Origin of the sequence: Microbacterium sp. AK031, assembly GCF_024807145.1 — a bacterium.
In the GTDB taxonomy this organism is placed as follows: domain Bacteria; phylum Actinomycetota; class Actinomycetes; order Actinomycetales; family Microbacteriaceae; genus Microbacterium.
The window spans coordinates 973437-1087083 of sequence record NZ_JANUCA010000001.1; the positions used below are offsets into that span (position 1 = coordinate 973437).

At 66.1% G+C, this 113647-nt stretch carries 111 protein-coding genes and 3 tRNA genes (1 of these 114 running past the window's edge); 46 read left to right on the forward strand and 68 right to left on the reverse strand.

Going from position 1 to position 113647, the window contains the following annotated elements; all coding sequences use genetic code 11:
* A protein-coding gene (locus HDC95_RS04670; protein WP_259062030.1) for a ferrochelatase crosses the window boundary here: on the reverse strand, window positions 1–209 show its beginning. Its footprint begins 976 nt before the window's first position; only the first 209 of its 1185 coding nucleotides appear in the window; its start codon is at window positions 207–209; the stop codon falls past the left edge of the window.
* A gap of 123 nt (window positions 210–332) precedes the next feature.
* On the opposite strand from HDC95_RS04670, the gene pepN reads away from it, so the two are divergent.
* The 4 genes from pepN to HDC95_RS04690 all read left to right on the forward strand — a co-directional run bounded on the left by pepN (window position 333) and on the right by HDC95_RS04690 (window position 6162).
* A complete protein-coding gene (gene pepN / locus HDC95_RS04675; RefSeq protein ID WP_259062032.1) occupies window positions 333–2900 on the forward strand; it encodes an aminopeptidase N in 2568 nt (855 codons plus the stop codon).
* A 78-nt stretch (window positions 2901–2978) separates the two neighbouring features.
* Complete coding sequence (locus HDC95_RS04680; protein ID WP_259062223.1) at window positions 2979–4052, forward strand: mechanosensitive ion channel family protein; 1074 nt, start codon at window positions 2979–2981, stop codon at window positions 4050–4052.
* Entirely contained in the window at window positions 4049–4501 is a 453-nt protein-coding gene (locus HDC95_RS04685) for a globin (RefSeq protein ID WP_259062034.1), read from the forward strand. Before HDC95_RS04680 ends, HDC95_RS04685 begins: the two co-directional genes overlap by 4 nt.
* A complete protein-coding gene (locus HDC95_RS04690; protein ID WP_259062037.1) occupies window positions 4498–6162 on the forward strand; it encodes an FAD-binding dehydrogenase in 1665 nt (554 codons plus the stop codon). The genes HDC95_RS04685 and HDC95_RS04690 overlap by 4 nt, the downstream gene beginning before the upstream one ends.
* On the opposite strand, the gene HDC95_RS04695 is transcribed toward HDC95_RS04690, so the two are convergent.
* The gene (locus tag HDC95_RS04695) at window positions 6159–6824 is read right to left on the reverse strand and encodes a hypothetical protein (protein ID WP_259062039.1); all 666 of its coding nucleotides are present in this window, start codon (window positions 6822–6824) and stop codon (window positions 6159–6161) included. The genes HDC95_RS04690 and HDC95_RS04695 overlap by 4 nt on opposite strands.
* Before the next feature lie 50 nt (window positions 6825–6874).
* On the opposite strand from HDC95_RS04695, the gene HDC95_RS04700 reads away from it, so the two are divergent.
* Window positions 6875–7762, forward strand: a complete 888-nt coding sequence (locus tag HDC95_RS04700; RefSeq protein WP_259062040.1) for an acyl-CoA thioesterase II — start codon at window positions 6875–6877, stop codon at window positions 7760–7762.
* 25 nt (window positions 7763–7787) lie between these two features.
* Here the strand turns inward: HDC95_RS04700 and HDC95_RS04705 are convergent, their stop codons facing one another.
* The 4 genes from HDC95_RS04705 to HDC95_RS04720 form a co-directional block, all read right to left on the reverse strand.
* Complete coding sequence (locus HDC95_RS04705) at window positions 7788–8282, reverse strand: thioesterase family protein (protein ID WP_259062042.1); 495 nt, start codon at window positions 8280–8282, stop codon at window positions 7788–7790.
* Window positions 8275–9954, reverse strand: coding sequence for an energy-dependent translational throttle protein EttA (ettA, locus tag HDC95_RS04710; RefSeq protein ID WP_259062044.1), 1680 nt, complete (start codon window positions 9952–9954; stop codon window positions 8275–8277). Before ettA ends, HDC95_RS04705 begins: the two co-directional genes overlap by 8 nt.
* A 58-nt stretch (window positions 9955–10012) precedes the next feature.
* Window positions 10013–10504 carry a DUF6993 domain-containing protein gene (locus tag HDC95_RS04715; RefSeq protein WP_259062046.1) on the reverse strand — a complete coding sequence of 164 codons (492 nt, stop codon included), beginning with the start codon at window positions 10502–10504 and terminating at the stop codon, window positions 10013–10015.
* Window positions 10505–10583: 79 nt separating this feature from the next.
* Window positions 10584–11105, reverse strand: coding sequence for a single-stranded DNA-binding protein (locus tag HDC95_RS04720; RefSeq protein ID WP_259062048.1), 522 nt, complete (start codon window positions 11103–11105; stop codon window positions 10584–10586).
* Window positions 11106–11304: 199 nt separating this feature from the next.
* On the opposite strand from HDC95_RS04720, the gene HDC95_RS04725 reads away from it, so the two are divergent.
* From HDC95_RS04725 to HDC95_RS04745, 5 genes are all read left to right on the forward strand, one after another.
* A complete protein-coding gene (locus tag HDC95_RS04725) occupies window positions 11305–11574 on the forward strand; it encodes a hypothetical protein (protein WP_259062050.1) in 270 nt (89 codons plus the stop codon).
* Between the two features lie 332 nt (window positions 11575–11906).
* Window positions 11907–11981 (forward strand) — tRNA-Arg (locus HDC95_RS04730).
* Window positions 11982–12019: 38 nt separating this feature from the next.
* A complete protein-coding gene (gene orn, locus HDC95_RS04735; RefSeq protein WP_259062051.1) occupies window positions 12020–12646 on the forward strand; it encodes an oligoribonuclease in 627 nt (208 codons plus the stop codon).
* 36 nt (window positions 12647–12682) lie between these two features.
* Window positions 12683–12758, forward strand: a tRNA-His gene (locus HDC95_RS04740).
* A 150-nt stretch (window positions 12759–12908) separates the two neighbouring features.
* A complete protein-coding gene (locus HDC95_RS04745) occupies window positions 12909–15005 on the forward strand; it encodes a copper-translocating P-type ATPase (RefSeq protein WP_259062053.1) in 2097 nt (698 codons plus the stop codon).
* A gap of 2 nt (window positions 15006–15007) precedes the next feature.
* Here the strand turns inward: HDC95_RS04745 and HDC95_RS04750 are convergent, their stop codons facing one another.
* The gene (locus HDC95_RS04750) at window positions 15008–15358 is read right to left on the reverse strand and encodes a helix-turn-helix transcriptional regulator (protein WP_259062054.1); all 351 of its coding nucleotides are present in this window, start codon (window positions 15356–15358) and stop codon (window positions 15008–15010) included.
* Complete coding sequence (locus HDC95_RS04755) at window positions 15279–15686, reverse strand: AraC family ligand binding domain-containing protein (protein ID WP_259062056.1); 408 nt, start codon at window positions 15684–15686, stop codon at window positions 15279–15281. The genes HDC95_RS04750 and HDC95_RS04755 overlap by 80 nt, the downstream gene beginning before the upstream one ends.
* Window positions 15687–15734: 48 nt before the next feature.
* On the opposite strand from HDC95_RS04755, the gene HDC95_RS04760 reads away from it, so the two are divergent.
* From HDC95_RS04760 to HDC95_RS04780, 5 genes are read left to right on the forward strand one after another with little or no spacing between them, the layout of a single operon-like run.
* Window positions 15735–16190 carry a DUF2000 domain-containing protein gene (locus HDC95_RS04760; RefSeq protein WP_259062057.1) on the forward strand — a complete coding sequence of 152 codons (456 nt, stop codon included), beginning with the start codon at window positions 15735–15737 and terminating at the stop codon, window positions 16188–16190.
* Window positions 16191–16211: 21 nt separating this feature from the next.
* Entirely contained in the window at window positions 16212–16841 is a 630-nt protein-coding gene (locus tag HDC95_RS04765) for a LysE family transporter (RefSeq protein WP_259062058.1), read from the forward strand.
* A 28-nt stretch (window positions 16842–16869) separates the two neighbouring features.
* A complete protein-coding gene (locus tag HDC95_RS04770) occupies window positions 16870–17217 on the forward strand; it encodes a metallopeptidase family protein (protein WP_371131140.1) in 348 nt (115 codons plus the stop codon).
* Window positions 17214–17510: an ATP-dependent Clp protease adapter ClpS gene (gene clpS, locus HDC95_RS04775; RefSeq protein ID WP_396652657.1), complete on the forward strand. Its 297-nt coding sequence runs from the start codon at window positions 17214–17216 to the stop codon at window positions 17508–17510. The genes HDC95_RS04770 and clpS overlap by 4 nt, the downstream gene beginning before the upstream one ends.
* Entirely contained in the window at window positions 17507–18034 is a 528-nt protein-coding gene (locus tag HDC95_RS04780) for a DUF2017 domain-containing protein (RefSeq protein ID WP_259062062.1), read from the forward strand. Before clpS ends, HDC95_RS04780 begins: the two co-directional genes overlap by 4 nt.
* Here the strand turns inward: HDC95_RS04780 and HDC95_RS04785 are convergent.
* From HDC95_RS04785 to gatC, 6 genes are read right to left on the reverse strand one after another with little or no spacing between them, the layout of a single operon-like run.
* Window positions 18031–18612 (reverse strand): hypothetical protein, encoded by a 582-nt coding sequence (locus tag HDC95_RS04785; RefSeq protein ID WP_259062063.1) that lies wholly within the window; start codon window positions 18610–18612, stop codon window positions 18031–18033. The two genes, HDC95_RS04780 and HDC95_RS04785, sit on opposite strands and share 4 nt — an antisense overlap.
* Complete coding sequence (locus HDC95_RS04790) at window positions 18596–18916, reverse strand: hypothetical protein (protein WP_259062065.1); 321 nt, start codon at window positions 18914–18916, stop codon at window positions 18596–18598. The genes HDC95_RS04785 and HDC95_RS04790 overlap by 17 nt, the downstream gene beginning before the upstream one ends.
* A gap of 37 nt (window positions 18917–18953) precedes the next feature.
* The gene (gene dinB / locus HDC95_RS04795) at window positions 18954–20210 is read right to left on the reverse strand and encodes a DNA polymerase IV (protein ID WP_259062066.1); all 1257 of its coding nucleotides are present in this window, start codon (window positions 20208–20210) and stop codon (window positions 18954–18956) included.
* 52 nt (window positions 20211–20262) lie between these two features.
* The gene (gene gatB / locus HDC95_RS04800) at window positions 20263–21795 is read right to left on the reverse strand and encodes an Asp-tRNA(Asn)/Glu-tRNA(Gln) amidotransferase subunit GatB (protein ID WP_259062067.1); all 1533 of its coding nucleotides are present in this window, start codon (window positions 21793–21795) and stop codon (window positions 20263–20265) included.
* A complete protein-coding gene (gene gatA / locus HDC95_RS04805) occupies window positions 21795–23312 on the reverse strand; it encodes an Asp-tRNA(Asn)/Glu-tRNA(Gln) amidotransferase subunit GatA (RefSeq protein ID WP_259062068.1) in 1518 nt (505 codons plus the stop codon). The genes gatB and gatA overlap by 1 nt, the downstream gene beginning before the upstream one ends.
* On the reverse strand, window positions 23309–23608 hold the full coding sequence (gene gatC / locus HDC95_RS04810) for an Asp-tRNA(Asn)/Glu-tRNA(Gln) amidotransferase subunit GatC (protein WP_259062069.1): 300 nt from the start codon (window positions 23606–23608) through the stop codon (window positions 23309–23311). Before gatC ends, gatA begins: the two co-directional genes overlap by 4 nt.
* 72 nt (window positions 23609–23680) lie before the next feature.
* Here gatC and HDC95_RS04815 point away from each other — a divergent pair, with 72 nt between their 5' ends.
* From HDC95_RS04815 to HDC95_RS04825, 3 genes are all read left to right on the forward strand, one after another.
* A complete protein-coding gene (locus HDC95_RS04815) occupies window positions 23681–25381 on the forward strand; it encodes a long-chain-fatty-acid--CoA ligase (protein WP_259062070.1) in 1701 nt (566 codons plus the stop codon).
* A 49-nt stretch (window positions 25382–25430) separates the two neighbouring features.
* Window positions 25431–27263 (forward strand): DEAD/DEAH box helicase, encoded by a 1833-nt coding sequence (locus tag HDC95_RS04820; RefSeq protein ID WP_396652659.1) that lies wholly within the window; start codon window positions 25431–25433, stop codon window positions 27261–27263.
* A 92-nt stretch (window positions 27264–27355) separates the two neighbouring features.
* Window positions 27356–27631: an acylphosphatase gene (locus HDC95_RS04825; protein WP_259062071.1), complete on the forward strand. Its 276-nt coding sequence runs from the start codon at window positions 27356–27358 to the stop codon at window positions 27629–27631.
* Between the two features lie 66 nt (window positions 27632–27697).
* On the opposite strand, the gene ligA is transcribed toward HDC95_RS04825, so the two are convergent.
* The 3 genes from ligA to HDC95_RS04840 are packed head-to-tail and all read right to left on the reverse strand — an operon-like array spanning window position 27698 to window position 32355.
* Window positions 27698–30016, reverse strand: a complete 2319-nt coding sequence (gene ligA, locus HDC95_RS04830; protein ID WP_259062072.1) for an NAD-dependent DNA ligase LigA — start codon at window positions 30014–30016, stop codon at window positions 27698–27700.
* Window positions 30017–30072: 56 nt separating this feature from the next.
* Window positions 30073–31170 (reverse strand): tRNA 2-thiouridine(34) synthase MnmA, encoded by a 1098-nt coding sequence (gene mnmA, locus HDC95_RS04835; RefSeq protein WP_259062074.1) that lies wholly within the window; start codon window positions 31168–31170, stop codon window positions 30073–30075.
* 9 nt (window positions 31171–31179) lie between these two features.
* Complete coding sequence (locus HDC95_RS04840; protein ID WP_259062076.1) at window positions 31180–32355, reverse strand: cysteine desulfurase family protein; 1176 nt, start codon at window positions 32353–32355, stop codon at window positions 31180–31182.
* 92 nt (window positions 32356–32447) lie between these two features.
* Here HDC95_RS04840 and glgX point away from each other — a divergent pair, with 92 nt between their 5' ends.
* From glgX to glgB, 3 genes are all read left to right on the forward strand, one after another.
* Window positions 32448–34517, forward strand: a complete 2070-nt coding sequence (glgX, locus tag HDC95_RS04845) for a glycogen debranching protein GlgX (protein WP_259062078.1) — start codon at window positions 32448–32450, stop codon at window positions 34515–34517.
* Between the two features lie 63 nt (window positions 34518–34580).
* The gene (locus HDC95_RS04850; RefSeq protein ID WP_396652660.1) at window positions 34581–36683 is read left to right on the forward strand and encodes a maltotransferase domain-containing protein; all 2103 of its coding nucleotides are present in this window, start codon (window positions 34581–34583) and stop codon (window positions 36681–36683) included.
* On the forward strand, window positions 36680–38857 hold the full coding sequence (gene glgB, locus HDC95_RS04855; protein WP_259062080.1) for a 1,4-alpha-glucan branching protein GlgB: 2178 nt from the start codon (window positions 36680–36682) through the stop codon (window positions 38855–38857). The genes HDC95_RS04850 and glgB overlap by 4 nt, the downstream gene beginning before the upstream one ends.
* A 4-nt stretch (window positions 38858–38861) precedes the next feature.
* On the opposite strand, the gene HDC95_RS04860 is transcribed toward glgB, so the two are convergent.
* Entirely contained in the window at window positions 38862–39821 is a 960-nt protein-coding gene (locus tag HDC95_RS04860; RefSeq protein WP_259062082.1) for a tetratricopeptide repeat protein, read from the reverse strand.
* Window positions 39818–41698, reverse strand: coding sequence for a glycosyl transferase (locus tag HDC95_RS04865; RefSeq protein ID WP_259062084.1), 1881 nt, complete (start codon window positions 41696–41698; stop codon window positions 39818–39820). The genes HDC95_RS04860 and HDC95_RS04865 overlap by 4 nt, the downstream gene beginning before the upstream one ends.
* A 176-nt stretch (window positions 41699–41874) precedes the next feature.
* On the opposite strand from HDC95_RS04865, the gene HDC95_RS04870 reads away from it, so the two are divergent.
* On the forward strand, window positions 41875–42927 hold the full coding sequence (locus HDC95_RS04870; RefSeq protein ID WP_259062086.1) for an AI-2E family transporter: 1053 nt from the start codon (window positions 41875–41877) through the stop codon (window positions 42925–42927).
* Here HDC95_RS04870 and HDC95_RS04875 read toward each other — a convergent pair whose 3' ends face one another.
* From HDC95_RS04875 to rpsB, 9 genes are all read right to left on the reverse strand, one after another.
* A complete protein-coding gene (locus HDC95_RS04875; protein ID WP_259062226.1) occupies window positions 42928–43638 on the reverse strand; it encodes an alpha/beta hydrolase in 711 nt (236 codons plus the stop codon).
* A gap of 2 nt (window positions 43639–43640) precedes the next feature.
* On the reverse strand, window positions 43641–43928 hold the full coding sequence (locus tag HDC95_RS04880) for a hypothetical protein (RefSeq protein WP_259062087.1): 288 nt from the start codon (window positions 43926–43928) through the stop codon (window positions 43641–43643).
* Between the two features lie 9 nt (window positions 43929–43937).
* A complete protein-coding gene (locus HDC95_RS04885) occupies window positions 43938–44630 on the reverse strand; it encodes a lytic transglycosylase domain-containing protein (RefSeq protein WP_259062088.1) in 693 nt (230 codons plus the stop codon).
* Between the two features lie 59 nt (window positions 44631–44689).
* The gene (locus HDC95_RS04890; RefSeq protein WP_259062089.1) at window positions 44690–45256 is read right to left on the reverse strand and encodes a DivIVA domain-containing protein; all 567 of its coding nucleotides are present in this window, start codon (window positions 45254–45256) and stop codon (window positions 44690–44692) included.
* Window positions 45257–45276: 20 nt separating this feature from the next.
* Window positions 45277–46380, reverse strand: coding sequence for a phosphatidate cytidylyltransferase (locus HDC95_RS04895; protein WP_259062090.1), 1104 nt, complete (start codon window positions 46378–46380; stop codon window positions 45277–45279).
* Between the two features lie 6 nt (window positions 46381–46386).
* Window positions 46387–46941: a ribosome recycling factor gene (gene frr / locus HDC95_RS04900; RefSeq protein WP_259062091.1), complete on the reverse strand. Its 555-nt coding sequence runs from the start codon at window positions 46939–46941 to the stop codon at window positions 46387–46389.
* Window positions 46942–47026: 85 nt separating this feature from the next.
* Window positions 47027–47743, reverse strand: coding sequence for a UMP kinase (pyrH, locus tag HDC95_RS04905; protein ID WP_259062092.1), 717 nt, complete (start codon window positions 47741–47743; stop codon window positions 47027–47029).
* A 94-nt stretch (window positions 47744–47837) separates the two neighbouring features.
* Window positions 47838–48665 carry a translation elongation factor Ts gene (gene tsf, locus HDC95_RS04910; protein WP_259062093.1) on the reverse strand — a complete coding sequence of 276 codons (828 nt, stop codon included), beginning with the start codon at window positions 48663–48665 and terminating at the stop codon, window positions 47838–47840.
* 41 nt (window positions 48666–48706) lie between these two features.
* Window positions 48707–49648, reverse strand: coding sequence for a 30S ribosomal protein S2 (gene rpsB / locus HDC95_RS04915; protein ID WP_259062094.1), 942 nt, complete (start codon window positions 49646–49648; stop codon window positions 48707–48709).
* A gap of 351 nt (window positions 49649–49999) precedes the next feature.
* Between rpsB and HDC95_RS04920 the strand changes: the two genes are divergently transcribed.
* Window positions 50000–50575: a murein hydrolase activator EnvC gene (locus tag HDC95_RS04920; protein ID WP_259062095.1), complete on the forward strand. Its 576-nt coding sequence runs from the start codon at window positions 50000–50002 to the stop codon at window positions 50573–50575.
* Here HDC95_RS04920 and HDC95_RS04925 read toward each other — a convergent pair.
* The 9 genes from HDC95_RS04925 to HDC95_RS04965 all read right to left on the reverse strand — a co-directional run bounded on the left by HDC95_RS04925 (window position 50538) and on the right by HDC95_RS04965 (window position 57554).
* Entirely contained in the window at window positions 50538–51440 is a 903-nt protein-coding gene (locus HDC95_RS04925) for a tyrosine-type recombinase/integrase (RefSeq protein WP_259062096.1), read from the reverse strand. The two genes, HDC95_RS04920 and HDC95_RS04925, sit on opposite strands and share 38 nt — an antisense overlap.
* A 91-nt stretch (window positions 51441–51531) precedes the next feature.
* The gene (gene dprA / locus HDC95_RS04930) at window positions 51532–52701 is read right to left on the reverse strand and encodes a DNA-processing protein DprA (protein ID WP_259062097.1); all 1170 of its coding nucleotides are present in this window, start codon (window positions 52699–52701) and stop codon (window positions 51532–51534) included.
* On the reverse strand, window positions 52698–54227 hold the full coding sequence (locus tag HDC95_RS04935; protein ID WP_259062098.1) for a YifB family Mg chelatase-like AAA ATPase: 1530 nt from the start codon (window positions 54225–54227) through the stop codon (window positions 52698–52700). The genes dprA and HDC95_RS04935 overlap by 4 nt, the downstream gene beginning before the upstream one ends.
* Complete coding sequence (locus tag HDC95_RS04940; protein ID WP_259062100.1) at window positions 54224–54586, reverse strand: YraN family protein; 363 nt, start codon at window positions 54584–54586, stop codon at window positions 54224–54226. The genes HDC95_RS04935 and HDC95_RS04940 overlap by 4 nt, the downstream gene beginning before the upstream one ends.
* A 93-nt stretch (window positions 54587–54679) precedes the next feature.
* Entirely contained in the window at window positions 54680–55006 is a 327-nt protein-coding gene (locus HDC95_RS04945; RefSeq protein ID WP_033107234.1) for a DUF2469 family protein, read from the reverse strand.
* A gap of 20 nt (window positions 55007–55026) precedes the next feature.
* Window positions 55027–55686, reverse strand: a complete 660-nt coding sequence (locus HDC95_RS04950) for a ribonuclease HII (protein ID WP_259062102.1) — start codon at window positions 55684–55686, stop codon at window positions 55027–55029.
* Window positions 55683–56414, reverse strand: coding sequence for a signal peptidase I (gene lepB / locus HDC95_RS04955; RefSeq protein ID WP_259062103.1), 732 nt, complete (start codon window positions 56412–56414; stop codon window positions 55683–55685). The genes HDC95_RS04950 and lepB overlap by 4 nt, the downstream gene beginning before the upstream one ends.
* Before the next feature lie 122 nt (window positions 56415–56536).
* On the reverse strand, window positions 56537–56881 hold the full coding sequence (rplS, locus tag HDC95_RS04960; protein WP_259062104.1) for a 50S ribosomal protein L19: 345 nt from the start codon (window positions 56879–56881) through the stop codon (window positions 56537–56539).
* Window positions 56882–57047: 166 nt separating this feature from the next.
* A complete protein-coding gene (locus HDC95_RS04965) occupies window positions 57048–57554 on the reverse strand; it encodes an MFS transporter permease (protein WP_259062105.1) in 507 nt (168 codons plus the stop codon).
* Between the two features lie 116 nt (window positions 57555–57670).
* On the opposite strand from HDC95_RS04965, the gene map reads away from it, so the two are divergent.
* Window positions 57671–58453, forward strand: a complete 783-nt coding sequence (gene map, locus HDC95_RS04970) for a type I methionyl aminopeptidase (protein ID WP_259062107.1) — start codon at window positions 57671–57673, stop codon at window positions 58451–58453.
* A gap of 102 nt (window positions 58454–58555) precedes the next feature.
* On the opposite strand, the gene HDC95_RS04975 is transcribed toward map, so the two are convergent.
* Both HDC95_RS04975 and HDC95_RS04980 read right to left on the reverse strand, forming a co-directional pair.
* Window positions 58556–59293, reverse strand: coding sequence for a class I SAM-dependent methyltransferase (locus HDC95_RS04975; RefSeq protein ID WP_259062109.1), 738 nt, complete (start codon window positions 59291–59293; stop codon window positions 58556–58558).
* 29 nt (window positions 59294–59322) lie between these two features.
* A complete protein-coding gene (locus tag HDC95_RS04980) occupies window positions 59323–60921 on the reverse strand; it encodes an ABC-F family ATP-binding cassette domain-containing protein (protein WP_310503229.1) in 1599 nt (532 codons plus the stop codon).
* Window positions 60922–61113: 192 nt separating this feature from the next.
* On the opposite strand from HDC95_RS04980, the gene HDC95_RS04985 reads away from it, so the two are divergent.
* From HDC95_RS04985 to HDC95_RS05000, 4 genes are all read left to right on the forward strand, one after another.
* The gene (locus tag HDC95_RS04985; protein ID WP_259062110.1) at window positions 61114–61785 is read left to right on the forward strand and encodes a DedA family protein; all 672 of its coding nucleotides are present in this window, start codon (window positions 61114–61116) and stop codon (window positions 61783–61785) included.
* A 5-nt stretch (window positions 61786–61790) separates the two neighbouring features.
* On the forward strand, window positions 61791–63086 hold the full coding sequence (locus HDC95_RS04990) for a sensor histidine kinase (protein ID WP_259062111.1): 1296 nt from the start codon (window positions 61791–61793) through the stop codon (window positions 63084–63086).
* Entirely contained in the window at window positions 63083–63751 is a 669-nt protein-coding gene (locus HDC95_RS04995) for a response regulator transcription factor (RefSeq protein WP_259062112.1), read from the forward strand. Before HDC95_RS04990 ends, HDC95_RS04995 begins: the two co-directional genes overlap by 4 nt.
* Before the next feature lie 100 nt (window positions 63752–63851).
* Window positions 63852–65183 carry an acyltransferase gene (locus HDC95_RS05000; protein WP_259062113.1) on the forward strand — a complete coding sequence of 444 codons (1332 nt, stop codon included), beginning with the start codon at window positions 63852–63854 and terminating at the stop codon, window positions 65181–65183.
* Window positions 65184–66122: 939 nt separating this feature from the next.
* Here the strand turns inward: HDC95_RS05000 and HDC95_RS05005 are convergent.
* The 6 genes from HDC95_RS05005 to sufB are packed head-to-tail and all read right to left on the reverse strand — an operon-like array spanning window position 66123 to window position 71360.
* Window positions 66123–67280: a MalY/PatB family protein gene (locus HDC95_RS05005; RefSeq protein WP_259062114.1), complete on the reverse strand. Its 1158-nt coding sequence runs from the start codon at window positions 67278–67280 to the stop codon at window positions 66123–66125.
* 7 nt (window positions 67281–67287) lie between these two features.
* Window positions 67288–67617 (reverse strand): metal-sulfur cluster assembly factor, encoded by a 330-nt coding sequence (locus tag HDC95_RS05010; protein WP_188437294.1) that lies wholly within the window; start codon window positions 67615–67617, stop codon window positions 67288–67290.
* 9 nt (window positions 67618–67626) lie between these two features.
* Window positions 67627–68397, reverse strand: a complete 771-nt coding sequence (gene sufC / locus HDC95_RS05015) for a Fe-S cluster assembly ATPase SufC (RefSeq protein ID WP_259062115.1) — start codon at window positions 68395–68397, stop codon at window positions 67627–67629.
* Window positions 68398–68724: a non-heme iron oxygenase ferredoxin subunit gene (locus HDC95_RS05020; protein WP_259062116.1), complete on the reverse strand. Its 327-nt coding sequence runs from the start codon at window positions 68722–68724 to the stop codon at window positions 68398–68400.
* On the reverse strand, window positions 68721–69941 hold the full coding sequence (sufD, locus tag HDC95_RS05025) for a Fe-S cluster assembly protein SufD (RefSeq protein WP_259062118.1): 1221 nt from the start codon (window positions 69939–69941) through the stop codon (window positions 68721–68723). The genes HDC95_RS05020 and sufD overlap by 4 nt, the downstream gene beginning before the upstream one ends.
* Complete coding sequence (sufB, locus tag HDC95_RS05030) at window positions 69942–71360, reverse strand: Fe-S cluster assembly protein SufB (protein ID WP_259062119.1); 1419 nt, start codon at window positions 71358–71360, stop codon at window positions 69942–69944.
* Window positions 71361–71591: 231 nt separating this feature from the next.
* Between sufB and HDC95_RS05035 the strand changes: the two genes are divergently transcribed.
* The 3 genes from HDC95_RS05035 (at window position 71592) to HDC95_RS05045 (ending at window position 73667) form a co-directional block, all read left to right on the forward strand.
* The gene (locus HDC95_RS05035; RefSeq protein ID WP_259062120.1) at window positions 71592–72692 is read left to right on the forward strand and encodes a heme A synthase; all 1101 of its coding nucleotides are present in this window, start codon (window positions 71592–71594) and stop codon (window positions 72690–72692) included.
* A gap of 2 nt (window positions 72693–72694) precedes the next feature.
* On the forward strand, window positions 72695–73009 hold the full coding sequence (locus HDC95_RS05040; RefSeq protein ID WP_259062121.1) for a hypothetical protein: 315 nt from the start codon (window positions 72695–72697) through the stop codon (window positions 73007–73009).
* A gap of 205 nt (window positions 73010–73214) precedes the next feature.
* Complete coding sequence (locus HDC95_RS05045) at window positions 73215–73667, forward strand: tetraspanin family protein (RefSeq protein WP_259062122.1); 453 nt, start codon at window positions 73215–73217, stop codon at window positions 73665–73667.
* On the opposite strand, the gene HDC95_RS05050 is transcribed toward HDC95_RS05045, so the two are convergent.
* Window positions 73613–74518, reverse strand: a complete 906-nt coding sequence (locus HDC95_RS05050) for a heme o synthase (RefSeq protein WP_259062228.1) — start codon at window positions 74516–74518, stop codon at window positions 73613–73615. The genes HDC95_RS05045 and HDC95_RS05050 overlap by 55 nt on opposite strands.
* Before the next feature lie 234 nt (window positions 74519–74752).
* On the opposite strand from HDC95_RS05050, the gene tkt reads away from it, so the two are divergent.
* From tkt to pgl, 6 genes are read left to right on the forward strand one after another with little or no spacing between them, the layout of a single operon-like run.
* Complete coding sequence (tkt, locus tag HDC95_RS05055; RefSeq protein ID WP_396652662.1) at window positions 74753–76855, forward strand: transketolase; 2103 nt, start codon at window positions 74753–74755, stop codon at window positions 76853–76855.
* Window positions 76852–77964, forward strand: a complete 1113-nt coding sequence (tal, locus tag HDC95_RS05060; protein ID WP_259062123.1) for a transaldolase — start codon at window positions 76852–76854, stop codon at window positions 77962–77964. The genes tkt and tal overlap by 4 nt, the downstream gene beginning before the upstream one ends.
* Entirely contained in the window at window positions 77961–79568 is a 1608-nt protein-coding gene (locus HDC95_RS05065; protein ID WP_259062124.1) for a glucose-6-phosphate isomerase, read from the forward strand. Before tal ends, HDC95_RS05065 begins: the two co-directional genes overlap by 4 nt.
* Before the next feature lie 22 nt (window positions 79569–79590).
* Window positions 79591–81138, forward strand: coding sequence for a glucose-6-phosphate dehydrogenase (gene zwf / locus HDC95_RS05070; RefSeq protein WP_259062125.1), 1548 nt, complete (start codon window positions 79591–79593; stop codon window positions 81136–81138).
* Window positions 81135–82070, forward strand: a complete 936-nt coding sequence (locus HDC95_RS05075) for a glucose-6-phosphate dehydrogenase assembly protein OpcA (protein WP_259062127.1) — start codon at window positions 81135–81137, stop codon at window positions 82068–82070. The genes zwf and HDC95_RS05075 overlap by 4 nt, the downstream gene beginning before the upstream one ends.
* A gap of 5 nt (window positions 82071–82075) precedes the next feature.
* Complete coding sequence (gene pgl, locus HDC95_RS05080; protein WP_259062129.1) at window positions 82076–82855, forward strand: 6-phosphogluconolactonase; 780 nt, start codon at window positions 82076–82078, stop codon at window positions 82853–82855.
* Here the strand turns inward: pgl and HDC95_RS05085 are convergent.
* Window positions 82849–83952, reverse strand: coding sequence for a DMT family transporter (locus tag HDC95_RS05085; protein ID WP_259062131.1), 1104 nt, complete (start codon window positions 83950–83952; stop codon window positions 82849–82851). The genes pgl and HDC95_RS05085 overlap by 7 nt on opposite strands.
* 62 nt (window positions 83953–84014) lie before the next feature.
* Between HDC95_RS05085 and def the strand changes: the two genes are divergently transcribed.
* Both def and HDC95_RS05095 read left to right on the forward strand, forming a co-directional pair.
* Window positions 84015–84581: a peptide deformylase gene (gene def, locus HDC95_RS05090; RefSeq protein ID WP_259062132.1), complete on the forward strand. Its 567-nt coding sequence runs from the start codon at window positions 84015–84017 to the stop codon at window positions 84579–84581.
* Window positions 84582–84701: 120 nt separating this feature from the next.
* The gene (locus HDC95_RS05095) at window positions 84702–85244 is read left to right on the forward strand and encodes a septum formation family protein (RefSeq protein ID WP_259062133.1); all 543 of its coding nucleotides are present in this window, start codon (window positions 84702–84704) and stop codon (window positions 85242–85244) included.
* A gap of 190 nt (window positions 85245–85434) precedes the next feature.
* Here HDC95_RS05095 and HDC95_RS05100 read toward each other — a convergent pair.
* From HDC95_RS05100 to dusB, 5 genes are all read right to left on the reverse strand, one after another.
* Window positions 85435–85510 (reverse strand) — tRNA-Asn (locus tag HDC95_RS05100).
* A 94-nt stretch (window positions 85511–85604) separates the two neighbouring features.
* Entirely contained in the window at window positions 85605–86381 is a 777-nt protein-coding gene (locus tag HDC95_RS05105; protein ID WP_259062134.1) for an ATP-binding cassette domain-containing protein, read from the reverse strand.
* A 36-nt stretch (window positions 86382–86417) separates the two neighbouring features.
* On the reverse strand, window positions 86418–88277 hold the full coding sequence (gene dnaG / locus HDC95_RS05110) for a DNA primase (RefSeq protein WP_259062135.1): 1860 nt from the start codon (window positions 88275–88277) through the stop codon (window positions 86418–86420).
* The gene (locus HDC95_RS05115) at window positions 88277–89668 is read right to left on the reverse strand and encodes a deoxyguanosinetriphosphate triphosphohydrolase (protein ID WP_259062136.1); all 1392 of its coding nucleotides are present in this window, start codon (window positions 89666–89668) and stop codon (window positions 88277–88279) included. Before HDC95_RS05115 ends, dnaG begins: the two co-directional genes overlap by 1 nt.
* The gene (gene dusB / locus HDC95_RS05120; protein ID WP_259062137.1) at window positions 89661–90815 is read right to left on the reverse strand and encodes a tRNA dihydrouridine synthase DusB; all 1155 of its coding nucleotides are present in this window, start codon (window positions 90813–90815) and stop codon (window positions 89661–89663) included. Before dusB ends, HDC95_RS05115 begins: the two co-directional genes overlap by 8 nt.
* Before the next feature lie 61 nt (window positions 90816–90876).
* Between dusB and HDC95_RS05125 the strand changes: the two genes are divergently transcribed.
* A complete protein-coding gene (locus HDC95_RS05125; protein WP_259062138.1) occupies window positions 90877–91371 on the forward strand; it encodes a glutathione peroxidase in 495 nt (164 codons plus the stop codon).
* On the opposite strand, the gene HDC95_RS05130 is transcribed toward HDC95_RS05125, so the two are convergent.
* Window positions 91368–92069 (reverse strand): DsbA family protein, encoded by a 702-nt coding sequence (locus HDC95_RS05130; RefSeq protein WP_259062139.1) that lies wholly within the window; start codon window positions 92067–92069, stop codon window positions 91368–91370. The genes HDC95_RS05125 and HDC95_RS05130 overlap by 4 nt on opposite strands.
* 52 nt (window positions 92070–92121) lie before the next feature.
* On the opposite strand from HDC95_RS05130, the gene HDC95_RS05135 reads away from it, so the two are divergent.
* Complete coding sequence (locus HDC95_RS05135; RefSeq protein ID WP_259062140.1) at window positions 92122–92730, forward strand: AAA family ATPase; 609 nt, start codon at window positions 92122–92124, stop codon at window positions 92728–92730.
* On the opposite strand, the gene HDC95_RS05140 is transcribed toward HDC95_RS05135, so the two are convergent.
* A complete protein-coding gene (locus tag HDC95_RS05140) occupies window positions 92676–93473 on the reverse strand; it encodes an isoprenyl transferase (RefSeq protein ID WP_259062141.1) in 798 nt (265 codons plus the stop codon). The genes HDC95_RS05135 and HDC95_RS05140 overlap by 55 nt on opposite strands.
* Window positions 93470–94213, reverse strand: coding sequence for a DNA repair protein RecO (gene recO, locus HDC95_RS05145; RefSeq protein WP_259062142.1), 744 nt, complete (start codon window positions 94211–94213; stop codon window positions 93470–93472). The genes HDC95_RS05140 and recO overlap by 4 nt, the downstream gene beginning before the upstream one ends.
* A 36-nt stretch (window positions 94214–94249) precedes the next feature.
* Between recO and HDC95_RS05150 the strand changes: the two genes are divergently transcribed.
* Window positions 94250–94936 carry a trimeric intracellular cation channel family protein gene (locus tag HDC95_RS05150; RefSeq protein ID WP_259062143.1) on the forward strand — a complete coding sequence of 229 codons (687 nt, stop codon included), beginning with the start codon at window positions 94250–94252 and terminating at the stop codon, window positions 94934–94936.
* On the opposite strand, the gene leuA is transcribed toward HDC95_RS05150, so the two are convergent.
* Window positions 94933–96687 (reverse strand): 2-isopropylmalate synthase, encoded by a 1755-nt coding sequence (gene leuA / locus HDC95_RS05155; protein ID WP_259062144.1) that lies wholly within the window; start codon window positions 96685–96687, stop codon window positions 94933–94935. The genes HDC95_RS05150 and leuA overlap by 4 nt on opposite strands.
* 235 nt (window positions 96688–96922) lie before the next feature.
* Here leuA and HDC95_RS05160 point away from each other — a divergent pair, with 235 nt between their 5' ends.
* The gene (locus HDC95_RS05160) at window positions 96923–97579 is read left to right on the forward strand and encodes a hypothetical protein (RefSeq protein ID WP_259062145.1); all 657 of its coding nucleotides are present in this window, start codon (window positions 96923–96925) and stop codon (window positions 97577–97579) included.
* A 31-nt stretch (window positions 97580–97610) separates the two neighbouring features.
* Here the strand turns inward: HDC95_RS05160 and HDC95_RS05165 are convergent, their stop codons facing one another.
* The 12 genes from HDC95_RS05165 to lepA form a co-directional block, all read right to left on the reverse strand.
* A complete protein-coding gene (locus HDC95_RS05165; protein WP_259062146.1) occupies window positions 97611–98546 on the reverse strand; it encodes an NADP-dependent oxidoreductase in 936 nt (311 codons plus the stop codon).
* 1 nt (window position 98547) lies between these two features.
* Complete coding sequence (era, locus tag HDC95_RS05170) at window positions 98548–99444, reverse strand: GTPase Era (RefSeq protein ID WP_259062147.1); 897 nt, start codon at window positions 99442–99444, stop codon at window positions 98548–98550.
* Window positions 99437–100714 carry a hemolysin family protein gene (locus HDC95_RS05175; protein WP_259062148.1) on the reverse strand — a complete coding sequence of 426 codons (1278 nt, stop codon included), beginning with the start codon at window positions 100712–100714 and terminating at the stop codon, window positions 99437–99439. The genes era and HDC95_RS05175 overlap by 8 nt, the downstream gene beginning before the upstream one ends.
* Window positions 100711–101172, reverse strand: coding sequence for an rRNA maturation RNase YbeY (gene ybeY, locus HDC95_RS05180; RefSeq protein WP_259062230.1), 462 nt, complete (start codon window positions 101170–101172; stop codon window positions 100711–100713). The genes HDC95_RS05175 and ybeY overlap by 4 nt, the downstream gene beginning before the upstream one ends.
* Entirely contained in the window at window positions 101166–102194 is a 1029-nt protein-coding gene (locus HDC95_RS05185; RefSeq protein ID WP_259062231.1) for a PhoH family protein, read from the reverse strand. The genes ybeY and HDC95_RS05185 overlap by 7 nt, the downstream gene beginning before the upstream one ends.
* Window positions 102195–102243: 49 nt before the next feature.
* Window positions 102244–102591, reverse strand: a complete 348-nt coding sequence (locus HDC95_RS05190; RefSeq protein ID WP_259062149.1) for an HIT domain-containing protein — start codon at window positions 102589–102591, stop codon at window positions 102244–102246.
* A gap of 128 nt (window positions 102592–102719) precedes the next feature.
* Window positions 102720–103448 carry a 16S rRNA (uracil(1498)-N(3))-methyltransferase gene (locus HDC95_RS05195; protein ID WP_259062150.1) on the reverse strand — a complete coding sequence of 243 codons (729 nt, stop codon included), beginning with the start codon at window positions 103446–103448 and terminating at the stop codon, window positions 102720–102722.
* A gap of 13 nt (window positions 103449–103461) precedes the next feature.
* Window positions 103462–104577, reverse strand: coding sequence for a molecular chaperone DnaJ (gene dnaJ / locus HDC95_RS05200; protein ID WP_310503230.1), 1116 nt, complete (start codon window positions 104575–104577; stop codon window positions 103462–103464).
* 41 nt (window positions 104578–104618) lie between these two features.
* Window positions 104619–105653: a heat-inducible transcriptional repressor HrcA gene (hrcA, locus tag HDC95_RS05205; protein WP_259062152.1), complete on the reverse strand. Its 1035-nt coding sequence runs from the start codon at window positions 105651–105653 to the stop codon at window positions 104619–104621.
* Between the two features lie 92 nt (window positions 105654–105745).
* Complete coding sequence (hemW, locus tag HDC95_RS05210; RefSeq protein WP_259062153.1) at window positions 105746–106963, reverse strand: radical SAM family heme chaperone HemW; 1218 nt, start codon at window positions 106961–106963, stop codon at window positions 105746–105748.
* Between the two features lie 27 nt (window positions 106964–106990).
* Complete coding sequence (locus HDC95_RS05215; RefSeq protein ID WP_259062154.1) at window positions 106991–107644, reverse strand: DUF1990 family protein; 654 nt, start codon at window positions 107642–107644, stop codon at window positions 106991–106993.
* Window positions 107645–107705: 61 nt separating this feature from the next.
* Complete coding sequence (lepA, locus tag HDC95_RS05220; RefSeq protein WP_259062155.1) at window positions 107706–109556, reverse strand: translation elongation factor 4; 1851 nt, start codon at window positions 109554–109556, stop codon at window positions 107706–107708.
* A gap of 174 nt (window positions 109557–109730) precedes the next feature.
* On the opposite strand from lepA, the gene HDC95_RS05225 reads away from it, so the two are divergent.
* From HDC95_RS05225 to HDC95_RS05235, 3 genes are read left to right on the forward strand one after another with little or no spacing between them, the layout of a single operon-like run.
* Complete coding sequence (locus HDC95_RS05225) at window positions 109731–110714, forward strand: ABC transporter permease (RefSeq protein ID WP_259062156.1); 984 nt, start codon at window positions 109731–109733, stop codon at window positions 110712–110714.
* A gap of 2 nt (window positions 110715–110716) precedes the next feature.
* Window positions 110717–111646 (forward strand): ABC transporter permease, encoded by a 930-nt coding sequence (locus tag HDC95_RS05230; protein WP_259062157.1) that lies wholly within the window; start codon window positions 110717–110719, stop codon window positions 111644–111646.
* Window positions 111643–113571 carry an ABC transporter ATP-binding protein gene (locus tag HDC95_RS05235; protein ID WP_259062158.1) on the forward strand — a complete coding sequence of 643 codons (1929 nt, stop codon included), beginning with the start codon at window positions 111643–111645 and terminating at the stop codon, window positions 113569–113571. Before HDC95_RS05230 ends, HDC95_RS05235 begins: the two co-directional genes overlap by 4 nt.
* Window positions 113572–113647 lie beyond the last annotated feature (76 nt).

Consider the following 113647-nt stretch of genomic DNA (forward strand, 5'->3'; position numbering starts at 1 on the left):
TGATGCGCCACTTCCTCCAGCCTCTCGTCCGGGATGCCGCGACCTCTCGTCACGTTGCGGAGGAAGGGGATCACGTCGTCCTGGCCCTCCGGTCCCCCGAAGCTGGCGAGCACCAGGGCGTCGTACGCCACCGGCGTCTCGACGAACTCGGGGCCGTCTGCAGCAGCAGGGGATGCGAAGGGAACGACGTTCGGGGCGAGTGCAGTCACACTTCCATCTTTCCATCCCCGCTCGCCGACATCTTCCTGCTCCTGGCGTAGGCTGTCATGGTTGCCGTCGGCGCCAGCCGCGTCGGATCTCGGTGCCGACCCGAACCCCTGGGAGAATCAGCTGTGCCTGGAGAGAACCTCACTCGAATCGAAGCTCAGGAGCGCCGCGCTCTCATCGACACCCAGTCGTACGGGATCTCGCTCGATCTGACGAAGGGTGCGGAGGTCTTCGGATCCCGCAGCGTCGTGCACTTCCGCGCGACACCGGGAAGCTTCACCTTCATCGACCTGATCGCTCGCGACGTGCGCGAGATCTCACTCAACGGTGAACTGCTCGACCCCGATGAGGTCTTCGCCGACTCTCGTATCACGCTGACCGGACTGCAGGAGGAGAACGTCCTCGTCGTCGACGCCGACTGCCTGTACACCAACACCGGTGAGGGACTGCACCGCTTCGTCGATCCGGTGGACGGCGAGGTGTATCTCTACTCGCAGTTCGAGGTGCCCGATTCCCGGCGCGTCTTCGCTGTGTTCGAGCAGCCCGATCTGAAGGCGACGTTCCAGTTCACGATCACCGCGCCCGAGGCGTGGAAGGTCATCTCCAACTCTCCGACACCGGAGCCCATCAACCACGATGAGAACGCGACCGCGACTTGGGGCTTCGAGCCCACACCGCGCATATCGTCGTACATCACCGCTCTCATCGCGGGACCGTACGAGTCCACGTTCTCCGAACTGACGAGCGCGTCGGGCGATGTCATCCCCCTCGGCGTCTACGGCCGCAAGAGCCTGTGGCAGCACCTCGACGCCGACTACATCTTCGACAAGACGCGTGAGGGGTTCGCGTACTACGAGGAGAAGTTCGGCGTACCGTACCCGTTCGCGAAGTACGACCAGCTGTTCGTTCCGGAGTTCAACGCCGGAGCCATGGAGAACGCGGGCGCCGTCACCTTCACGGAGACGTACGTATTCCGCAGCAAGGTGACGGATGCCGTCAAGGAACGCCGTGTCGTCACGATCCTGCACGAACTCGCGCACATGTGGTTCGGAGATCTCGTCACGATGAAGTGGTGGAACGACCTGTGGCTGAATGAGTCGTTCGCCGAATGGGCATCGACCATCGCCACGGCTGAGGCCACCGAGTGGACCGAGGCATGGACGACGTTCAACGCCATGGAGAAGACGTGGGCCTACCGGCAGGACCAGCTGCCCTCCACGCACCCGATCGTCGCGGAGATCAACGACCTCGAGGATGTGCAGGTCAACTTCGACGGCATCACCTACGCCAAGGGCGGTTCGGTGCTCAAGCAGCTGGCGGCCTGGGTCGGCATCGATGCGTTCTTCGCGGGCGTCGGCCAGTACTTCAAGAAGCACGCGTGGGGCAACACCGAGGTGGCCGACCTGCTCACCGAGCTCGAGGCGACCAGCGGACGCGATCTCAGCACCTGGGCGAAGAAGTGGCTCGAGACAGCCGGTGTGAACACGCTGTCCCCCGTGATCGCCGAGGACTCCGATGGCGTCATCACGCGCTTCGCCGTGACTCAGACGGCACCCGCCGACTACCCCACGATCCGACCGCACCGCCTGGGAATCGGCTTCTACGACCTGGTCGACGGTGTCCTCACCCGCACGCATTACGCGGAGATCGACGTCGACGGCGACCGCACCGAGGTGCCGGAGCTGCAGGGCAGGAAGCGACCCGACCTCGTGCTACTCAATGACAACGACCTGGCGTACGCGAAGATCCGGCTCGACGAGCGTTCGCTGTCCACGGCGATCGATCACCTCGGCGCGATCGCAGACCCGCTCGCCCGCTCGCTCGTCTGGGGCGCGGCGTGGGATCAGACCCGCGACGCCGAGAGCACAGCATCCGATTACATCGAACTCGTGCTGCGCAACATCGGCAAGGAGTCCGAGTCGACGACCGTGCGCACCACGCTCGCACAGCTGCGCACCGCCGCAACGCTCTACGTGGCGCCAGCCGACCGCGACGCCGCTCGTCTGAAGATCGCCGACGGACTCTGGGAACTCGCGCACGGCGCCGCAGCCGGCAGCGACAGCCAGCTGCAGTTCGTCACCGCCTTCGCGAGCACTCTCGTGAACTCCGAGCACGCCGGGATCGTGGGACGTCTGCGCTCCGGCGAGGAGACGCTCCCCGGACTCGAGATCGACACCGACCTGTCCTGGCAGCTGCTCGTCGGCCTCGCCTCGATCGGAGCGACGGATGCCGCCTCCATCGATGCCGCACTCGCGGCGGACAACACCTCCAAGGGTGCGGAGTTCGCTGCTCAGGCCCGTGCCGCACTGCCGACTGCCGCAGACAAGCGCGCAGCCTGGAGTTCGCTCATCGACGATGACACGCTGCCGAACACGATCGTGCGTTCTGCGGCACTGGGCTTCGGACACCCGAACAGCACCGGAGTGCTCGGCGAGTTCGTGCCGAAGTACTTCGACATGCTGCTGCCGGTGTGGGAATCGCGCACCTATCAGATCGCCAGCTACCTCATCGTCGGGCTCTACCCGACGGCTCTGGCCAACGCCGAGCTGCGTGACGCCACCCGTGCGTGGCTGTCCGCGAACGGCGATGCGGCTCCCGCCCTGCGCCGCCTCGTCAGCGAGGGCCTCGCCGACGTCGAGCGTGCGCTCGCGGCGCAGTCCCGCGACGCCGAGGAAGACGAGAGCCGCGACTGACGACCATCAGCTCCATCAGGCCTCTGCCACGCTGTCATCCAGCTGTCGCAGAGGCCTGATCGCTAGGATCGGACGGTGCTGCTGCTTTCCTTCGAGACCGACCCCGCCCCTGTGCCGAACGAGGTGTGGGCGTCGTTCCTCGAGATGCTCCCGAAGATCGGCGGCAGGGCGATAACCATCGCGATCATCATCGTCGTCGCGTTGCTGATCGGGCTGGCGCTCCGTTTCGTCGTACGCAGGGTCGTGCACCGCATCGTCGACACCGCCAAGTCGAAGGCCAACGTCGATGACACCCAGGCGCTGGAGCGATCGCCTCTCGCCGACATGCGCCTGATCCAGCGCACGCGCACGCTCGGCAGCATCCTGCAGAACATCATCAACGTCGCGGTCGTCGTGGTGGCGCTGCTGATGGTCATGGCAGTCATCGCTCCTGACCTGATCAGCTCGCTCACGCTGCTCACGGCCGCCTTGGGCGCCGGGCTCGGCTTCGGCGCCCAGAACATCGTCAAGGATGTGCTGAACGGACTGTTCATCGTGGCCGAAGATCAGATCGGCATCGGTGATGTCGTCGACACCGGACTCGCCAGTGGCGTCGTCGAACACGTCAGTGTGCGCGTCACACAGGTGCGCGACGTCAACGGCACCCTCTGGTACGTCCGCAACGGTGAAATGCTGCGCATCGGCAACATGTCTCAAGGCTGGGCACGCGCGATCATCGATCTCGGAGTACCGGTGGACGCCGTGGTGGCGGATGTCGAGGCCGCGCTCCTCGACGCGGCTCAGGGCCTCGCGAAGGATCCGAAGTGGCGCACCCGCATCGTCGAGCGACCCGAAGTGTGGGGCCTCGAGTCGATAACCGGTGAGGCGCTCGTCATCCGTGTAGTGCTGAAGACTCGCGCGAACGCGAAGGACGACGTGGCTCGCGAGCTACGCATGCGGCTCAAGATCGCCATAGAAGACCTCGGGCTCGCCATCCCCAGTCTCGAATCGGTCGTCCCCACCGGGCCGGAAGGCGCACGTCGAGTGCGCGGTGCGAACCCGCCGACCACGAAGCCCAATGCCGTCACCGGAGTGCCGCCGGTCTCGCGCGGCGTCTGGCGTAAGAAGGACACCAAGCCCGCCGCGAAGAACAAGCCAGAGGACGAATCATGACCTTCTACGACGAAGTCGGCGGTTACGCCACGTTCGAGAAGATCGTCGGCATCTTCTACCGCGAGGTCGCGCTCGATCCCGTATTGCGTCCGATGTACCCGGAAGAAGACCTCGGACCGGCCGCCGAGCGGTTCACCCTCTTCCTGGCACAGTACTGGGGTGGCCCTTCGACATACAGCGAGAAGCGAGGCCACCCCCGGCTGCGGATGCGGCACATGCCGTTCCACGTGGATCCCGACGCTCGCGACCGCTGGCTGCGCTGCATGCGCACCTCGCTCGATGAGGTGCAGCTCTCACGAATGCACGATGCGATTCTCTGGGACTACCTGGAGCGCGCCGCATATGCCATGGTGAACACAATGGAGCCGTCGGGCATCGGTCCCGCACCGGCGGGACGATCGACGCTCGAGACGCGCAGCAGCAGTCAGGATTCAACGGAGAACACATGACCACCACGCCCCTGTCCGCAGACGTTCTCGTGATCGGATGGGGGTTGGCCGGGCTCGTGGCGGCCGCCGAGGCCACGACCGCGGGCAGACGCGTGATCCTCGTCGACCAGGAACCACGCTCCAACCTCGGCGGTCAGGCATGGTGGTCGTTCGGTGGACTCTTCCTGATCGACTCTCCGGAGCAGCGCCGCCTCGGCATCAGGGATTCGCTCGAGTTGGCCACGCAGGATTGGTTCGGCAACGCCGGCTTCGACCGCGAAGAAGACCGCTGGCCGCGCGCATGGGCCGACGCGTACCTGCAGTTCGCAGCCGGCGAGAAGCGGGCCTGGCTGCGCGAGCGGGGCGTCGGCTTCTTCCCCGTGGTCGGCTGGGCGGAGCGGGGTGGATACGGCGCGATCGGGCCCGGCAACTCGGTCCCGAGATTCCACATCACCTGGGGCACCGGTCCGGGCATCGTCGCGCCGTTCGCGGACGCGGCGCAGCGCGCCGAGGAGTCGGGCTCCCTCACGATCCTCCCCCGCCATCGCGTCACCGAACTGATCGTCGCCGACGGCGCCATCATCGGCGCGCGGGGCGATCGTCTCGTCGATGACCTCGCCGCTCGTGGTGCGCGGTCGTCCCGCGATGTCGCGGGCGACGTCGAGATCACTGCGGGTGCCACGATCGTCTCCTCCGGCGGCATCGGCGGCAACCACGCCCTGGTGCGGGCGGCGTGGCCGGATCGACTGGGCACTCCCCCGTCGCACATGCTCTCCGGCGTGCCCGCGTACGTCGACGGGTCGATGTACCCGGTCACAGCAGCCGCAGGAGCGAACCTGATCAACGGCGATCGGATGTGGCACTACGTCGAGGGCATCAAGAACTGGGATCCGGTGTGGCCGGCGCACGGCATCCGGATCCTCCCAGGGCCGTCGTCGCTCTGGCTGGATGCGACGGGCTCGCGGCTCCCCGTGCCCCTGTTCCCCGGCTTCGACACGCTCGGCACGCTCAAGCACTTGCGTGCGACCGGGCACGACCATTCCTGGTTCGTCACGTCACGTCAGATCGTCGAGAAGGAGTTCGCGCTGTCGGGCAGCGAGCAGAACCCCGATCTCACCGGCAAGGACGTCGCTCTTCTGCTGAAGTCGCGGCTTGCGAAGGGGCCGACGGGTCCCGTGCAGGCCTTCCTGGACGAGGGTGAGGACTTCATCGTGGAGAACGACCTCGACTCGCTGCTCGAGCAGATGAAGCACGCTGATGAGGATGATGTGCTCGACCCGGAGACCGTGCGACGCGAAGTGCTCGCCCGTGACCGCGAGATCGAGAACGAGTTCACCAAGGACGCGCAGATCGGGATGCTCCGGTCCATGCGCGGCTATCGCGGTGACAAGCTCATCCGCACCGCGAATCCGCATCGGCTGCAGGATCCGTCCGCCGGCCCGATGATCGCGGTGAAGCTGCACGTGCTCACGCGCAAGTCACTCGGCGGGATCGAGACGGATCTCGAAGGACGGGTGCTTCGAGGAGACGGATCAGTTATCCCGGGGCTGTACGCGGCAGGCGAGGCCAGCGGCTTCGGCGGCGGCGGTGTGCACGGATATCGAGCGCTGGAGGGAACCTTTCTCGGCGGTTGCCTGTTCTCCGGGCGACAGGCTGGTCGCGCGGCGGCGCAGTCCGCCTAGGTCTGAGCGCCGGTGATGCGCACGGCCGTCAGCCCCGTCGCCACAGGGCCGCGAGCGAGCACATGGCCGCGTCGGAACGCGAGCCGGGTCCAACGACCGGAGGCGGTCACCGGTACGTTCTCCTCGCCGGAGATGAATCCGAAGGCGTGAGCGGCGAAGGCGACGCCACGGGCGAGTCCCGCGAGGTCCTCGTCGGGTTCGCCCCAGATGGCCGACCTCAGCGCCCTCACTGCTTCCTCACCGGCACCGGGCGTCGCGCCGCGCGCCACAGCGGAGATGCCCCATTGGGCGCGCTGTGCGATCGTCGCGGACTTGAGTTCGCCCGCCGACTCCCACCCTGCCCGCGGCGGTGCCACACCCGCCCACGCAGGTGAACGCCCGGTCTCCGGCAGCGTCAGCATCCGCTCATCCTGATACCGGGTGAGCTCGTCGACGACGATGTCGCACTCCAACTCGGGGTCGGCGTGCACGATCCGCATCGCGAGGATCGTCGGCGTCTGATCGAACAGTCCCTTGGGGGCCAGAGCGGATGCGGTCAACGCCAACACGCCCCTGCTCCCCTGCAACCGGATGCCGTCCTCCGAGACCTGCATCGCGCGTCCGAGGAACGTGAGGACATCTCGAGCGGTGTCGGGATCGGCGAGAACGAGACGAGGGGGCACGGGTTCTAAACTACCAACGAGGCGACTGGATGGTCGCGGGGAGGAGCGCCATGAGCGCAGACGCACAGGCTCAGACATCCGTCGACAACCTGCTGGCGGTGCTCGATCTCGACGAGACGCAGGCACGCACAGCGGAGGACATCTTCACAGGCCGCTCGCACAGCATGCCGACCGGGCGCATCTACGGCGGTCAGGTGCTCGGGCAGTCCCTCATCGCAGCCGAGCGGACGATGTCAGAGGATCGTGCGGTGCACTCCATGCACGGCTACTTCCTGCGCCCTGGCGATTCCTCGCAGGGACTCACGATCGCGGTCGACCGCATCCATGACGGCCGGTCCTTCTCGACGCGACGTTCGCAGGCCTACCAGAACGGGGTTCCGATCTTCTCGATGATCGCCTCGTTCCAGGACGAGGCGCCGGGCGTCGAGCATGCGCAGCCGATGCCGGAGGGCGTTCCCGCACCGGGCGATATCCCGTCCGATGAACAGCGAGTGCAGGGAGTGCACCCGCAGGCGCTGCGGATGCTCACCGATCGTCCGGTCGACATGCGTCACGTCGAACACCCGTTGTACGTGGCCGCCGAGGGCGAACGCAAAGCGCAGCAGGCGGTCTGGATGCGGATGCGTGCCCCGATGCCGGAGGATCCCCGGCTGCACAGGGCCGCACTCGCGTATCTCAGCGACATGAGCATCCAGGAGTCGATCCTCCGCGCCCACGGGGTGCCGTGGACGACGCCGGGGCTGAAGGTGGCGAGCCTCGATCATGCGATGTGGTGGCATCGCCCGGCGCGCGTGGATGAGTGGCTGCTGTACGCGCAGGAGTCACCGAATGCTCGCGGCGGTCGCGGACTCGCGACCGGGCGCATCTACACGCAGGACGGCGTGCTCGTGGCGAGCGTGACGCAGGAGATCATGATCAGGGTGCCGGAGGCGCGCTGACTCTCCGAGCGATGTGCTCGCGTACTCAGCGGTGCGCGTACCTGATCGGGTCGCCGATGTACGGCGCCCAGGCATCACGCATCTCGGACGTGATGCGGGTGGGGCGACCGGTTCCGGCATCCACGAGTACGATCACGGCCGTCGAGCGCGCGTAGAGAACCCGCCTCTCGCTCTCAGGATCGTTGAACACCTCGTAGCAGACCTCGAGACTCGATCCGCCGAGCTTGCCGAACCACATCTGCACCTCGAGTGGGCGCCGCTGATAGGGCACAGGCGCGAGATACTCGATCTCCTGCCGTGCGATCAGCGTCAGCGTGCCCGCCTCGACGCCGGAGTTGAGGACCGCTGTCGGCGGTGCCGACTCACCCTCCTCCGCCTTCCAGAAGGCGCGCACCCGCGCTTCCTCCAGCAGCTTGAGCATCGAAGTGTTGTTGACGTGGTTGAAAGCGTCGAGGTCACCCCATCGGAGGTGGATGGGAACGTGCAGCCTGGCGCTGACCCCGCCGGCGTCGTCAGTCACGCGTCAGCTTGCGGTGCGTGGAACGGTGGGGGTTGGCCGCATCGGGGCCGAGGCGTTCGATCTTGTTCTTTTCGTACGCATCGAAGTTGCCCTCGAACCAGTGCCACTGCGCCGGATTCTCATCCGTGCCCTCATAAGCGAGGATGTGCGTCGCGATCCGGTCGAGGAACCACCGGTCGTGCGTGATGACCACGGCGCAGCCGGGGAACTCGAGAAGTGCGTTCTCGAGCGAACCCAGGGTTTCGATGTCCAGATCGTTGGTCGGCTCGTCGAGAAGGAGCAGGTTGCCGCCCTCCTTCAGCGTCAGAGCGAGGTTCAGACGGTTGCGCTCACCACCGGAGAGCACTCCGGCCTTCTTCTGCTGGTCCGGCCCCTTGAATCCGAACTTCGAGACGTAGGCGCGCGAGGGAATCTCGGTCTTGCCGACCGTGATGAAGTCGAGCCCGTCGGACACGACCTCCCACAGGTTCTTGTCCGGGTCGATGTTGGCGCGGGACTGGTCGACATAGCTGATCTTGACCGTCTCGCCGATCTTGAGATCTCCGCTGTCGAGCGGCTCGAGGCCGACGATGGTCTTGAACAGCGTGGTCTTCCCGACACCGTTGGCGCCGATGATGCCCACGATGCCGTTGGGCGGGAGGCTGAAGCTGAGGCCCTCGATGAGGGTGCGGTCGCCGAAGCCCTTCTTGAGGTTCTTCGCCTCGATGACGACGTTGCCCAGACGCGGACCCGCGGGAATCTGGATCTCCTCGAAGTCCAGTTTTCTGGTGCGCTCCGCCTCGGTCGCCATCTCCTCGTAGCGCGCCAGACGTGCCTTCGACTTGGTCTGACGGCCCTTGGCGCTGGAGCGCACCCACTCAAGTTCGTCCTTGAGCCGCTTGGCGAGTTTGGCGTCCTTCTTGCCCTGGATCGCGAGTCGCTCGCCCTTCTTCTCCAGGTACGTGGAGTAGTTGCCCTCGTAGCCGATCAGGCGGCCGCGGTCGACTTCGGCGATCCACTCCGCGACGTTGTCGAGGAAGTACCGGTCGTGAGTGATGGCGATGACGGCGCCCTTATAGGCCTGAAGATGCTGCTCGAGCCAGAGCACGCTCTCGGCGTCGAGGTGGTTCGTGGGCTCATCGAGGAGCAGCAGGTCCGGCTTCTGCAGCAGGAGCTTGGCGAGTGCCACACGGCGCTTCTCACCACCGGAGAGGGGCCCGATCTCGGCGTCTCCCGGAGGAGTGCGGAGCGCATCCATGGCCTGATCGAGCTGGGAGTCGAGGTCCCAGCCGTCTGCGGCGTCGATCTCCTCCTGCAGCACGCCCATCTCGGCGAGCAGCGTGTCGAAGTCGGCGTCAGGGTCAGCCATCTGCGCGGAGATCTCGTTGAAGCGGTCGAGCTTCGGCTTGATCGCGACGCCGTCCTGGATGTTCTCCAACACGGTCTTCGTCTCATCGAGCACCGGCTCCTGCATCAGGATGCCGACCGTGTAGCCGGGCGAGAGCTTCGCCTCGCCGTTGGACGGCTGGTCGAGGCCCGCCATGATTTTGAGGATCGTCGACTTGCCGGCGCCGTTGGGGCCGACCATGCCGATCTTCGCCCCGGGGAGGAATGACATCGTCACGTCATCGAGGATGAGCTTGTCGCCCACCGCCTTGCGCGCACGAACCATCGAGTAGATGTACTCAGCCACTAAGAACCGCTCCTTTTGTAGGCGTCGAAGATCGACACTCCAGCCTACCGGCTATGGATCACCAGTCGATCGGGCGTGTGTTGCCGACGAGGCAGCGTCCTTCTGCGAGCTGATCGAGGACCGTGGTGACCGGTTCGCCTGTGGAGGGTCCGACCTGTCCGACCAGGCACTTGTCCTCACCCCACCGCACCGAGAACTGCAGGCTCTCGACCGGGTTGCCCACCGTGGTGAGGTCCGGCGTCACCTGCATCGCGGTGCGGTCGAATCCCGCCTCGACGAGAGCATCGACATATGCACGGCCGGAAGCGCGTTCTTCCGTTGCCCAGACCCGATCGGTGATCGCAGCAAAGATCGGCAGATTGTCGTCGGCTGAGCCGTCCGGCTGAAAGACCGGGGCGTCCAGCGTGGGGGCCGTCGCCGGTGTCGATTCGGGGTTCGCCGAGGGCGACTCGGATGGTTCAGGTGCGCACGCTGCAAGCGCGAGCCCCACCAGCACGATCGTCGATGCCGCTATGACGCGCAGCCGAATGGTGGGGAGTCGACGGGGCACGTTCCGATTCTATGCGCGTGTTACCCGCGCTCCCCACCGCGGTTCCTGGACGAGGCTCAGGTGCGGTGTCGCTGATCCTTCACTCCACGGCCGACCAGGCGCCGGCGATGGCCACCGCCGGTTCTGGGGACGTGCCATCGTCTCCGCCGAGCCCGTCGTCGGATTCGGTGTCCGGCTCCGCGTCGTGCACCTCCCCCGTCACCGGGTCTACGCCGCTGGGGACTGAGTCCTGCGCGGCGGCCGGTCGACTCGCCTTGGCGAAGGCGCTGGCGCCCCAGCGCAGGTCGTGCCCGATGGCCTCCGCGTCGATATCGGCACTCATCCCCTTTCGCTCGGCGTTCTCCCACTCGCGAAGCTTCAGCTTGCCGGTCACGATGACGCCGTCGCCCTGATGCAGCGACGCCTTGACGTGATCGGCGAGTTGGCGGAACGCCGAGACGTTGTACCAGTTGGTGCCCGTCTCTATCCAGGTCTGAGTCTTCGAATCGAAGCGGCGCTGAGGGCTGGCGACGCGGAAGTTCACCACCGCCACCCCGTTCGCGGTCTCGCTCCGTTTGGGATCGGCGCCGACGCGCCCCAGGATCGTCACGTTGTCGTTCATGTCAATCTCCTCTTCCATCGATGCCCGGGATGCGCCCGGATCGCCCCAGCGTGCCCGGTCGCGGCAATCGTCTGCAGCGCAGAATCCACGTTCGGTGGATAGGGCGACGAAAGCCTGGTCAGTGGAGGAAAGGATGCTGCTGCTCGGGTGATCACAATGTCCGTGGTCGGCCATATGTTCGAATCGGAAGGAGAACCCGATGTCCGATACACGAATCACGCACCTGCCAGAGGTCACGTACGCCACACCACAGCTCACCTCGAAGCGCGAGAAGCTCGTCAGAGCTTCCGAGCATCTGTGGCGTGTACAAGACGCCGCCGGCCGCATCCTCGGCCACCTTCGCATCGTCGCCGATCCGCTCGGTCTGCGCTATCGCGCCGAGCGCCTGCATCTCGCCACCGGCGCCTTCCGCATCGTCGGCGAGTTCTGGCGACCAGATGACGCGGTGCAGGCCCTGCGCAACGGGTGAGTCATGCCAAGCAAAGGAGAACGGTTGAAAGCGATGCAGGCTCGTCACCGTTGTCGTGTGGGCGAATTGTCACCGTCGGCGTACCTCTGAACGAGCCGGTCATCGAAAACACGTGATGAAGATGGGCATCCCGATACCGATCGTGCCCGCGACTCCTACCCGTCGCGTGCTCACACATCATGGAGGCGGCACGAAAGGCCGAAGGGGATGCCTCTGCGACCCTTGCCGACAACAACGCAACTCCTATGCACGTGAGTGGCGCGCTCGGCGAAAGGCTCCACCAGCGTCGGGCGAACACACCACCTCGAAAGTGTCGCTAATCTAGATATAGACCCCCAGTAGCTCAGCGGAAGAGCATCGATCTTCTAAGTCGCCGGTCGCACGTTCGAATCGTGCCTGGGGGACCAAGGAATGGCGATGTCCATGCCCTCAGTAGACTGATCGCATGGTATCTGCGTCCGAAAATGATCGACTCGTCTGGATCGACTGCGAGATGACGGGACTCGATCTTTCGGTGGATGAACTCGTCGAGATCGCGGTCGTCATCACTGACTTCGAGCTGCGTCCGCTCGATCCTGGTTTCCAGATCGTCATCAAGCCGAATGACTCGGCGCTCGCAAACATGAACGATTTCGTCACGAAGATGCATGAGGCATCGGGCCTGATCAATGAGATCCCCGACGGTGTCTCTTTGGCTGATGCCGAGGCCCAGACCCTCGAGTACATCAAGAGATTCGTACCGCTCGAGGGTAAAGCGCCGCTGGCGGGAAACACGATCGGCACCGATCGCATGTTCCTGGCGAAGTACATGCCGCAGATCGATCAGTGGCTGCACTACCGCAACGTCGATGTCTCCAGTGTCAAGGAGCTCTCACGGCGCTGGTATCCGCGCGTGTTCTTCCAGGCACCGGCCAAAGACGGTGGACATCGCGCGCTGGCAGACATCCTGGAGTCGATCCGCGAGATGCAGTACTACCGCGAGGCGGTGTTCGTGGCAGAACCAGGGCCGTCCAGCGACGATGCTCGCGCAATCGCAGAGCGCACCGTGTCGTCGTTCACCTCAGACGTGTAATAGAATCGTCTGGTTGCCTGCTCCGGCCGGCACATGGTGGCTATAGCTCAGTTGGTAGAGCACCGCGTTGTGGTCGCGGGGGTCGCGGGTTCAAGCCCCGTTAGCCACCCCAAGTGAGGATGAAGCGCCGAAGGCGCGACATCTCGAATAGAAGGCCCGAATCGAAAGACTCGGGCCTTCTTCTGTTTCGCCTCATTGCTACGGGAATACCCCCTAGGGGTATTCGGTTGTGGTCCATCGAACCCTTCGGGAGGATGACATCATGACGCACCCAGGCCACGACGATCACGCGCACGCCGCTCAGGAGCACACCGCTCAGGATCACACCGCCGGTCACGTCGGGCACGCTCAGGCCGAGCATGCCGAGCACACTCACGGCGGACACGGCCACCATGACCACGCCGATCATGTCGGGCAGTTCCGACGGCTGTTCTGGATCATGCTGCTGATCGCGATCCCTGTTGTCGCGACATCCCGGATGTTCGGCATGGTGCTCGGATATCAGCTTCCCGATTGGACTGTGTGGATCGCCGCACTGCTCGGCACCGTGATGTACGTGTGGGGTGGCGCACCCTTCCTCTCGGGTGCTGTCGCCGAACTCCGCGCGCGCACACCCGGCATGATGCTGCTGATCGCGCTGGCGATCAGCGTCGCCTTCTTCGCTTCGTGGGGCGCCACGTTGGGCATCCTTCATCATGAGCTTGAGTTCTGGTGGGAACTCGCCCTGCTGATCGTCATCATGCTGCTCGGCCACTGGGTCGAGATGCGCTCGCTGGCGCAGACGAGTTCGGCACTCGATTCACTCGCAGCGCTGCTTCCCGACGAGGCCGAGCGCATCGACGGCGACACCGTCACCACCGTCTCCCCCGATGCACTGCGCCAAGGCGACCTCGTGCTGGTGAGGCCGGGCGCCCGACTGCCGGCAGATGGAACCATTCGCGAGGGCAGCGCACACCTCGACGAATCTATGATCACCGGCGAGTCGCATCCCGTCCGCCGCACGGTCGGCGACCCGGTCATCGCCGGCACCGTCGCAACCGATTCGGGTCTCCGCGTCGAGATCACTGCCGTGGGCGCGGATACGGCGCTCGCCGGCATCCAACGACTCGTCGCTGCGGCGCAGAATTCGTCATCGCGCGCGCAGCGGATCGCGGACAGAGCCGCGGGTTGGCTCTTCTGGTTCGCGCTCGGCGCTGCGGCGATCACCGCCGTGGCGTGGTCGACCCTAGGGATGCCGGATCAGGCGATCATCCGCACGATCACGGTTCTCGTGATCGCGTGCCCGCACGCTCTGGGGCTCGCCATCCCGCTGGTCGTCTCCATCGCGACAGAGCGCGCCGCACGCGCGGGCGTGCTGGTCAAGGACCGCCTCGCGCTGGAGAGTATGCGCACCGTCGACGTCGTCCTGTTCGACAAGACCGGAACACTCACCAAGGGCGCACCGACGGTGACCGCCGTGGACACGACGGAAGATCTGTCGGACGATGACCTCCTTGCACTCGCGGCCGCGGCTGAGACCGGCTCCGAGCATCCGCTCGCCAAAGCCATCGTCGCCGCTGCTGCAGCCAGCGATCTCGATGTCCCGGCAGCCTCCGGATTCTTCTCCTCTCCCGCGATCGGCGTGCGTGCGACGGTGGACGGTGTGACCGTGCAGGTGGGCGGTCCCCACCTTCTCGAGCAGGAGAGTGTCGAAGAGCGGCCGATCGCAGCCGCGTGGCGCCGCGAAGGCGCGATCATCCTCCACGTCCTGGTGGACGGTCAGGTGGCCGGCGCGCTGCGCCTGGCGGACGAGATCCGCGTCGAGTCCCGCGAGGCCGTCGAGGAGCTTCACGCTCGTGGCGTGCAGGTCGTCATGATCACCGGGGACGCCGAAGCTGTGGCCTCCACCGTCGCTGCAGAGCTCGGCATCGACCGCGTCTACGCCGGGGTACGACCGGAGGACAAAGCCTCCAAGGTGCGTGAGCTGCAGAGCGAGGACCACCATGTCGCCATGGTCGGCGACGGCGTCAACGACGCGCCGGCGCTCGCACAGGCGGATGTCGGCATCGCGATCGGCGCGGGTACGGATGTCGCGATCGCTTCAGCAGGCGTGATCCTCGCCGGAGACGACCCTCGCTCCGTGCTCTCGGTGATCGATCTGTCGCGCGCGAGCTACCGGAAGATGACGCAGAACCTGTGGTGGGCCGCAGGGTACAACCTGATCTCCGTGCCGTTGGCCGCCGGAGTCCTCGCACCCATCGGCTTCGTGCTGCCAATGTCAGTGGGGGCGATCCTGATGTCGCTCTCGACGATCGTGGTCGCGCTCAACGCGCAATTGCTCAGGAGGATCGACCTGTCCCACGCTGAGACTCGCGCGTGAGGTCACGCCGCCCTGAATCGCGCCGGTGTCGTCCCCAGTATCCGGCGGAAGTGCCGGGTGAGATGCGCCTGATCGTGAAATCCCGCTGAGGCCGCAGCATCCGTCACCCGCCACCCATCGACCAGCAGGCGACGCGCATGACCCACCCGTCGACTGATCAGATAACGATGCGGGGGCATACCGTACGCGCGGGTGAAGGCGCGGGTCAGGTGGCTCGGGTGGACCCCCAGCTCCACCGCTGCGTCGGAGATGGTGAAGGAATCGAGAACTCGATCATCCAACAGCACTCGCAGTCGTCGGGCTAGCGGAGAGTCGGCGAAAGATGGCGCCGGCCCGTCCAGGCGCGCCTGCATCCGCGAACGTGGGATGCGCCGCGGCCGCGGACGGCGCCGATTTCGGCAGCCATTGCGATTCGAGATACAGCACACGTTTGCGGAACCCGCGTCCGCGAGTCGCAGAACGGCCATCGTGCGGGACCTCCGGCGGCAGAACCGTGACCGCATCCGGGAGCGCGAGATGGCGGGCGCGGTCCAGGTCGTAGGAGACGGCGCCGCTGTCGATCAGCAGCACTGTCCAGTCTTCGTGCGCGTGCATCGGGTACGCGTGATCTTCGAACGACGCGTGCAGCACTTCGCGCACCCCCGGCACGATCGGCTGCCATGCACGGATCGAATCGGTCATGCAAGAAACGTACAAGACTCGAGCCCGCAGCCGGCCGAGAATCGGAGCATGACCTCTATCGCACCCGTCGCCCCGCAGGATGCTGCGCCCTTCCGTTTCGACACCAAAGTGGCCGTCGTGCTGCGCGACGATCTCGCTCCGTGGCAGGAACTCGACGTCACGGCGTTCCTCATGAGCGGGATCGCCAGCAGCGAACCCGGTCTCGTCGGGGAACCGTATCGCGACCGCGACAACAACGAATACCTGACGATGCTCCGCCAGCCCGTCCTCGTGCTGTCGGCACAAGCCGAGTACTTCGCCGCAGCACGCAGCAAGGCCGCAGCACGCGACGACATCGCTCTCGCCGTCTACACCGGTGACCTCTTCACGACCACGCACGATGATGCGAACAGGGCGGCCGTCGCAGCAGTTCCGGCCAGCGACCTCGACCTCGTCGGCGTCGCGGTGCGCGGTCCGAAGAACGTGATCGATCGCCTTCTCAAAGGCGCGCGCATGCACGCCTGAACACGCATCTAGGATTGCCTGGTGTCTCTGACGGTCTGGCTCTCGCTCCTCACAGCATCCGTCGTCATCAGCTTCACCCCTGGAGCCGGCGCGATCAACACGATGTCGAACGCGCTCGCCGAAGGTTGGCGGCGCTCGATCTGGGGCGTGATCGGCCAGCAGCTGGCCCTGGTCGTCCACGTCGTCATCGTGGCGGCCGGCGTGGGCTTGTTCATCTCGCGCTCCCCTGTGCTGTTCGACATCATCCGCTACGCGGGCGCCGCCTACCTGGCGTACCTCGGGCTGCGGCTGATCTTCACCCGCGTTCGAGACTCGAGCGAGTCCGCGGAGGATGTCCCGAGGCTCCCGGAGAGTCGCTGGTCGATGATCAGGCGCGGGTTCTGGGTGAATCTGCTCAACCCCAAGGCGATCGTCTTCTTCCTCGCGTTCATCCCGCAGTTCATCCGACTCGATCAGCCGGCCCTCCCCCAGTACCTGATCCTGATCGTCACCGTCATCGCCGTCGATGTGCTGGTGATGTGGGGATTCTTCGCAACAGCGGCGCGACCGTTCCAGCGCATCACTCGCACCGCGCGCGGTCAGCGGATCCTGACCGGCGTTTTCGGCGGCTTGTTCCTCGCGGTCGCCGCGCTGCTGCTGGTCGTCCATTGACCCCTGCCTGGCAATAGGCTTGTCGATGATGGAAATGGATGCCGTGGCCTTCGAGAAGCTCGTCGTCGACGAGCTCGATAGGCTTCCCGACGAGATGGTCGACGGCTTGGAGAACGTGGTCTTCGTCGTCGAGGATCGACCGGAAGACGGAAGCCTCGACCTGCTCGGTATGTACGACGGGCTCGCGCTGACTGAGCGGGGCCAGTACGGCATGGGCGAACTGCCCGATCGGATCATCCTGTTCCGAGAATCGCATCTCGCCGAGTGCGATGATGAAGACGAACTCCGCGAGGAGATCCACACGACCCTCGTTCACGAGATCGCGCATTTCTTCGGCATCGACGACACACAGCTGCACGAGATGGGATGGGCATGAGCACTCCGATCGCGACGCCCGACCTCGCCGAGGTCACCGATCTGCAGGCCGCACCTCTCGAACCGTGGCAGGTCGTCGTCTGGAATGATCCGGTGAACCTGATGAGCTATGTCGCGCGTGTCTTCCGCACATACTTCGGCTACTCGGCCGAGCGAGCGAGAACGCTCATGCTCGCCGTGCACAATGACGGGCACGCGATAGTGGCCACAGGTCCCCGAGAGACCATGGAGGTGCATTGCCAGGCGATGCACGACTACGGCCTGTGGGCCACAGTGAGGAAGGCTCCGCAATGACCGACGGCGTCATCCGATTCCCGCTCGCCGTCGTGGAGGGAATACATCTCGCCGGGCTCGTCGAGGAGTTCACCGACGTGCTCACCAGCATCGGCGAAGAGCCCGATCCTGGGCTCGCCCGGCTCACACCGGATCCGTATCCTGAGGACGCCGACGCCTCCGCGGAATTCGCTGCGGCGACCCACGATGATCTTCTCGACCGTCGGACCAGCGATGCCGGCGTCGTGAGAAGTGGCCTGACGCCGTTCCTCACAACCGCGGCCGAAGATCTCGCCGAAGACGAAGCGCTCGCTCCACGTGACGTCGTGATCCCGGCATCCGACATCGACGCCTGGCTGCGCACGCTCACTGCGCTGCGCCTCGTCATCGCCACCCGTCTCGACATCACTGCGGACGACGACGAGCACGATCTCGAGGATCCGCGGTTCGGTGTCTACGACTGGCTCGGCTTCCGCCTGGACGGGCTCATCGCCCTCGCGGACGCCCAGGACGACGTCTCCGGCGCAGGGTACCCGACCGACTAGGGCACCGTGACCCGCAGCGTCGCGAGCGCGCGCGGATCGTCGCGTTCCAGGTGCCGCTCCTCTTGAGCAGCCCAACGGTCCCAGTGCGGACGGAACCCATCGCCATCGCGGTCGAGCGCGCGCCGCTTGCGCGCTGCATCCGGAGACTCCACCCACACGCTGACGTCGGCGAGTCGCGCGGTGGCGGAGTTCACTGCACCGCATCCTTCGAGGATGACGCCGAGCGCCGGGGTCACCGCGTGAGCCTCCGCGTCGGTCGCCAACTCCCAGTCCCAGCGTCGCCAGGTACTGAGCAGACCGCGCGCATGCGGCCGCAGGATGTCATGCAGCGCTCGCTCGACTCCGGCGTCGAGACCGTCCCATCCGGGGTACAGCGAGTCCAGTGCGATGAGCTGCGGTCGACCGGCGAGCGGCCAATTCGCCGCGACCATGCGCGACAGCGTCGTCTTTCCTGCGCCCGCGCGACCGTCTATCAGGACGACGGGGTTGGATGCCGCGACGTCGACGATCGCGTCGATGATGCTGACGGTCGCGCGCTGAAGAGCCTGCGCGACCGGATCGTCATTTCTTGAGGGCACGGATCACGCGCGAGAGCGCACGGCCCGCGACCCACACGAACGGCATCGCCACGGCCAGCAGGGCCACCAGGTTCGGTTCGAACCGCAGGCCCTCTTCCCGACGGACATATACGCCGACCGGAATGGAGACGCCTCCGCCTCCGCCACCGCCGTTGTCATCCTGATCCGAGCCTCCGCCGAAGCCGGCCCACGTCAGGGCGACCGGCGTGATGCTGACTCCGTCGACGTCTTGAGGCTCGCCGTAGGCGCTCTTCACGCCGAATGAGGCGACTTGCTTTCCGAGGTCCAGTGCGATGTTCGGCATGACTCCACGCTAGTCGACGGATGGCGCGCTCGGGAGATCAATCGACACCATGATCCTTCGGATGTCTCACGGCGTCGCGCCCGTCGCCCCGACCCACATGTCGGGCACGCGTGATCGTGGCTGTGCCGAAACGTGCGCGAGCGTCGTCGAGCGCGCCTTCGACCTTGCGCCAGTGCTCGTCGTCGTCCCAGAGTGCGAAGGCCGAGCCTCCCGCCGGGCGCAGCTTCTCGGCGCGCACGCCGACGAGCCGCACGGGATCACGCCGGTCGATCGACTCATACAACGTCTGTGCAGCCTCGCCGATCCTCTGACCGACTGAGGTGGGTTCGGCGAGCGTCTGGGACCTGCTCAACGTGGTGAAGTCATCGAAGCGGATCTTGATCGCAACGGTCGCGCACTCCCACGATGCTTTCCTCAGCCGCACCGCGACGCGATCGGCGAGCCTGAGCAGCTCTGCCCGGAGGAACTCGCGGTCGGACACGTCGACCTCGAACGTCTCCTCGTGCCCGACGCTCTTCTCGACTCGCTCGGTCTCGACGGCCCTGGCATCCTCGCCCCGCGCAAGCTGCGCGATGCGCGCACCGAGAGCGGATCCGACGGCGCGGTCGAGCATGTCCTGCGGGGAGTCGCGGATGTCGCCGATCGTGCGGATGCCGCGAGCCTCCAATGCATCCGAGGCTTTCGGCCCCACGCCCCACATCGTGCGCACGGATCGTGGTGCCAGGAAATCAAGGGTGTCCGCCGCGGCGACGATCAGCATCCCGTCGGGTTTCGAGATCGTCGACGCCATCTTCGCGACGTGCTTGGTCGCTGCGACCCCAACGCTGCAGCTGATGCCGACTTCAGCCACCACGCGCTCCCTTATCAGCCGTGCGATCTGCCCTGGACTCCCCCACAGCCGTCTGACACCCTGCACGTCGAGAAAGGCCTCGTCCACCGAGAGCGGTTCCACCAGAGGCGTGATCGACTCGAAGATCGTCATCACCTGGCTCGACACCGCTCGGTATCGCTCGAAGTGCGGCACCACGATCTTCGCGGACGGGCACAGCCGCATCGCCTGGCTGACCGGCATCGCGGCGCGTACACCGTACCGTCGCGCCTCATACGACGCGCTGGAAACCACCGATCGTCCGTCCGGAGCCCCGATGATCAGCGGCAGACCGCGCAATGACGGGTCATCCATCACCTCGACGGCCGCGTAGAAGGCATCCATGTCGACGTGAAGGATGCGAGTGCCGGTGTCGTCTGCTCCGTCAGGAGAGACGAGCCTGCCTCGTCCGTCACCGCGCCCCATGGTTCCATTCTCGCTGAAGCCACCGACAACGGGGCCCCAGCGAGAACACGACCTACTGCGCTGCGCGCTCCAGGATCAGTTCGCGCACTCGGGCGGCATCCGCCTGGCCCTTCATGGCCTTCATGACAGCGCCGATGACCGCACCTGCCGCCTGCACCTTGCCGTCCTTGATCTTCGCCATGACATCCGGCTGAGCTGCGAGAGCGTCGTCGATCGCGGCGATGAGCGCACCGTCATCCGACACGACAGCCAGCCCGCGGCCCTCGACGACCTCCTGCGGGGTGCCTTCGCCGGCGATGACCCCTTCGAGCACCTGGCGTGCGAGCTTGTCAGTGAGCGTTCCCTCATCGATGAGCTTCTGCAGAGCGGCGACGTTCTCGGGTGAGATGAGGACCGCGGCATCCTTGCCCTGCGCGTTCGCGAGACGGGAGACCTCACCGGTCCACCACTTCCGCGCGGCGGCTGGCGTGGCGCCCGCGGCGATCGTGGCCTCGACCTCGTCGATCAGTGCGCCATTGCGCACGTCCTGGAACTCCAGGTCGGTGAAGTTCCACTCCGCCTTCAACCGGCGGCGGCGTGCGACGGGCTGCTCAGGCAGTTCGGCCCGCAGCTCCTCGATCAGCGCTGCGGTCGGCTGCACGGGCAGCAGGTCGGGCTCTGGGAAGTACCGGTAGTCATCGGCGTCCGACTTCGGCCGGCCCGGCGATGTCGTGCCGGTGTCCTCGTGCCAGTGGCGGGTCTCCTGGATGATCGTCCCGCCGTCGGCGAGGATCTGTGCCTGGCGCTGGATCTCATGGCGGACAGCGCGCTCGACGGAGCGCATCGAGTTGACGTTCTTCGTCTCGGTGCGGGTGCCGAGCGGTGCCGGCTCCTCGCCCTCGGCGACACGCGGACGCAGTGACACGTTGGCGTCGCAGCGCAGGTTGCCGCGCTCCAGCCGTGCTTCCGAGATGCCGAGGCTGCGCACGATGTCGCGGATAGTGGAGACGTACGCCTTCGCGACCTCAGGAGCGCGGTGCTCCGTGCCGTAGATGATGTCGGTGACGATCTCGACGAGCGGGACGCCGGCGCGGTTGTAGTCGACCAGCGAATACTCCGCACCCTGGATGCGACCGGTCGCGCCTCCCATATGCGTGAGCTTTCCAGCGTCCTCTTCCATGTGCGCGCGCTCGATCGGCACCGTGACGAGCGTGCCGTCCTCGAGCTCCACCACGACTGACCCCTGGTAGGCGATGGGTTCGTCGTACTGCGAGATCTGGTAGTTCTTGCCGAGGTCAGGGTAGAAGTAGTTCTTCCGCGCGAAGCGGCTGGACTCCGCGATCGAGCAGCCCAGCGCCAGTCCGAGACTGATCGACGAGCGGATCGCCGTCTCGTTGACCGCGGGCATGGCGCCGGGAAGGCCCATGTCGACCGGCGCGATCAGCGTGTTCGGCTCGGCGGCGTGGTACTTCTCGTTCGCCGGATTGGGTGCATCAGAGAACATCTTCGTGTTCGTGTTGAGCTCGATGTGCACCTCGAATCCGAGCACCGGCTCGAACATCTCGAGGGCCTTGTCGAAGTCCATCAGCTTTGCTGCGGCAGCCATCAGCGGTTCCCTCCTGGGAGCTGGGGTGCGCGGGTGAGCAGCGGAGCTCCCCACGAGTCGACGAGCGCGGTCTCAAGCGCCGCACCGACGCGGTACAGACGGGCGTCCTCGTGCGCCGGCGCGAGGAATTGGATGCCGACGGGCATGCCGTCCTCCTCAGCCAGGCCGGATGGGATCGAGATGCCTGGGACCCCGGCGAGGTTCGCCGGAATCGTCGTGACATCGTTCAAATACATCTGCAGCGGGTCATCGATCTTCGCGCCGAGCTTGAACGCCGTGGTGGGCGCCGACGGCGTCGCAATGACATCGACTTCGGCGAATGCGTTGTCGAAGTCGCGCTGGATGAGCGTGCGCACCTTCTGGGCGCTGCCGTAGTACGCGTCGTAGTAGCCGGCGGACAGCGCGTAGGTGCCGAGAATGATGCGGCGCTTGACCTCGTCACCGAAGCCTGCCTCGCGAGTGGCGGACATGACGTCCTCCACGGTCGGGTTGCCGTCCGGCGTGACCCGCAGTCCGAAGCGCACCGAGTCGAACTTCGCCAGGTTGCTGGATGCCTCGGCGGGCAGGATCAGGTAATACGCGGCGACACCGTACTCGAAGTGCGGTGTGGAGATCTCGACGATCTCGGCACCGTTCGCCTCGAGCAGGTCGAGCGATGCACGGAAGGATGCTGCGACGCCGGCCTGGAAGCCGGAATCGGGGAGCTCCTTGATGACGCCGACCTTCAGCCCCTTGAGCACGTCGCCCCGCGCACCTTCGCGCGCCGCTTCCGCGAACGACGGCCATGCGTCGGTGAGTGAAGTGGAGTCCTTCGGATCGTGGCCGCCGATGACGTCATGCAGCAGTCCGGAGTCGAGCACCGTGCGCGTGACAGGGCCGACTTGGTCGAGGCTCGAGGCCAGGGCGATGGCACCATAGCGGCTGACTCCACCGTACGTGGGCTTTATGCCGACGGTACCTGTGACGTGCGCCGGCTGACGGATCGATCCGCCGGTGTCCGAGCCGAGGGCGAGCGGCGCTTCGAAGGCGGCGACGGCGGCAGCCGAGCCTCCACCGGAGCCGCCGGGGACCCGGTCGAGATCCCACGGATTGCGGGTCGGGCCGTACGCAGAGTGCTCGGTGGACGATCCCATGGCGAACTCGTCCATGTTCGTCTTGCCGAGCGGCACGAGGCCGGCCGCACGCGCACGTGCGACGACCGTCGCGTCGTAGGGCGACATGTACCCCTCGAGGATCTTCGATCCGCTCGTGGTCGGCTGGTCTGTCGTGACCAGCACGTCCTTGATCGCGAGCGGAACGCCGGCGAGCGGATGCAGTCGCTCCCCCGCGGCACGGGCGGTGTCGATCGCGTCGGCGGCGGCGAGGGCTCCCTCGTTCACGTGCAGGAAGGCGTGGACGTCACCGTCGACGGCGGCGATCCGGTCGAGGTGAGCCTGGGTGGCTTCGCGGCTGGAGACCTCACCGGCGGAGAGCTTGTCTGCGAGTTCCGCAGCGGTCCAGCGGATGATGTCGCTCACTGCTCCTCCCCCAGGATCGCTGTCACGCGGAAACGGCCGTCCGCGGCATCCGGTGCGTTCAGAAGCACCTGCTCGTGCGTGAGCGTCTCGCCGACCACATCGGGACGGAAGACGTTCGCGAGCGGGATCGGGTGGCTGGTGGCTGCCACGTCGGGCGTCGCCACCTCCGACACCTTCGCGATGTTGTCGACGATGGCGTCGAGCTGGCCCGTGAGCCGCGTCACCTCGTCGTCGTTCAGCTGGATGCGTGCGAGCATGCCGAGATGGCGCACAAGATCAGGGGTGATTTCAGACACCACACCAGTCTAGTTCGCACCATCCACGGCCCCGCACGCCGCCCTGCAGAGATGTCGCAATAGGCTGTCGCCATGACGACGTTCGATCCCCCTCGCCCCTGGGTCGCCAGCTACGCCGAGGGAGTTCCGGAAGATCTCGCCCCGGTCGACGGCTCGCTGATCGACATCGTCGCAGCATCCGCTCGCGACTATCCGGATGCTGTCGCCCTGCAGTTCTTCGGGCAGGAGACCTCATACTCCGAGATGCAGAGCGCGATCGATCGTGCCGCCGCCGGTCTGCGCGACCTGGGCGTCGGCCCCGGAGATCCGGTCGCGATCGTGCTGCCGAACTGTCCGCAGCACATCATCGCCTTCTACGCCGTACTGCGCCTCGGCGCCGTCGTCGTCGAGCACAATCCGCTGTACACACCGCGGGAGCTGCGCAAGCAGTTCGAGGATCACGGTGCGAAGCACGCGATCGTGTGGAGCAAGGTCGTGAAGACCGTGCAGGAGTTCCCGGCAGACCTCGCTGTGACCTCACTCGTGTCGGTCGATGTCACCACGGCGATGCCGTTGCTCACCCGAGTCGCGCTGACGCTGCCGATCGCGAAGGCGCGGGAATCGCGTGCTGCGCTCACCGAGAAGGTGCGCGGCGCGATCGCGTGGAAGCAGATCGTCGGCTCGACGCCGCTGGCGGCGTCACATCCGAAGCCGGCCACCGACGACCTCGCGATCATCCAGTACACGTCGGGCACGACCGGAACGCCCAAGGGCGCCGCGCTCACTCACCGCAATCTGCTCTCGAATGCGGCGCAGGCGCAGGCATGGGTGCCGTCGATCCAGCGCGGACACGGCTGCGTCGTGTACGCCGTGCTGCCGATGTTCCACGCCTACGGGCTCACGCTCTGCCTGACGTTCGCCATGTCGATGGGCGCGAGGCTCGTGCTGTTCCCGAAGTTCGATCCCGATCTGGTGCTCGACGTGGTGAAGAAGCATCCGGCGACCTTCCTGCCGCTTGTGCCTCCGATCGCCGAGCGCCTTCTGAAGGCTGCCGAGGCCAGGGGCATCTCGCTCGCCGGCACCGAGGTCGCGATCTCCGGCGCCATGGCGCTGCCGCATGAGCTGGTCGTGCCGTTCGAGGAGGCCACCGGCGGATACCTCGTCGAGGGCTACGGACTCAGCGAGTGCTCTCCCGTGCTGATGGCGAACCCCGTAGCGGAGAACCGGGTGCCGGGCACCGTCGGCCTGCCCATCCCCGGCACCGAATGCCGCGTCGTCGATCCCGAGAATCCGACCAAGGACGTCGCCCCCGGCACACCAGGCGAACTCGTGGTCCGCGGTCCGCAGGTGTTCTCCGGCTACTACGGCAAACCGGAGGCCACCGACGAGTCGTTCGTCGACGGCTGGTATCAAACTGGAGACATCGTGACGATCGATGAGGCGGGATTCGTGCGGATCGTCGATCGCATCAAGGAGCTCATCGTCACCGGCGGGTTCAACGTCGCACCGACCGAGGTCGAGAACGCGCTGCGTCAGCATCCCTCCGTGGCTGACGCAGCCGTGGTCGGGCTGCACAGCGATCACTCAGGCGAAGAAGTCGTCGCAGCGATCATCCTGGACGCCGGTGCGGAGCTCGACGAGGAGTCCATCAGACAGTTCGCCCGCAGCATCCTGACCCCGTACAAAGTGCCGCGCAGGATCTTCGTCGTGGACGAGCTGCCGAAGTCCTTGATCGGCAAGGTGCTGCGTCGGCAGGTGAAAGAGAAGCTCGAATCACTCACGAGCGGCAGTTGACGCTGCGTCTTCACAGGTGGGCGGCGGCCCGACGCGCTACCTTTAGGTAGTGACCCCTGAAGATGCAGAACTGAACGAGCCCACCGACGAATCCCCCGCGACCCCCGGATTCGAGGAACTCGGCATCACCGGACCAGTCCTCGCAGCGATCCGCGGCCTCGGGTATGAGACCCCATCGCCCATCCAGGCGGCCACGATCCCGACCCTGCTCGGCGGCCGCGACGTCGTCGGCATGGCGCAGACGGGAACAGGCAAGACCGCCGCATTCGCCCTTCCGGTGCTGGAGCGTCTCGACGTGTCCCAGAAGACGCCGCAGGCACTCGTGCTGGCACCGACCCGTGAGCTCGCACTCCAGGTCTGCGAGGCCTTCGAGTCGTACGCCGGCAAGATGAAGGGCGTGCACGTGCTGCCCGTCTACGGCGGACAGGGATACGGTGTGCAGCTCTCCGCGCTGCGCCGTGGAGTGCACGTCATCGTCGGCACCCCGGGTCGCATCATGGACCACCTCGCCAAGGGCACCCTCGATCTCTCCGCGCTGAAGTACCTGGTACTCGATGAGGCCGACGAGATGCTGAAGATGGGCTTCGCCGAGGACGTAGAGCAGATCCTCGCGCAGACGCCCGCCGAGAAGCAGGTCGCCCTGTTCTCTGCGACCATGCCGCCGCAGATCCGCCGCCTCGCCCAGAAGTACCTGCGTGACGCTGAAGAGATCACGGTGAAGTCGAAGACGGCGTCGAGCACGAACATCACCCAGCGCTACCTCGTGGTCTCGTATCAGCAGAAGGTCGACGCCCTCACGCGCATCCTCGAGGTCGAGAACTTCGACGGCATGATCGTCTTCGTCCGCACGAAGAACGAGACGGAGACGCTGGCCGAGAAGCTGCGCGCCCGCGGCTACTCCGCCGCCGCCATCAACGGCGACGTGGCACAGGTGCAGCGCGAGCGCAGCGTCAACCAGCTCAAGGACGGCAAGCTCGACATCCTCGTCGCGACCGACGTCGCTGCGCGTGGTCTGGACGTCGAGCGCATCAGCCACGTCATCAACTACGACATCCCGACCGACACCGAGTCGTACACCCACCGCATCGGCCGCACCGGCCGCGCCGGGCGCACCGGAGACGCGATCAGCTTCATCACGCCACGCGAGCGCTACCTGCTCAAGAGCATCGAGAAGGCGACCCGCCAGGCCCCGACGCAGATGACGCTGCCGAGCACCGAAGACGTGAACACCACGCGTCTCGCGCGCTTCGACGACGGCATCACCGCTGCTCTCGCAGAGACCGCCCGCATCGAGGCGTTCCGCGACATCGTCGCGCACTATGTGCGCAATCACGATGTGCCCGAGGGCGACGTCGCCGCGGCACTCGCCGTCGTCGCGCAGGGCAAGACGCCGCTGCTGCTGGACCCGGCGAACGATCCGCTCGCCAGGTCGGTCGAGGCCGACAACCGTCCGCGTCGCGATTCGGGGGATCGTCCCGAGCGAGGGACGGGCCCGCGCACAGAGCGTCGCAGCCGCAGCGACTACGCGCCGTACCGCATCGAGGTCGGCCGCCGCCATCGTGTCGAGCCGCGCCAGATCGTCGGCGCGCTGGCCAACGAGGGTGGCCTCGGACGCGATGACTTCGGCGGAATCAAGATCAACCCTGACTTCTCTATCGTGGAATTGCCCGCGAACCTGAGCCCCACGGTGCTCGACAAGCTCAAGGACACCCGCATCTCGGGCCGTCTGATCGAGATCAAGGCCGACCGCGGAGCCCCAGGGCGACGTGGCGGCAGCGACGGCGGATCCCGTGGCGGCTATGAGCGCCGCGAGCGCCCGTCGTACGGCGATCGTCCCGCGCGCGACGACAAGCCCTACCGCAAGCCCCGTCACAAGGACTGAGCGAAATCGAAACAGGACTTGCCGCTCGAAACAGGCCGTGCCAAGGCCCGTTTCGTGCGGCAAGTCCTTTTTCGTGCTGGCATCCTTGAGGCATGAGATCGGTGCGGACTATCACGCGTGGGCGGGTACAGGGTGTCGGGTTCCGGTGGTTCATCCAGGACGCCGCGTCCGCTCACGGTGTCGCTGGGTGGGTGCGCAACCGTCGCGACGAGACTGTGGAGGCAGAGCTGCACGGATCGGATGCCGACGTGCAGGCCGTCCTCGATGCGATGACTCAGGGTCCTCCGGGTGCGCAGGTCGACGAAGTGGCGGTGACCGACGTGCCGGCGCCGACGTCGCGAGGATTCGAGATCCGCCCGACCGTCTGAGACAGGTCCTCCCGAGTGAAACGGGCTGCGCAGCGCCCTGTTTCGCGCGGCTGGGCCTGTTTCGGATCAGGAGTCCAGCGCGGCGGGCCCCTCCGTGACGAGGATGTGGAACTGGGCGGCGTCCAGGATGCGGATGCCGAGTTCCTCTGCCTTTCCGAGCTTGGAGCCCGCGCCTGGCCCCGCCGCGACGAAGTCGGTCTTCTTGGAGACGCTCGAGGCCGCCTTGCCGCCGGCCTGGATGATCGCCTCCTGCGCGCCGTCACGGGTGTAGCCGTCGAGCGAGCCGGTAGCGACGACCGTGAGCCCGTCGAGTACTCCGCCTTCAACAGCTGCCGCACCTGGACCGGGATGGCCCGGTGTCGTCCACTGCACACCTGCCGTCGTCCACTGATCGACGATGTCGATGTGCCAGTCGACCTCGAACCAGGCGAGGAGCGAATCGGCGATGATCCCTCCGACGCCCTCGACAGCCGCGAGCTCCTCCCGCGAGGCCGCACGGATCGCGTCGAGCGATCCGAACCACTGAGCCAGCGCGCGAGCCGCGACAGGACCGACATGGCGGATGTTCAGGGACACCAGCAGCCGCCAGAGATCCTTCGTCTTGGCTTTCTCCAGCTCGGCCAGCAGCTTGACCGCCTGAGACGACGGCTGCGGCCCTTCCACTCCGCTCTTCTTCTCTGCCACCGTGGGGTTGCGGCGGAACGGCGACCGTGTTTTGACCAGGCCGTCGTCGTCTTCCTTCGGCAAGCCCGTCTCGGCATCCCGCACTACGACCGAGATCGGCACAAGATCTCCCAGTACGAGCGAGAAAAGACCGGCCTCGGTGTCGAGCGGCGCGACAGCCGGAGCCTCCGCCTGCGTCAGCGCCGCCGCAGTCACCTCGCCCAATGCCTCGATGTCGAGGGCGCCTCGTGAGCCGATGTGCTCGACGCGTCCGCGAACCTGCGCCGGGCAGGAGCGGGCGTTCGGGCATCGCAGATCGATGTCGCCCTCCTTCATCGGGCGCAGCGGTGTGCCGCATTCGGGGCATTCGATCGGCATCACGAACTCGCGCTCGGTACCGTCGCGCTTCTCGACCACCGGACCCAGCACCTCCGGGATGACATCTCCGGCCTTGCGCAGCACCACGGTGTCGCCGATGAGAACGCCCTTGGCCTTCACGACGTCTTTGTTGTGCAGCGTCGCCTGCCGCACGACAGAGCCCGCGACGTGCGCAGGCTCCATCACGGCGAACGGGGTGGCGCGCCCGGTGCGGCCGACGGAGACGACGATGTCGAGGAGTTTCGTCTGCACCTCCTCCGGCGGGTACTTGTAGGCGATCGCCCAACGCGGAGCGCGACTCGTCATCCCCAGCTCGTCGTGCAGCGCGAGCTCATCGACCTTGACCACGATGCCATCGAGCTCATGCTCGATGTCGTGCCGGTGCTCACCGAAGTGCTCCACGAAGGCGATGACCTCGTCGATGCCATGGCACACCTTCGAGTGCGGACTCATCGGCAGGCCCCACGAGGCCAGCAGTTCGTATATCTCGCTCTGCGATGCGACGGGCGGATCAGGCCACGCCCCGATGCCGTGAACATACAGCGACAGCGAGTTGACCCTGAGCAGGCCCGCTTCGAGCTCGAGACCGCTCTTCTTGTCGATCTGCTGCCGCAATCCGCCGCTCGCGGCGTTACGGGGGTTGGCGAATGCGGGGAAGCGCCGGGCGGCCGCGGCACGCGCCTTCTCCTCCTCGAACGGCTTCTTGGAGCCGCCTCGCGCATCCCAGCGCGAAAGCGTGTCCGCGTACGCGCGGTCTCGGAACGAGGCCTGCGCGGCATTGAGCCGCTCGAAGGCAGCGACGGGGATGAAGACCTCGCCGCGCACCTCGACGATCGCCGGATGCCCCTCACCGCTCAGGCGCTCGGGGATATCGGCCAGACGCAGAGCGTTCTCGGTGACGATCTCACCCACGCGCCCGTCACCGCGTGTCGCAGCCGAGGTGAGGAGGCCGTTCTCGTAGCGCAGGTTGATCGCCAAGCCGTCGATCTTCAGCTCGGTGAGCCATGCGACCTCACGCCCGGACGACGACTGGGTCTTCGCCGCCCAGTCACGCAGCTCATCGATCGAGAAGACGTTGTCGAGGCTGAGCATCCGTTCGGCATGCTCGATTGTCGCGAGACCGGTGGCCTCTGCCGCCCCGACCATCTGCGTCGGCGAGTCCTGCCCCTGCAACTCCGGATGCAGCCGTTCGAGTTCTTCGAGCCGGTGCATCCAGCCGTCATAGGTCGCATCGTCGACCAGCGAGGTATCGCGCCCGTAGTACGCGTCCTTCGCCTCGAGGATGCGCGTTGTCAGGTCGTCTGCTTCGACGCGGGCGTCTTCCAGCGAGATGTTCTCCGGCACCCTCTCAGTCTACGAGCGGGATCGGACATCGCCGCGGCGGACTTGCGCGGTGGCGCTCACGCGTCGACGGGAACCGCCGACACCGTCATGTCGATCGTGAACTGGCCGAGAACGCGTGTCCCGACGTACAGCACTGCGGTCTGCCCCGGAGCGACGCCGTCGAGAGGCACTTCCGGGACGACATCCACACCAGCGCTCGACACCGTCGCGCGCGCAGGCACAGGCTCCGAATGCGCGCGGATCTGCACGTGGCAGTCGAACTCCGACGATGTCGGCGCGGCGCCGGCCCAGGAGTAGCGTTCGCCCGAGATCTCACCGATCGCCAGCGCCTCCTTGGGGCCGACCACGACCGTGTTCGACACCGGACGCACCTCGAGCACGAACCGCGGCTTGCCGTCGTCCGCGGGCACGCCGAGCTTCAGGCCGCGTCGCTGCCCGACGGTGAACGCGTGCGCACCGTCGTGCGAGCCGACCACCGCACCGGATCGATCGAGGATCTCGCCCTGCTCCGCGCCGACCTTCTCGGCCAGCCATCCGCGCGTGTCGCCGTCTGGGATGAAGCAGATGTCGTGGCTGTCCGGCTTCTGCGCGACGCTGAGTCCGCGCTCGGCCGCCTCGGCGCGGACGAGCGCCTTCGACGGAGTGGTCCCCAGCGGAAAGTAGGTGTGCGCCAGCTGCTCGGCGGTGAGCACGCCCAGCACGTATGACTGGTCTTTCGCATTGTCAGATGCACGATGCAGCTCTAGACCGCCCTCGCCGTCCACGAGCGTCGCATAGTGGCCGGTGCACACGGCGTCGAAGCCCAGCTCGATCGCGCGCTCCAAGAGGGCGGCGAACTTGATCTTCTCGTTGCAGCGCATGCACGGATTCGGTGTGCGACCGGCCTGATACTCGGAGATGAAGTCATCGATCACGTCGTCGCGGAAGCGCTCGGAGAAGTCCCAGACGTAGAACGGGATGCCGAGCTTGTCGGAAGCCCTGCGCGCGTCCATGGCGTCTTCGATCGTGCAGCACCCCCTACTGCCGGTGCGCAGCGTGCCGCCCGCCCTTGAGAGCGCCAGGTGCACGCCGGTGACATCGTGCCCGGCCTCCACGGCGCGCGCAGCCGCAACGGCCGAGTCAACGCCGCCGCTCATCGCCGCAAGAATTCGCATTGGTCCAGTCTACGGGCGTGAACCTGATGCGGACCCGGATGCTCGCGCAAACGCATCGGCGATAGCCGCGAGCACAGCGTCGACATCGGCGTCGGTCGAGGTGCGCCCGAGCGTGAAGCGCAGCACGCTGCGGGCGTCCTGCTCGCTGCGCCCCATCGCCATGACGACGTGCGACGGCTCGGCTACGCCGGCCTGGCAGGCAGAGCCGGTGGATGCCGCGACCCCGGCCACATCGAGAAGAAACAGCAGGCTCTCCCCCACCGCGCCAGGGAACAGCATGTGCACGTTGTTCGGCAGTCGGTCGATCGGGTCACCCAGCAGCGTTGCCGACGGGACAGCAGAGCGGATGCCGTCGATCAGACGATCACGCAGTGCGGAGAGCCGTTCGCCCTCTGCGTCGCGTTCGGCCTCGGCGAGCTCCAGTGCGGCTGCGAACGCAGCCGCACCGGCCACGTCCTGGGTTCCGGCGCGGAGTCCGCGTTGCTGCGCGCCTCCGTGCAGCAACCCGGTGAGCTTGGCTGTACGGGCCACCACGAGCGCGCCGACGCCGACCGGCGCACCGATCTTGTGCCCTGCCACACTCATCGCGACGAGCCCCACTCCTGGCGCGGCATCCGCTCGCAGCTCATGGAACGACAGCGGGATGTGCCCGAAAGCGCTCACGGCGTCCAAGTGCAGCGGGATCCGCGCCACGGCAGCGGTGCCGGCGAGAGCGGCGGCATCGTTGATCGTGCCCACCTCGTTGTTCGCGACGAGCGCCGTCGCCAAAGCCGCCCCGTCCAGCGCGTCCGCGAATGCTTCCACCTCGATGCGGCCGCTCTCCGTCAAAGGCACGCGGCGCACCAGCGCGCCCTCGGCCGCAAGAACCGAGACCGTGTCCATGCTCGCGTGGTGCTCGCCGTCGGGCAGCACGACCGCATCGGCTTCCGCCGCGCGAGCGGCCCAGAGCCCGTGCAACGCCGTGTTGATCGACTCGGTACCGCCCGACGTCAGCACGACCTCGATCGGATCGCTCCCGAGGACGGTGGCGATCCGCTCACGCGACTCCTCCAGCAGCCGACGAGCGTCCTGGCCGGCGCCGTGCGTCGACGATGCGTTGCCGACGACGTCCGTCGCCGCCAGCCACGCGTCCCGTGCCTCCGGGCGCAACGGCGTGGTCGCCGCATGGTCGAGATAGAACCGCATCCCTTAACTCTCCCTCATTTCGCGCGACACGGCGCATGGAACCCAGTACGAGCTGTCATGAGACTGCAATACAACCCGCCTAATGTGTACTCATGCCCGAGTCTCAAGACTTCACCGCGCCCGGCGGCGCCGCCCTCGACAATCTCGGTGTTCGTCTGCACGACGGCGTCGCGACCCTGCGTGTGTGGTCGCGGAACGCCTCATCGATCGAACTCGTCACCTTCGACGAGACCGACCTCGACTGGGTCACTGACGAAGTCGACCTCGAGCGCGGATCTGACGACGTATGGGAGGTGACCACAGATCTGCTTCCGCCCGGAACCAGGTACGCGATCCGCGTGGGTGGCCCGCACGGCCCCGGCAACACGTTCAACCCGGAGACTCTGCTGCTTGACCCCTATGCCAAGGGCCTCGCCCAGGGCGACGGCTACGAGGAGTGGCGCTCCGTCGTCATCGTCGACGGCTTCGACTGGGGTGATTCGCGCAAGCCCGGCATCCCGCTCGATCGCACCGTGATCTACGAGGCGCACCTGAAGGGGATGACCAAGCGCCATCCTGACGTGCCGCCCGCACTGCACGGCACCTACGCGGGCCTCGCGCACCCCACGATGATCGAGTACTTCCACTCGCTCGGCGTGACCTCCATCGAGCTCCTGCCCGTCCACGCGTTCGTCCCGGAGCCGCGCCTGCTCGAGCGCGGACTCACGAACTACTGGGGATACAACACCCTCAACTTCTTCACCCCGCACGCGGCCTATGCCACGGAGGACGCGCGCAAGGAGGGCCCCGAGGCCGTACTCGCCGAGTTCAAGGGCATGGTGAAGCTGCTGCACGAGGCAGGTCTCGAAGTCATCCTCGACGTCGTCTACAACCACACCTCGGAAGAGGGCATCGGCGGACCGCGCTCGAGCCTGCGCGGCATCGACAACGCCCACTACTACCGCCAGCAGCCCGACGGCGTGTACGTCGACACCACCGGCTGCGGCAACACGCTCAACACCGCGACGGATGCCGGTGCCAGACTCGCGCTCGATTCTCTGCGCTACTGGGCGCAGGAGATGCAGATCGACGGCTTCCGATTCGATCTCGCCGCCGCGCTGGGCCGTGACGAGAACCACGAGTTCACGCCGGAGCATCCGCTCCTGACCGCGATCCGGGACGATCCTGCGCTGCAGAACGTGAAGCTCATCGCCGAGCCATGGGACGTCGGGCTCGGCGGCTGGCAGACCGGCAACTTCACCGCCGGCTGGCAGGAATGGAACGACCGCTACCGCGACCGCGTCCGCAACTTCTGGCTCAGCGACATCGACTACGCCCGTCGCGCCTCAGCACCGGTCGGCATCGGCGGCTTCGCCACCCGGCTCGCCGGCTCATCGAACACGTTCAGCGAAGATCGCGGACCACTTGCGAGTGTGAATTTCATCACAGCGCACGACGGCTTCACCCTGCGCGACCTCGTCTCGTACGACGTCAAGCACAATGAGGCCAACGGCGAAGACAACCGCGACGGTGCCGACATGAACCGCGCCTTCAACCACGGCGTCGAGGGCCCGACGAACGACCCGGTGATCAGAGCGGCGCGGCGCAAGGCCATGCGAAATCTGCTCGGCACACTGCTGCTGTCAGCGGGCATCCCCATGCTCACCGCGGGCGATGAGCATGGACGCACTCAGCGCGGCAACAACAACGCCTACGCGCACGACTCGGATCTGACGTGGCTGAGCTGGGAGCACGAGGACTGGCAGAACGACCTGCGCGCGCATGTGTCGACGCTCACGCGGTTGCGTCGCGAGAACCCCGCCCTTCGGCCGAGCCGATATGCACGTCTCGGCGAGCACACCCCGAATGCGTCCGTGATGGACTGGTACAACCAGGACGGCGAGACGATGGAGCAGGCGCAGTGGACCGATCCGGGCAACCGCACGCTGCAGTACGCCGCAGCATCCACTCCTGTCGACGAACAGGCCAACCGCATCCTGCTGGTCGTGCACGGCACTGAGGCGCCCATCGACATCACGCTGCCCATGGTCGAGGATGCGACTCGTTTCGTGTCCCTGTGGTCGAGTGCTGACGAACATCCCGACGTACCGTCTGAGACTTTCTCGCCCGGAGATGTACTGGCGACCGCCGGCACATCGATGCGTCTCTTCCGCGTCGAATAGACCGGCCGGAACACGGCACGGCTACGGGTGTCCCCTCCCGCCGAGGCGCGGTACATTCAGGGTGTGGCTGCACGTTCTGGCAATCGTCCCGCGGAGCTTCGAAGCCCCGCACAGATCCCGGTGCGGCTCCGTGCCGCCGATGAGCGAAAGTTGGCCCAGGGTGTCGCATCCGACCGGCACGTTCACACGCTGACAGGACGCATCCCGCTCGCTGAGCCGCGGCCGGCAGCACCGAGCGGGTTCCCCGCAAAGGCGTTCGCCGGCGAAGTCGTGCCGTTCCGGGTCGTCGCATTCCGAGAAGGGCATGATCGGATCGGCGCGCATGTGCGACTCACCTCGCCGAACGGTGAGGAGACTCTGCACCGCCTGACCGCGATCGAAGACGGCTCTGACGGGTGGGAGGCGCAGATCGCCCTCGATCTGCAGGGCGTCTGGAAGTACCGTTTCGAGGCCTTCGCCGACGACTTCGCCACCTGGGCTCACGCCGCAGCCGTGAAGATCGCGGCGGGGGTCGATGTCGAGGTGATGGCCGCGCTCGGCCTTCACCACTTCCTACGCGCGGCTGCCGAGAAGTTCAGGCCGACAGCAGAGCGCACGCGCCTCAAGGCCGTCGCGGCGTCCCTGAAGGATTCGGATGCCGCAACCACCATGTCGGTCGCCACCGATCCCGACCTGGCCGCGCTGTTCGAGGCCCGACCGCTGGCCTCGCTCGCCTCAGCGACGAGCGAACAGACACTGCTGGTCGAGCGAACCGCTGCGGGCGTGGGCGCCTGGTACGAGTTCTTCCCCCGTTCCGAGGGCGCGAAGCGCAGGGCGGACGGAACGATCAAGAGCGGCACATTCCGCACCGCGGCACGGCGTCTCCCGGCAGTCGCGGCGATGGGCTTCGACGTGCTGTATCTGCCGCCGATCCATCCGATCGGCAGGACGCACCGCAAGGGTCCGAACAACACGCTCGACGCCGCCCCAGGGGATCCGGGGTCGCCCTGGGCGATCGGCGCAGCGGAGGGTGGCCACGATGCGGTCCACCCCGATCTCGGTTCCATGGCGGACTTCCGATTCTTTGTGCGCGAGGCTCGCAAGGTCGGCCTGGAGGTGGCTCTCGATCTCGCACTTCAGGCGTCGCCGGATCACCCATGGGTCACATCGCACCCCGAATGGTTCACGACGCTCCCGGATGGCACGATCGCCTACGCCGAGAACCCGCCGAAGAAGTACCAGGACATCTACCCGCTCAACTTCGACGGCGACCCGGCCGGCCTCTCCGCCGAGGTCCTGCGCATCGTCGAGCTCTGGGTGTCGCAGGGCGTGTCGATCTTCCGGGTGGACAACCCGCACACCAAACCGCTCTGGTTCTGGGAGTGGCTGATCGCCAGAGTCACCGCTGCGCACCCCGATGTCGTGTTCCTCGCCGAGGCGTTCACCCGCCCTGCTCCCCTGCGCGGCCTCGCCGCGGCCGGGTTCCAGCAGAGTTACACGTACTTCACCTGGCGCAACACGAAGCGCGAGCTCGAGGAGTTCCTGACCGGACTCGCCGAGGAGACCGCTGACTACCTGCGGCCCAACCTGTTCGTCAACACCCCCGACATCCTGACCGAGTATCTGCAGTTCGGGGGTCGCGCGGCGTACCGCATCCGGGCAGCCATCGCGGCTACAGCCGCACCCACCTATGGCGTCTACGCCGGCTACGAGCTGTATGAGAACGTCGCACGCCCGGGCTCCGAGGAGAACATCGACAACGAGAAGTACGAATACAAATTGCGCGACTTCGCCTCAGCCGAGGCCGCCGGCGACTCGCTCGCGCCCTTCCTCCGGCAGCTGAATGCGATCCGTGGAGCCCATCCCGCGTTGCGCCAGCTGCGCAACCTCGCTGTGCACTGGAGCGATGACGACGGCATCCTGGTCTATTCGAAGCATCTGGATGCCGCATTCACCGACAGCGGGTCGGATGACACGATCATCGTCGTCGTCAACGTGGACCCCCATTCCGTGCGCGAGACGACTGTGCACCTCGACACGCGAGTGTGGGGTGTCGAGCCCGGGGCGACCTATGAGGTCGAGGACCTCATCACCGGTGCGGTATGGACCTGGTCCGATCACAACTTCGTCAGGCTCGATGCGTTCGCGGAGCCGGTCCATATCCTCAAGGTGAAGGGACGACCATGAGCGAGATCGACGATGTCATCACATCCCCTGACTGGGAGACCGTCGCCGCGGGAGCGCACCATGCTCCGCATGACGTGCTCGGCGCGCACCCGATGCAGGATGCCACGGGTCGCACCCAGACCACGATCCGGGTGCGACGACCCCTGGCCGAGAGCGTGTCAGCCGTGTTCGCAGACGGGACCCGGCTGCCTCTGGTCCATGCTGCACACGGCTTGTGGGAGGGTCAGCACGACGGATCCCCGGTCGCCTACCGCGTTGCGACCGTGTACGCCGACGAGGAGGAGCAGATCGTCGGCGACCCTTACCGCCATCTTCCGAGCATCGGCGATCTGGACCTGCATCTGATCGCCGAGGGCCGCCACGAGCGGCTGTGGGAGGTCCTCGGCGCAAACGTGCATCTCTTCGACGGCGAGATCGGCGTGTCCTTCGCCGTGTGGGCGCCGAACGCCCAGGCCGTGCGTGTGGTCGGTGAGCACAACGGCTGGAGTGGCGAGGGCCACAGCATGCGCTCGATGGGTGTGAGCGGCATCTGGGAGCTGTTCATCCCGGACCTCACCCCTGGGACGCTCTACAAGTATCAGATCCTCACCCGCGACGGCCGTTGGATCCTCAAGGCCGACCCGATGGCGCAGCGCACGCAGGTCCCACCGGAGACGGCGTCTGCCGTGCCGTTCTCCGCATATTCATGGAACGATGGCGCCTGGATGACGAGGCGGGCCGCGACGCACGCCGTCGCCCAGCCGATGTCGATCTACGAGGTGCATCTGGGCTCGTGGCGCGAAGGGCTCGGGTATCGCGAGATCGCCGATCCGCTGATCTCCCACATCCTCGACACCGGCTTCACCCACGTCGAGTTCATGCCGCTCGCCGAGCATCCTTTCGGAGGCTCCTGGGGTTATCAGGTCAGCGGATACTACGCACCGACCGCGCGGTTCGGAACTCCTGACGATCTGCGATATCTGATCGATCGCCTGCATCAGGCCGGCATCGGCGTGATCCTCGATTGGGTCCCAGGGCACTTCCCCAAGGACGAATTCGCACTGGCCCGCTTCGACGGGCTGCCGCTGTACGAGCACCCGGACCCCCGGCGTGGCGAGCATCAGGACTGGGGCACTCTGATCTTCGACTACGGTCGACCGGAGGTGCGCGGCTTCCTCGTCGCCAACGCCCTCTACTGGTTCGATCAGTTCCACATCGACGGGCTGCGGGTGGATGCGGTGGCGTCGATGCTCTATCTCGACTATTCGCGGCGCGACGGCGAGTGGGAGCCCAACGTCCACGGCGGTAGAGAGAACCTCGAGGCGATCCGCTTCCTTCAGGAGGTCAACGCGACGGCATACCGGACGCATCCGGGAATCGTGATGATCGCGGAGGAGTCGACCAGCTTTCCCGGCGTCACCGGACCCACCGACCACGCCGGCCTCGGGTTCGGATTCAAGTGGAACATGGGCTGGATGAACGACTCCCTGCAGTACATCTCACGCGATCCGATGTACCGCGCGCACCATGAGGGCGAGATGACGTTCTCGTTCGTGTACGCATTCGGCGAGAACTACCTGCTGCCGATCAGTCACGACGAGGTGGTGCACGGCAAGGGAAGCCTGATGTCGAAGATGCCGGGCGATCATGCGCACAAGCTCGCGAACGTCCGCGCATACCTCGCATACATGTGGGGCCATCCAGGAAAGAACCTCCTGTTCATGGGTCAGGAGTTCGGCCAATTGGCCGAGTGGTCCGAGTCTCGCGCGCTGGACTGGTGGCTGCTCGATCAGCCTTCGCACGCACAACTGCAGCGCTTCGTCGGAGAGATGAACGGCGTGTATCGAGCGAGCGCTCCGCTCTGGGAGCGAGACGGTGACAGCACGCGCTTCCGTCGCCTCGGTGCACCGTCATGGGATCCGAACGTGATCGCGTTCGAGCGACGCGACGAGCACGGCGGCCGTGTCATCGTGATCAGCAACTTCGCCGGCGTCGAGCGTGCAGGACTCCCCCTCGACCTGACGGTGGCTGGCGTGTGGGATGAGGTCCTCAACACGGATGCCACCGAATTCGGCGGCGCCGGCGTGGGCAATTACGGTCGAGTCGCCGCACATGTCGAAGGCGAACACGGCACGCCGAAGACGAAGATCACCTTGCCTGCGCTTTCGACGATCTGGCTCCGATATCGGGCCTGAGCCGTCAGAACAGCAACGACGACAGTCGGTTCCGGGCAGCGATCACCCGAGGATCGCCTGCGCCGATGAGTCCGAACAGCTCCACGAGCCGCTCGCGCACCGGCGCGCGCTCGTCAGCGGGCAGCGCGGCGAAGAGATCGAGCAGGCGCCCGAACGCGTCCTCGACATGGCCACCGGAGATGTCGAGGTCGGCGACGGCGAACTGCGCGCTGACGTCCAGAGGTGCGTCGGCGGCAGCGGATCGCGACTCCTGGAGATCGAGGCCCTGTACGCGGTCGAGCAGTCGCACCTGTCCGAGCCCCGCGCGCGCGTCCTCGTCACGCGGGTTCTCCGCAAGTGCCTTCTCGTAGGCACTGATGGCGGTCGCGTAGTCGCCGGTTTCGATCGCCGCGAAGGCCTCGGCGTGCAGAGGGGGCAGCGGGGCCTCCTGCGCCTCACCGGAGTCTTCGGAACCGCTGTCCTCAGTATCCGCCGCGCCGCCGGGCACTGAACCTGTGACGCCGTTCTGGGCGGCAACCTGCAGCAGCTGGTCGAACACCTGACGCACCTGCTCTTCCGGAACGGCGCCGGTGAACATCGGAACCGGTTGTCCGGCGATAAGCGCGACCACCATCGGGATGGACTGTGCGCGGAAGCTCTGCGCGAGCTGCGGGTTCGCATCGACGTCGACCTTGGCGAGCACGACGCGCCCACCGAGTTCGGTGACGACCTTCTCCAGTATCGGGCTGAGCTGCTTGCACGGTCCGCACCATTCGGCCCACAGATCGACGACGATGGGCACGGTGCGCGAGAGCTCCATGATCTGCCCGAACGTGGCGTCGGTCACATCGACGATGAAGCCTCCGGGTGCGGCGCCCTCACCGCCTGCATGCGCCGCAGTCGCGTCAGCGGGCGCCGCTGGGCGGTTGCGCAGGCTCGAGAGGTCGACGGCGCCCCGAAGGGCTGCGGCAGAGATGTCGGTCATTGGATCACTTCCACGTTGAGGATGTCTTGGTGCACGGCGAGAAGACGAACCTGCTCCGTCGACCCCTGAGCGGGCACGGAGAAGAAGAGCTGCAATCCGTAGGTGGTCACGACGCCCTTGGCGGCCTCCTCGACTCCGGTGAGAGCCTTGGCCTCGGGGTTCTCCCCGAACTTGATCACCGCGTCGGCCGATGTCGGCGCGATCGTCTCGCTGTCGATCATCGACACCGCCACGATGGCTCCGCTGTCGAGCGTCGCCATGGCGACCGCCGGGGCGGTGCCCGGGACGATGTCGAACGCCGTGCTCGAAGTCTCGGCAGCACCGTGGTCGACGAGGGACTGCGTCACCGCCGCACGGCTGGCGACGATGGAGTCCGCGAGCGTGATGCTCACAGGATCGAAGAGCGAGCGGTACTCACTCGCCTCGCCGGTGTCGACGACATCCGCGAACGCCGCTGTGAGCTCATCAGGCGCGAGCGCGAGGAAAGCTGACGCGTTCTCGGTGATGAGGCTGGTTCCCAGCCAGGCAGGAGCGAGCTCCGGCACCTCGGCCGAGGCCTGCATCTCGGCGATGTTGGACACCTTGTAGTTCGACCACGGATCGGCTTGCGTCATGGTCAGAATGACGGGAGGAACGGTGTCATCGCTCTTGCTCTTGCTGAGCGCCAGCACGGTTCGCGGCCAACCGTCTGTCGCCTGCGGCAGCAGCACCTCGATCGCCTCGGTCGGGATCACGGCCGGCGGAGTGCGGTCCGTGAGAGTCGCACGGAGCGTGTAGTCGGTGGTTCTCGCTGCCAGCGCGGCACCTTCGAGACGTGTGCCGGCGAGTTCGATGTCCAGCGCCGAGTCCGACTCTTCAAGAGTTGCGGAGATGTCCTTGAGGATGCGGGAAGCTTGGGCCTCGGTGACTGCAGGCGGCTTCTGATTCTCCGGGGTGATCACGGTCTGCGTGGGCGACGGCGTCGGAGATGCTTCGCCGAACTGCGGCCAGGTATCACTCGAGCAGCCGGCGAACAGCATGGCTGCGACACCGAAGGCAGGCAGAACCAGCAGGCGGCGTCGGATGGAGCGCGCGCGACGTTCGGTCTTCGGGGCGCTCTTCTGATCGGGGGATTCCTCTGTCACCGGTTCGGCAGCGTCCGGTGTCTCGAGCGCCTCCCGGACGGGTGCGCGCTCCACAGCGAGATCGATCGGCTCAGTGGCAGGCAACGGTCCGGGACCTTTCCTGCGAGGGCCACGTCCCCTGCGCTGGTGGCGGATAGCCAATACGTACATCACGAGGCCGAACAGCAGCACGGCCCCACCGGCGGCGATGAGCGGACCGACCCACGGCGTCGAACGATCCAGCGGCCATGAGATGACGACATCCTCCGGCGCGTTCTCCGTGCCATCCTTCGCGATCAGGAGGCTCATGCCCTCTGGCAGCTGCATGTCGGTGATGAGCTGGTCGGCTTCGCTGAACGAGTCCAGCCAGAGGTCGGAGCCGGCGGGATTGCGCCCTGCGGTCTGCTCCGGGTCGCCTTCCGCGCTCTCGTCTGCGTCGTCTGCCACCTCTTCGGGCTCGACCAGCGAACTCACGCTCGCGCCGTCGGAGTCGAGCGACACGACGTTGTACGTGGCATCCGAGAGCCAGGCCTCGAGATCGGCGGTGCGACCGTAGGCGGCGAAGATCTCTCCCTCACCGCGGATCAGCAGCGTCTGCTGCCCCGGATTCTCGCGGAGCACTGCCCCATCGACAAGCATGTAGGGTGCGGGCTCTTCGACGCTCAGTTCAGTCTGCTGAGCCGATGGTCCCATGAAGATGGTTCGCTGAGCGATGCCTGCTCCGATGAGAAGCGTGGCCAGGACGAAGGCCACGACGGCCCACACGAAACGCACGAAAAGTCTCCTTACGTGATCCAGGCGCCTCGCCCAGATCTCCGCTCGACGTTTCAGACTATCGAAACAGGCTGAGTGTTGACTACGAGGGGCGGCAACCTTCCGCGATCGGCACGTCGCGAATTGCGGTCGCCACTTGACGACTACCCTGAGATCAGTCTTCTCGAGGAGAGCGCATGAAGGTTCACAACCCGTTCCGCACGGCCCTGGTGGCCACGCTCGGCGTGGGACTCGGCATCCTGCTCATCGGCAGCGTCCAATCCCTCTCCACCGTGCTGCTGTACGTCGGGACGGCACTCTTCATCAGCCTCGGACTCGATCCGGTCATCTCCTTCTTCGAACGTCGCAGGCTCCCCCGCTGGCTCGCAGTGATCGTGACGATCCTCGGAGTGCTCGGCATCTTCGCCGGAATCGTCCTCATCGTCCTGCCGATCATCATCGACCAGGTGAGCCAGCTCGTCCAGCAGATCACCAGACTCGTCCAGTCGAGCAATGACATCTGGGGCGATCTGCGCGAGTGGCTCGGCGCGGTCTTCCCCGCACTCGACATCGACCGCATCCTCACCGAGGCGCAGGACTGGCTGCTCGCGAACATGGGCGACATCACGGGCGGCGTCATCGCTGTGAGCCTCAACCTGGTGACCGGCCTGTTCGGGGCGTTCATCGTGCTGATCCTGACCATCTACCTGACCGCATCGACCCCGTCGCTCAAGCGTTCGGTCTACCAGCTCGTTCCCGCCTCCCGCCGCCCTCGTTTCATCGATCTGGCCGAGCAGATCACAGACTCGGTCGGGTACTACGTCATGGGTCAGGTCACTCTCGGCATGATCAACGGCGTGCTCAGCGCGATCTTCCTCAGCATCATCCACGCGCCGTTCGCCGCAGTGCTCGCGGTCGTCGCGTTCTTCTTCTCGCTGATCCCGCTGGTGGGCACGCTCACTGGTTCGACGATCATCGTGCTCGCGTGTCTCATCCCCGGCCTGGGCTCTCCGGCCACAGCGCTTGCCGCGGGGATCTACTACCTGATCTACATGCAGATCGAGGCGTACGTGATCTCACCGCGCATCATGAGTCGTGCGGTCTCCGTGCCCGGCGCTGTCGTCGTGGTCGCGGCGCTCGCCGGCGGATCGCTGCTCGGACTGCTCGGTGCCCTCATCGCGATTCCCGTCGCCGCGAGCATCCTGATCATCTACCGCCAGGTGCTCATCCCTCGCATGAATGAGCGGTGATCACACGGGCCATTCGTTCGCCAGTGGAAGGGCGTCCGGATTCACCACGGCGACGATCTCCGTGAGCACGCGGCGCGTCTGAGATTCGCCGACCCACAGGTGCTTGCCGCCTTCGACGTCGATCAGTGTGATGTCGGGGATGGACGCGAAGCGCTCTCGAGCTTCTTCCGGCCGAAGATAGTCGTCGAATTCGGGGATGAGAGCTATCACTCGGCGCTCTTCGCCCGCCCATGCCGCGATCTCCTCGGCGGTGGCCCTGTGCAACGGCGGAGAGAGCAGGATGATGCCCTCCACGTCGTGCTCTCTCCCGTACTTCAGGGCGAGCTCCGTGCCGAAGGACCAGCCCACCAGCCACGGCCGCGGCAGGGACCTCTCACGGACGAAGTCCATCGCGGCCGCCACATCGAACTGCTCGGCTTCGCCGCCGTCGAACTTGCCCTGACTCGTGCCGCGCGGTGAGGTCGTGCCTCGGGTGTTGAAACGGAGCACGGCGAGATCAGCCAGAGCGGGAAGGCGTCCGGCGGCCTTGCGCAGGATATGCGAATCCATGAAGCCACCTGCGGAGGGAAGCGGATGCAGCGTCACCAGAGTCGCGACCGGCTCTGCGGCTTCGGGAAGCGCCAGTTCCCCCACCAGCGTCAGCTCGTCGGCCGTGGACAGTTCGATCGGCTCCCTCGATGCAGGCAGATCCAGTGGGCCGCGAATCTGAATGCTCACGCCATCCGCCAGCAGTGGGTGTGCCAGTGCCGACGCGCCGCGAGGTCTGCCGCATCGCCGAGAACCCCATCCGCGCGCCACACGACCTGGTGAGCGGTGCCGGACGGGATCACTCCACGGCATCCCGGGCAGATGTACTCCTTCAGCGCCTGTTGCGCAGAGACGGGCTGCACCGTCCACTCGCGGCCCTGTCGGCTCTCGCTGCGTTTCCAGCCCGCGAGCAGCCGATCGAAGGAGTCCTCAGCGTCAGGGCGCTCCTGGCGCCGTCTGTGTGAGCGTGGCATGGTGAAGCATTACCACCAGTGGTTGTTGATCCAGAACTCGTAAGCCCCGGCCCAGCTCCCGTAGCGCCCCGTGGCATAGCCGTTGGCCCAGCGCAGGTTGTCGACCGGGTCGTAGCCATTGCCGGGTACCTTGCTGCACGGCAGCGCCTGCACGAGCCCGCACGCGCCTGAAGACGAGTTCGTGGCGTTCGGGTTCCAGCCGCTCTCCTTGGCGACGATGTAGTCGACGTAGCCCCAGTCGCCTGAAGCGATGCCGGCAGCCGCCATCCACTCCGCCGGCGCACCGCCACCGGTGTAGTACACCGGCCCTGGCGCCGAGTAGGAATCCGAGGAATCAGACGAAGCCACCTCCGGCTCCGGCTCGGGCGTCGGAGTGGGGGTCGGCGTCACATAGACGTCATAGGAGCCTCGGGTGGCCGGCTCGATGGTCGCGCCCTCTGCCGTGACCGTCAGGTCCTGCGTGTCCTGGGCTGCCAGCGAGAACGGCGTCTCGACATCAGCGACCGGTGGCTTTGCGAGTGCCATGCCCGTCGGTGCGACGATCGCCACCGCGAATGCGACGACTCCGAAGGCTGCGAAAGCCCCGACCACTCCGCGACGCCGTGACCAGCGATTCGCTGCGCGTGCGGGCGTTCTCGGGGGTGCAGACCTCGCCGGCGCCACACTGGCGACGGCGGAATCTATCTCGGTGCCGGAAGTCACAATAGCTCCAGTGTATCCAGCCGGGCCTGAGACCTCCATCCGAATGCTCGGCGCAGCCCTCAGCGAACGGCGAGGATCACATCGATCGTGGCATCCAGGAGCGCATCGACCTGCTCTTCACGGTACCCGGAGCGCTGCATTCTGAACGCAGCGGACCTCAGCTGCTCGACCGAGAGTTCATCGCCGTCGCGCAGATACCGCACGATTCGTGCCGCCACATGATCGACCTCGTCGATGCGATATCCGAAGGATAGGAAGCCGGTGCGTGCGAACTTCTTCCGACGGCTGCGCGCCAGATGGTCGAGTATGACCTGTGCCTCGGAGCGAGCGTGCGTGACCCACGCCTCCGCTCCTTCGGCGCGGACTGCTCGCTCACGCTGTCGCGCGGCCAACGCATCCTCGACGCGCCCGAGAGCAGCATCCACCTCGGCGATGTCGTAGCCGTCCTTGACCAGCGGGAACGAAGCGACGCGAACGTCGGCGGCGGACAGATCGTCCGAGCCCTGCTCGAAGCTGTCCCGCGCCGCCGCAAGGAAGGTGTCGACCGCGGTGCGGTGGTAGCCGCGCTCGCGGCCGCTCACCGTGCGGAAGGCGGGCGTCGTCTCTTCTTCGTCGAACTCAGTCACATCTTTCACCGTATCCGAAGTCATGGAAGCGTCACCCACGGCGATAGGAGGAAGTAGAGGCTCAGCGCAGGGATCGTCGAGGGCAGGATGCTGTCGAGCCGATCAAGTAGGCCACCATGGCCGGGAAGCCAGGAGCTCATGTCCTTGATGCCCATATCGCGTTTGATCATCGATTCGCCGAGATCGCCGAGGGTAGCGGACAGCAGAATGGCGATGCCGAAGATCACACCGGCCCACCACGGGAGATTCAGCAGGAAGATGGCGAGGAGCACACCGGCGGCGATCGCCGCGAACACGGCGCCGGCGAAGCCCTCCCACGTCTTCTTGGGGCTGATTCGGGGAGCCATCGGATGCTTGCCGAAGGCGAGACCTGCGGCGTAGGCACCCGTGTCGGATGCGACCGCGATCGCGACGAACGCGAGCACCCACCATTGCCCGCCCTCCTGAGCCAGCAGCAGGAGCGCGACGCCGGTGAGGAAAGGCACGTAGACCTGCACGAATCCGCCCACGATGGCGTCTGTGAGAACGTCTCCGTATGTGCGGCCGTCCTTCGAGATCATCTGAGCGAGGAGGCGCCAGACGATCACGAACACCACGGCGAAGAGCAGCGCGACCCAGATGAGCCACGGAGGCGCGAAATAGCCCGCCAGCACCAGGGCGACGCCCGCGATGATCTGAGGGACGATGTCGACTCGGCGGCCCGCAGCGCCCAGGGCGCGTGACAACTCGAAGATGCCCAGCACCGCGATCGCCAGCGCGATCGGCACGAACAGCTCTTTTATGAAGATCAGCGAGGCCAGCAGGATCGCGCCGAAGCCCAACCCGACGAGAATCGCGAGGATCAGGTCTCGGCCGGTCCGGGCCTTGATGCGCTCGTTGGCGTGATCGAGATGCTCGCGAGCCTGCGTCACGTGCGTCTCGAACTCGCCCTTGGCCTGACGCAGCTGCCCACGCACTGCCGCAGCCGGATCGACCGGGTGCGGTGGGTTCGGCGGCAGCGGCGGACGGGGAGGAATCGCCTGCTCGTCGACGACGGGTTGGCCGACGTCCGGGGTCGCTCCGCCACGAGCCTCGCGCCGCGTCAGCGGGCGTTGCTCGTCGTCCGAACCGGGTACGTCGCTCATCCTCGGCTATACCTCGAGCAGCTCGGTCTCTTTGCGCTTGAGGGCGTCATCGATGAGGTCGACGTGCTGACGCGTCAGAGCATCGAGTTCCTTCTCACCGCGCGCGATCTCGTCTTCGCCGACATCGTTCTTGAGCGCGTCGAGTTCGTCCTTCGCCTTTCGACGGATGCCGCGCACATGCACCTTCGCGTCTTCACCCTTCGAACGCACGATCTTGACGTACTCCTTGCGACGTTCTGCCGTCAGCTCGGGCATGGTGACGCGCACGATGTTGCCGTCGTTCGTCGGGTTCGCACCCAGGTTCGGCATGTCGCGGATCGCCTGCTCGATGGCCTTGAGCGCGGACTTGTCGTACGGGGTGATCACGAGCGAGCGCGCTTCCGGGTTCGCCAGTGAAGCGAGTTGGGCCAGCGGGGTTGGCGAACCGTAGTAGTCCACCATGACCTTCTGGAACATCTGCGGGTTCGCGCGACCTGTGCGGACGGTTGCGAAGTCCTCCTTGGCGGATTCGACCGCACGAGTCATGCGGGAGGTGGTTTCAGCGAGGACATCCGCGATCACGGTGACTCCTATCGTCGGGGTGTTCCAGCAATGGGTGTTCCAACAATTCTATCCGGGCGTGCCGCCACGCTCGGTCTGGCGCGCCTCAGGCGGAGACCCGCGTGCCGATCGGCTCGCCGAGAAGCGCACGCGTCACGTTGCCCTCGGGCTCCATGCCGAACACCCGCATGTCCATGTTGTTGTCCATGCAGAGGCTGAACGCCGTCGAATCGACGACTTTGAGGCCACGCTGCAGCGCGTCACGGTACGTGACCTGCTCGATGCGTGTGGCAGTCGTGTCCTTCTTCGGGTCGGCGGTGTAGATGGCGTCCACGCCGTTCTTGGCGACGAGCACCTCGTCTGCACCGATCTCCAATGCTCGCTGAGCGGCGACTGTGTCGGTCGAAAAATACGGCAGACCCGCACCTGCGCCGAAGATAACGACGCGCCCCTTCTCCAGGTGACGCTCTGCTCGGCGCGGGATGTACGGCTCCGCGACCTGGGTCATCGATATCGCCGACTGGACGCGAGTGGCGGCGCCGGCCTGCTCGAGGAAGTCCTGAAGGGCCAAGGCGTTCATGACGGTGCCGAGCATGCCCATGTAATCGGCGCGTCCGCGGTCCATGCCTCGCTGGCTCAGCTCCGCACCGCGGAAGAAGTTGCCTCCGCCGACCACGATGGCGATCTCGACCTGATCCACCGCCGCCGCGATATCACGCGCGATCTGACTGACGACATCGGGGTTCACACCCAGCTGTCCTGCCCCGAAGGCTTCGCCGGAGAGCTTGAGAAGGACGCGTCGGCGTCCGGTGCGTTCAGTCATTGGTGGGTGGTCCTCTCGTCCCGATTCAAGATAGTGCCTTCTGGGCATGGAAAAGGGGTTCGGATCGCAATGGATCCGAACCCCTTCACAACTGCTACGCGCCGACCTTGAAGCGCGCGAAGTCTGTCACGGTGATACCGGCATCCTTCGCCACCTGGGCGACAGAGAGCTTGTTGTCCTTGGCGTAGTCCTGCTCGAGCAGGGAGACCTGCTTGATGAACGCCGACACGCGGCCCTCGACGATCTTCGGCAGAGCAGCCTCGGGCTTGCCCTCGTTGCGCGAGATCTCGGTGACGATCTCACGCTCCTTCTCGACGGCCTCGGCGGGAACAGCATCCCGATCGAGGTATGACGGGTTGGCGAACGAGATGTGCTGGGCGATGCTGCGCGCAGTCTCCGCGTCGTCACCTGTGTAGGCGACGACAACGCCGATCTGTGGCGGCAGGTCCTTGCTGGTGCGGTGCAGGTAGACCTCAACGGAGTCGCCGGTCACCGTGCGAACCTGACGCAGTTCGACCTTCTCGCCGATGATGGCTGCCTCGTCCGAGATCAGCTCGCCGACACTCTGGCTGCCGGCGGACGCCGCGAGGGCGTCCTCGACCGTGTTCGCCTTGGCAGCAGCAGCAGCGTCGGCGACCTTGTCGGCCAGCGCGATGAAGCGCTCGTTCTTCGCGACGAAGTCGGTCTCGCATGCGAGCTCGATGAGCGTGACGCTGCCGTCCTGCTCGCGAGCGACGACGAGTCCCTCGCTGGTGGAACGGTCAGCGCGCTTCGCGTTGCCCTTCGCACCCTTGAGGCGGAGGATCTCGACGGCCTTCTCGCGGTCGCCTTCTGCTTCCTCGAGCGCCTTCTTCGTGTCGACCATTCCGGTGCCGAGCTGCTCACGCAGCGCCTTGATGTCAGCGATGGTGAAGTTGGCCATGTGTGGTGGCTCCTTGCTTCGTGGTGGGTGTGTACGCGGAATTACTTGGCGTCGGCCTCGGCCGGAGCCTCGGTCGCCTCAGCGGCGGGAGCCTCTTCAGCGGCAGCCTCGGTCGCCTCAGCGGCAGGAGCCTCTTCAGCGGCAGCCTCGGTCGCCTCAGCGGCAGGAGCCTCTTCAGCGGCAGCCTCGGTCGCCTCAGCCTCGGTCGCCTCAGCCGCAGGAGCCTCGGCGGGCGTCTCGAGAAGTTCCTTCTCCCACTCGGCCAGCGGCTCGGCGTCGCCCGACTCGGGGTTGTGCTTCTGCTGCAGGCCTTCGGCTGCGGCGTCGGCGATGATGCGGGTCAGCAGCGAGACGGAGCGGATCGCGTCGTCGTTGCCGGGGATCGGGTACTGGAAGTCGTCCGGGTCGGCGTTCGTGTCGAGGATGCCTATCACGGGGATGCCGAGCTTCTTGGCCTCGTCGATCGCGAGGTGCTCGCGCTTGGCGTCGACGACCCACAGAGCCGAAGGCGTCTTGGTCAGATTGCGGATTCCGCCGAGCGACTTGTGCAGCTTGTCGAGCTCGCGCTTCTTGAGCAGCAGCTCCTTCTTGGTGAAGCCGCTGTTCGCAGGGGTCTCGTAGTCGAGCTCCTCGAGCTCCTTCATGCGTGCAAGACGCTTGGAGATCGTCTGGAAGTTGGTGAGGAGTCCACCGAGCCAGCGCTGGTTCACGAACGGCTGACCGACGCGAGTGGCCTGCTCGGCCAGGATCTCCTGAGCCTGCTTCTTCGTGCCGACGAAGAGGATGGTGCCGCCGTGTGCGACGGTCTCCTTGACGAAGTCGTAGGCGTTGTCGATGTATCCCAGCGACTGCTGAAGGTCGATGATGTGGATGCCGCTGCGCTCCGTGAGGATGAAGCGCTTCACCTTCGGGTTCCACCGGCGAGTCTGGTGTCCGAAGTGCACGCCGCTGTCGAGCAGCTGGCGGATGGTGACCACAGCCATGGTCGTCTCCTGGTTCTGGCGCGTGGAGCGCCGTTGAGGTTGTGTCGCCAATCGGATGATCGGCAAGCCTGGTGCCCGACACACGCCCACCCGCTCTTGCGAGCAGGACCTGAGGGAGTGGATGCCACGACCGTGTCTTTGCAGACGCGGATCGCTCTGGGCACGCGTAGTCACCCCGATATTCGAGGTGCGACCTCCAGTGTACAGGATCCGTCGGCTTCGACCGCTCCTGCACAGGGCGCATCGGGCAGCGGTTCTCCGCGGAAAGCGGGCTTCTCGGTCACGCGCCCGCGCCTGGGGTTCGAGGATGGACGGATGCGAGTCCAGAGCAACCGCAATCCGAGGATCTCCATGGCGCGAAGCCCGATCGTGTTCCTGCTGCTGCTCTGCCTGCTGCCAGGAGCTGCTGTCGCTCCGCCGACGCCGGACCCGGCGTGGATCTGGCCCGTCGACGGCGTGCGCGCCGTCATCACGCCGTTCCGCGCGCCCGCGCACGACTACGGCGCCGGCCATCGCGGTGTCGACATGGCCGCCCCGACGGGAGTCGTCGTACGTGCACCCGCAGCCGGGATAGTGGCCTTCCGCGGCGTCGTGGTGGACCGGCCGCTGATCACGATCGACCATGGCGGCGGAGTCGTGACGACACTCGAGCCCGTGGAATCGACGCTGACGCCGGGCACCGCGGTCGCCGCGGGCGAGGACATCGGCACTGTCGCGCACGGTGGTCACACTCCGGCCGAACAGTTGCACCTCGGCGTGCGCTACAACGACGTCTACATCAATCCGATGCTGAAGTTCGGCGATGTCCCGCGGGCGATCCTTCTCCCATGCTGCGGGCCGCGTGAGGACGCACTCAGTGGCAGCTCGCACACCGGCTCGCCGGACACCTTCACGCGCGGGGATGGGCGAGTCGGTAGGTCGCTGTGAGTCGCTCAGTGGAGACGTGGGTGTAGATCTGGGTCGTTCCCAGGCTCGCGTGCCCGAGGATCTCCTGCACCGCTCTGAGATCCGCACCGCCGTCGAGGAGGTGCGTCGCCGCTGAGTGTCGCAGCGCGTGCGGACCGACGGCGTCCGCACCGATGATCGGACCGAGCGCGTGCGCGACCAGCGTGTACACGGCCCGCGGGCCGAAGCGTCCACCGCGCACGCCGAGGAAGACGGCGGGCGTCGTCCGCTCGGCGCGGGTGGCCAGTACGGTGCGGCCCCGCGTCAGGTATGCCCCGAGAGCATCGCGCGCGGGGATGCCGTATGGCACGACCCGTTCCTTGGATCCCTTGCCGAGCACCCGCACGGTGGCACGATCCAGGTCCAGGTCGTCGACGTCGATTCCGCAGAGCTCCGAGACCCGCATGCCCGAACCATAGAGCAGCTCGAGGATCGCATGATCGCGAAGACGGATCGGGTCACCGTCGGCCGATGATTCTCGGTGCGTGTCGAGCAGCGTTCGCATGCCGTCCTGCGACGCGACGGCAGGCAGCGTGCGTCCGCGCTTCGGCGCGATCAGCCGAAGACTCGGATCCAGGCTGATCAGCTCCTCGTCCTTCGCCCACGCGAAGAAGGAGCGCGCAGCGGCCGCTCGTCTGGCCAGCGTGGAACGCGCATCGCCGCGTTGAGTGGCATGCCATAGCCAGTCGCGCAGCGTCTCGAGGTCGATATCGGCGAGCGACCTCTCCCCGACGGCGTCCGAGAGGTCGTGCAGATCCGACCGATACGCTCGCACAGTCGCCGGCGAGAGCCTGCGCACCTGAGCGAGATGCGCGGTGAACGCATCCGCGGCGGCATCGAGATCCATGTCTCCAGCATGCCCCGCCGTGTTCAGCAGATTGAAGTGCCTCGCCGGACCGGCACGACCCGCAGACCGCGCCATCGATGGGGCGGTGCCCTCACCTCGTGCGCAAGCGCCATCCCGCACCATCGTCGCCAACGCGCCGTTCCAACGACAGCAGCCCCAGCAGCGCACGCACACGCGCTTCTGACAATCCGGCGATCCGGGCGAGCTCTGTCGAAGAACGAGCGGTGCGGGTGCTCATGGCGTCGAGGAGGCGGATCTGATCGGGATCGACCCGCTCCGCACCTCCACCTCCACCTCCACCGATACTCGCATCCATGCCGAGCAGTTCTCGCACGTCCGCCGTGCTCGTTACGCAACGCGCGTCGTACTCGCGGAGCAGGCGATGGCATCCGGCGGACGCCGCGGATGTGACCGGCCCCGGCACGGCACCGAGCGGCCGTCCGAGCGCCGCCGCATGACCAGCAGTGTTCAACGATCCGCTGCGCCATCCGGCTTCCACTACAACGGTCGCCATACCGAGCGCGGCGATGAGCCGATTCCGTGCGAGGAATCTCCATTTGGTCGGAGCTGCGCCGCATGGGAGCTCGCTCACCATGGCTCCCGTCGTCTGGATGCGCTCGAACAGCTGCTGATGCCCGGCTGGGTACGCACGGTCGACTCCTCCGGCGAGGAACGCGACGGTTCCTCCCCCGACACCGAGTGCTGCGCGATGCGCGGCACCATCGATGCCATATGCGCCTCCGGAGACCACGAGAGTGCCGGATGCTGCGAGATCGCCGGCGAACTCGGCAGCGATGGATTCGCCGTAGGCGCTCGCCGCACGCGCCCCGACGATCGAGACGCGTTCGGGCGCGACCAGCCGTCCGGCGTCGCCGCGGACCCACAGCAGTGCAGGAGCGTGGTCTCCCAGATCGTCGAGCGACTCCGGCCATTGCTCGTCACCCGACAGCATCAGTCGCGCTCCCACCTCTTGCGCACCGCGCAGCGATTCCATGACGGCGCGGGGTCGAGCGCGTGGCCTCCAGCGCCGCTGCGCTTCGCCGATAACACGGTCCGACAGCGCGAACCGCGAGTCCTCCACGGCGACACGCAGCGCTTCGACCGCTCCGAGCTGTGCGATGAGCGCCCCCGCCACGCCGTCACCCGGCTCGGCGATCACGCCCCAGCTGATGCGGGCCAGCGTCTGCGCCGGATCATCGTCCGGCCGCGCGATGCGAGCCGCGGTGCACGCCTCAGTGTCTGCGAGCAGAGCCTCCATCATGAGATCAGTCCCTTCTTCAGAAAGAGCGCCCGACCGAGTTCGTCACTTCCAGGTCTCTCCACTCCGGCAAGATCTGCCATGGTCCAGGCCAGACGCAGCACCCGGTCGTATCCGCGCAGCGTGAGCAGCCCACGCTCGAGCGCGCGATCGAGGGGTGCACGCACCTCGAGCGGAAGCCGTAAGGACCCCTGTCGCAGATGCGAGCCTGCGACCTCGGCGTTGAGCGTCCAAGGTGTATCGGCCCATCGCGCCACTGCACGCGCTCTCGCCTTCTGCACCCGATCCCTGGCATCGGCCGTCGTGATCCCGGATCGCTCAGGTGAAGTCGCACGCGATGCAGCGACCCGCGCGACCTGAAGATCAATGTCGATGCGATCCCTCAGCGGTCCTGACAGACGCGCCGAGTACCTGCGGATCGCGATCGGCGGACAGATGCACTCCGCGCCGCGCACACCGTAGTTTCCGCACGGGCACGGATTCGTCGCGAGTGCCAGTTGAAATCGTGCGGGGAACCGTGCACGGAACCCCGCGCGATCGATCTCGATGCTCCCCGATTCCAGCGGTTGGCGCAGCGCGTCCAGTGCGACGCGCGAGAACTCTGCCGCCTCGTCGAGGAACAGGATTCCGCGATGAGCCCGCACGATCGCTCCTGGCCGTGCGGCCCGCGATCCGCCGCCGACGAGTGCCGCCACCGAAGCGCTGTGATGAGGCGCTTCCAGAGGCGGCAGGTCGTCGAGAACGTCGACGGCGGCACCGGAAAGCGATCGAATCGCGGCGACCTCGAGCGCAGCATCCTCGGTCAACGGCGGGAGTATTCCTGGCAGCCGACGCGCCAGCATCGTCTTTCCTGCTCCCGGCGGCCCACTCATCAACAGGTGATGCCCGCCGGCCGCCGCAACGATCAGGGCCTCGACGGCTTCCTCCTGGCCCACGACATCGGCGAGATCGAGCGATTCCGCTTCAGGCCGCGTCGCCGCGGCAGCAGCCACAGGCTCGACATCGGACACCGCGATGTCAGCGCCGTGCCACATCGCCACCTCCGCCAGGGTCGTGGCGGCGCGCACTTGCATCCCCGGTACGAGTCCCGCCTCGGCCGCATTCGCGTGCGGGACGATCACCCGCTCGAATCCCGCGCGTGCGGCTGCGAAGACGGCGGGGAGCACGCCAGGGACCGGGCGCACCCTTCCATCGAGCCCGAGTTCGCCGATGTGCACGGTACGAGCGATCGACGCGGCGTCGAGAACTCCCCCGGTCGCCACCGCCGATATCGCGATGCCGAGGTCGAATCCGCTGCCGTGCTTGGGCAGGCTCGCCGGCGAGAGGTTCACCGTCAGTCGTCTGCGCGTCAGCTCCAACTCGGCATTCGTCACGGCGTTGTGCACGCGCTGCGCGGCCTCGCCGAGTGCCTTGTCCGGCAGGCCGACGATCTTGAACCCCGGCGTCTGATTCGACACATCCGCCTCGATCTCGACGAGATGGCCATCCACGCCTGTGAGCGCCACAGCCCAGGTGCGCGCCGTCTTCATCGCAGATCCACCAGATGCTCGAGGGCGCCCGTTGCCGGGTCCGCGCCGACGATCCCGATGATCTCGAGGCGCAGCATCCGATGCCCCGCGAGATCACGATGCTCTGCAGCCCACGCGTACCCCAGACGCCAGAGGCGTTGCCGCTTGCGCTCGTCGATCGCCTCGAACGGGTGCCCGAAGCCGACGCTGCGTCTGGTCTTGACCTCGACGATGCCGAGCACACCGTCGCGCTCGGCGACGATGTCGATCTCGCCCTGTCCGCAACGCCAGTTGCGGTCGAGAATCCGATACCCGTGGGTCGTCAGGTGCTGTGCGGCGCGGTCTTCACCCGCACGCCCGAGGTCGTCTTTCGCTGCCATGGAGACAGCATGCGCGCGATCGTAGAGCCTGCATCCTCGTGATTCACGCGACCTGGGTACGACGGCCGGAAAAGATGAACAGTGCCGGAAGAGTCACTTGCCGTCGAGCGAGAGCTCCTCAGGCAGCTCGAACTCGCGCCGCTGCAGTTCTTCGACGTTGACGTCCTTGAACGTCAGCACCCGCACCGCCTTGACGAACCGGTCGGCGCGATAGATGTCCCAGACCCACACATCGGTCATCGAGATCTCGAAGTAGAAGTCGTGCTCGGTGTCCCGACGGACGACATTCACCTCATTCGCGAGGTAGAACCGGCGCTCGGTCTCGACGACGTATTGGAACTGCCCTACGACATCGCGATACTCGCGGAACAGCGCGAGTTCGAGTTCGCGGTCGTAATCGTCGAATGCCTCTTCGTCCATGATGAGTCCATCCTACGAGTTCAGAACAGAGTGGGTGCATCGGCGATCGCCCACGACGCCCGGTGGAACGGCGAGAGCCCCGCCTCACGGATCGCCGCGCGGTGCTCAAGACTCGCGTAGCCCTTGTTGCGGTCCCATTGATACGCCGGGTGCTCGACGTGCAGCTCGGCCATGTACGTGTCCCGTGCGACCTTCGCGATCACGGACGCCGCAGACACCGACGCGCAGTCGCGGTCGCCCTTGATCACTGAGCGCACCTGCAGACTGTCTGGGCGCACTCGCGAGACATAGTCATGATTGCCGTCCAGAATCACGAGCGCCCCATCGAGAGACGCTCCCAGCGCCACGACGGCGTCTATCGCACGGGATGCCGCGAGCCCCAGCGCACGCATGATCCCTCCGTCGTCGATCTCGGCGGCCGTCGCCCAGCCGACACCGGATGCCTGCACCCATGCAGCGGCTCGGGCGGCAACTTCGGGGCGGCGCTTCTCCGTGACGAGCTTGGAGTCGCGCAGTCCCTGTGGCACGCGACGGCGCGAGCCGGCGGCATCCATGACCGAGGCGCCGACGGCGACGGGACCTGCAAGCGCACCGCGACCGACCTCGTCGAGCGAGATGATCAGATCGTACTCGGCGAGCAGCTTGCGCTCGAGGGTGAGCGTGGGCGCGACGACAGTCATCTCTGTGGGTCCGGTACGCCGTTGAAGATGTCGTGGTGGCCGTCGACCGTTCCGATCCGGTCCAACGGCCAGGTGGTCAGGAACGTCTTGCCCACCACGTTGTCCAGCGGCACGAAGCCGCCGCTCGGAAGGTCTTGATGCGCGCGTGCATCCTGTGATCGGTCGCGGTTGTCGCCCATGAGCCAGAGCGAGTCCGCCGGAACGGTCACGTCGAAGGGCTCGTTCGAGGCGGCGGTGTCGCCATCCGGAAGGTTCAGGTACGACAGCTCGTCGATGGGAGCACCGTTGATCTCGATCTGTCCGAGCGAGTTGCAGCAGACGACGTGATCACCTGGCAGGCCGATCAGGCGCTTGACCAGATGATCTTCGCTGTCCGACGCGGAAAGGCCGATCAGGGTGAGCAACGAGTCGACGGCCTCTACGAGCGGCGGCCCTGGCGGCTCCTTGACATGCACGGGCAGCCAGCCACCGGGATCCTGGAAGACGACGACGTCGCCTCGCGCGTACCCGGTCCAGTTCGGCGTCAGCTCATCGACCAGGATGCGGTCGTTGACGAGGAGAGTGCGCTCCATCGACGCGGATGGGATGTAGAACGAGCGCACCACGAAGGTCTTCACGAGGAAGGAGACCAGGGCCGCGATCACGATGATCACCAGCACGTCTCGGAGGAAGATCAGGAATCCGCGGCGCCTCCTGGGGCGCACGTCGGCGGCGGATTCGGTCGTCATCGCATTCCTTCAGGGGTTCTTCGTACCGCGCTATGCCGGCATCATCTAGGTTCGCACACTCCGGGACGAACAAAGACACCCCGGGACGCTGTGTCCCGGGGTGTCAACAGTTGAAGCAGCGATCAGCTGCGCTTCTCCTTGATCTTGGCCTTCTTGCCACGCAGCTCGCGCAGGTAGTAGAGCTTCGCGCGACGCACGTCACCGCGGGTGACGACCTCGATGTGGTCGATCACCGGGCTGTGCACCGGGAAGGTGCGCTCGACGCCCACCTGGAAGCTGATCTTGCGGACCGTGAAGGTCTCGCGCACGCCATCGCCCTGACGGCCGATGACGATGCCCTGGAAGACCTGGACACGGGAGCGGGTGCCCTCGGTGATGTTCACGTGCACCTTGACGGTGTCACCGGGATTGAAGACAGGAATGTCGGAACGGAGCGAAGCCGCGTCGACGGCGTCCAGGATCTGCATGATCGTCTCTCTCTGCACTCGCCACAGGTCGGATGCATGGGATGGAAGGATTACGTGAATGTGTGCTTGACGGCGCGTGATGCGACCGCGGGCTCCCCTGAGGCAGAGCCGGTAACGGCACAAAGATCTATTCTGCCATGGATCCGGCACTGCACCAAAACACGGATCAGCGCTCGGAGGCCGGGTTCTCCTGGATCACGAAGACTTCGCTGTCGACACGCGTCCGGCTCGGACGCTGTGCTTCGGCCTCCGGCGGCGGTGCCTGGGATGCCGGCATCGTGATACGGATGCCGCCACCCGCGCCGCGCGCCTCATTCCACAGCTGTCGCAGCATGAGCCAGAACAGAGCGAGCGCGACGGCGATCGCCCCGGTCAGAAGGAGCGGGAACCATGCCTGCGGGTAGCAGCCCACGGCGATCGTCAGCGTATGCCAGACGCCGAATCCCAGCACATCCCACCACGACACCATGCGTGTCTCGCGCACCGCCGCACGCGCGCGCACCAGCAGAGTGAGCGCGAGTTGACCGATGAAAACCGAAGGGATCGCGATGAAGAGCACCCAGAGGAACGCCCAGCCGCCGGCGTTGAAGATGCCCCAACCGATCAGCAACCACAGCGGCAGCACAACGGCGGCCGGCATGAGCCATCGGTAGAACGCGCGTCGCAACCACATGTTCAGATCGTACGACGCCCTCCTGCGCGTACGGCGGGTGTTCGCTGTGAGCATGGACCGCGTGCATCGGAGGGACAGGGCGCATCGGAGAGAATGGAACAGACGAGAGGAACACCATGATCGAATTGCGCACCCCTGCCGAGATCGACGAGATGAGAGCGGCCGGACGATTCGTCGCCGAGACACTGGCGACGCTGCGCGACGAGACCAAAGTCGGAACGAATCTGCTGTCGATCGATCGGCGGGCGCACGAGATGATCCGCGCGCAGGGCGCCGAATCCTGCTACATCGACTACCACCCCTCGTTCGGCGCCAGCCCGTTCGGCAAGGTCATCTGCACCTCGATCAACGACGCCGTGCTGCACGGTCTCCCCCATGACTACACGCTGCGCGATGGCGACCTGGTGACGTTGGACTTCGCGGTCTCCGTGGACGGCTGGGTCGCGGACTCCGCCGTGTCGTTCGTCGTCGGCACGCCCCGCGACGAAGACCTTCGTCTCATCGACACCACCGAGCGAGCACTGGATGCTGCGATCGACGCCGCCACGGTCGGCAACCGCATCGGCGACATCTCCGCGGCGATCGCCGCGATCTCGCACGGCGAGGGCTACTCCATCAACACCGACTTCGGGGGACACGGCGTCGGGCGGATCATGCACGGCGACCCGCACATCCCGAACGACGGACGCGCTGGGCGCGGCTTCCCGCTGCGCGCCGGCCTCGTCTTCGCCATCGAGCCGTGGCTGCTCGCCACCACCGACGAGCTCGTCACCGACCCGGATGGCTGGACGCTGCGCAGCGTCGACGGATCGCGCGGAGCCCACTCCGAGCACACGATCGCGGTCACCGAGGACGGGCCGATCATCCTCACCGACCGCTCCTTCCTCGGGGTGAACTGACCTCTCAGCCCTCGCCCCCTCCCCCCGTGCGCGAAATGGGACTCACCGCGTGAGACAGGATGTGCCAGGGCCTGTTTCGACCGACACGACCTGTTTCACGGGTCAGGACGCGGTGTACACGAAGACGTCGGTCAACATCGGGAGCTCGAACTGCGACTGACCGGCAGTCTGCGGATCAGCATCCAGAATCGCTTCCAGCTCGGCGACCATCTGCGCACGGGTCTCCTCATCGGCGACGAGGAAGCTGCTCACCGTGAGCCACCGGGCGATGTACGCGCTGCGGGCGATGTTCTCCGACCACGCGATCTCCGCGTGGTGATCGAAGGCGAATCCCGGCAGTTCTTCCGCGGCGGACTCGGTCGTCGCGTCTTCCTCCGCCACCGCGGGGTGCGCGACACGATGGCAGGCACGATCCCATGTGCAGGTCGGGTCGGAATGATTCCAGAGCAGGCCCAGCGTGCCGCCCGGCACGAGCACGCGAGCCATCTCCGCGCACGCCGGATCCCGATCGAACCAATGGAATGCCTGCGCGACGGTGACGGCATCCAGAGTCGCGTCAGGCAATGCGATGCTCTCAGCTCCGCCGACGATGGCCTCAACGTTGGGCAGCTTCGCCCGCAATACATCGAGCATGGCGGCAGACGGCTCCACCGCCACGACGCGATCGGCCCGCTCGATCAGCAGTTCGGTGAACTTCCCCGTACCTGCCCCGAGGTCGAGAACGCTGTCGACCAGCTCCGGGATGATCTCCGCCGCAGCGGCTGCCGGGAATCCCGGCCGGTACCGGTCGTACTCCTCGCCGATGCTCTCGAACGACTTCGCCAACTGCTGCTTCTGCACGCTTCGACGCTAACAGCACGCGCAGCGCGCTACGCGAGCTCGATCAGGTCCTGATACTCCTGGCTCCAGATGTCTTCGACACCGTCGGGCAGGATCAGCACGCGCTCGGGGTTCAGGGACTGCACGGCCCCTGGATCGTGCGAGACGAGCACCACAGCGCCCTCGTAGTGCGCGAGCGCGTCGAGGATCTCCTCGCGAGACGCGGGGTCGAGGTTGTTGGTGGGCTCATCGAGCAGCAGCAGGTTCGCGGATGACACGACCAGGGTCGCCAGCGACAGTCGCGTCTTCTCTCCGCCGGAGAGGACCCCGGCCGGTTTCAGCACGTCGTCTCCGGTGAACAGGAACGAGCCGAGCACTCGGCGGGCTTCCATCTCGGTGATGTGCGGCGCGGCCGAGACCATGTTCTGCAGTACGGATCGATCCACGTCCAGGTTCTCGTGCTCCTGCGCGTAGTAGCCGATCTTCACGCCGAAGCCCGGCTCGAGCTGTCCGGTATCGGGCTCGTCGACGCCGGCGAGCATGCGCAGCAGCGTGGTCTTGCCTGCACCGTTGAGGCCGAGCACGACGACCTTGGATCCGCGATCGATCGCGAGGTCGACGTCGGTGAAGATCTCCAGTGAACCGTACGACTTCGACAGCCCGGACGCCATCATCGGCGTCTTGCCGCACGGGGCGGGCTTGGGGAACCGCAGCTTGGCGACCCGATCCACCTCGCGCACGTCGTCCAGGCCGGCCAGCATCTTCTCGGCGCGTGCCACCATCTGATGCGCAGCGGCGGCCTTGGATGCCTTCGCACCGAAGCGTGCCGCCTGCTGCTGCAGGGTCGTCGCCTTCTTCTCGACGTTCGCGCGCTCCTTCTTGCGGCGCTCCTCATCGGCCACCCGCTGACGCAGGTAGTTCTTCCAGTTCATGTTGTAGATGTCGATGCTCTGACGATTCGCATCGAGGTAGAACACCCGGTTCACGGTCTCCCCGACGATGTCGACATCGTGGCTGATCACGATCAGCCCGCCCTTGTAGCTCTTCAGGAACTCGCGCAGCCACACGACGCTGTCGGCGTCGAGGTGGTTCGTCGGCTCGTCGAGGATCATCGTGTCGGCATCGGAGAACAGGATGCGCGCGAGTTCGATGCGGCGGCGCTGCCCACCGGACAGTGACTTCAGTGGCTGATCGAGGATTCGGTCGGGCAGAGACAGGTTGTTGGCGATGGATGCCGCTTCCGCCTCCGCCGCGTAGCCGCCGAGTCCTTCGAACTGCTCGGTGAGGTTGCCGAAGCGACGCATCGCCTTCTCGGCGACCGCCGAGTCGGCGGATGCCATCTCCTCAGCGGCCTTGGTCATGCCCAGCTGGATCGTTCCGAGGCCTCGTGCATCCAGGATGCGCGTGCGGGCGAGCATCTCGGGGTCGCCGGAACGGGGATCCTGAGGGAGGTAGCCCAACTCTCCGGACTTCGTCACCTTGCCGTCGGAGGGCAGCAGGTCGCCTGCGAGCACCTTCGTCAGAGTGGTCTTGCCGGCGCCGTTGCGTCCGACCAGTCCGATCTTGTCGCCGTCGGAGACGCGGAACGACACGCCATCCATGAGGAGGCGGGCGCCAACGCGAATCTCGAGGTCGTGCACGGCAAGCACAGCAATGGTCCGTTTCGTCAGGGAGGGGTGGAGTGGCCAGCGAATGGTGGAGACACCGGGCCAGCCTCTCAGTATAGGTCGACCTGTCTGTCAGGACGCCCACACGACCAAGTTCAAGACACCTCTGCGGTATGACGTGTTCGATACCAGAGGGTGATGTGGGCGCGCCCTGCCGATACGTACGTTCTACGGGTGGACATCATCAACGACCTCATCCTCCAAGCGGCCGCCTCGCCATGGCTCTACCTCGTGATGTTCGCGACAGCGGTGATCGACGGCTTCTTCCCACCGATCCCGAGCGAGACCGTGCTCGTCGCTGCGGCCGCCGTCGCGGCATCCACCGGCGAGACGAACGTCCCGCTGCTGATCGCCGTCGCTGCCCTCGGCGCCATGATCGGCGACTACATCGCCTACGCGATCGGCCGCTCCGTCGGCACGACTCGATTCGCGTGGATGCGCCGCCCCAAGGTGGCTGCGGTGTTCGATCGCGCCCAACGCACTCTTTCACGCAGCGGCGCGCCGCTCATCCTGGGCGCTCGGTACATCCCGGTCGGACGCGTCGCGCTGAACATGTCCGCCGGCGCGCTCGGTTACCCGTGGCGGCGCTTCCTGCCGCTCAGCATGCTGGGCGGTGTGACGTGGGCGGCGTACAGCGCGGGCATCGGCCTGCTCGCGGGTCATTGGCTTGAGGACCAGCCTCTGCTCAGCGCCGTGTTCGGAGTTGCGTTCGCCCTGATCCTGGGCTTCGTGATCGATCGGGTCGCAGCTGCCGTCCGCCGGCGCCGAGCCGCTGCGACCGAGGTCACCGGGGCGTCCGTCGAGAGCGAGGTGCGCGCCGGTGAGCGCGCTGGGGTGACAGGATGACTCCCATGAAGGCCGCCCGACTCGACAAGCGCGAGCAGAAACGCGAGAGACGCGAGCACAAGCGCGAGCAGCGCGCGCAGAAGAAGATCGCCAAGGCTGCGCGTCGCCCTGCGCTTCTCCGTGATCGTCGCGCGACCATGATCGTGATCCTGTCGGCGATCGCGCTGGTGCTCTACTCGGTCATGGTGCCCGTGCACGCCACCGTGTATGCGAGCTCCGTACCGATCATGATGATGCTCGCCGCGGTCGCGGTCACCGCTGCCCTCGTCGGCATCCGGTATCCGAACGTGGCGATCATCATGTTCACGCTCGCCGCTGTGCTGATCCCCCTCACCATCAGCAGAGACGCTGCGTTGCACGCACCATGGCCGTGGTCGGTGCCGATGCTCATCGCCTTCGCCACCACCGTGGCGGCTCTCACCTTCCAGCACGGGTGGCGCCCCGGACTGATCATGTTCGCTTCGGGCACGGCGTCCGGACTCGTCGCGTCGATCATGCTCCCCACCGTGCCCAGTGCGAACACGCTCATCGTCACCACGTCGGTTGTCGGCGGGATCTACCTGATCGCGGTGCTGCTGACGGGACGCCTGCGTCTGGGCGACGAACTCACGCGCCAACGTGAGCACACCGCCGAGGAACAGGCCAGGCGCGAGCTGGTCGAGGAACGCACGCGGATCGCCCGCGAGCTGCACGACGTGGTCGCGCACAGCATGTCCGTGATCCAGGTGCAGGCCTCGACCGCCCGGTATCGGCTGCCCGATCTTCCTGCGGACGCGGCGTCGGAGTTCGATGATCTGGCCGCCACCGCACGCTCATCGCTCACCGAGATGCGTCGCCTGCTGGGCGTGCTGCGCACAGAGGATCAGTCGGCCGAGCTCGTCCCTCAACAGGGCATCGAGGACATTCCGGCCCTCGTCGACAGCATCCGGCGCGCCGGCGTCGACGTCGGACTGGAACTCGTCATCGCCGACCTGTCCGCGGCTCCGGCCGGCGTGCAGATCGCGGCATTCCGCATCGTCCAGGAAGCGCTGAGCAACGCAGTGCGACACGCGCCAGGATCGCGCATCTCGGTGAGCGTCCGCACCGATGACACAGCAGTTCGTCTTCGCGTGCACAATACGGCGGCGACCGGTGAGGTCGCTGCTTCGTCAGGTGCCGGGCAGTGCAGCGGGCACGGCCTTCGCGGCATGCGAGAACGCGTCGCGCTCGTGGACGGTACTCTTGAGGCCGGTCCGGATGCGGACACCGGCTGGACGGTCGCCGCAGCCCTTCCCTGGATCTCGAAGCGGGAGAGCGCGTGAGCATCGAAGTCCTCATCGCCGATGATCAGGCGATGGTGCGCGCCGGCTTCGCCGCGCTCCTCGACGCCCATGACGGCATCACGGTCACCGGACAGGCAGCAGATGGCGCAGAAGTGGTCACGCTCGCCGCGAGGCTCGATCCCGACGTCATCCTGATGGATGTGCGGATGCCCGAGCTCGACGGCATCGAGGCGACCAGGCGCATCCTCGGACCCGGGTACCCCGCTGCCAAGGTACCCCGCATCCTCATGCTCACCACCTTCGACATCGACGACTACGTGTACGACGCTCTGCAGGCCGGCGCCAGTGGCTTTCTCCTGAAGGACGCCCTACCGGAAGAGCTCGTGCACGCCGTGCGTGTGATCGCCGCTGGCGACGCGCTGCTGTCGCCGAGCGTGACACGGCGGATGATCGCACAGTTCGCGGCGCAGAAGCCGCGCACCTCGGCATCCGGCAATCTGCTCGCAGAGCTCACCGACCGCGAACGAGAAGTGCTCGTCCTCATCGGACAGGGCCGCTCGAACAGTGAGATCGCCGCGACCCTGTTCATCGCCGAGCAGACCGTGAAGACGCACGTCGGCAAGGTGCTCGCGAAGATCGGAGCGCGAGACCGGGTGCAAGCAGTGATCTTCGCCTACGACACCGGACTCGCCGAACCCGCCTGAGAACTCCCTACCGCGGTAGGGGTCACGACGACCCCGTGGGTTGATGTGGCCCCGGTCTCCGGATGAATAACCTCCTCGAACGCCCACCGAGGAGGATTCCATGTCCATCGCAGAACTGCGATCCAGTACCACTACCGGTACGGCGCGAGACACCGGCATCGACTTCGTGCGAGCGCTGTGCGTGCTCGGCGTCGTGGTGCTGCATTCGCTGATGGTGGGCGTCACCGTCACTGAGGCCGGACCGCTGTTCGCGAACGCGAGCGACGGAGCCGCGTGGATAACCCCTCTGAGCTGGGTGCTGCAGGTCATGCCGCTGTTCTTCGTCATCGGCGGATTCGCGGGATACACGTCGCTCCGGCGCGCACAGCAGCGCGGCGGCACGGCGAAGGAGTTCGTCGCGGCCCGCATCCACCGGCTCGTGCTGCCGGCCGTGTTCACGATCGGCGTCGTCGGCGTCGTCCTGACCGTGCTGCTCGACAACGGCGTTCCGTCCGACCTCGTGGCGATCGCCGGGTACCGCTACGGGCAGCCACTCTGGTTCCTGGGTGTGTTCCTGCTCTGCCAGGTCCTGCTTCCGCTGTTCGCGGCCGCCCACCGTCGCGCGCCATGGATCACGATCGCCCTGCTGATCGCCACGGCCGTGGCCGTGGACGCCGCACGGAACGCGACAGGCATCGACGGCCTCGGATTCATGAACCTCGCCTTCGTGTGGCTCGCACTGCAGCAGCTCGGCTTCTTCTTCGCCGACGGACGAATCGACTCTCTCTCCCGCCGCACGCGGATCGTGATCGGCGCCTCAGCCGTGGCGGTCCTGACGTCCACTTTCATCACGGGCGTGTACTCCCCCGACCTGATCGCGAACATCAATCCGCCCACGGCGTCGTTGCTGCTCGTGGGAGTCGCGCACACCATGCTGCTGTCGCTCATGCGTGACCGTGTGGCCAGATGGAGCAGACTCCCGCTCCCCAGCCGGTTCCTCACCTTCGTCACACCTCGGGCGATGACGATCTATCTCTGGCACATGCCGGTGCTGCTCGCCATGGCCGGGGCCTCTGCCGTGTTCGCGATGACTACGGGCATCGAGCTGCCCGAGCCCAGCAGCATCGGCTGGTGGATGACGAGGCCGCTCTGGCTCGTGACCGTCGTGGCCTTGACCGCGGGGATCGCCCTTTTGCTCGCCGGAATCGAGGCGCGACGGATTCCGACTCCGACACGTTCTGCAGGTCGACTGTTCGCAGCGAGCGCGATCGGAACTGTCGCCATCGTCGGGCTGCTCGTCATCGGCACGACGCCGCTCACCGCCATGATCGCGGTGGTGCTGCTCACCGCCTCACTGCGACTGGCACGGCCGCGTCACGCCGACTCGGCTGCGTGGCCGAGTCGTAGTCCCGGAAGCGCAGCCACGAGCGCCAGGGCGATGCAGAAGGCGTAGACAGCCGGGGAACGCGCTGGCGCCGCCGCCCAAGGTCGCCACGCCGAGTCCGGCCAGCGCGACGGCGACGGCGGAGCCGGTGGCGTCCGAGATCGAGAGCGCCGAGGAGTTGAACCCCTGGTTCCCCGGCTCCGAGTACGCCAGCATCAGCACATTGAGTCGCGGGTAGATGAGCCCCATGCCCCCCCCCCCCCCCGCCGGCGAGTGCCCACGCCACGATGATGACGACCGGCGACGCACCCGAGAGTGCTGTGACGAGCACCGCCACGAGTGCCACGATCATCAGAGTGATGCTGATCACCGCGATCCGCCGATTTCCGAGGGCTTCTCCGTACCGCCCTTGAAGAGCGGATCCGCCCGCCCATGCGAAGGCCGCCAGCATCAGAGCGATACCCGCCCAGGTCGGTGAGAATGCGTACTGGGCGATCAGCATGTACGGGATGTATGCCTCGGCGGCGAAGAACGATCCGGCCACGAGCCCGCGCACGAGTACGACGCTCGGCAGTCCGCGTGCGGAGCGCAGCGTTCCGGTGGGAAGCAGTCGTCGCACCGCGAATGCGATGACCAGCAACGCTCCTGCCGCCGCAGGCCACCCCATGCCCGGCGGCAGATCCGCAGCGACACCCACACTCACCCATCATGAACGCGAACCCGGAGATGACCAGCCCGACGACGAACAGCGACACGGCCGCATACAGCGCGCCCCGCGGACCGCGGGCATCCGACCATGCGCCGCAGGCCACCATGCCGATGACGCTGGTGGCGAGCGTCCCCGCGAAGGCGACGGCGAAGAGCGCCTGTCCGTCGAGCGCTTCGCTGACGACAGGCATGACGGTCGTCACGGCGAGTGCCTCGATCGCGCCGAGGAAAATCAGGGCTGTCGCGCCCGCCGTGACCCAGATGCGCTCCCGGTCCCAGATCGACGCGGGACGGGGTCCGTCATGCGTCGCGAAGCGTGGAGACGCGCATGACGGCGTCTGTGAGGATCTCGGGGCTGGTACCGAAGTTGAGGCGCACGTGGCCTGCCCCCTCTGCGCCGAACGCGAGTCCGTAGTGCAGTGCGACCTTGGCCTCACGGAGAATCCGTCTGGCGGGGTTCTCGCCCCATCCGAGGTCGGTCAGATCGATCCACGCGAGGTATCCGGCATCCGGCGTCCTGTAGCGCGCGCCGGGAAGGTGCTCGGCGAGGAGGTCGGCGAGAAGACGCCGGTTCTCGTCAAGAGTCGCGAGCAGGCCGTCGAGCCACTCATCGCTCTCTTCGCTGAATGCGGCGACGGCTGCGAGAAGCCCGAACTGACCGGTACGCCACTCGACCTCGATCGGCAGAGAGCGCACCACCCGCGTCGGACCATCGGATGCCGTGACCATCAGCGCGCACTTGAGCCCGGCGAGGTTGAACGCCTTGCTGGCGCTGACGACGGCATAGCCGACCTCGCGGGCGGCATCCGAGACTGCGAGGAATGGCAGGAAACCGGCTCCGCGCTGGGCGAGAGGCGCGTGGATCTCGTCGGAGACCACGGCCGCACCGTGAGCGGCGGCAAGCTCCGCGAGGGCCACGAGCGAGGTTGCGGAGTGCACCGTTCCAGTCGGATTGTGCGGGCTGCAGAGCAGCACCGCACGCGCGCCGCCCTCAAGCGCGATCCGGATGCCGTCCAGGTCGATCTCCCAGCCGCTTCCCGTGTCGCGCAGCGGGACTCTCTCGACGACGGCACCGGCCTCTTCGACCAGGTCGTAGAACGGCGGGTAGACGGGTGGCATGACGATGACGCCGTCGCCAGGTGAGGTCACGCGGCGAAGGATCTCGACGATGCCCATGCTGACATCCGCTGTCGGGCGCATGCGCGCGGGATCAGGAGCCCAGCCGTAGCGGCGTTGTGCGAACGCCGTGAAGGCACCGGCCAGCGGCGTTCGCGAAGCGATGTAACCGGTGTCGCCGATTGCCACTGCACGCTCGAGCGCCCGCGTGATCGTCGGCGCGAGTGGAAAATCGGTCTCGGCGACGAATAACGGCAGTACGTCAGCGGGATACTCCCGCCACTTCTCGCTGGTGCGCTCGCGGAGTTGCTCCAGTGGAAGGGCACGGACCGTTGTGCTCACGGTGGAGCTAGATAGCGAAACCGAGCGCGCGCATCATGTCGCGCCCGTCGTCCGTGATCTTCTCCGGACCCCACGGCGGCATCCACACCCAGTTGATGCGGAAACGGTCCACCACGGCATCCAGTGCCTGCGCCGTCTGCTCCTCGAGCACATCGGTGAGCGGGCAACCAGCACTCGTGAGCGTCATGTGGATCACGAGGGCGTCGTTCTCGTCATCCCAGGCGAGATCGTAGATGAGTCCGAGGTCGACGACGTTGATCCCGAGCTCCGGGTCCATGACATCTTTGAGAGCCTCGGTGACCTCGTCGAACTTCTCTGGGGCAAGAGTCGCGGTCATGCGATCAGCCTACGCCTCTATCGGTGCTGCGGGGTCGAGGAATCGGTCATACCCCTCGTCCTCGAGCCGGTCTGCGAGCTCCGGTCCGCCCTCTTCGAGGATCTTGCCCGCGACGATGACGTGCACGAAGTCGGGACGGATATAGCGGAGGATGCGCGTGTAGTGCGTGATCAGCAGCACGCCGAGACCAGTGGATTCCTTGGCACGGTTGACGCCTTCGGAGACGATCTTCAGCGCATCGACGTCGAGGCCGGAATCGGTCTCGTCGAGGATCGCGAACTTCGGCTTGAGCACCTCGAGCTGCAGGATCTCGTGGCGCTTCTTCTCACCACCGGAGAACCCCTCGTTGACGTTGCGCTGCGCGAACTTCGAATCCATTCGCAGGTTCGTCATCGCGCCCTTCACATCCTTGGTCCAAGACCGGATCGGCGGTGCCTCGCCGTCGAGCGCGGTCTTGGCGGTGCGCAGGAAGTTCGTCACAGTGACGCCGGGGATCTCCACCGGGTACTGCATCGCGAGGAACAGGCCGGCACGCGCGCGCTCGTCGACGGTCATCGCGAGGACGTCTGCCCCGTCGAATGTGATCGACCCGCTGGTGACGGTGTACTTGGGGTGACCGGCGATCGTGTAGGCCAGGGTCGACTTGCCTGAGCCGTTGGGGCCCATGATGGCGTGCGTCTCACCGGCGTTCATGGTCAGGGTGATGCCATTGAGGATCGGGGTCGTCCCGGCCTCGGTGTCGACCGTGACGTGCAGGTCGCGGATCTCGAGAACAGACATTCAGACTTCCTTAGTTACAGTCGGATCGATGAGCACGTCGTCGCCGTCGATGTCGACGACGTAAACCGGCACGGGCTCATACGCGGGGAGATTCTGGGGGATGCCGGTGCGCAGCGAGAACGCGGAGCCATGAGCCCAGCATTCCAGGGTGTCGCCCTCGACGAAACCTTCGGACAGCGAGATCTCGCCGTGGGTGCAGGTGTCGCCGATGGCGTGCACCTCACCCGCTGAGTCGAGCACGACGGCCATCGGGACACCGTCGAGCTCCACCCTCAGCGGGGTGTCCTGCTCGAGTTCGCTCAGTCCGCAGGCGCGATGTGCGCTCATGAGCTCACCGCCGCGAGTTCGATCTCGATCGCGCTGAGGAGCTCCTCCTCGAGGGTCGGGATGCCGAGCCGCTGCACGATGTCGGTGAGGAAGCCCAGCACGACGAGTCGGCGCGCCTCTTCTTCGGTGATTCCTCGTGCCTGCAGGTAGAACAGTTGCTCGTCGTCGAAACGACCCGTCGCACTGGCGTGTCCTGCGCCGAGGATGTCGCCGGTCTCGATCTCCAGGTTCGGGATAGAGTCCGCGCGCGCGCCCTCGGTGAGCACCAGGTTGCGGTTCGCCTCGTACGAGTCAGTTCCCGTGGCGTTCGCGCCGATCAGCACGTCGCCGATCCACACGCTGTGCGCGCTTTCGCCCTGCAACGCACCCTTATAGAGCACGTCGCCCTTGGTGTGCGCGCCCTTGTGATGCAGGTAGACCTGGCTCTCCAGGTGCTGTCCGGCATCGGCATACGAGAGTCCGTACAGGTAGCCCTCCGAGCCGCTGCCCGCGAGCTCGACGTTCGGGTTCACCCGGACGAGTCCGCCACCGAAGCTGATGACGAAGTGCTTGAGAACCGCGTCGTTGTCAACGCGAGCCTGATGCGATGCAGCGTGCACCGCGTCGTCGTCCCAGCGCTGCACCGACACGACCGTCAGTCGCGATCCGGCACGAGCGATGATCTCGACGTTCTGGGCATACTGCGCAGAACCGCGGTGGCGGAGGATCACCGTGGCGGAACTGTGCTCGAGCGCCTCGATCACGATGTGGGCGTCTGCTCGCTTGTCTGCGCCCTGACCGGTGATCGTGACGAGGATCGGCTCTGCGATCTCCTCCTCGCGCGGGATGCGCACGTGAAGGCCCTCGGTCGAGCCCTGCCAGGCCACAGCGGAGATGACATCTTCGGGCTGGAAGTGCTCGCCGCGCGGCGCCGAGCCGGCAGCGAGCGAGTCGGCGATGTACTGCTCACCGGTCGTGATCTCGTAAGTCACGCCGTCGTTCTCGGCGGTGACCGCGAACAAGCCGGCGAGCCGGTCGACGGGCGTGTGCTTCCAGTTCACCTCGCGGCCAGTCGGCTTACCGAAGTCACCGGGCTCGAAGGAGCGCGGGCGTGCGGACCGAGTCTGCACCGGAACGTATCCGGCGGCCGCCACCTGGGCGGCGGGGTCGATGTGCGCGCCGGTCTGGGGCGCGTTGGTGTGCTGCGCCTCGCTGGGCGCTGTCGTCGAGGCCGCCATTTAGCCGACCGATCCTTCCATGCCCATTTCGATGAGCTTGTTCAGTTCCATGGCGTACTCCATCGGCAGTTCGCGTGCGATCGGCTCGATGAAGCCGCGCACGATCATCGCCATCGCCTCGTCCTCTGGCATGCCGCGGGACTGCAGGTAGAAGAGCTGCTCCTCGCTGACCTTCGAGACCGTGGCCTCGTGCCCCAGCTGGACGTCATCCACCCGGATGTCGATCGCGGGATACGTGTCTGAGCGCGATCTAGTGTCGACCAGCAGCGCATCGCAGCGCACGGTGTTCGCGGAGTGGTGCGCATTGGCATCGACTCGGACCTCGCCGCGATATCCGGCGCGACCGCCGCCACGGGCAATCGACTTGGAGACGATCGAGGACTGCGTGTACGGCGCCATGTGGATCATCTTCGCGCCGGCGTCCTGGTGCTGGCCGGGGCCGGCGAAGGCGACGGAGAGGGTCTCGCCCTTGGCGTGCTCGCCCATCAGGTAGATCGACGGGTACTTCATCGTGACTTTGGAGCCGATGTTGCCGTCGACCCACTCCATGGTGGCGCCCTCGTGGGCGACCGCGCGCTTGGTGACAAGGTTGTACACGTTGTTCGACCAGTTCTGGATCGTCGTGTACCGTACGCGGGCGTTCTTCTTCACGATGATCTCGACGACGGCCGAGTGCAGCGAGTCCGACTTGTAGATCGGAGCCGTGCAGCCCTCGATGTAGTGGATGTAGCTGTCCTCGTCGGCGATGATCAGGGTCCGCTCGAACTGGCCCATGTTCTCGGTGTTGATGCGGAAGTACGCCTGCAACGGGATCTCGACATGCACGCCCTTGGGTACGTAGACGAAGGATCCGCCGGACCAGACAGCCGTGTTGAGGGCGGCGAACTTGTTGTCGCCGGCGGGGATGACCGTTCCGAAGTACTCCTCGAAGAACTCCGGGTGCTCGCGAAGTGCCGTGTCGGTGTCCATGAAGATGACGCCCTGTGCTTCCAGGTCCTCGCGGATCTGGTGGTACACCACCTCGGACTCGTACTGCGCGGCTACGCCGGCGACCAGGCGCTGACGCTCGGCCTCAGGGATGCCGAGGCGCTCGTAGGTCTCACGGATCTCGACGGGAAGGTCTTCCCAGGACTGCGCCTGCTTCTCGGTGGAGCGCACGAAGTACTTGATGTTGTCGAAGTCGATGTCGCTGAGGTCTGCACCCCAGGTCGGCATCGGCTTGCGCCCGAACAGCGACAGACCCTTCATGCGGGTCTTCAGCATCCATTCGGGTTCGTTCTTGAGGGCGGAGATGCCGCGCACAACGTCCTCGGAGAGGCCACGTTTCGCGATCGCGCCGGCTGCATCTTCATCGTGCCAGCCGAACTCGTACACCCCCAGACCATCCAGTTCCGGGCGGTCGATCAGCACATCCGACATCACACTCTCCTTGTCAGGCCTCAACGGTGTCATCCGCCCCGACACCTCATGGCCCGTTCGAGTCGACGGGTGTGGGTGCCGCTGGTGGGCCTCATCACGGACGCATTCTTCGCGCCTAAACTGTTGGTGATGCACCTCGCGCATTCCGCGGGCATCGCAACAATCCGATTCTACAGGTTCCCCCTGACAAACGGGCCGCGCCCGTACGCCCGGGCGCGAGCCGGAGGACACATGCCCGAGACCGCAGCGCCCGTCGTCACTTCGCCCTACGAAGCTCACGAGGGCCGTCGCCCCTCCGCGTTCGGTCGTCCGCTGCGAGTGCTGGCGTGGCTTTCGTTCGTCGCCGAAGCGGTGATCATCGCCACGGGCGGTGCTGTACGCCTGACCGGATCCGGCCTCGGGTGCTCGGAGTGGCCGATGTGCACCCCCGAATCGCTGGTTCCCACACCGGAGCAGGGCATCCATGGCGTCATCGAGTTCGGCAACCGGACGATGACCGGCGTGGTCGGCATCATCGCGATCGCCGTGCTGCTGCTCACGCTCAACGCAGTCGGCGGGCGCCGACCGCTCAAAGCCGCGCTGTGGTTCGCACTCGGCGGCATTGGCGCAGGGGTCGTCTGCTACGTCATCGCCACCATCGCCGGAGTACCTGCGTTTCCGTTCTTCTCACTCGGGCTGCTGCTGGCCACCGTGGCCGGTGCTGTGCACTCGTTGCGGATCACCACCCATCGACGTGACCTGACGCTGCTCGCGTGGATCGTGCTGGTCGGGGTGGTCGCTCAGGCGTTCGTCGGCGGCATCACGGTGCTCACCGGATTGAATCCGTACATCGTGGGCTTCCACTACGCATCCTCCCTCCTGCTCGTGTGCGTCACGGCGGCGTATCTCGTCCGGATGCACGAGTCCGGCGCTCCGCGCGAGCGCGTGGTTCCCCGATGGTTCGCGATGCTGTCGCACATCACGGGACTCGCGCTCGGCGTGACGATCTTCTTCGGTGTGCTGACCACGGGTTCGGGACCGCACTCCGGGGATGCGAACGTGGTCCGCGACGGCTTCGACGCCACGATCCTCGCGCACGTGCACGCGTGGCCCGGCTATGTGCTCGCCGCCCTGGTCGCCGCGCTGACCATCATCGCGTGGATGCAGCGGATCGCACCGCGGCGGTGGCTGCTCGTGCTCGTGATCGCGATCCTCGTGCAGGTCGGAGTCGGCATATGGCAGGCTCGCGACGGACTGCCGGAGCTGCTGGTCGGCATCCACATGGTGCTCGCCTCGCTCTCGGCCGCGGCGTACACGGTGACCGTACTGCGTCTGAAGCGCCCTACCGCGTGACCGTGCGCGACAGAGCGCACGCTGTGGTCTTCGACCTCGACGAGACGCTGCTCGATCAGTCATCTGCCGCGGACGCCGCCGTGATCGCCTGGGCAGCCGACCTCGGGGTCGAGGATGCCGATATCGCGCAGAGGTGGTCGCTGATCTCGAACGGGCACTACGCGCGCTATCAGACACGGGAGATCAGCTTCGAAGGCCAGCGTCGCGAGCGGATGCGTGAGTTCCTGGGGCGACAGCTCACCGACGAGCACGCGCGTGCGGCGGTCCAGTGGTCGTCCTCACCAACGGTGAACGCACACAACAGTCGAGACTTCTGACGCCCGCGCTGCCAAGGGTGCCGGAAGATTTTCGGGGAATGAGTCCATCATGAACCCGCGAACTTCTTCCGGCATCAATCTCACATCGACCGAGACCGCGCATGTCATCGAGAAGAAGGGCACCCAGCCGTTGACATGAGCACGCACAGGCTCTGCACAGGTCGCGCATAACGGACGCATCAGCGTTTCCATGAGGCTCGTGCACATGAAGAAATCACTCACACGCAGCATCCCGTACTGGATCCTTCTCCTACTGTCCGTCGCATCCGCCGCAGTGGGCGGCTGGATCATCTCGGACAACGCCGCCACCATGACCGCTCGCCTGCTCGATGGAACGGCGACCGGAGTCGAGGTGTACGTCGGCCAGCCGTTGATCGCCGTGGGAGGCATTCTGCTGGGTGCCGGTGTGATCGGCGTGCTTCTCGCGCTCACGGTCGCTGCGGCCAAGTCGCTCGTTCCCGCCGCGGCACCCGTCGTCACGGATGCGATCGACTGGTCAGCCCAGGCCGACGAGGTCTCGGAGACTCCGACGAACTCCGCGCACGAGGAATCCGAGCCGGTCGCCGATGAGACGGTCGCAGATGAGGCGGTAGACGAAGACGATCAGAACGGCAGCAGCGGGTCGACCGCCACCGCGACGAATATCAGCGTCAGGTAGGTGATGGAGGCGTGGAACACCCGCATCGGACGCGGGTTCGTTCCACGCACCGCCTGCGAGTAGAGCCGGTGCGACTCATAGACGAACCATCCGCCGAAGACCACGGCTGAAACGGAGTACACCAGCCCCATGTCCGCCACCGGAATCAACAGCAGTGAACACGCCAGTGTCGCCCACGCGTACAGGATGACCTGGAGGCCGACCTGGGAAGCGTTGCGTGTGACGCCGAGCATCGGAACGTCTGCACCCTGGTAATCGTCGCGGTACTTCATCGACAGCGGCCAGTAGTGCGCCGGCGTCCAGAGGAACACCAGCGCGAACAGCACGATGGCCGGCCATGCGATGTCGCCGGTGACGGCGGACCAGCCGATCACCACCGGGAAGCACCCGGCGATCCCGCCCCAGATGATGTTCTGCTCGGTGCGACGCTTGAGGATCATCGTGTAGATCACGACGTAGAAGAAGATGGCCGCGACCGACAGCGTCGCCGTCAGCCAGTTGGTGGTCGCCAGCAGCCAGAGAGTGGATGCCACGGCAAGAGTCCAAGAGAAGATCAACGCCGCGCGCGGAGAGATCTCTCCGGTGACCAGCGGTCGCTTCTCGGTGCGATGCATGTGCGCATCCATGTCGCGATCGAGGTACATGTTGAACGACGCGGCGGATCCGGCGCTCATCGAGCCGCCGATCACTGTGGCGAGAACAAGCCAGAGGTTCGGCATCCCGCCTTCTGCGAGGAACATGACGGGCACGGTGGAGACGAGCAGAAGCTCGAGCACACGGGGCTTCGTCAGCGAGACGTAGGCCTTTATAGTCTGACCGATCGGCCGTTTCACCGCCGTCGCATGCGACATGGTCGAGATATCGATCGCCTCCTCAGCGCACACTCCGACAACCCTTTCAGTCTACGCCACGGGTATTCGAGCAGATAACGTCGCCGTGTCCGTTTCCTCACATATCACGGGACGTAATGTGAACGAACCAACCCCGCTATGCTGAAAACACTCGCGCGCCCGGCGCTGTGCTCCTGTCCGTGACGATGCGGAGGCGCAGGGAATTCGGGCGCCCTCGTAATCGTTGGAAAGGGCATGACCTTGTCGGAACTGCAGTGGGAAGAGATTGACCGGCGCGCGGTGGACACCGCGCGGATTCTGGCGGCAGATGCCGTCGAGAAGGTCGGCAATGGTCACCCTGGCACAGCGATGAGCCTTGCTCCTCTCGCTTACCTCCTTTACCAGCGCGTTCTGCGCCACGACCCGGCGGACACCGATTGGCTGGGCCGCGACCGCTTCATCCTCTCCGCAGGCCACTCTTCACTGACGCAGTATGTCCAGCTCTACCTGGGCGGCTTCGGACTCGAGCTGGATGACCTCAAGTCGCTGCGCACCTGGGGCTCGAAGACGCCTGGCCACCCGGAGTACGGTCACACCAAGGGTGTGGAGATCACGACAGGCCCTCTCGGCCAGGGCCTCGCCTCCGCTGTCGGCTTCGCATACGCATCCCGCTACGAGCGAGGGCTGTTCGACCCGGACGCCGCTGAGGGCACGAGCCCCTTCGATCACTTCGTGTACGTGATCGCCGGCGACGGCGACCTGCAGGAGGGCATCACCAGCGAGGCGGGCTCGCTCGCCGGCCACCAGCAGCTGGGCAACCTCATCACGTTCTACGACTCCAACCAGATCTCGATCGAGGACGACACCAACGTCGCGTTCACCGAAGACGTCGCCGCGCGCTACGAGGCGTACGGCTGGCATGTGCAGACGGTCGACTGGAAGAAGAGCGGCGAGTACGTCGAAGACGTCGCCGAACTGCTCGCCGCGGTCGAGGCCGCGAAGGGCGAGACCGACAAGCCGTCGCTCATCATCCTCAAGACGATCATCGGCTGGCCGTCGCCCGGCAAGCAGAACAGCGGCAAGATCCACGGTTCGGCACTGGGCGCCGACGAACTCGCCGCGACCAAGAAGGTGCTGGACTTCGACCCCGAGCAGTCCTTCGTCGTCGCAGATGACGTGCTCGCGCACACGCGTGCGCTCGCCGACCGCTCCGCAGAGGTCCGCGCCGCCTGGCAGGAGTCGTTCGACGCCTGGGCCGCCGCCAACCCTGAGCGCAAGGCGCTGCTCGACAGGCTCGAAGCGAAAGATCTCCCCGCTGACATCACCAGCGCACTGCCGGCATTCGAGGCGGGCAAGGAAGTCTCCACCCGCGCGGCCTCCGGCCAGGTCATCAACGCCCTCGCCGCCGAGCTGCCGGAGTTGTGGGGCGGCTCGGCTGACCTCGCCGAGTCGAACCTCACGACCATCAAGGACGCCGCATCGTTCATCCCTGCCGAGTGGTCGACCCACGAGTGGACGGGCAACCCGTACGGACGAGTGCTGCACTTCGGTATCCGTGAACACGCCATGGGCGCGATCATCAACGGCATCGTGCTGCACGGCCCGACCCGCGCTTTCGGCGGTACGTTCCTGATCTTCAGCGACTACATGCGTCCGTCGGTGCGTCTGGCCGCACTGATGAACATCCCCAGCATCTTCGTCTGGACGCACGACTCGGTCGCGCTCGGCGAGGACGGCCCGACCCACCAGCCGGTCGAGCAGCTTGCTACGCTGCGCGCCATCCCGAACTTCACGGTGGTGCGCCCGGCGGACGCGAACGAGACCTCGGTGGTCTGGCTCGAGCTTCTTCGCCGCCACGCGGGGCCGGCGGGTATCGCGCTGACGCGCCAGAACATCCCGGTGTTCGCACGCGGCGAAGGCGCAGCATCCGGCGAGGCTTTCGCATCGGCCGACAACGCGACCAAGGGCGCCTACGTGCTCGCGGAAGCGCCGAACGGCACGCCCGATGTCATTCTGATCGCGACGGGCTCCGAGGTGCAGCTCGCCGTCACGGCGCGCGAGACGCTCGCCGCCGAAGGCATCAACGCCCGCGTCGTCTCGGCTCCGTCGCTCGAGTGGTTCGACGAGCAGGACGCCGCATACCGCGAGTCGGTGCTGCCGGTGGCCATCACCGCACGAGTGTCCGTCGAGGCGGGCTCCGCTCTGACCTGGCGCGGCATCGTCGGCGACAAGGGTCGCTCCATCGCGATCGATCACTTCGGCGCATCCGCCGATTACAAGACCCTGTTCCAGGAGTTCGGCATCACCGCCGAGGCCGTCGTCGAGGCGGCACGCGCAACTGTCAAGGAGAACGCATGAGCACCCCCACCGCAGACCTCGCAGCCGCAGGCGTCAGCATCTGGCTGGATGACCTCTCCCGCACCCGCATCAACTCCGGCAACCTCGCCGAGCTGATCGAGTCGCGCAACGTCGTGGGTGTCACCACGAACCCGACGATCTTCGCCGGCGCCATCACCAACCCGGATGACACGTCCTACGACGCGCAGGTCACCGAACTCGCCGCTTCCGGCGCGACCGCCGAGGAGGCCGTGTTCGCGGCCACCACCCAGGATGTCGGCGCGGCACTGGACGTCTTCCGCCCGGTGTGGGAGAAGTCGGGACACGTCGACGGTCGCGTCTCGATCGAGGTCTCCCCCGACCTCGCCCACGACACTGAGGGCACGGTCGCGCAGGCGAAGCAGCTGTGGACGAAGATCGACCGACCGAACCTGCTCGTGAAGATCCCGGCGACCAAGGCCGGCCTTCCGGCGATCGCACAGTCCATCGGTGCGGGCATCAGCGTCAACGTCACGCTGATCTTCAGCCTGGAGCGCTACGCCGAAGTCATCGACGCCTACCTCACTGGACTCGAGACGGCGAAGGCCGCCGGTATCGATCTGTCCACGATCGAGTCAGTCGCGTCGTTCTTCGTCTCGCGCGTCGACACCGAGACCGACAAGCGCCTGGTCGCCATAGGCACGGATGAGGCGCTCGCGCTCAAGAGCAAGGCCGGCCTCGCCAACGCGCGTCTCGCGTACGAGCTGTTCGAGAAGATGTTCGCAGGCGACCGCGCCAAGGCGCTCCTGGACGCCGGTGCGAACCTGCAGCGCCCGCTGTGGGCCTCGACCGGTGTCAAGGACCCGGCGCTGCCCGACACCCTGTACGTCACCGAGCTCGTCGCGCAGGGCGTCGTCAACACGATGCCCGAGAAGACGCTAGAGGCCACGTTCGACCACGGCGTCATCGCCGGCGACACCATCACCGGCGGCTATGAGGAGGCCCGCGAGGTCTTCGCAGGGCTCCAGAAGGCCGGCGTCGACTTCGCCGATGTGACCCAGGTGCTCGAGGACGAAGGCGTCGCGAAGTTCATCGACTCCTGGCACGACCTGCTCACCCAGGTGGCCGAGGGGCTCGAGGCGCAGCGATGACTTTCTCGCTCCACGCGTCGGGCGCCGCGAAGACGGCGATCGACTCGGTCGTCCCAAGGCTCGTCGGCGACCTCATCGCCTCCCGCATCACCGGGTTCGACTCGACACTCTGGGGCGACGCCGCAGAAGAAGAGGCAGCCAAGCGCCTCGGCTGGGTCGAGGCCGTGTCGGTGTCGCGTCCGCTGGTTCCCGAGATCGTCGCGCTCCGAGATGAGCTGCACGCCAAAGGCGTGAGTCGCGTCGTCCTCGCCGGCATGGGCGGCTCTTCGCTCGCGCCGGAGGTGATCACGCAGACAGCCGGTGTGGCGCTCACGATCCTCGACTCGACGGCACCCGGTCAGGTGCTGGCCGCGCTGGACGAGGGCCTCGAGCAGACCGTGCTGGTCGTCTCATCGAAGTCCGGCTCGACCGTCGAGACCGATTCTCAGCGTCGCACCTTCGAGGCCGCGTTCCGCGATCTCGGCATCGACCCCGTCGAGCGGATCGTCGTCGTCACCGACCCCGGTTCGCCGCTGGACGCATCTGCTCGCGAGGCGGGCTACCGGGTGTTCAACGCCGACCCGAACGTGGGCGGCCGCTACTCGGCGCTCACCGCCTTCGGCCTGGTGCCGTCTGGGCTCGCCGGTGCCGACATCTCCGAACTGCTCGACGAGGCCGAGGCCACGCTGCTGCAGGTCGCCGTCGACGCTGCCGACAACCCGGCGCTGCGACTGGGTGCAGCGATCGCCGGCACGAGCCCGCGGCGTGACAAGCTCGGTCTGATCACCGATGGCACGCACATCAACGGTCTGCCCGATTGGATCGAGCAGCTCATCGCCGAGTCCACCGGCAAGGAGGGCACCGGCATCCTGCCCGTCGTCCTACTCCCCGTCTCACCGGAGCTGGACGACGTCCCCGCTGATCTGCAGATCGTGCGACTGGTCGACGATGCGAACGAGTTCCACCTCCGTGAGCGTCACCAGGGCGAGATACTCGTGAGCGGGTCGCTCGGCGCGAACCTGATCGTCTGGGAGTACGCCACCGCGATCGCCGGCCATCTGCTGGGCATCGACCCGTTCAACCAGCCCGACGTCGAATCCGCCAAGGTCGCGACCCGTGGTCTTCTGGATGCACGCCCCGAGCCCACGGCACCGGCGTTCGTCGAGAGCGGTATCGAGGTCCGTGTGTCCGATCCTGCTCTTGCGGCGTCCGGCAACATCGAAGCAGTGCTGGATGCACTGTGGGCACAGCTGCCGGAAGACGGTTACGTGTCGATCCAGGCATACGTCAACCGCCTGGAGCTGCCGCAGCTGCAGGGCCTTCGCGAGCTTGTCGCGGCTGACTCCGGCCGCCCGACGACGTTCGGCTGGGGACCGCGGTTCCTGCATTCGACCGGCCAGTACCACAAGGGCGGACCGGCTCAAGGCGTGTTCCTTCAGATCCTGGAACGCACCGATGTCGATCTGGAGATCCCCGAGCGTCCGTTCACGTTCGGACAGCTCATCCAGGCGCAGGCTGCCGGCGACGCCGGTGTGCTCGCCGAGCACGGTCGCCCCGTCGTCTCCTTGACGATCACAGAGGACTCGGCCGACGTACTCGCCCTGTTCGAAGCCGCCCAGAAGTAGTCAGTAGGAGAATCCCCCGCCGATGACCGTTCCCGTATCACGCGGCCACAATCCGCTGCGCGACCCAGACGACCGTCGCCTCAATCGCATCGCAGGTCCCAGTGCGCTGGTGATCTTCGGTGTGACGGGTGACCTGTCGCGCAAGAAGCTCATGCCAGCGGTCTACGATCTGGCCAACCGAGGACTGCTGCCACCGGGATTCGCCCTGGTCGGGTTCGCACGCCGCGATTGGGAGGATCAGGACTTCGCTCAGGTCGTATACGACGCGGTCAAACAGCACGCGCGCACAGAGTTCCGTGAGGAGACCTGGCGGCAGCTGCTGCAGGGCATCCGATTCGTCTCCGGCGAGTTCGACAACCCCGAATCGTTCGTAAAGTTGCGCGAGACCGTCGAGAAGCTCGACGTCGAACGCGGCACGATGGGCAATCACGCGTACTACCTGTCGATTCCGCCGAAGTCTTTCCCTGTCGTCACGAAGCAGCTGAAGGACTCAGGCTTGGTCGGCGATGACGACGGCGACGAGCGGTGGCGTCGCGTGGTGATCGAGAAGCCCTTCGGCCACGACCTCGAATCGGCGCGGGATCTGAACGAGGCGCTCGAGGTCGCGTTCCCCGCGGACGCGATCTTCCGAATCGACCACTACCTCGGCAAGGAGACGGTGCAGAACATCCTCGCGCTGCGCTTCGCGAACGAACTGTACGAGCCGATCTGGAACCGCAACTACGTCGACCACGTGCAGATCACGATGGCCGAGGACATCGGGGTCGGCGGTCGCGCCGGATACTACGACGGCGTCGGCGCTGCCCGTGACGTCATCCAGAACCACCTGCTGCAGCTCCTCGCGCTCACCGCGATGGAGGAGCCGATCAGCCTCAGCGCCGAGCACCTTCGGGCTGAGAAGGAGAAGGTGCTCGCAGCGGTGACCCTTCCCGAGGATCTCTCCCTTGCCACTGCGCGCGGTCAGTACGCGGGCGGCTGGCAAGGCGGCGAGCAGGTCACAGGGTTCCTCGACGAGGACGGGATGAACCCGCAGTCGAGCACGGAGACATACGCCGCTATCAAGCTCGACATCAACACGCGGCGCTGGGCCGATGTTCCGTTCTACCTGCGCACAGGCAAACGGCTCGGCCGACGTGTCACGGAGATCGCCGTGGTCTTCAAACGCGCACCGCAGCACCTGTTCGGCCGCGCGAACACGGCCGAACTGGGTCAGAACGCGCTCGTCATCCGCGTGCAGCCCGACGAAGGAGTCACGATCCGGTTCGGATCGAAGGTTCCCGGCGCCGGCAGCAACGTGCGCGACGTGACGATGGACTTCGGATACGGTCACGCCTTCACCGAAGCGAGTCCTGAGGCGTACGAGAGGCTCATCCTCGACGTGCTTCTCGGCGACCCGCCTCTGTTCCCCCGCCATGAAGAGGTCGAGCTGTCTTGGAAGATCCTCGACCCCGTGGAGAAGTACTGGGCATCGCAGGACACGCCGGTCGAGCAGTACGCGCCCGGTTCTTGGGGCCCGGCTTCCGCCGACGCCCTCCTGGCCCGCGACGGACGAGTCTGGAGACGACCGTGATCATCGACCTTCCCGATACGACTGTCAGCCAGGTCGCGAAACATCTCGTCAAGATGCGCGAAGAGGGCGGCGCCGTCGCACTCGGTCGAGTGCTGACTCTGGTCATCGCCGCACGCGAGGAGATGGTGGAAGAGGCCATCGAAGCCGCGAACGACGCGTCGCGAGAGCATCCGATGCGCGTTATCGTCCTCACCGAACGCGACGGCGACGCGCGTCTCGATGCCCAGATCCGCGTCGGCGGTGACGCCGGCGCGAGCGAGGTCGTCGTGCTCCGCGCGGACGGCGCTGCGGCCAGCAACCAGGAGAGCCTGTTCACGGGTCTTCTGCTGCCGGACGCCCCCGTCGTCGCATGGTGGCCGGATGACGCTCCGAAGGAGCCGTCCGACACACCGCTGGGGCGCATCGCGCAGCGTCGAATCACCGACGCGGCGACCGCCACCGACGTGCGCGCACAGATCGAGTCCCTCGGGCGTTCGCATGCTCCTGGTGACACCGACCTCGCGTGGACGCGCCTCACGCACTGGCGCGAACAGCTCGCCGCCGTGCTCGACCAGCCCCCGTTCGAAGAGGTGGCGGCCGTGGAGGTGCGCGGTGCGGCGTCTTCGCCGTCCACTGCGCTGCTCGCCGCATGGCTGCAGCTCGCCCTCGACGTTCCGGTCCGCTGGGCGTATGAGAAGCGCGAAGAATGGGACGAAGGCATCAAGTCGGTTCGGCTGAGCCGCGCGAGCGGCGACATCCGCCTGGAGCGCCCTGTTCCCGGCGATGCCGTGCTCACTCAGCCCGGCCAGCCGAACCATGACCTGCATCTGCCTCGCCGCACCCTCAGGGAGTGCCTGGCAGAGGAGCTGCGCCGTCTGGATCCCGATGTGCTGTACGGTCGAGTGATCACCGAGGGCTGGGAGAAGCTGGGTCCGCCCGAGACCGGGGAGTGAACGACATGCAGGCATCATCCGCAGAGAAGCTGGTCGTGGTCGAGCCGACGGCTGCGGAACTTGCCGAGCGGGTCGCAGATCGGTTCATCACCCGCGTGAAAGCACGCACGCGAAGCGGTCGGATCGCGCACGTCGCGCTCACCGGCGGTTCGATGGGCGGCACGGTACTTCGCGCCGTCGCCACGCACCCGAAGGCCGACCGGATCGACTGGTCGCTGGTGCACTTCTGGTGGGGCGACGAACGCTTCGTCGCCGGTGACGATCAGGACCGCAATGCGCTGCAGTCGCGCACGGCACTGCTGGATCACATCGAGGTGCCTGCAGAGAACATCCATGAAGTCGCTGCCGCCGACAGCGGACTCACGCTGGATGAGGCCGCAGAGGCGTATGGCGCGGAACTCGCGAGGTTCGGCGATGAAGAGCAGGCCTGGCCGTCGTTCGCGGTCTGCTTCCTCGGCGTCGGTCCCGACGGCCACATCGCTTCGCTCTTCCCCGATCGGCCAGAGGTCACCGAAACGGATGCTGCGGTGCTCCCTGTTCGCGACGCTCCGAAGCCGCCAGCGGAACGCGTCACGTTGACCCGTCCGGTGATCAATTCCTCCAAGCGCGTCTGGCTGGTGCTCACAGGCGCCGACAAGGCTTCGGCGCTCGGCCTCGCCCTCGCGGGCGCCAGCTACACGAACGTGCCTGCAGCCGGTGCCAAGGGGCGAAAGCGCACGATCTTCTTCGTCGATCAGGCAGCGGCATCAGAGGTCTCTGAAGACCTCATCGACCAGATCTACTGATCGCGGAACTCGCTCCCGGTCTCCTGTCCGGGCGCGGGACCGGAGCCGGAGCCGGACGACGTTCTTGAGCCGGGGGTCGCCTCGGAGCCGCGCGACGCTCCAGAGCCGGTCGAGGGCGCTCCTGCCCCTCGATCTCGTCCGCCATTGCTCCCTCGCTGTATTCCGAGTTCCTGGCTCTCACTGAGCACCTGGGGGTGGTATCTGGCGAGTCCGACGACTCCCCACACGGCAATCGCGCCGGCGACGGCGAAGACGTAGATCACCCAGGTAGGAGCGGCGGATGCTTCGCCGAGGATGAGCGCACCGATGAGCACCGCGATGAGAGGGTCGACGACGGTGAGGCCGGCGATGACCAGGTCGGGCGGGCCCGAGCTGTAGGCAGTCTGCACGAAGTAGGCGCCCACCACTGATGCGGCGACGAGAGCGATCACGCAGACGAGTGTGATCCAGTCGAACTCTCCGGCCTGCACTCGCGAGATCACCGCTTTCGCGAGCGTCGCCACGAAACCGTAGAGGATGCCGGCACCCACCACATAGAACAGTGCGCGCATGCGATGCCGAAGTATCAGCCACCCACCGCCGAGCACGATGATCACCACGAGCAGGATCGCGAGGATCGTGAACAGCTCAGTGTTGGTGATCGTCTTCTCGGTGGCGAACAGCGCCGCGAAGAAGACGAACAGGAAGACCCCACCGACGCAGGCGCCGATCGCGATCAGCGATTGTCTGGTCGGAGCGTGCCCTGAGATACGCGCATTGAGCAGTGTCGTCATCACCAATGCGATCGCGCCCAGTGGCTGCACCACGATCAGAGGAGCGATCGAGATCGCGGCGAGCTGGCAGATGATGGCAAGACCCAGCATGAGAGTGCCGATCAGCCATGAGGGACGGGCCAGCAGTCGCTTGAGCTGCTGGCCGCTGAGTCCCGCTGCCCCGTCCTGCCCGCTGAGTCTCTCCACCTTCTCCACACCGCGGTGCTGGTACTGCGCGCCGAGCGACATGAAGACAGCGCCCGCGAGCGCCAAGGGGATTCCGAGCAGAAGCTTGGGGTTCTCGAACACACCGACGAGTTGCTCACTGACGTCAGCCGCTGTCATCCATATCCCCACACTCACAGGGAGAACATTACCGGGCATGGGGCTCGCAGTAGAGTTGTGGCGTGGCTGTTCTACCGATTCGCATCATGGGCGACACCGTTCTGCACTCCCCCGCATCGCCCGTGGGCGAGATCGACGACGAGATCCGCACGCTGGTCGCCGACATGTTCGAGACCATGGACGCCGCTCCCGGTGTGGGTCTCGCCGCCCCTCAAGTCGGAGTGCCGCTTCGCATCTACACGTATTCATATGTCGACGATGACGATCAGCCCTGGCGCGGGGTGCTCATCAATCCGGTTCTGTGGATGTCCCCGCCTGAGCCGGGCGCTCCCGACCCGGACGAGGAATCCGAGGGCTGCCTGTCTTTTCCCGGTGAGCGATTCCCGTTGCGCCGTGCCGATCGTGTGCTCGTCACCGCGGTCGACTTGGACGGCGCGTCCGTGCGTATCGAGGTCGACGGATGGCGCGCTCGCATCATGCAGCACGAGTTCGATCATCTCGACGGCATCCTGTACATCGATCGCCTCTCCGACGGTGACTGGAAGAGCGTACAGAAGATCGCTCGCAAACGCGGCTGGGGGAAACCGGGCGTGAGTTGGATGCCGGGAGTCGACGATCTCGACGCCTGAATCCGTACAGCCCGGGCATAACTGATTCGAAGTTGCGTCTCAGGTTCGGCATGAGTACGGTTCCGATGGGGCGGAAACATGGGTGACCGCCGGCGACCAAGTCCTCGGAGGGGAACTCACATGATGAGATTGCGCAAGCGACGCGCACTCGCACTCGCGGGAACAGCTCTCGCGCTGAGCATCGCGCTCACCGGCTGCAGCGCGATCAACAGCCTGATCGTGGGCGGCGGCAACGACGCTCAGCGCGATGAGGACACCGGGGAGGTCACCGAGGGTTCGAACATCGACATCTTCTCGCTCAAGGTGGGCGACTGCATGCCGGCTACCGACACCTCCGGTGAGATCACCGACACCGATGTCGTTCCGTGCTCCGAGCCGCACACAGACGAGGTCTTCTTCGAGTTCGACCTCGCCGATGGCGATCTTCCGAGCGACGACGAGATCACCGCAGAGGTCGAGGCCCAGTGCGTTCCTGCATTCTCGGAGTTCGTCGGCATCGACTACTACGACTCCGCACTCGACTTCTGGTGGCTCACCCCCACTGAAGACACCTGGACGCAGGCGGACGACCGTCTCGTGCAGTGCGTGATCTACGAGCCCGACCCCGCGGACCCGCAGGCGTCGCTGGAGGTCACCGGCTCGCTCAAGGGCGCTGCACGCTGATCATCGATTGAAGTGCAGAAGAGGCTCCGTCCGGACGGACGGAGCCTCTTCTGCACTTCGGGGCGCCACTTTGATGTCGACGGGAGGTTCTCGCACGTCTCGAACATCGGAAGTCTGCGAAAAGCTCCCATCGGTCCGAAAAAGCCGACCGGAATGCAGAAGGCCCCGTACAAGACGGGGCCTTCTGAACTGGCTCCCCAAATTGGACTCGAACCAATAACCTGCCGATTAACAGTCGGCTGCTCTGCCAATTGAGCTATTGGGGATCAGGCGTCGTCGCCGAAGCAACTCCACAATCTTAGCAAACACCCGAGGGTGGTCGTGACACCGGGCGCCCCGCTCGGGCGTGTCGGTCAGCGGTCAGCGGCCGAGCGAGTCCGCCTCGGCGTTGGGAACCCACAGCAGGTCTTTGCCGACTCCACGGGCGACCACATGGCCGGCGCGCAGCATCAGCGTCTCGGCGTTGAGTTCGCGGATGAACGCGGCATTGTTGGTGACGAGCAGCGCGCCCATCCCCTGCTCCCTGCGGCGCCTGGTGATCGCGTCGAACACGACCGGCCGCACCTCGAGATCGAGGTTGGCAAGCGGTTCATCCGCGATCAGCACTCGAGGCTCGAGCACGAAGGCACGCGCTATCGCCACGCGCTGACGCATCCCGGCGCTGAGCTCGTACGGGAACTTCGCTGCCGTGCCGAGAGGCAGATGCAGCTCGTCCAGCAGTGTCGCGATGCGGATGGAGAGCGCCTTGCTGTTGACGCGCTTCTCGCGAATGAGGATCGGCTCTGCGATCACCTCACTCACGGTGAGCGTGGGCGGAAGGTCTGCACCAGCGCCCTGCGGGATGAACCCTGTGAGATACGTCAGCTCACGGTGTCGCCGCCCTGGCTTTCGCACGTTCACCCCGCAGACCTCAGCGCTGCCACCGACGATCCGCACCGACGGGTCAGTCGAGCCGGCGAGTGCTGCCACCAGCGTCGACTTGCCCGATCCGGTAGGACCGGCGACGCAGATGAGGTCTCCGGGAGACAGCGCGAACGTCACACCGTCGACGGCGCGTGTGGGAGCGCCGTGTCCGATTCGGTCGATGACCAGGTCGGAGCAGTCGATCGCGTGGGAGGAGTGTTGCCGGCGGGACATAGGTTCCATCCTCTCCCGGATCGGCGAGCCGACCCGTTACGACTCGGTGAAGCGCTGACGCTCGATGTCGAGACCGCGCAGCCGCATCCGCAGCGCTCGACCCCCGTCCGAGCCCGCCGGTACCCTCTGCACAGCGCCGAGCAGCTCGTTCTTCTCCCGATCGAGGTTGCGCAGGATCATACGCCGGCAGAGATCTGCTGTCGACCGGGCGGCGCCCTCCTCGTCGCGCGCGGGGAACGGCGACATGAGCAATTCTCCTGCCAGCGATCGATATGGCTCGCGCACAGCGTTCACAGCATCCATCGCCCACCCGGCACGCGTGCGATCAGGGGTGGCCACGATGACCTGGCGGATCGCCTCCAATGCCGGGTGGCGGAACGGCGCCTCGAATGCACGTGTCAACGTGTCCTGGTCGACCTGATGCCCATACTGCAGCGCACCCATCAGCGCGCCGCGCTCCAGTGCCACATCCGCCGTGCGCGGCAGATTGGCCAGCGTCACCGGTACGACCGCCACGGGCTCTGAGCTCTCCGGTGCGGCTTCCACCGGCTCGCGTCGTGCCGGCGCATGGCTCGCTCCCCTGGCGGCACGCTCGACCTCCGCGCGCACCTCGGTCGGATCCATGCCAAGACGTCGTGCGAGCACCCGCTCGTACCCCGGGCGCAGCAGTCGATCGCGGATCTCAGCCACGATCGGGGCTGCCGCGCGCAGTGCGCCGACCTGCCCCTCGACGGTGGCGAGATCGAAACCGGCGAGCCGGCGGTCGATCGCGAACTCGAACATCGGCACCTTGGCGTCCATGAGTCCGCGCACGGCGGCGTCGCCGCGTTGAAGCCGCAGATCACACGGGTCGAGACCGTTGGGGGCGACGGCGACGAAGGTCTGCGCGTTGAAGCGGTCGTCCTCTGTGAAGGCGCGCAGCGCCGCCTTCTGGCCCGCCTCATCGCCATCGAAGGTGAAGACGACCTCACCCGACGCGTTGTCGTCGCCCATCACGCGGCGCAGAACCTTGATGTGCTCAGCGCCGAATGCGGTGCCGCAGGTCGCGACAGCCGTCGTGAGACCCGCAAGGTGGCACGCCATGACGTCGGTGTACCCCTCGACCACCACGACCCGGCGAGGGTCCCCGCGGGAGATGTCGCGCTTGGCCAGGTCTAGCCCGTAGAGCACCTGCGCCTTCTTGTAGATGATCGTCTCCGGGGTGTTCAGGTACTTCGGCCCCTGGTCGTCGTCGTAGAGCTTGCGAGCGCCGAATCCGATGGTCTGGCCGGTGACGTCGCGGATCGGCCACACCAGGCGGCCACGGAACCGGTCGTACACCCCGCGCTGTCCTTGCGACACGAGCCCGGCGGCGAGCAGCTCATCGCGGGTGAAGCCCTGCGCGGTGAGGGCCTTCATCATGCCTTCCCATCCGCGCGGCGCATAACCTACACCGAAGTGGGCTGCGGCGCCGGCATCGAAGCCGCGCTCGCCGAGGAACTTCCGCCCCGTCTCCGCTTCGGCGGACAGCAGCTGGCTGCGGAAGAACTCCGCCGCCGCGGCGTTGGCCGCATAGAGTCGACTGCGGCCGCTGGTCTCCGGCGCCGCACCGCCATCCTCGTAGTGCAGGGTGTACCCGATGCGGCCGGCGAGCCGCTCGACGGCCTCCGTGAAGCTGACGTGATCCATCTCGCGCAGGAACGAGTACACGTCGCCGGATTCTCCGCAGCCGAAGCAGTGGTAGTAGCCCACCTGAGGCCTGACGTGGAAGCTGGGGCTTTTCTCGTCATGGAACGGGCAGAGGCCCTTGAGAGAGCCGACCCCGGCGGACTTCAGTGCGACGCGCTCCCCGACGATGTCGCCGATGTTCGTGCGAGCCTTGACCTCATCCACGTCTGCCTGGCGGATCCTCGGCATCAGTGCGCCCTCTCGGCGACGGCCCGCTCAGCGTCGTGCGTGCGAGGACGCGGCCGGATGTGGCGCGGAGACCAGATCCCGACCTCTGCGGGGTCGACATCCCCGACGAGCCGGCTGTGCCAGTCGAGCGCTGTCTGATCCGTCAGGCTCGCGATCTGGTCCACGACCACACGCGCGCGCTCCGCATCCGACGACGCGTCATGGAAGTCAGCGGCGAACGCCGGCTCCAGCACGTCGGCTCCCGCCGTCCAGAGGGCGTCGGTCGACCAGAGAGCATCGGCAAGACGCTTGAGCACTCGCCGCTGCTCCTTGTAGACGCCCTTGCGCGCATCGATCGTCACGATCGCCTGGCCCATGATGCCCTTGAGCACGGCGATCTCCGCCTCCACAACGCGCGGGACGACGACGTGAGCGCTGTACCGGGCCAGCACTCGCCCGCGGTAGGTCTCGCGGGTAGCTGCGACGGCGGCACGCGCGAAACGGCCGATCAGATCGCTGGTGAGGTTCTTCAACCCGGCGAGGTCAGGCCGAGAGCGGTCGAACGACTTGAGCCACACCGGCTGGCTCGTCAGCCTGTACAGCGCGTCCGCGAGTTCTTCACGCGTGAAGTCGTAGCCGACCCATTGCTGCACCCGACCGACGAGCGCACCGTGCTCCTTCGGGTCGGACAACGCTGCCACGTCGAGGTACCCGTTGACGATCGCATCCTCGAAGTCATGGACGGAGTAGGCGATGTCGTCGGAGAGATCCATGATCTCCGCCTCGATGCAGCGCAGACGCCCTGGCGCGCCTTCGCGCATCCATCGGAACACGGCCTCATCCTCGGGATAGACGCCGAACTTCAGACGCCCGCCAGGATCTGGCAGCGGGCTGTCGACCGTCCACGGATACTTGCATGTGGCGTCGAGGCTCGCGCGCGTGAGATTCAACCCGACGGAGTGTCCGTCGTCATCGAGGACCTTCGTCTCGAGGCGCGTGAGGATGCGCAGCGACTGCGCGTTGCCCTCGAATCCGCCGATCGGCTCAGCCCATTCATTCAGAGCTCGCTCTCCGTTGTGGCCGAACGGAGGATGCCCCAGATCGTGGCTGAGGCAGGCTGTATCAACGACATCGGCCGAGACACCGAGCGCTCCGGCGAGCTCACGACCGACCTGTGCCACCTCGAGCGAGTGCGTCAGGCGATTGCGGGCGAAGTCGGCGGTGCTCGCAGGGCTCAGCACCTGCGTCTTCGCCGCGAGACGGCGCAGGCCAGCAGAGTGCAGCACGCGTGCGCGGTCCCGGGCGAAGTCATCGCGTTCAGATCGGTGCTGCTCGCTGAAGAAGCGCGCGGTGTCGCGTGCTCCGTAGCCGTCCGTCCGTGCAGCGGCTGAGCCCGCTGAGCGGTCAACCACCACTGTTCTCGATCTCCGCTCCGCGCAGCATCTCGCCGGTCTCAGCGGCGACATCACGCGACTCCAGCCACTTGTCGGGCAGAGCAGGACGCTTGGGGCGACCGGCACGACCGCGCTGGCCTTCGGCATCCGCACCGGGGTACGGCGCATCCCGATCGAGCTGACCGAGCAGGTCGTCGATGTGCGCAAGGCTCTGGGCGGTGGCGAGCCCGGTGCGGATATCGCTGCCGACCGGATAACCCTTGAAGTACCAGGCGACGTGCTTGCGGATGTCGCGGCATCCGTGATCCTCATCCTCGAGGAAGTCGACCAGCAGCTCGGCGTGCCTGCGGAACGCATCCGCGACGAAGCCGAGTGTCGCGTCGACCGGACGCGACACGGCGCCGAACGCCGCGGCGAGATCGCCGAACAGCCATGGTCTGCCGAGGCATCCGCGCCCGACGACGACCCCGTCGCAGTCGGTCTCGGCCATCATCCGCACGGCGTCGTCAGCCGACCAGATGTCACCGTTGCCGAGAACCGGGATGCTGGTGACGGCCTGCTTCAGCTCGCCGATCGCATTCCAGTCTGCGTGACCGGAATAGAACTCGCTCGCGGTGCGGGCGTGCAGCGCCACGGCAGCGGCTCCGGCATCCTCTGCGGCGCGGCCGGCGTCGAGGAACGTGAGGTGATCGGGATCGATGCCCTTGCGCATCTTGACCGTCAGCGGAATGTCTCCGGCCGCCTTCACCGCCTGATCGACGATCTCGGCGAAGAGGCTCGTCTTCCACGGCAGCGCTGCTCCCCCGCCCTTGCGGGTGACTTTGGGAACCGGGCATCCGAAATTCAGGTCGACATGGTCGGCGTGATCCTCGGCCACGATGATGCGCACGGCCTCGGCGATCGTCTTCGGGTCGACGCCGTACAACTGGATCGACCGCGGTGTCTCGCTCTCGTGATGACGGATGAGCCGCATGGTCGTGTCGTTGCGCTCCACCAGCGCGCGAGACGTGATCATCTCGCTGACATAGAGACCGGCGCCGTACTCACGGCACAGAAGACGGAACGCAGTGTTCGTGATGCCCGCCATGGGTGCGAGCACGACCGGCACGTCGAGGTCGATCGGGCCGATGCGCAGAGCGCGGGCGGGAGCGGGAGCGAGAGTCATATCCCCTCCATTCTCCCACCCCTGCGACCCTCGGCGCCGCACCCCGTCATAGGCTGTGGATATGACCGAAACCAGCGTGCGCAAGATCCCGTTCACAGACGCCGACGGCGCCGAGACGACGCTTGACGACTTCGGCGCAGACGTGCTGCTCGTCGTCAATGTGGCGTCGAAGTGCGGCCTCACGCCGCAGTACGAGCAGCTGGAGCAGCTGCAGCGCGCCTACGGCGACCGCGGCTTCAGCGTTGTGGGCTTCCCGAGCAACCAGTTCATGGGTCAGGAGCCGGGCTCGGTGGAAGAGATCCTGGAATTCTGCTCCACAACGTACGGCGTGAGCTTCCCCGTGAACGACAAGGTCAAGGTCAACGGCAAGAAGGCCACCGAGCTCTACAAGGCGCTCAAGGAGAACCCGGATGCCGGTGGCAAGGCCGGCCGCGTGGAATGGAACTTCGAGAAGTTCCTCGTGCTGCCCGACGGCTCGGTCAAGCGCTTCCGTCCGAAGCAGAAGCCGGACGCCCCCGAGATCGTCGAAGCGATCGAGGGCGCCCTGGTCCGTTAGACCGCGGCTTCCTCGGCGTGGTCGGCCACCTCATCGGTCTCGCCGCGCTTGGCCCACAGATCACGCAGCACGTTCTCGAACGTCTCGGGAGGCTGGGCACCGCTGATACCGTACTGACCGTCGATGACGAAGAACGGCACGCCCTGGATGCCGTAGGCGCGAGCCTGCTCCTGGTCCTGACGCACAGCGGGAAGGTGCTGGTCACTCTCCAGCGCTGCACGCGTGGCGTCGGCATCCAGCCCGACCTCGACGGCGAGCTCGACGAGATCGTCGATACGGCCGACGTGCTTGCCCTCGGTGAAGTAGGCCGACATCAGGCGCTCTTCCATCTCATGCTGCAGGTCGTTTGCCTTGGCGTGGTGCAGCAGTTCGTGCGCCTTGACCGTGTTCGTGTGCTTCAGCAGATCGAAGCGGTACTCCAGCCCCGCCTTCTTGGCGATGCCGGTGACATTGTCGAGCATGCCCTGCACCTGGTCACGAGGCATGCCCTTGTGGCCGGCGAGGAAGTCGATCTCATCGCCGTCGAAAGCGACGGGAGTGTCGGGTGAGAGTTCGAAGGAGTGGAAGGTCACAGTGACCTCAGGAGCGTCGTCATCGGCGGTCACCGCCGCGAGACCTGTTTCGAGGTTGCGCTTGCCGATGTAGCACCAGGGGCAGGCGATGTCGGACCAGATGTCAATCGATATAGGTTGGCTCACCTCATTGGAAACCGCCTCGAGCGCCCGAGTATTCCGTTGATAGCATCTTCGGATGCTCTCCGCCGATGACCCGCTCCCCTTCCGCCCGGAGCGCGTGCTGATCGCCGGGGTCACGGGCTCGGGGAAGACCACCCTTGCCCGGCGGCTCGCGAATCTCTGGTCGCTCGAGCACACCGAGATCGACTCGCTCTTCCACGGCCCGGACTGGACGCCACGACCCGAGTTCCTCGACGACGTGCGCGCGTTCGCCGCAACAGAGCGTTGGGTCACCGAGTGGCAGTACACCAGCAAGGGCACGGACCAGATCATGACGCCGCGCGCTCAGCTCGCGATCTGGCTCGACTACCCGTATCGAGTGGTGCGCTCACGGCTGATCCGCCGCACGCTCGGGCGCAGCATCCTTCGCACCGAGATGTACAACGGCAACGTCGAGAAGCCGATCTGGAAGCTGCTGGCGACCCGCGACCCTGAGGAGAACATCCTGGCGTGGCAGACCAAGACCCGCGGGTTCTGGACTGAGAAGATGCCAGGGGTTCGAGAGCGATTCCCGCATCTGATGATCGTCCGCCTGCGGCACCCGTGCGAGACGGAGCGCTGGCTGCGTGTTCAGGCGGAGGGGGCGTCCACCGCGCCGCCGAAGCGGCGATCGCGCGAAACGTAGATCTCGATCGCACGCCACAGATCCTGCCGAGAGAAGTCGGGCCAGAGCGTGTCGAGGAACACCATCTCGGCGTACGCCGACTGCCAGAGCAGGAAGTTCGAGGTGCGCTGCTCCCCCGAGCTGCGCAGGAACAGGTCGACATCAGGCAGCTCGGGCACATACAGGTGACGGCCGATCATCTTCTCGGTGATCGCCTTGGGCTTGAGTCGACCTGCTGCCACCTCGCCCGCGAGAGAGCGCATCGTGTCGACGAGTTCGACGCGCCCGCCGTAGTTCACGCACATCGTGAGGGTCAGCACGTCGTTCTCTTTCGTGAGCTCCTCGGCGCGCTGCAGCTCCTTGATGACTGACCCCCACAGCCGTGGCTTTCGCCCGGCCCACCGGATGCGCACGCCCCATTCGTTGAGCTGGTCGCGCCGCCGATGCAGCACGTCACGGTTGTACCCCATCAGGAAGCGCACCTCCTCGGGCGAGCGCGCCCAGTTCTCGGTCGAGAAGGCGTACACCGACAGATGCTTCACGCCGGCTTGGATGGCACCGGCGACGACGTCGAGCAGTACCTCCTCACCTGCTTTGTGGCCTTCGATGCGAGTGAGGCCGCGCTTGTTTGCCCACCGGCCGTTGCCGTCCATCACGATCGCCACGTGCTCGGGAACCTTGCCGAACGCGGGCGGCTGCACGCCGGTCCAGTCCAGCGGACGATACGCGACGGCGTCCTTGTGCGTGTACGGCTTCGGGGTCAACGAGGTTCCTCTCGAGACGAGTCTGAGATGTGGGCGAGCGAGCGGATGCCGCGTTCCAGGTGGAACTGCGCGTACGCCGACACGAGTCCGGATGCCGCGGCGGTCTCGGCGTGCGGGGCAGCGTCCACGGCATCCCACTCCCCTTGCATGAGAGCGCGAAGCAACTGCAGAGTGGACTGCGAGACACGAGGGCTGCCGGCCGGCGCGCAGTTCGCGCAGACGAGTCCGCCGAGCTGACCGATGAAGTGGGTATGCGGCCCCGGCGCGGCACACCGCGCGCAGTCGCTCAGCGACGGCGCCCAGCCGGACAGCGCCATCACACGCAGCAGATACGAATCCAAGATGCTGCGCGGGGCGTGCTCGCCGCGAGAGAGCGCCCGCAGGCCTCCGACGAGCAGCAGATACTGCTGCGGGGTCGCCTCGGCGTCGCTCAGACGGTCGGCGGTCTCGACCATGGCGTTGGCCGAGGTGAAGCGGTCGTAGTGTGCAGCGATCTCGGCGCCGTACGCACCCAGTGACTCCGCCTGCTGCACGATGTCGAGCGATCGGCCCTGGTACAGCTGCAGATCGGCGACCATGAAGGGTTCGAGCCGAGAGCCGAACTTCGACGACGTGCGCCGCACACCCTTCGCCACCGCACGGATCTTCCCGTTGCGGCGGGAGAGCATGGTGACGATGCGATCTGCCTCACCGAGCTTGTGAGTGCGCAGGATCACCGCTTCATCTCGATAGGTGGGCACTGTCCGATTATCCTCCGTCCGCGAGACAATGGCCGTGTGACCGAACCGCTCTTCACTATTCCGCTCTGGGCGGACCTGCTCGGCGTGGGCCTTGGCGGTATCCAGGGCGCGATGTTCGCGTCAGGATTCCAGGGCCAGCGCCGACTCGACCTGTTGGGTGTGGCGATCATCGGCATCCTGATCGGCATGGGCGGAGGCCTCATCCGCGATCTACTGCTGGGGCAGCAACCGGCGACGTTGCAGAACAACTGGTATCTCATCACCGCCGCCGGTGCTGCCATCTTCGGCATGCTGCTGGCCGGTCTTCTGAACCGGGCGAACGCCGTCATCGTGGGTCTCGATGCCGTCGTCATCGGTATGTTCGGTGCTTTTGGCACCAGCAAGGCACTAGGTCTGGGTGTTCCACCTGTGCCTGCGGTCTTCATCGGCGCCTGCGCCGCCGTTGGGGGCAGCATCCTGCGCGATGTCATCATGGGGCTGCCCGTCGCGATCATGCACGTCGGATCGCTCTATGCCGTCGCCGCTCTTCTCGGCTGCAGCGTGATCGTCACAGTGCACGCGTTCGGCGTGAGCATCACGATCGCCGGCGTCATCGGACTCATCGTGACCGCCGTGATCCGTGTGCTGGCCGTGATCTTCGACGTGTCACTGCCGGAGCAGCGCCGGCTCTACCGCCGCAAAGTGGCGGCAGAGACCGGCACCATCCCGATCGTGAAGCCCTAGACGGCGGCGAGTTCCGGCTGACGCGTGCGGATCGAGCGGTTCACGCCGGACACGATCGCCTTGAGCGATGCCGTGGAGATGTCGCCGTCGATGCCGACGCCCCACAACCGCTGATCGCCCACCTGCAGCTCGACGTAGGCGGCAGCCTGCGCATCGCCGCCAGAGCTGAGCGCGTGCTCGACGTAGTCGTAGACCGTGATGTCGAAGCCCTGCGCGCGCAGCACCTCGACGAACGCCGCGACAGGACCGTTGCCGTGGCCGGAGACGGTGTGCTGCTGCTCCTCGTCCCGCAGCGTGACGTCGAGCACGACGTCACCGGACATGTCGCTACGCGTCTGCGTTGCGAGCAGCTCGAAACGCCCCCACTTCGCATCCGCGTCATCCGACGGCAGATACTCGTCGTTGAAGATCGACCAGATCTGGTCGCTGGTGACCTCGCCGCCCTCCGCATCCGTCTTGGACTGCACGACGCCGGAGAACTCGATCTGGAGCTTGCGCGGCAGGTCGATCGCGTGGTCCGTCTTCAGCAGGTATGCGACGCCGCCCTTGCCTGACTGCGAGTTCACGCGGATGACGGCCTCGTACGAGCGCCCGAGGTCCTTCGGGTCGATGGGCAGGTACGGCACTGCCCACTCGATCTCATCGACCGTGACGCCCTTCGCCGCAGCCTCGTTGGCCATGGCCTCGAAGCCCTTCTTGATGGCGTCCTGATGCGAGCCGCTGAAGGCCGTGAACACGAGGTCGCCGGCCCAGGGGCTGCGCTCGGGCACAGGCAGCTGGTTGCAGTACTCGACCGTGCGCTTGACCTGATCGATGTCGCTGAAGTCGATCTGCGGGTCGATGCCCTGCGTGAACAGGTTGATCCCCAGGGCGACGAGGTCGACGTTCCCGGTGCGCTCGCCGTTTCCGAACAGGCATCCCTCGATACGGTCGGCGCCGGCCATGTAACCGAGCTCGGCCGCTGCGATCGCCGTGCCGCGGTCGTTGTGCGGGTGCAGCGACAGGATGATGTTCTCGCGGTGTGCGAGACGACGACTCATCCACTCGATCGAGTCGGCGTAGACGTTCGGCGATGCCATCTCGACCGTAGCGGGCAGGTTGATGATGACCTTGCGATCCGGTGTCGGCTCGAACACCTCGATCACCTGATTGCAGATGTCGAGCGCGAACTCGAGTTCTGTGCCGGTGTAGCTCTCGGGAGAGTACTCGTAGTAGACCTGGGTCTCTGGGATGCGCTTCTCGTACTCGCGGCACAGTCGAGCGCCCTCGAGAGCGATGTCGACGATCCCCTGCTTGTCGGTGCGGAAGACGACATCGCGCTGCAGGATGCTGGTGGAGTTGTACAGGTGCACGATGGCCTGCTTCGCCCCGGCGATCGATTCGTACGTGCGCTCGATGAGATGCTCGCGCGCCTGCGTCAGCACCTGGATCGTGACGTCGTCCGGGATGAGGTTCTCTTCGATGAGCTGGCGCACGAAGTCGAAGTCGGTCTGGCTGGCGGACGGGAATCCGACCTCGATCTCCTTGTAGCCCATGTCGACAAGCAGCTGGAACATCACACGCTTGCGCTCGGGTGACATCGGGTCGATGAGTGCCTGGTTGCCGTCGCGCAGATCGACGGCGCACCAGCGGGGCGCTTCGGTGATCCGCTTGGACGGCCAGGTGCGATCGGGAAGATCGACGGTGATCAGCTCGTGGAACGGTCGATACTTGTGGATCGGCATCGCGGACGGGCGCTGGGAGTTCTGCATGATGGGCTTCTTCTCTTCGTCTTACTGAGCGGGTCAGAATGATCGGGCCAACACAAGCGCCGCGACGAGGAAGGCCCTAGCTTTAGGACTCGTCGCGGCAGCTAAGAAGAAGCAGACCGCCGAAAGGCATGGCATCAGAGTACACCCGAGCGCGCTCCACTCACCAACTCCGGTATGCGGCGAACCTGCATCCAAGAGGAATGAGACGATCGCGTCGCGGCGGACACTGAAGAGTATGGACACTGCATCCACACGGCTGGCCGCGCGCGCTGTCGCACTCGGAGCGACCTGCGCCCTCTTTCTGCTCGCCGGCTGCGCCTCTGCGCCTGGCTCTCCCGCTCCGAGCAGTTCCGATACCGGGTACAGCTTGGAGTCCCAGTCGCCGAAGCCGCCGACCGGCGACGTCATCGCTACCGGGACCGTGATCGATGCAGACGGTGCCGCGCAGCTCTGCCTCGGCGCGGTCATGGAGTCGTACCCGCCGCAGTGCGTCGGCGTTGCCCTCGAGGGATGGACCTGGAACGATGTCGAGCCAGACGACGAGTCCGGCACCACGCGATGGGGCGTCTTCGGGTTCACCGGAGCCTACGACGGCACGAGCATCACGCCAACGACTACGCCGATCCCGTTAGCGCTGTTCGACACGATCGAGCGACCAGTGTCGACCCCCGATAACCCCGGCGCCACGAGCGAGACGGCACTCGCGGACGTCCAGGAGAAGATCAGCGATCTGCTCGATTCTCAGGTGTTGCTCGCAAGCGGCGTGGAGAACGGGTATCTGGTCGTCGATGTGGTGTGGGATGACGGCACACTGCAGAAGGCGGCAGATGCCGATTTCGGTGAGGACGTCGTCGTCATACGCTCGGCGCTTTGGAGCCCCGAGACCCGGTAGCCGCCGTACCCTGCGTGGCACGGCGGTCGGCTCACGGGATCAGGGCGATCTTTCCGCCCGGGTGTTCTTCGGCGAGGAACCGGGTCGCCTCCAACGCTTCGGCCAGCGGATACGTGCGAGCGACCGGGACCTCCAGCATCCCGCGCCCCGCGAGATTCACGAGCTCGCCCCGGATGCTGTCGCGGAAGCGGGCACTGTCCGGCGCGGAGCCGACGATCCAACGGAACTCCTCCGCGCGGGCGCGTGCCGCCGCCGCGATCGTGACGACACGGTCGCGAACGGCGACGAGTTCCAGCGACACATCGACCGCTTCGTCGGTACCCACAGCATCCAGCGCCGCAGAGATCTCGCCATCGGCAGCGTCACGTGCGCGGTCGACGAGGCCCTCCCCATAGGCGACGGGGACGCCGCCGAACCGGCGCACCTCGTCGAAACGGTCTGCACTCGCAGTGCCGATCACGCGCACACCGCGGTGCGCGGCCTGCTGCAGTACGCTCACCCCGACTGCTCCTGACGCACCGTGCAGCAGGATCGTCTCACCCGCCTGAACGCGGGTCACAGTGAGCATCTCAGCCGCCGTCGTGCCGGCGAGCAGCAGGTTCGCGGCGGCCGGATGGGTGAGCGCGGGCGGCTTCGCGAACGCCTTCTCCGCGGGGATCGTGACCTCTGTCGCGTAGCCACCTCTGATGCGGAAGGCGAGGACCTCATCGCCGATCTGCGCAGGGCCGGACCCGATGATCGTGTCCGGTCCGATCGCCGTGATCTCGCCGGAGATCTCGTAGCCGATCGAAACGGGCATCGCGACGCCAAGGCGCGGGGCGGACACGTGCTTGCGGTCCGCTGGGTTCATCCCCGCTGCGTGAACGCGCACCGTGATCTCGCCCGGTCCGGGCGTCGGTGCGTCGTACGGGACGAACTTCCAGTGCTCCGTCGAGCCCCAGTCCGTCGCGGTCCAGTGCTCGGCCATCTCAGAAGCCCAGGCGTCCCAGCTGTTTGGGATCGCGCTGCCATTCCTTGGCCACCTTCACGTGCAGCGCGAGGAAGACCCGCGTGCCGAGAAGCTCTTCGATGCCGACACGGGCCCGCTTTCCGACATCCGCCAGTCGCTTGCCCTTGTGACCGATGATGATCGCCTTCTGGCTGTCGCGCTCGACGACGATCTGCGCGTGCACATCGGTGAGATCGCTGTTCTCGCGCGGGGCGATGTCATCGATGACCACCGCGATGGAGTGCGGCAGTTCGTCGCGCACGCCTTCCAGCGCGGCCTCGCGGATCATCTCCGCGACTCGATCCTCCTGCGATTCATCGGTCGTGATCCCTTCGGGATACAGAGCCGGTCCTGCCGGCATCATCGAGAGCATCTCGTCCGTGAGCACGTCGAGTTGCTCACGGGTGAGGGCTGACAGCGGGATCACGGCAGCCCAGTCCTCTCGCAACGCATCGACTTCGAGGAGCCGCTCGGTGATCTGGTCACGATCGGCGATGTCGGTCTTGGTGACGATCGCGACCTTCTTCGCTCGCGCGTATCCGTCCAGAGACGCGGCGATGCGCCGATCGCCCGGCCCGACCTTCTCAGTCGCCGGGACGCAGAATCCGATCACGTCGACGTCGCCCAAGACCTGCTCCACGAGGTCGTTGAGGCGCTCACCGAGCAACGTGCGCGGCTTGTGGATACCGGGAGTGTCGACGATCACGAGCTGTCCGGCCGGTCGATTCAGGATGCCGCGGATGGCACGTCTGGTCGTCTGCGGCTTCTCGCTGGTGATGGCGATCTTCTCGCCGACCAGCGCGTTCGTCAGCGTGGACTTTCCTACGTTGGGACGCCCGACGAAGGTCGCGAATCCGCTGCGAGTGGTCTCAGTCATCGTCTGTCTCCTCTGTTGCGCCTTCGGCGCGTTCCACGAACACCGTGGCGATGCCCCGACCTCGACCGCGCGATGCGCCGCCGGTCAGGACCAGTCCATCGATCGTCGCCGTCACGCCCGGCTGTGGAATCTGGTCCACGGCCTTGCCGAGCAGCCCGCCGATGGAGTCGACGTCCTCGTCTTCGAGCTCGATGCCGAACAGGTCGCCGACGTCGTCCAGCGACAGCCGCGCACTGACGCGGTATCGACCCTCACCGAGTTCCACCACTTCGGCAGCAGCATGATCGTATTCGTCGGAGATCTCGCCAACGAGCTCTTCGATCAGATCCTCCAGCGTGACGAGTCCGGAGATGCCGCCGTGCTCATCGATCACGAGGCACACGTGCACAGCATCGCGTTTCATCTGCTGCAGGAGCGTCTCGGCACGCATCGACTCAGGAACGAACGTCGCGGGTCTCGCGATCGGGCGGATGGATGCTGTGCGCCAGGCGCTGTCGTCACGATACGCGAACTGCACGAGGTCCTTGAGATAGAGAACGCCGACGACGTCGTCCGCATCGTCATCGACCACCGGCATCCGGGAGACACCACGCTGAAGGAACAGCGCCATCGCCTCGCTGTTCGTGGCTTCGGCATCCACCGTCACCATCTCGGTGCGGGGCACCATGACCGCGCGCACGAACTGGTCGGTGAAGTCGAAGACGGAGTGGATGAGATCGCGATCATCCTCTTCGATGAGGTCGTTGGATGCGGCCTCGTCGACCATGCTGAGCAGCTGATCCTCAGACGTGAACGAGCTGCGTCCGGCGCCGGGCGTGACTTTGTTCCCGAGCACGACGAGGCCCTGGGCGATCGGTCCGAGGACGAGGCGCAGACCCCGGACGATCGTGGCCGTTCCGCGGATCATGCCCTCGGAGCGCTGACGTCCGAACGTTCGCGGGCTCGCGCCGACGAGCACGAATGTGATCCCGGTCATGAGGATCGCTGCCGCGAGCATCGCCCACCCGATGTTCTCGAACATGATCGTGAATGCGACGGTGACGAGCACAGCGGCCGTCACCTCTACGAGAACACGGATGAACGCGATCGCGTTGACGTGCGCGTCGAGGTCGGCGGCGATGCGTTCAAGCGCCTGCGCTCTGCGTCCCTCTGCGGCCATCTCGGCGAGATCACCACGGGAGGTGACACCGTACGCGGCGTCGATCGCGGCCATCAGACCGCCGAAGGCCACCAGCAGCACGGCGGCGAGAAGCAGGAGGATCTCGGTCATCGGTCGCGTTCGACGCGCGCGAACCCTTGAATCAGCTCCTTCTGCAGCCCGAACATCTCACGCTCCTCTTCGGGTTCGGCGTGGTCGTATCCGAGCAGGTGCAGCAGTCCGTGGGTGGTGAGGAGGATGAGCTCATCCATCAGCGTGTGACCGGCGGCCTGTGCCTGTGCTTCGGCGACCTGCGGGCACAGTACGATGTCGCCGAGGAGCCCGGGAGGGGTCGGGCGCTCTTCGGTGCCAGGACGCAACTCATCCATCGGGAAGCTGAGCACATCGGTCGGACCTGGCTCGTCCATCCACTGCACGTGGAGGGCTTCCATGGCGCCCTCGTCCACCAGCACGATCGCCACCTCGGCGTCGGCGCTGACGTGCAGCTGAGCGAGGTTGAAGTCGGTGAGACGCTGGAGCACCGTCTCGTCGACGTCGATGGCCGACTCGTTGTTGATCTCGATCATGATGAGTGTCCTCGTTTCGGCGAGCGGTCCCTAGGGCCGGGACGCAGCCCCGCGCGGCGTTCGGCGCGGTTGGCGAACTCGTGAGCCTGTTCCCGCTCCGCGCGCTGCGCCGTACGCTGCTCGTCGTATTCGCTGTACGCGTCGACGATCCGGCCGACCAGCGAATGGCGCACGACATCGGCGCTCGTGAGCCTGGAGAAGTGGATGTCGTCGATGTCGTCAAGCACGCGGGTGACGAGACGGAGCCCCGATGCGCCCTGCGGCAGATCGACCTGGGTGATGTCTCCGGTGACGACCATCTTCGTGCCGAAACCGAGGCGCGTGAGGAACATCTTCATCTGCTCGGGTGTCGTGTTCTGCGCCTCATCGAGTACGACGAACGAATCGTTCAGTGTGCGGCCGCGCATGTACGCCAGAGGTGCCACCTCGATGGTCCCCGTAGCCATCAGTCGCGGTACGACATCCGGATCCATCATCTCGTTGAGGGCGTCGTAGAGCGGGCGCAGGTACGGATCGATCTTGTCGTTCAGCGTGCCGGGAAGGAACCCGAGTCGCTCCCCCGCCTCCACGGCAGGACGCGTGAGGATGATGCGGGTGACCTCTTTGCGCTGCAGCGCCTGCACTGCCTTCGCCATTGCGAGGTAGGTCTTTCCGGTTCCGGCGGGGCCGATGCCGAACACGATCGTGTTCTCTTCGATCGCGTCGACGTACTCCTTCTGCCCCAGTGTCTTCGGGCGGATCACTCGGCCACGCGTCGACAGGATCGCTTCACCGAGCACCTCGCTCGGTCGCGGTCCGCCCTCCTGACGCAGCATGCGCGCAGAGCTCTCGACGTCGCTGGGAGCGAGATCGTATCCGTCTCTGGTCATCGTGAGCAGTTCCTCCACCTGGGTCTTCGCCGCGGCGACGGGCACTGCCTCGCCGGTCAGTGTGATCTCGTTGCCGCGGACGAGCACCTGCACTTCCGGGTGCTCTTTCTCCAGCATCCGCAGCAGTCGATCCTGCGGACCGAGCAGTCGCACCATGGCGATGCCGTCGACGTAGATCCGCTCGACGAGCGTCTGCGGTTCCGCGTCAGGCACCGAGACTCTTCTCCGTCAGCCCGCCGGCAAGGATGTGCGCATGAACGTGGAAGACGGTCTGCCCGGCATTGGCGCCCGTGTTAAAGACGAGGCGGAAATCCCCGTCAGAGTGATCAGCGGCGACTTGGGCGGCGAAGGCGATGAACTCGGCGAGCAGATCGGGATCTCCTGCTGCGAGCTCGGTGACGTCGCGGTACTGCTCGGTCTTGGGGATCACGAGCAGATGGACGGGGGCCTGCGGTGCGATGTCGCGAATCGCGAACAGCTTTCCGGTGGATGCGATGATCTCACCGGGAACGTCACCGTTGAGGATTCGAGTGAAGATCGAGGGTTCCGTCATGTTTCCAGTCTACGGGGCGCCGGTCGGCACTGGCAGATGCCTCAGCATCGGAGCCCAGCGATGGAAGAAGGGGTTCGGGGCTCTGGATCGCTCCAGAGCCCCGAACCCCTGCCGCTCTGGCAGCGCGGCTACCAGCGGCCGAGCGCAGCGGACAGTACCGCGATCGCGGCAGGGCCCGCTGTCGACGTGCGAAGGACGGTCTCTCCGAGGCGGACGCGCTCCGCGCCGGCGGCCTCGAACTTCGCGAGTTCCTCTGGTGTGATGCCGCCCTCCGGGCCGACGACGAGCACCAGGTCTCGGCCATCCGTCTTGATCGACGACAGCCTGGTGCTGGCGGTGGGATCGAGCACCAGCATCCGCTGCCCCTCGGCGCGTGCGATGAGCTGCCCCGTCGAAAGCGGCGCTGACACCTCGGGCACCCACGCACGATGAGCCTGTTTCGAAGCCTCGCGAACGATCGCACCCCATCGCTCGCGGCCCTTGACCGCCTTCGGGCCCTCCCACCGGGAGATGCTCCGCGAGGCCTGCCACGGCACGACCTCATCGACACCCAACTCGCACGCGGCCTGAACCGCGAGCTCGTCACGGTCACCCTTGGCGAGTGCCTGCACAAGCACCAGACGGGTCGACGGTGCGTCTGCTTCGACACGGCCGGTGACCCGCACGTCGACGCGTGTCGCCGAGACATCCGTCACCGCGCCGTCCAGCCACGTGCCAGCGCCATCGCCGATGGTGACCGTCTCTCCGACTCGCAGCCGGCGCACGACCGCGGCGTGCTTGGCCTCGGCTCCGGTCAGTGACACGATGTCGCCTACAGCTGCCGAGCCGGAGCTCTCCACGAGGAAGTGCAGCGCCATGAGGGCCTCCAGCTCAGTGACGGAAACGGTCGCGCAGCTTCGAGAACAGTCCCTGCTGGAACTGCGCGAGCTGAGGACCGGGTGACTTCTGCTTCTTCGCGAAATCCTCGATCAGCGCGCGCTGCGCCGAATCGAGCTTCGTCGGAGTCACCACTTGAACGCCCACTCGAAGATCCCCGCGCTGAGTTCCACGCAGCGGAGTGATACCGCGTCCCTTGATCGTGAGGACATCGCCCGACTGCACGCCAGGACGGATCTCGAGGTCGACCTTGCCGTCCAGCCCGTCGATCGCGGTTTCTGTCCCGAGGATCGCGTCCGACATCGAGACCTCGAGTGTCGCGAGCAGATCGTCGCCGTCGCGGCTGAAGGATGCGTGAGGCGAGACGGTGACCTCGACGTACAGATCTCCGTTCGGGCCGCCAGCCTTTCCGACCTCGCCCGACCCCGGAAGCTGCAGACGCAGGCCGGTCTCCACACCTGAAGGAATATCGAGCGAGACCGTGCGACGAGACCGCACCCGGCCCTGGCCACCGCACGTACCGCACGGGTGCGGGATCGTGGTGCCGTATCCCTCGCAGCTGCCGCAGGGCTGCGACGTGACGACGTTGCCGAGCAGGCTGCGCACCTGGCGCTGCACGTGACCCGTCCCGCCGCAGATGTCGCAGGTCATGGGCGACGTACCCGCCTGCGTGCACGAGCCCTGACAGGTTTCGCACAGCACGGCCGTGTCGACCTCGATGTCACGGTGTGCACCGAAGACGACATCGCCCAGATCGAGCGTGACGCGCACGAGCGCATCCTGACCCCGCTCGCGACGCGAACGCGGACGGCCGCCTCGGCCCCCGCCCTGCGCGGCTCCGAAGAACGTCTCGAAGATGTCGCCGAAGCCACCGAATCCGCCGAAGTCGCCGCCGCCTGCACCGTCGCCCCCGCCCATGTCATAGCGGCGACGCGAATCGTCGTCGCTGAGCACGTCGTATGCATGGGTCACGCTCTTGAAGCGTTCTGCCGCGTCGTCCCCGGGATTCACATCCGGGTGCAGCTGTCGAGCGAGCTTCCGGTACGCCTTCTTGATCTCGTCCGTCGTCGCGTCACGTGACACTCCGAGAACCTCATAGTGGTCCGCCACAATCACCTTTCTGCGTGTGCAAGCTGTAGGAACGACCCGCCTCAGCGGCTCGTCTCGTCTTCGTCGAGCATGCGCGACAGATAACGGGCCACAGCCCGCGCCGCCGCAAGATTGCTCGGATAGTCCATTCGAGTCGGACCCATGACACCGACGCGCGCCGTGCCGCCATGGGTCAGGTAGTTGCTGGCGACGATCGAAGCCTCGGGGAGCCCGAACGGTTCGTTCTCTGCGCCGATGCTCGCCGCCAGCCCGTGCTCGTCGGTCACCATCTCGCTCATGAGCCGCAGCAGAGTCACCTGCTCCTCGATCGCGGCGAGCAGCGGATGGATGCTGCCGCGGAAGTCCTGCTCGCGACGAGCAAGAGTCGCGGCTCCCGCCATGACCAGTCGCTCTTGGCGGAACTCGGCCAGCTCTTCGCTGATGATGCCGCCCAGAACCTGTATCGCCCCATCGACGCGGCTGCTTTCGTGCGTGCCGACGAGCAACTGCACGCGATCAGACGCCTCACGAACCGATTGACCCGTGAGCAGCGCCGACAGCCGAGCGCGCAGCACCGCGACATCCTCATCGTCGAGATCGATCGGCAGTCCCGCAATGCGCTGGGACACACCACCGGCATCCGTCACCAGCACCACGAGCAGACGATTCGGGGCGAGCGCGACCAACTCGATGTGCGTCAGATGTGCACGCGCGAACGACGGATACTGCGCGAGCGCGACCTGACCGGTCAACTGCGTGAGCACGCGCACCGTGCGAGCCATCAGGTCGTCCAGGTCGGCCGGATCCATAAGGAAGGACTCGATGGCGCTGCGCTGCGCCGTCGAAAGCGGACGCAACTGCGCGAGATGGTTCACGAAGACGCGATAGCCCTTGTCTGTCGGCACGCGGCCGGATGACGTATGCGGGGCGGTGATCAGCTCTTCGTCTTCGAGCTGCGCCATATCGTTGCGGATCGTCGCCGCAGAGACGCCGAAAGAGTGCCGATCGACGATGGACTTGCTGCCGACGGGCTCGTGCGACTCGACGTAGTCCTGCACGATGGCTCTCAGAACCTGCAGACCGCGTTCGCTGACCATGTCACACTCCTCCCGCCTGGCACTCGAATACTCAGAGTGCCAATTCTACCCCGCCCGCGCTGAGACTCGGCAGGAGGTGGTGTGAACGCATCTCAGCCTGTGAGCGCGCGCACCACGGCATCGGCGAGCAGCCGCCCCCGCAGCGTTAGCCGCACACGTCCGCGCAGCGCGGCGGCTCCCTCGATCAGTCCGTCTGCGATGAGACCGGCGACGCGATCACGATTCTGAACTGGGATATCCGCGATTGCGAGGCCCTCAGCCAGCCTGCTCTCCAACAGGACCCGCTCCAGCAGGTGCGCCTTCGCGTCCGGCCGTTCGGTGCCTGCCGCCGGCGATTCGGATGCTGCGACCCGCTGCGCATACGCGGCAGGATGCTTCACGTTCCACCAGCGAAGACCTGCCACGTGGCTGTGGGCGCCGGGTCCGAAGCCCCACCAGTCGTTTCCTCGCCAGTACGCCAGGTTGTGCCGGGAGCGCTGATCGTCGCTGCGCGCCCAGTTGCTGAGCTCGTACCATTCGAACCCTGCCCCGGCGAGACGCGCATCAGCGAGTTCGTACATGTCGGCCTGCAGATCGTCGTCAGGTCTCGGCACCTCGCCACGACGGATCTGGCGCGCGAGCTTCGTACCATCCTCGATGATCAGCGCGTATGCCGAGATGTGATCCGACTCCAGCGAGAGCGCGTCATCCAACGACGCTTCCCAGTCTGCGAGCGACTCTCCCGGCGCGCCGTAGATCAGGTCGACACTGACCGCGAGTCCGGCGTCCTTCGCCGCCTCGACCGCGGTGCGCACGTTCTCCGGCTGGTGGGTCCGGTCGAGCGCTGCGAGCACGTGAGGCACGGCCGACTGCATGCCGATCGACAGCCGCGTCACCCCGGCCTCTGCCAGCGTCCGCGCGACCGCAGGAGTCACGGTATCGGGATTTGCTTCGACCGTGACCTCTGCGCCATCCGCCATGCCGAAGGCGTCGACTGCACGCTCCAGCATCCGTGCGAGGTCTCCGGCCGGAAGCAGCGTCGGTGTCCCTCCCCCGAAGAACACCGTGTCCATCGGACGCAGCGCCCCGGCTTCGGACAACACGCGACGCGCCAGCGAGATCTCCGCGGAGAGCGTGTCGGCGTAGTCTTCCTGACGCGCACCGCGAAGCTCACCAGAGGTGTAGGTGTTGAAATCGCAGTACCCACAGCGCACGCGGCAGAACGGGATGTGCACGTACGCGGAGAAGGGCACGCTCGCGTCGATCGCCAGATCAGGGGGGAGCCTGCCGTCCGACGGCGCCGGGTCTCCGAGCGGCAGCGGTCCGGCCATCACAACCGCACCATCAGGTGACCGCGATCACAGCGGCGTGGCATACAGCGGGGAGATCGCGCGAAGGTAGCGCGCGAAAAGTTCTTTGCGGCGGCGCTTGACCAGGGCACGGATGACTCGGTAAATCAGCGCATTCGGCGCATCGAACGCGCGCACGGTGAACCAGACCTCGTCATTGTCTTCGCGCCACTCGATCTCGAACAGCTCTTCACCGCTGACGACGGACCCGCCGACGGTTCCGAGCACGAAGCCGATACGACGCGGTTCCTCCGTCACCGAGATGACGCGGAGTTCAGCGTCGGCACGCATTCCCGCAACCCGACCCTGCAGGCGCAACGTCATGCCAGGACCCGCGAACGGCATTCCCTCGGCGTCGAAGCGCTGCTCGACCTCACGCGTGCTCGGAGCGATCGGTTTGCCCTCTGCATCGAAGCTGACTCCGGAGTAGGCGGGACCGGCAGCGGGATGCACGTCCTCGATCCTGAGGCCGGCCGCGCGCTGCGCCGTCCACGACAGAAGCGCCTCACCGGCAGTCCGGAAGCGGTCCTCACCGCTGCCCAGTCGCCACGAGTTCTCGGCCGGCACGCTGCGCTCCGGCGGATACTGCATCAGGTCGGGGGCATGAGTCGCCCCGACGGCGGCATAGTCCACCGTCTCGTCTCGGAAAGTCCCGCGCCGCATGAGTTCCAGCCTACTTCGGGTTACCTGAACGGACACCCCCCGCGCCGCGGGAGGCCCATCCCTACTTCTTCTCTTTGCCCTCGACGTCGCCGGAGAGCGCTGCGATGAACGCCTCCTGGGGAACCTCGACACGGCCGACCATCTTCATGCGCTTCTTGCCCTCCTTCTGCTTCTCGAGGAGCTTGCGCTTGCGGCTGATGTCACCGCCGTAGCACTTGGCGAGCACGTCCTTGCGCAGGGCGCGGATGGTCTCGCGGGCGATGATGCGCGCGCCGATGGCCGCCTGGATCGGCACTTCGAAGTTCTGACGAGGGATCAGCTTTCGCAAGCGGTCCACCATCAGCGTGCCGTATGCATAGGCCTTGTCCCGGTGCACGATCGCGCTGAATGCGTCGACCTTGTCACCCTGCAGCAGCACGTCGACCTTCACGAGGTCGGCATCCTGCTGGCCGGAGGGCTCGTAGTCGAGGCTCGCATAGCCCTGCGTCTTCGACTTCAGGTGATCGAAAAAGTCGAACACGATCTCGCCGAGCGGCATGGTGTATCGCAGCTCGACGCGTTCCTCGGAGAAGTACTCCATGCCCAGCAGGGAACCGCGACGGGACTGGCACAACTCCATCACGGTGCCGACGTAGTCCTTCGGCAACAGGATGGCGGCCTTCACCATCGGCTCGGCCACCGAGGCCACACGACCGTCGGGGTACTCGCTCGGGTTGGTCACAGTGACCTTCTCACCGGTGTCGGTGGTGACCTCGTAGATCACGCTCGGTGCGGTGGTGATGAGGTCGAGATCGAACTCGCGAGCCAGCCGCTCCGTGATGATCTCCAGGTGCAGCAGCCCGAGGAACCCGCAGCGGAACCCGAAGCCGAGCGCCACCGATGTCTCCGGTTCGTATGCCAAGGACGCGTCGGACAGCTTCAGCTTGTCGAGCGCCTCGCGAAGGTCCGAGTAATCGCTCCCGTCGATCGGGTACAACCCCGAATAGACCATTGGCTTGGGGTCGGTGTAACCGGGCAGCGCCTGTGTCGCCCCACCGCGACTTGTCGTGACGGTGTCTCCGACCTTCGATTGCCGAACGTCCTTCACGCCGGTGATGAGGTAGCCGACTTCACCGACGCCGAGCCCGTTGGACGGGATCGGCTCCGGGCTGGAGACGCCGATCTCCAGGAGCTCGTGGTTCGCGTGCGTGGACATCATCTGGATGCGCTCGCGCGGAGACAGGCTGCCGTCGATCATCCGCACGTAGGTCACGACGCCTCGGTAGGCGTCGTAGACCGAGTCGAAGATCATGGCGCGTGCCGGAGCATCCGCATCGCCCGTGGGGGCGGGGATGTCCCGCACGATGCGATCGAGCAGCTCTTCGACGCCGACGCCTGTCTTGCCGGAGACGCGCAGCACGTCCTCGGGCTGGCCGCCGATGAGATCTGCAAGCTCCTTGGCGAACTTGTCAGGGTCTGCTGCGGGCAGGTCGATCTTGTTGAGCACCGGAATGATGTGGAGGTCGTTCTCGAGCGCCAAGTACAGGTTCGCGAGCGTCTGCGCTTCGATGCCCTGCGCGGCGTCCACAAGCAGGATCGCGCCCTCGCATGCAGCCAGTGATCGCGAGACCTCATACGTGAAGTCGACGTGACCAGGAGTGTCGATCATGTTCAACGCGAACGTCTGAGACTCGTCCTGCCACGGCATCCGCACAGCCTGGCTCTTGATCGTGATGCCACGCTCGCGCTCGATGTCCATGCGGTCGAGATACTGCGCCCGCATATCGCGATCGGAGACGACACCGGTGATCTGGAGCATGCGGTCGGCAAGAGTCGACTTGCCGTGATCGATGTGGGCGATGATGCAGAAATTGCGGATCTGCGAAGGCGGCGTCGCGGCCGGCGGGAGCGGAGTGAGAGCGCGTGGGGACATGTCCCGACGATTCTACGTTCAGGAGGCCCTAATCCCCGATTCGTCTTGACGAGTGATAGTCTCCCGAGGTTGCCTTGGTTCAGATCTGTGAGACTGAGTGCCACGGGCGATCCTCCCGATTCAGCGTTGCGTCGGACGATCCCGAGCGCGTCTGTAAAAGAGAAAGACAAAACCTTGATCAAGTATCTCCTCCGCCGTACCCTCGGCTGGTTGTTGATGATCGTGGTCGCGACCAACATCACGTACTTCCTGGCTTGGGGCTTCCTCAACCCGCGGAACAACTACGTCGGTCGTCGCCCTCCGCTCAGCGAAGAGCAGATCTCCAACCTTCTCCTCCCTCGTAATCTGGACTCCAACGTGCCGCTCATCGAACGGTGGTGGACCTGGTTCAGCGGAATCCTCTTCCGCTGGGATTGGGGTGTGAGCCCGACGGGCGGCTCCGTGAACGAGCAGGTCGCCTACCGCATGTGGATCAGCGCGGAGCTCGTGCTCGGCGCGACGATCATCATGACCGTCCTCGGCATCGCGCTCGGCGTCTACACCGCATCGAGGCAGTACAAACTCGCCGACCGTATCGGCCAGGCGACATCGATCATCACGATGAACGTCAACATCATCGTCGCGGCCCTCGGCCTCGTGCTCCTCGCAATCGCATTCAACGACTGGCTCGGCGTACGTGTCTTCTACGTGACCGGTTCATCCAGCAAGGGTGTGGAAGGGTTCTTCCCGGTCCTGATCGACGCCCTTCAGCACATCACGCTGCCGACCATCGCACTGGTGATCGTCGGCTATGCAGGCACGCACTTCCTGCAGCGCTCGCTGCTGCTCGACAACATCAATGCCGACTATGTGCGCACCGCGCGGGCCAAGGGACTCACCAAGCCGCAGGCGATCCGTAAGCACGCACTGCGTACATCGCTCATCCCTGTGGCCACGCAGGTGGCGTTCAGCATCCCCGCCGTGTTCACCGGGGCGGTGCTCACCGAGACGATCTTCGCGTGGAACGGCATGGGCAAGTACTTCATCGAGACCATCGTGAAGAGCGACATCCACGGTGTCGTCGCCACCGCGGCGTTCGCCGGGCTGCTGACCGCGCTCGGAGCGATCCTCTCCGACATCGTAGTCGTCGTTCTCGATCCGCGAGTGAGGGTGAGCTGAGCATGACTGAAATGATGGACCCCACTGTCGAAGCGCCCGTGGCCCCGGGGCTTCCGGAGAAGTCCGACGGCAAGGCGATGTCGAAATGGACGTTGTACACGCGGCGTTTCATGCGCAACAAACCCGCCGTCGGCGGCATCGTCATCTTCCTGCTACTGGTGCTGTTCGCGATCTTCGCTCCTCTCATCGCGGAGTACGATCACATCGAGCTCGACTTCCTGAACCTCGGGACCCCGCCGTCACTGGAGCATTGGTTCGGCACCACACCGTCCGGCAACGACACCTTCGCCCAGGTCGCGATCGGCCTGCAGCGCTCTCTCATGATCGCGGTGACCGTGTCGGTGGGAACGACGATCATCTCCGCCCTGGTCGGCACTGCAGCTGCGTACTTCGGAGGCTGGACTGAGAAGATCACACTCACGGTCATCCACTTCATGATGGTCATCCCGAGCTTCCTCATCCTCTCGCTCCTGTCGAACCGCTCCGGTGGCGACTGGAGAGTCATCGCGCTGATCATGATCTTCGTCGTGGGCTGGTATTTTCCCGCGCGTGTCATCTGGACGACCGCCCTCTCTCTTCGTGAGCGCGAGTACATCCACGCGGCCCGCTACATGGGCGTCCGCGGTATGACGATCGTCGTGCGTCACCTGCTGCCGAACATCGGTTCGCTGCTCGTGATCAACTTCACCCTCGGCATCGTCGGAGCCGTCATGGCCGAGACGGGCCTGTCCTTCATCGGGTTCGGCGTGAAGATCCCTGATGTGTCGCTCGGCTCGCTGATCGGCTCTGGCGCGAACACGATCACCAGCGCACCCTGGCTGTTCTACTTCCCCGCAGCAGCGCTGACATTGCTCACCGTGTCCATGGCGCTCGTCGCCGACGGCCTGCGTGATGCCCTCGATCCCACTTCAGCAGCAGGAGGCCGCGCATGAGCACAGTTCTCTCCGTTCGTGATCTCACGGTCAGCTTCCCGTCCGAAGCCGGACGCGTCGACGCTGTTCGCGGCGTCTCCTTCGACCTCGAGGCGGGCAAGACACTCGGCATCGTGGGCGAATCCGGTTCGGGCAAGTCCGTCACCTCGCTCGCGATCATGGGCCTGCTCGATGAGAACGCCCGCGTCACGGGTTCGATCATCTACGACGGCCAGGAGCTGCTCGGCAAGTCCGACAAGCAGATGTCGGTCATCCGCGGCAACGGCATCGCCATGATCTTCCAGGACCCGCTGACCTCTCTGACGCCGGTGTTCACGGTCGGCGACCAGCTCATCGAGGCGCTCACCGTGCACCGCAGCATGTCTAAGCAGGAGGCGTGGGACCGCTCCATCGAACTGCTGCGGGTGGTCGGCATCACGCAGCCGGAGAAGCGCATGAAGGGCTTCCCGCACGAATTCTCCGGCGGTATGCGCCAGCGCGTGGTCATCGCGATCGCGATGGCCAACAACCCGAAGCTGATCATCGCGGACGAGCCCACCACTGCGCTCGATGTGACGATCCAGGCGCAGATCCTCGACCTCATAGAGAAGGCCCAGGCAGAGACGGGCGCCGCGACCATCATGATCACCCATGACATGGGTGTGGTCGCCCGGCTGGCCGACGACGTCATGGTCATGTACGCCGGCAAGCCCATCGAACATGCACCCGTCGGTGAACTCTTCCACAACACCCGGATGCCGTACACGATAGGCCTCCTGGGTGCGATCCCTCGTGTCGACAAAGCGGAGAAAGAGCCGCTGATTCCGATCAAGGGCAACCCGCCGCTGCTGATCAACCTGCCGGATGCCTGCCCGTTCGCCGACCGCTGCCCGATCGTGATGGATGCGTGCCACCAGCGCGAGCCCGATCTCCTCGACGTGCCGTCTCTCACAGACGCACCTCATCAGGCAGCGTGCATCCGCGCACACGAGATCGACGAGAACGGCTTCATCGGCGGCCTTCCCGTCTACCCCGTCCCGGAGATCCCGGAGAGCGACCTGACCCGCACGCCGCGCGAGCTGCGTCCGATCACGCTCGACGTGCGCAACATGAACAAGGTGTTCCCTCTCATGAAGGGCGCATTCTTCAAGCGCAAGGTCGGCGAGGTGCATGCGGTCAAGAACGTGAGCTTCGACGTCCGCGAAGGTGAGACGATGGCCATCGTCGGCGAGTCCGGCAGCGGCAAGACGACGACGCTGCTGCAGATCATGGATCTGGTCAAACAGCACGACGGTGACATCATCATCAACGGCACGAGTGTCAACGACATCACCAGCCACTCCATCGAGCGCAAGGTCCGTCGCGACATCCAGATCGTCTTCCAGGACCCGATGGGCGCGCTCGACCCGCGCATGACAGTGGCCGACGTCATCGCCGAGCCGCTGCGCGCGATCGGGACGTCGAAGGACGAGGTGCACCGTCGCGTCAAGGAGCTCATGGATGTGGTCGGCCTCAACCCCGCCCACATCGACCGGTTCCCCGGTGCATTCTCCGGCGGGCAGCGCCAACGCATCGGCATCGCCCGCGCGCTCTCCACCAATCCGAAGGTCATCGTCCTCGACGAACCGGTGTCGGCACTTGACGTGTCGATCCAGGCCGGTGTGATCAACCTGCTCGACGAGCTCAAGGTCAAACTCGGCGTCTCGTACCTGTTCGTCGCTCACGACCTCTCGGTGGTGCGCCACATCGCCGACCGCGTCGCTGTGATGTATCTCGGTGATTTCGTCGAGCACGGCGATGTCGACGACATCTTCGAGAACCCGCAGCACCCGTACACGAAGGCACTGCTCTCGGCGATCCCTGTGCCGGATCCCGACATCGAGCGCACTCGTGAGCGGCTCACCTTCAACCCGGCGACGATGCAGGCAGAGGCCTCTGCGGTCTGATCATGTTTCCAGCCGGTAACGGCTGGTCACCGTCCGATAACAGTTACGCGCCATTCACTGTGACCACGCGAATTCG

What these genes read in the sequence shown, in the direction of transcription:
- HDC95_RS05000 (WP_259062113.1), top strand. Translation starts at nt 63,852, where the DNA reads ATGTCCATCGCAGAACTGCGATCCAGTACCACTACCGGTACGGCGCGA.
- HDC95_RS04880 (WP_259062087.1), bottom strand. Translation starts at nt 43,928, where the DNA reads ATGCCACGCTCACACAGACGGCGCCAGGAGCGCCCTGACGCTGAGGAC.
- dinB (WP_259062066.1), bottom strand. Translation starts at nt 20,210, where the DNA reads ATGGGGCGCGGTGACGGACGAGGCAGGCTCGTCTCTCCTGACGGAGCA.
- HDC95_RS05185 (WP_259062231.1), bottom strand. Translation starts at nt 102,194, where the DNA reads ATGGTGCGACTGCTCGGTCCGCAGGATCGACTGCTGCGGATGCTGGAG.
- HDC95_RS05095 (WP_259062133.1), top strand. Translation starts at nt 84,702, where the DNA reads ATGATGAGATTGCGCAAGCGACGCGCACTCGCACTCGCGGGAACAGCT.
- HDC95_RS05215 (WP_259062154.1), bottom strand. Translation starts at nt 107,644, where the DNA reads ATGCGGCGCGGGACTTTCCGAGACGAGACGGTGGACTATGCCGCCGTC.
- tkt (WP_396652662.1), top strand. Translation starts at nt 74,753, where the DNA reads ATGACCTTGTCGGAACTGCAGTGGGAAGAGATTGACCGGCGCGCGGTG.
- HDC95_RS04925 (WP_259062096.1), bottom strand. Translation starts at nt 51,440, where the DNA reads ATGGATCTCGATGCCGCCGCGGATGCGTTCACCGCGCATCTCGCTCAG.
- sufD (WP_259062118.1), bottom strand. Translation starts at nt 69,941, where the DNA reads ATGGCGGCCTCGACGACAGCGCCCAGCGAGGCGCAGCACACCAACGCG.
- HDC95_RS04920 (WP_259062095.1), top strand. Translation starts at nt 50,000, where the DNA reads ATGGCGCGAAGCCCGATCGTGTTCCTGCTGCTGCTCTGCCTGCTGCCA.
- HDC95_RS04685 (WP_259062034.1), top strand. Translation starts at nt 4,049, where the DNA reads ATGACCTTCTACGACGAAGTCGGCGGTTACGCCACGTTCGAGAAGATC.
- pyrH (WP_259062092.1), bottom strand. Translation starts at nt 47,743, where the DNA reads ATGACTGAACGCACCGGACGCCGACGCGTCCTTCTCAAGCTCTCCGGC.
- dnaG (WP_259062135.1), bottom strand. Translation starts at nt 88,277, where the DNA reads ATGCCGAGGATCCGCCAGGCAGACGTGGATGAGGTCAAGGCTCGCACG.
- hrcA (WP_259062152.1), bottom strand. Translation starts at nt 105,653, where the DNA reads ATGGTCAGCGAACGCGGTCTGCAGGTTCTGAGAGCCATCGTGCAGGAC.
- HDC95_RS04895 (WP_259062090.1), bottom strand. Translation starts at nt 46,380, where the DNA reads ATGAGCGACGTACCCGGTTCGGACGACGAGCAACGCCCGCTGACGCGG.
- HDC95_RS05235 (WP_259062158.1), top strand. Translation starts at nt 111,643, where the DNA reads ATGAGCACAGTTCTCTCCGTTCGTGATCTCACGGTCAGCTTCCCGTCC.
- HDC95_RS05045 (WP_259062122.1), top strand. Translation starts at nt 73,215, where the DNA reads ATGAAGAAATCACTCACACGCAGCATCCCGTACTGGATCCTTCTCCTA.
- HDC95_RS05050 (WP_259062228.1), bottom strand. Translation starts at nt 74,518, where the DNA reads ATGTCGCATGCGACGGCGGTGAAACGGCCGATCGGTCAGACTATAAAG.
- glgX (WP_259062078.1), top strand. Translation starts at nt 32,448, where the DNA reads ATGCCCGAGTCTCAAGACTTCACCGCGCCCGGCGGCGCCGCCCTCGAC.
- lepA (WP_259062155.1), bottom strand. Translation starts at nt 109,556, where the DNA reads ATGTCCCCACGCGCTCTCACTCCGCTCCCGCCGGCCGCGACGCCGCCT.
- sufB (WP_259062119.1), bottom strand. Translation starts at nt 71,360, where the DNA reads ATGTCGGATGTGCTGATCGACCGCCCGGAACTGGATGGTCTGGGGGTG.
- HDC95_RS05175 (WP_259062148.1), bottom strand. Translation starts at nt 100,714, where the DNA reads ATGACCGAGATCCTCCTGCTTCTCGCCGCCGTGCTGCTGGTGGCCTTC.
- HDC95_RS04770 (WP_371131140.1), top strand. Translation starts at nt 16,870, where the DNA reads ATGGAAATGGATGCCGTGGCCTTCGAGAAGCTCGTCGTCGACGAGCTC.
- era (WP_259062147.1), bottom strand. Translation starts at nt 99,444, where the DNA reads ATGACTGAGACCACTCGCAGCGGATTCGCGACCTTCGTCGGGCGTCCC.
- hemW (WP_259062153.1), bottom strand. Translation starts at nt 106,963, where the DNA reads ATGGCCGGACCGCTGCCGCTCGGAGACCCGGCGCCGTCGGACGGCAGG.
- HDC95_RS04990 (WP_259062111.1), top strand. Translation starts at nt 61,791, where the DNA reads ATGAAGGCCGCCCGACTCGACAAGCGCGAGCAGAAACGCGAGAGACGC.
- HDC95_RS05160 (WP_259062145.1), top strand. Translation starts at nt 96,923, where the DNA reads ATGGACACTGCATCCACACGGCTGGCCGCGCGCGCTGTCGCACTCGGA.
- mnmA (WP_259062074.1), bottom strand. Translation starts at nt 31,170, where the DNA reads ATGCGAATTCTTGCGGCGATGAGCGGCGGCGTTGACTCGGCCGTTGCG.
- leuA (WP_259062144.1), bottom strand. Translation starts at nt 96,687, where the DNA reads ATGCAGAACTCCCAGCGCCCGTCCGCGATGCCGATCCACAAGTATCGA.
- HDC95_RS04825 (WP_259062071.1), top strand. Translation starts at nt 27,356, where the DNA reads ATGAGATCGGTGCGGACTATCACGCGTGGGCGGGTACAGGGTGTCGGG.
- orn (WP_259062051.1), top strand. Translation starts at nt 12,020, where the DNA reads ATGGTATCTGCGTCCGAAAATGATCGACTCGTCTGGATCGACTGCGAG.
- HDC95_RS05020 (WP_259062116.1), bottom strand. Translation starts at nt 68,724, where the DNA reads ATGAGCGCACATCGCGCCTGCGGACTGAGCGAACTCGAGCAGGACACC.
- HDC95_RS05065 (WP_259062124.1), top strand. Translation starts at nt 77,961, where the DNA reads ATGACTTTCTCGCTCCACGCGTCGGGCGCCGCGAAGACGGCGATCGAC.
- HDC95_RS05125 (WP_259062138.1), top strand. Translation starts at nt 90,877, where the DNA reads ATGACCGAAACCAGCGTGCGCAAGATCCCGTTCACAGACGCCGACGGC.
- HDC95_RS05105 (WP_259062134.1), bottom strand. Translation starts at nt 86,381, where the DNA reads ATGTCCCGCCGGCAACACTCCTCCCACGCGATCGACTGCTCCGACCTG.
- HDC95_RS05035 (WP_259062120.1), top strand. Translation starts at nt 71,592, where the DNA reads ATGCCCGAGACCGCAGCGCCCGTCGTCACTTCGCCCTACGAAGCTCAC.
- HDC95_RS04745 (WP_259062053.1), top strand. Translation starts at nt 12,909, where the DNA reads ATGACGCACCCAGGCCACGACGATCACGCGCACGCCGCTCAGGAGCAC.
- map (WP_259062107.1), top strand. Translation starts at nt 57,671, where the DNA reads ATGATCGAATTGCGCACCCCTGCCGAGATCGACGAGATGAGAGCGGCC.
- HDC95_RS04755 (WP_259062056.1), bottom strand. Translation starts at nt 15,686, where the DNA reads ATGACCGATTCGATCCGTGCATGGCAGCCGATCGTGCCGGGGGTGCGC.
- zwf (WP_259062125.1), top strand. Translation starts at nt 79,591, where the DNA reads ATGACCGTTCCCGTATCACGCGGCCACAATCCGCTGCGCGACCCAGAC.
- HDC95_RS05195 (WP_259062150.1), bottom strand. Translation starts at nt 103,448, where the DNA reads ATGGCGCTGCACTTCCTCGTGGAGAGCTCCGGCTCGGCAGCTGTAGGC.
- rpsB (WP_259062094.1), bottom strand. Translation starts at nt 49,648, where the DNA reads ATGGCTGTGGTCACCATCCGCCAGCTGCTCGACAGCGGCGTGCACTTC.
- HDC95_RS05135 (WP_259062140.1), top strand. Translation starts at nt 92,122, where the DNA reads ATGCTCTCCGCCGATGACCCGCTCCCCTTCCGCCCGGAGCGCGTGCTG.
- rplS (WP_259062104.1), bottom strand. Translation starts at nt 56,881, where the DNA reads ATGCAGATCCTGGACGCCGTCGACGCGGCTTCGCTCCGTTCCGACATT.
- dprA (WP_259062097.1), bottom strand. Translation starts at nt 52,701, where the DNA reads ATGATGGAGGCTCTGCTCGCAGACACTGAGGCGTGCACCGCGGCTCGC.
- pgl (WP_259062129.1), top strand. Translation starts at nt 82,076, where the DNA reads ATGCAGGCATCATCCGCAGAGAAGCTGGTCGTGGTCGAGCCGACGGCT.
- dusB (WP_259062137.1), bottom strand. Translation starts at nt 90,815, where the DNA reads ATGACTCTCGCTCCCGCTCCCGCCCGCGCTCTGCGCATCGGCCCGATC.
- HDC95_RS05085 (WP_259062131.1), bottom strand. Translation starts at nt 83,952, where the DNA reads ATGACAGCGGCTGACGTCAGTGAGCAACTCGTCGGTGTGTTCGAGAAC.
- HDC95_RS04860 (WP_259062082.1), bottom strand. Translation starts at nt 39,821, where the DNA reads ATGACCGACATCTCTGCCGCAGCCCTTCGGGGCGCCGTCGACCTCTCG.
- HDC95_RS04870 (WP_259062086.1), top strand. Translation starts at nt 41,875, where the DNA reads ATGAAGGTTCACAACCCGTTCCGCACGGCCCTGGTGGCCACGCTCGGC.
- HDC95_RS04720 (WP_259062048.1), bottom strand. Translation starts at nt 11,105, where the DNA reads ATGAACGACAACGTGACGATCCTGGGGCGCGTCGGCGCCGATCCCAAA.
- HDC95_RS05010 (WP_188437294.1), bottom strand. Translation starts at nt 67,617, where the DNA reads ATGACCGCGACTCTTGCCCCAGAGAAGTTCGACGAGGTCACCGAGGCT.
- HDC95_RS04945 (WP_033107234.1), bottom strand. Translation starts at nt 55,006, where the DNA reads ATGGACGAAGAGGCATTCGACGATTACGACCGCGAACTCGAACTCGCG.
- HDC95_RS04780 (WP_259062062.1), top strand. Translation starts at nt 17,507, where the DNA reads ATGACCGACGGCGTCATCCGATTCCCGCTCGCCGTCGTGGAGGGAATA.
- HDC95_RS04935 (WP_259062098.1), bottom strand. Translation starts at nt 54,227, where the DNA reads ATGAAGACGGCGCGCACCTGGGCTGTGGCGCTCACAGGCGTGGATGGC.
- HDC95_RS05165 (WP_259062146.1), bottom strand. Translation starts at nt 98,546, where the DNA reads ATGGCCGAGCACTGGACCGCGACGGACTGGGGCTCGACGGAGCACTGG.
- sufC (WP_259062115.1), bottom strand. Translation starts at nt 68,397, where the DNA reads ATGTCTGTTCTCGAGATCCGCGACCTGCACGTCACGGTCGACACCGAG.
- tal (WP_259062123.1), top strand. Translation starts at nt 76,852, where the DNA reads ATGAGCACCCCCACCGCAGACCTCGCAGCCGCAGGCGTCAGCATCTGG.
- clpS (WP_396652657.1), top strand. Translation starts at nt 17,214, where the DNA reads ATGAGCACTCCGATCGCGACGCCCGACCTCGCCGAGGTCACCGATCTG.
- HDC95_RS04760 (WP_259062057.1), top strand. Translation starts at nt 15,735, where the DNA reads ATGACCTCTATCGCACCCGTCGCCCCGCAGGATGCTGCGCCCTTCCGT.
- HDC95_RS04750 (WP_259062054.1), bottom strand. Translation starts at nt 15,358, where the DNA reads ATGCAGGCGCGCCTGGACGGGCCGGCGCCATCTTTCGCCGACTCTCCG.
- HDC95_RS04690 (WP_259062037.1), top strand. Translation starts at nt 4,498, where the DNA reads ATGACCACCACGCCCCTGTCCGCAGACGTTCTCGTGATCGGATGGGGG.
- tsf (WP_259062093.1), bottom strand. Translation starts at nt 48,665, where the DNA reads ATGGCCAACTTCACCATCGCTGACATCAAGGCGCTGCGTGAGCAGCTC.
- HDC95_RS05190 (WP_259062149.1), bottom strand. Translation starts at nt 102,591, where the DNA reads ATGACGGAACCCTCGATCTTCACTCGAATCCTCAACGGTGACGTTCCC.
- lepB (WP_259062103.1), bottom strand. Translation starts at nt 56,414, where the DNA reads ATGACGACCGAATCCGCCGCCGACGTGCGCCCCAGGAGGCGCCGCGGA.
- HDC95_RS04815 (WP_259062070.1), top strand. Translation starts at nt 23,681, where the DNA reads ATGACGACGTTCGATCCCCCTCGCCCCTGGGTCGCCAGCTACGCCGAG.
- gatB (WP_259062067.1), bottom strand. Translation starts at nt 21,795, where the DNA reads ATGGCTGCCGCAGCAAAGCTGATGGACTTCGACAAGGCCCTCGAGATG.
- HDC95_RS04725 (WP_259062050.1), top strand. Translation starts at nt 11,305, where the DNA reads ATGTCCGATACACGAATCACGCACCTGCCAGAGGTCACGTACGCCACA.
- HDC95_RS04940 (WP_259062100.1), bottom strand. Translation starts at nt 54,586, where the DNA reads ATGGCAGCGAAAGACGACCTCGGGCGTGCGGGTGAAGACCGCGCCGCA.
- glgB (WP_259062080.1), top strand. Translation starts at nt 36,680, where the DNA reads ATGAGCGAGATCGACGATGTCATCACATCCCCTGACTGGGAGACCGTC.
- HDC95_RS04965 (WP_259062105.1), bottom strand. Translation starts at nt 57,554, where the DNA reads ATGTGGTTGCGACGCGCGTTCTACCGATGGCTCATGCCGGCCGCCGTT.
- HDC95_RS04700 (WP_259062040.1), top strand. Translation starts at nt 6,875, where the DNA reads ATGAGCGCAGACGCACAGGCTCAGACATCCGTCGACAACCTGCTGGCG.
- HDC95_RS04790 (WP_259062065.1), bottom strand. Translation starts at nt 18,916, where the DNA reads ATGCCGAACATCGCACTGGACCTCGGAAAGCAAGTCGCCTCATTCGGC.
- HDC95_RS04840 (WP_259062076.1), bottom strand. Translation starts at nt 32,355, where the DNA reads ATGCGGTTCTATCTCGACCATGCGGCGACCACGCCGTTGCGCCCGGAG.
- HDC95_RS05230 (WP_259062157.1), top strand. Translation starts at nt 110,717, where the DNA reads ATGACTGAAATGATGGACCCCACTGTCGAAGCGCCCGTGGCCCCGGGG.
- HDC95_RS04950 (WP_259062102.1), bottom strand. Translation starts at nt 55,686, where the DNA reads ATGACTGTCGTCGCGCCCACGCTCACCCTCGAGCGCAAGCTGCTCGCC.